General features: G+C 69.7%; 77 protein-coding genes, 16 pseudogenes and 4 CRISPR repeat arrays. Of the genes and pseudogenes, 46 read left to right on the forward strand and 47 right to left on the reverse strand.

Translation table 11 applies throughout. From position 1 onward, the window contains the following. Positions 1-75: 75 nt before the first annotated feature. Positions 76-336 (reverse strand): annotated as a pseudogene (locus ACZ6BB_RS37795) (hypothetical protein); the annotation flags it as partial. On the opposite strand from ACZ6BB_RS37795, the gene ACZ6BB_RS37800 reads away from it, so the two are divergent. Continuing rightward, positions 268-441, forward strand: coding sequence for a hypothetical protein (locus ACZ6BB_RS37800; RefSeq protein ID WP_471619645.1), 174 nt, complete (start codon positions 268-270; stop codon positions 439-441). The pseudogene ACZ6BB_RS37795 and the gene ACZ6BB_RS37800 overlap by 69 nt on opposite strands. Before the next feature lie 40 nt (positions 442-481). On the opposite strand, the gene ACZ6BB_RS37805 is transcribed toward ACZ6BB_RS37800, so the two are convergent. Beyond that, positions 482-1,264 carry a hypothetical protein gene (locus tag ACZ6BB_RS37805; protein WP_471619646.1) on the reverse strand — a complete coding sequence of 261 codons (783 nt, stop codon included), beginning with the start codon at positions 1,262-1,264 and terminating at the stop codon, positions 482-484. Positions 1,265-1,325: 61 nt separating this feature from the next. Further along, entirely contained in the window at positions 1,326-1,817 is a 492-nt protein-coding gene (locus ACZ6BB_RS37810) for a hypothetical protein (RefSeq protein ID WP_471619647.1), read from the reverse strand. A gap of 163 nt (positions 1,818-1,980) precedes the next feature. On the opposite strand from ACZ6BB_RS37810, the gene ACZ6BB_RS37815 reads away from it, so the two are divergent. After that, positions 1,981-2,142, forward strand: coding sequence for a hypothetical protein (locus tag ACZ6BB_RS37815; protein WP_169808276.1), 162 nt, complete (start codon positions 1,981-1,983; stop codon positions 2,140-2,142). Here the strand turns inward: ACZ6BB_RS37815 and ACZ6BB_RS37820 are convergent, their stop codons facing one another. From ACZ6BB_RS37820 to ACZ6BB_RS37875, 12 genes are all read right to left on the reverse strand, one after another. Then, entirely contained in the window at positions 2,143-2,331 is a 189-nt protein-coding gene (locus tag ACZ6BB_RS37820) for a hypothetical protein (protein ID WP_471619648.1), read from the reverse strand. 85 nt (positions 2,332-2,416) lie between these two features. Then, positions 2,417-4,555, reverse strand: a complete 2,139-nt coding sequence (locus tag ACZ6BB_RS37825; RefSeq protein ID WP_471619649.1) for a chromosome segregation protein ParM — start codon at positions 4,553-4,555, stop codon at positions 2,417-2,419. A gap of 84 nt (positions 4,556-4,639) precedes the next feature. Next, complete coding sequence (locus ACZ6BB_RS37830) at positions 4,640-5,056, reverse strand: conjugal transfer protein TraB (protein ID WP_319656812.1); 417 nt, start codon at positions 5,054-5,056, stop codon at positions 4,640-4,642. A 21-nt stretch (positions 5,057-5,077) separates the two neighbouring features. After that, complete coding sequence (locus ACZ6BB_RS37835) at positions 5,078-7,288, reverse strand: ATP/GTP-binding protein (protein ID WP_471619650.1); 2,211 nt, start codon at positions 7,286-7,288, stop codon at positions 5,078-5,080. A gap of 129 nt (positions 7,289-7,417) precedes the next feature. Beyond that, positions 7,418-7,726, reverse strand: coding sequence for a hypothetical protein (locus ACZ6BB_RS37840; protein ID WP_471619651.1), 309 nt, complete (start codon positions 7,724-7,726; stop codon positions 7,418-7,420). Beyond that, the gene (locus ACZ6BB_RS37845; protein WP_471619716.1) at positions 7,723-8,199 is read right to left on the reverse strand and encodes a hypothetical protein; all 477 of its coding nucleotides are present in this window, start codon (positions 8,197-8,199) and stop codon (positions 7,723-7,725) included. Before ACZ6BB_RS37845 ends, ACZ6BB_RS37840 begins: the two co-directional genes overlap by 4 nt. 257 nt (positions 8,200-8,456) lie before the next feature. Further along, positions 8,457-10,625, reverse strand: coding sequence for a DUF2637 domain-containing protein (locus ACZ6BB_RS37850; protein WP_471619652.1), 2,169 nt, complete (start codon positions 10,623-10,625; stop codon positions 8,457-8,459). Positions 10,626-10,769: 144 nt separating this feature from the next. After that, positions 10,770-11,144, reverse strand: a complete 375-nt coding sequence (locus ACZ6BB_RS37855; RefSeq protein ID WP_471619653.1) for a hypothetical protein — start codon at positions 11,142-11,144, stop codon at positions 10,770-10,772. Between the two features lie 103 nt (positions 11,145-11,247). Further along, positions 11,248-11,439, reverse strand: coding sequence for a DUF5999 family protein (locus ACZ6BB_RS37860; protein ID WP_471619717.1), 192 nt, complete (start codon positions 11,437-11,439; stop codon positions 11,248-11,250). A gap of 209 nt (positions 11,440-11,648) precedes the next feature. Further along, positions 11,649-11,963, reverse strand: a complete 315-nt coding sequence (locus tag ACZ6BB_RS37865) for a WhiB family transcriptional regulator (RefSeq protein WP_471619718.1) — start codon at positions 11,961-11,963, stop codon at positions 11,649-11,651. An 89-nt stretch (positions 11,964-12,052) separates the two neighbouring features. After that, positions 12,053-12,544, reverse strand: a complete 492-nt coding sequence (locus ACZ6BB_RS37870; protein ID WP_471619654.1) for an ATP-binding protein — start codon at positions 12,542-12,544, stop codon at positions 12,053-12,055. Between the two features lie 206 nt (positions 12,545-12,750). Beyond that, positions 12,751-13,596: a hypothetical protein gene (locus ACZ6BB_RS37875; RefSeq protein WP_471619655.1), complete on the reverse strand. Its 846-nt coding sequence runs from the start codon at positions 13,594-13,596 to the stop codon at positions 12,751-12,753. A 416-nt stretch (positions 13,597-14,012) separates the two neighbouring features. Between ACZ6BB_RS37875 and ACZ6BB_RS37880 the strand changes: the two genes are divergently transcribed. From ACZ6BB_RS37880 to ACZ6BB_RS37890, 3 genes are all read left to right on the forward strand, one after another. After that, positions 14,013-14,765, forward strand: coding sequence for a GntR family transcriptional regulator (locus ACZ6BB_RS37880; protein ID WP_471619656.1), 753 nt, complete (start codon positions 14,013-14,015; stop codon positions 14,763-14,765). A gap of 208 nt (positions 14,766-14,973) precedes the next feature. Then, entirely contained in the window at positions 14,974-15,987 is a 1,014-nt protein-coding gene (locus ACZ6BB_RS37885; RefSeq protein WP_471619657.1) for an AAA family ATPase, read from the forward strand. Further along, positions 15,984-16,553 carry a phosphotransferase-like protein gene (locus ACZ6BB_RS37890; protein ID WP_471619658.1) on the forward strand — a complete coding sequence of 190 codons (570 nt, stop codon included), beginning with the start codon at positions 15,984-15,986 and terminating at the stop codon, positions 16,551-16,553. Before ACZ6BB_RS37885 ends, ACZ6BB_RS37890 begins: the two co-directional genes overlap by 4 nt. A 7-nt stretch (positions 16,554-16,560) precedes the next feature. On the opposite strand, the gene ACZ6BB_RS37895 is transcribed toward ACZ6BB_RS37890, so the two are convergent. Both ACZ6BB_RS37895 and ACZ6BB_RS37900 read right to left on the reverse strand, forming a co-directional pair. Continuing rightward, on the reverse strand, positions 16,561-17,397 hold the full coding sequence (locus ACZ6BB_RS37895) for a DUF1932 domain-containing protein (protein WP_471619659.1): 837 nt from the start codon (positions 17,395-17,397) through the stop codon (positions 16,561-16,563). A 4-nt stretch (positions 17,398-17,401) separates the two neighbouring features. Further along, a complete protein-coding gene (locus ACZ6BB_RS37900) occupies positions 17,402-18,061 on the reverse strand; it encodes an HAD family hydrolase (RefSeq protein ID WP_471619660.1) in 660 nt (219 codons plus the stop codon). Between the two features lie 11 nt (positions 18,062-18,072). Here ACZ6BB_RS37900 and ACZ6BB_RS37905 point away from each other — a divergent pair, with 11 nt between their 5' ends. After that, positions 18,073-18,462, forward strand: a complete 390-nt coding sequence (locus ACZ6BB_RS37905; RefSeq protein WP_471619661.1) for a helix-turn-helix domain-containing protein — start codon at positions 18,073-18,075, stop codon at positions 18,460-18,462. A gap of 903 nt (positions 18,463-19,365) precedes the next feature. Here ACZ6BB_RS37905 and ACZ6BB_RS37910 read toward each other — a convergent pair. Then, on the reverse strand, positions 19,366-19,659 hold the full coding sequence (locus ACZ6BB_RS37910; RefSeq protein ID WP_471619662.1) for a hypothetical protein: 294 nt from the start codon (positions 19,657-19,659) through the stop codon (positions 19,366-19,368). Between the two features lie 637 nt (positions 19,660-20,296). Between ACZ6BB_RS37910 and ACZ6BB_RS37915 the strand changes: the two genes are divergently transcribed. From ACZ6BB_RS37915 to ACZ6BB_RS37925, 3 genes are read left to right on the forward strand one after another with little or no spacing between them, the layout of a single operon-like run. Further along, on the forward strand, positions 20,297-21,034 hold the full coding sequence (locus tag ACZ6BB_RS37915) for a hypothetical protein (RefSeq protein WP_471619663.1): 738 nt from the start codon (positions 20,297-20,299) through the stop codon (positions 21,032-21,034). Then, positions 21,034-21,588 carry a DciA family protein gene (locus tag ACZ6BB_RS37920; RefSeq protein ID WP_471619664.1) on the forward strand — a complete coding sequence of 185 codons (555 nt, stop codon included), beginning with the start codon at positions 21,034-21,036 and terminating at the stop codon, positions 21,586-21,588. The genes ACZ6BB_RS37915 and ACZ6BB_RS37920 overlap by 1 nt, the downstream gene beginning before the upstream one ends. Positions 21,589-21,644: 56 nt before the next feature. Then, the gene (locus tag ACZ6BB_RS37925) at positions 21,645-21,857 is read left to right on the forward strand and encodes a hypothetical protein (protein WP_471619665.1); all 213 of its coding nucleotides are present in this window, start codon (positions 21,645-21,647) and stop codon (positions 21,855-21,857) included. Between the two features lie 460 nt (positions 21,858-22,317). Here ACZ6BB_RS37925 and ACZ6BB_RS37930 read toward each other — a convergent pair whose 3' ends face one another. After that, a complete protein-coding gene (locus ACZ6BB_RS37930; RefSeq protein ID WP_471619666.1) occupies positions 22,318-22,512 on the reverse strand; it encodes a hypothetical protein in 195 nt (64 codons plus the stop codon). Between the two features lie 536 nt (positions 22,513-23,048). Further along, a CRISPR array of direct repeats spans positions 23,049-23,748; the repeat unit is 29 nt; unit sequence GGGACCATCCCCGCGGGTGCGGGGAGCAC. Positions 23,749-24,748: 1,000 nt separating this feature from the next. Here ACZ6BB_RS37930 and ACZ6BB_RS37935 point away from each other — a divergent pair. The 3 genes from ACZ6BB_RS37935 to ACZ6BB_RS37945 all read left to right on the forward strand — a co-directional run bounded on the left by ACZ6BB_RS37935 (position 24,749) and on the right by ACZ6BB_RS37945 (position 30,197). Continuing rightward, entirely contained in the window at positions 24,749-28,177 is a 3,429-nt protein-coding gene (locus ACZ6BB_RS37935; protein WP_471619667.1) for an AAA domain-containing protein, read from the forward strand. After that, complete coding sequence (locus ACZ6BB_RS37940; RefSeq protein ID WP_471619668.1) at positions 28,164-29,573, forward strand: phospholipase D-like domain-containing protein; 1,410 nt, start codon at positions 28,164-28,166, stop codon at positions 29,571-29,573. The genes ACZ6BB_RS37935 and ACZ6BB_RS37940 overlap by 14 nt, the downstream gene beginning before the upstream one ends. 114 nt (positions 29,574-29,687) lie before the next feature. Then, positions 29,688-30,197 carry a hypothetical protein gene (locus tag ACZ6BB_RS37945; protein WP_471619669.1) on the forward strand — a complete coding sequence of 170 codons (510 nt, stop codon included), beginning with the start codon at positions 29,688-29,690 and terminating at the stop codon, positions 30,195-30,197. Between the two features lie 226 nt (positions 30,198-30,423). Then, positions 30,424-31,916: a CRISPR direct-repeat array (repeat unit 29 nt; unit sequence GGGACCATCCCCGCGGGTGCGGGGAGCAC). Between the two features lie 427 nt (positions 31,917-32,343). Here ACZ6BB_RS37945 and ACZ6BB_RS37950 read toward each other — a convergent pair. Next, complete coding sequence (locus tag ACZ6BB_RS37950) at positions 32,344-32,994, reverse strand: TetR/AcrR family transcriptional regulator (RefSeq protein WP_471619670.1); 651 nt, start codon at positions 32,992-32,994, stop codon at positions 32,344-32,346. A 62-nt stretch (positions 32,995-33,056) separates the two neighbouring features. On the opposite strand from ACZ6BB_RS37950, the gene ACZ6BB_RS37955 reads away from it, so the two are divergent. Continuing rightward, a complete protein-coding gene (locus tag ACZ6BB_RS37955) occupies positions 33,057-33,866 on the forward strand; it encodes a 2OG-Fe(II)-dependent halogenase WelO5 family protein (RefSeq protein ID WP_471619671.1) in 810 nt (269 codons plus the stop codon). A 23-nt stretch (positions 33,867-33,889) separates the two neighbouring features. After that, entirely contained in the window at positions 33,890-34,939 is a 1,050-nt protein-coding gene (locus tag ACZ6BB_RS37960) for a threonine/serine dehydratase (protein WP_471619672.1), read from the forward strand. Positions 34,940-35,102: 163 nt separating this feature from the next. On the opposite strand, the gene ACZ6BB_RS37965 is transcribed toward ACZ6BB_RS37960, so the two are convergent. Beyond that, positions 35,103-35,231, reverse strand: coding sequence for a hypothetical protein (locus tag ACZ6BB_RS37965; protein ID WP_471619673.1), 129 nt, complete (start codon positions 35,229-35,231; stop codon positions 35,103-35,105). Between the two features lie 136 nt (positions 35,232-35,367). Next, positions 35,368-37,042: direct repeats of the CRISPR family, unit length 29 nt; unit sequence GGGACCATCCCCGCGGGTGCGGGGAGCAC. Positions 37,043-37,280: 238 nt separating this feature from the next. Between ACZ6BB_RS37965 and cas3 the strand changes: the two genes are divergently transcribed. The 9 genes from cas3 (at position 37,281) to ACZ6BB_RS38010 (ending at position 49,666) form a co-directional block, all read left to right on the forward strand. Beyond that, entirely contained in the window at positions 37,281-40,322 is a 3,042-nt protein-coding gene (cas3, locus tag ACZ6BB_RS37970) for a CRISPR-associated helicase Cas3' (protein WP_471619674.1), read from the forward strand. A gap of 559 nt (positions 40,323-40,881) precedes the next feature. Continuing rightward, a complete protein-coding gene (gene casA / locus ACZ6BB_RS37975; protein ID WP_471619675.1) occupies positions 40,882-42,612 on the forward strand; it encodes a type I-E CRISPR-associated protein Cse1/CasA in 1,731 nt (576 codons plus the stop codon). Further along, complete coding sequence (gene casB / locus ACZ6BB_RS37980) at positions 42,609-43,313, forward strand: type I-E CRISPR-associated protein Cse2/CasB (protein WP_471619676.1); 705 nt, start codon at positions 42,609-42,611, stop codon at positions 43,311-43,313. Before casA ends, casB begins: the two co-directional genes overlap by 4 nt. Beyond that, positions 43,310-44,524, forward strand: coding sequence for a type I-E CRISPR-associated protein Cas7/Cse4/CasC (cas7e, locus tag ACZ6BB_RS37985; protein ID WP_471619677.1), 1,215 nt, complete (start codon positions 43,310-43,312; stop codon positions 44,522-44,524). The genes casB and cas7e overlap by 4 nt, the downstream gene beginning before the upstream one ends. After that, entirely contained in the window at positions 44,521-45,258 is a 738-nt protein-coding gene (gene cas5e, locus ACZ6BB_RS37990; RefSeq protein WP_471619678.1) for a type I-E CRISPR-associated protein Cas5/CasD, read from the forward strand. Before cas7e ends, cas5e begins: the two co-directional genes overlap by 4 nt. Beyond that, on the forward strand, positions 45,258-46,040 hold the full coding sequence (gene cas6e / locus ACZ6BB_RS37995) for a type I-E CRISPR-associated protein Cas6/Cse3/CasE (protein WP_471619679.1): 783 nt from the start codon (positions 45,258-45,260) through the stop codon (positions 46,038-46,040). Before cas5e ends, cas6e begins: the two co-directional genes overlap by 1 nt. Next, positions 46,037-47,008, forward strand: a complete 972-nt coding sequence (gene cas1e / locus ACZ6BB_RS38000) for a type I-E CRISPR-associated endonuclease Cas1e (protein ID WP_471619680.1) — start codon at positions 46,037-46,039, stop codon at positions 47,006-47,008. The genes cas6e and cas1e overlap by 4 nt, the downstream gene beginning before the upstream one ends. Continuing rightward, positions 47,005-47,355, forward strand: a complete 351-nt coding sequence (cas2e, locus tag ACZ6BB_RS38005; protein WP_471619681.1) for a type I-E CRISPR-associated endoribonuclease Cas2e — start codon at positions 47,005-47,007, stop codon at positions 47,353-47,355. Before cas1e ends, cas2e begins: the two co-directional genes overlap by 4 nt. 92 nt (positions 47,356-47,447) lie before the next feature. Next, positions 47,448-49,009: direct repeats of the CRISPR family, unit length 29 nt; unit sequence GTGCTCCCCGCGCCCGCGGGGATGGTCCC. Positions 49,010-49,483: 474 nt separating this feature from the next. Continuing rightward, the gene (locus tag ACZ6BB_RS38010) at positions 49,484-49,666 is read left to right on the forward strand and encodes a hypothetical protein (protein ID WP_471619682.1); all 183 of its coding nucleotides are present in this window, start codon (positions 49,484-49,486) and stop codon (positions 49,664-49,666) included. A 146-nt stretch (positions 49,667-49,812) separates the two neighbouring features. On the opposite strand, the gene ACZ6BB_RS38015 is transcribed toward ACZ6BB_RS38010, so the two are convergent. From ACZ6BB_RS38015 to ACZ6BB_RS38035, 5 genes and pseudogenes are all read right to left on the reverse strand, one after another. Further along, positions 49,813-50,031, reverse strand: coding sequence for a transposase family protein (locus tag ACZ6BB_RS38015; protein WP_471619683.1), 219 nt, complete (start codon positions 50,029-50,031; stop codon positions 49,813-49,815). A 64-nt stretch (positions 50,032-50,095) separates the two neighbouring features. Next, positions 50,096-50,419 (reverse strand): annotated as a pseudogene (locus ACZ6BB_RS38020) (transposase family protein); the annotation flags it as partial. Continuing rightward, positions 50,347-50,646, reverse strand: a pseudogene (locus ACZ6BB_RS38025) (IS6 family transposase); the annotation flags it as partial. The pseudogenes ACZ6BB_RS38020 and ACZ6BB_RS38025, both read right to left, overlap by 73 nt. Before the next feature lie 125 nt (positions 50,647-50,771). Then, positions 50,772-51,482 (reverse strand): annotated as a pseudogene (locus ACZ6BB_RS38030) (SDR family oxidoreductase). Positions 51,483-51,527: 45 nt separating this feature from the next. Then, entirely contained in the window at positions 51,528-52,343 is an 816-nt protein-coding gene (locus ACZ6BB_RS38035) for an oxidoreductase (protein WP_471619684.1), read from the reverse strand. Positions 52,344-52,448: 105 nt separating this feature from the next. On the opposite strand from ACZ6BB_RS38035, the pseudogene ACZ6BB_RS38040 reads away from it, so the two are divergent. From ACZ6BB_RS38040 to ACZ6BB_RS38050, 3 genes and pseudogenes are all read left to right on the forward strand, one after another. After that, positions 52,449-52,903, forward strand: a pseudogene (locus ACZ6BB_RS38040) (TetR/AcrR family transcriptional regulator); the annotation flags it as partial. A 66-nt stretch (positions 52,904-52,969) separates the two neighbouring features. Continuing rightward, positions 52,970-53,074 (forward strand): annotated as a pseudogene (locus tag ACZ6BB_RS38045) (IS6 family transposase); the annotation flags it as partial. Positions 53,075-53,174: 100 nt separating this feature from the next. Further along, positions 53,175-53,795 (forward strand): alpha/beta fold hydrolase, encoded by a 621-nt coding sequence (locus ACZ6BB_RS38050; RefSeq protein ID WP_471619685.1) that lies wholly within the window; start codon positions 53,175-53,177, stop codon positions 53,793-53,795. Between the two features lie 8 nt (positions 53,796-53,803). Here ACZ6BB_RS38050 and ACZ6BB_RS38055 read toward each other — a convergent pair whose 3' ends face one another. Beyond that, a complete protein-coding gene (locus ACZ6BB_RS38055) occupies positions 53,804-54,271 on the reverse strand; it encodes a winged helix-turn-helix transcriptional regulator (RefSeq protein WP_471619686.1) in 468 nt (155 codons plus the stop codon). 50 nt (positions 54,272-54,321) lie between these two features. On the opposite strand from ACZ6BB_RS38055, the gene ACZ6BB_RS38060 reads away from it, so the two are divergent. After that, positions 54,322-55,704, forward strand: coding sequence for an MFS transporter (locus tag ACZ6BB_RS38060; RefSeq protein WP_471619687.1), 1,383 nt, complete (start codon positions 54,322-54,324; stop codon positions 55,702-55,704). A gap of 7 nt (positions 55,705-55,711) precedes the next feature. On the opposite strand, the gene ACZ6BB_RS38065 is transcribed toward ACZ6BB_RS38060, so the two are convergent. Continuing rightward, a complete protein-coding gene (locus ACZ6BB_RS38065; protein WP_471619688.1) occupies positions 55,712-56,284 on the reverse strand; it encodes a TetR/AcrR family transcriptional regulator in 573 nt (190 codons plus the stop codon). Between the two features lie 128 nt (positions 56,285-56,412). Here ACZ6BB_RS38065 and ACZ6BB_RS38070 point away from each other — a divergent pair, with 128 nt between their 5' ends. Next, positions 56,413-57,726, forward strand: a complete 1,314-nt coding sequence (locus ACZ6BB_RS38070) for an NADH:flavin oxidoreductase/NADH oxidase family protein (RefSeq protein ID WP_471619689.1) — start codon at positions 56,413-56,415, stop codon at positions 57,724-57,726. A gap of 28 nt (positions 57,727-57,754) precedes the next feature. Here the strand turns inward: ACZ6BB_RS38070 and ACZ6BB_RS38075 are convergent, their stop codons facing one another. Together ACZ6BB_RS38075 and ACZ6BB_RS38080 are read right to left on the reverse strand one after the other, a co-directional pair. Next, positions 57,755-58,036: a TetR-like C-terminal domain-containing protein gene (locus ACZ6BB_RS38075; RefSeq protein WP_471619690.1), complete on the reverse strand. Its 282-nt coding sequence runs from the start codon at positions 58,034-58,036 to the stop codon at positions 57,755-57,757. Between the two features lie 109 nt (positions 58,037-58,145). Next, a pseudogene (locus ACZ6BB_RS38080) lies at positions 58,146-58,709 on the reverse strand (IS6 family transposase). 536 nt (positions 58,710-59,245) lie between these two features. Between ACZ6BB_RS38080 and ACZ6BB_RS38085 the strand changes: the two are divergent. From ACZ6BB_RS38085 to ACZ6BB_RS38100, 4 genes and pseudogenes are all read left to right on the forward strand, one after another. Further along, positions 59,246-59,398: a hypothetical protein gene (locus ACZ6BB_RS38085; RefSeq protein ID WP_471619691.1), complete on the forward strand. Its 153-nt coding sequence runs from the start codon at positions 59,246-59,248 to the stop codon at positions 59,396-59,398. A 464-nt stretch (positions 59,399-59,862) separates the two neighbouring features. Further along, on the forward strand, positions 59,863-61,287 hold the full coding sequence (locus ACZ6BB_RS38090; RefSeq protein ID WP_471619692.1) for a non-reducing end alpha-L-arabinofuranosidase family hydrolase: 1,425 nt from the start codon (positions 59,863-59,865) through the stop codon (positions 61,285-61,287). Between the two features lie 356 nt (positions 61,288-61,643). Next, positions 61,644-61,790 carry a hypothetical protein gene (locus tag ACZ6BB_RS38095; protein ID WP_471619693.1) on the forward strand — a complete coding sequence of 49 codons (147 nt, stop codon included), beginning with the start codon at positions 61,644-61,646 and terminating at the stop codon, positions 61,788-61,790. A 41-nt stretch (positions 61,791-61,831) separates the two neighbouring features. Beyond that, positions 61,832-62,015 (forward strand): annotated as a pseudogene (locus ACZ6BB_RS38100) (hypothetical protein); the annotation flags it as partial. 192 nt (positions 62,016-62,207) lie between these two features. Here ACZ6BB_RS38100 and ACZ6BB_RS38105 read toward each other — a convergent pair. From ACZ6BB_RS38105 to ACZ6BB_RS38130, 6 genes are all read right to left on the reverse strand, one after another. Beyond that, positions 62,208-63,299: a branched-chain amino acid ABC transporter permease gene (locus tag ACZ6BB_RS38105; RefSeq protein WP_471619694.1), complete on the reverse strand. Its 1,092-nt coding sequence runs from the start codon at positions 63,297-63,299 to the stop codon at positions 62,208-62,210. Between the two features lie 118 nt (positions 63,300-63,417). Next, positions 63,418-64,278 (reverse strand): branched-chain amino acid ABC transporter permease, encoded by an 861-nt coding sequence (locus ACZ6BB_RS38110; protein WP_471619695.1) that lies wholly within the window; start codon positions 64,276-64,278, stop codon positions 63,418-63,420. Further along, positions 64,275-65,168, reverse strand: coding sequence for an ABC transporter ATP-binding protein (locus ACZ6BB_RS38115; RefSeq protein WP_471619696.1), 894 nt, complete (start codon positions 65,166-65,168; stop codon positions 64,275-64,277). Before ACZ6BB_RS38115 ends, ACZ6BB_RS38110 begins: the two co-directional genes overlap by 4 nt. Further along, positions 65,165-65,938, reverse strand: a complete 774-nt coding sequence (locus ACZ6BB_RS38120; protein ID WP_471619697.1) for an ABC transporter ATP-binding protein — start codon at positions 65,936-65,938, stop codon at positions 65,165-65,167. The genes ACZ6BB_RS38115 and ACZ6BB_RS38120 overlap by 4 nt, the downstream gene beginning before the upstream one ends. After that, on the reverse strand, positions 65,935-67,164 hold the full coding sequence (locus ACZ6BB_RS38125; RefSeq protein ID WP_471619698.1) for an ABC transporter substrate-binding protein: 1,230 nt from the start codon (positions 67,162-67,164) through the stop codon (positions 65,935-65,937). The genes ACZ6BB_RS38120 and ACZ6BB_RS38125 overlap by 4 nt, the downstream gene beginning before the upstream one ends. 324 nt (positions 67,165-67,488) lie before the next feature. Continuing rightward, positions 67,489-68,121: a TetR/AcrR family transcriptional regulator gene (locus tag ACZ6BB_RS38130; RefSeq protein WP_471619699.1), complete on the reverse strand. Its 633-nt coding sequence runs from the start codon at positions 68,119-68,121 to the stop codon at positions 67,489-67,491. Positions 68,122-68,343: 222 nt separating this feature from the next. On the opposite strand from ACZ6BB_RS38130, the gene ACZ6BB_RS38135 reads away from it, so the two are divergent. From ACZ6BB_RS38135 to ACZ6BB_RS38155, 5 genes are all read left to right on the forward strand, one after another. Further along, positions 68,344-69,207: an MBL fold metallo-hydrolase gene (locus ACZ6BB_RS38135; protein WP_471619700.1), complete on the forward strand. Its 864-nt coding sequence runs from the start codon at positions 68,344-68,346 to the stop codon at positions 69,205-69,207. Positions 69,208-69,238: 31 nt separating this feature from the next. Further along, positions 69,239-69,388, forward strand: coding sequence for a hypothetical protein (locus ACZ6BB_RS38140; RefSeq protein WP_471619701.1), 150 nt, complete (start codon positions 69,239-69,241; stop codon positions 69,386-69,388). Continuing rightward, positions 69,385-70,329: a fumarylacetoacetate hydrolase family protein gene (locus ACZ6BB_RS38145; RefSeq protein ID WP_471619702.1), complete on the forward strand. Its 945-nt coding sequence runs from the start codon at positions 69,385-69,387 to the stop codon at positions 70,327-70,329. The genes ACZ6BB_RS38140 and ACZ6BB_RS38145 overlap by 4 nt, the downstream gene beginning before the upstream one ends. Positions 70,330-70,431: 102 nt before the next feature. Next, positions 70,432-71,196, forward strand: a complete 765-nt coding sequence (locus ACZ6BB_RS38150; protein ID WP_471619703.1) for a CoA transferase subunit A — start codon at positions 70,432-70,434, stop codon at positions 71,194-71,196. Beyond that, complete coding sequence (locus tag ACZ6BB_RS38155) at positions 71,196-71,882, forward strand: CoA transferase subunit B (RefSeq protein WP_471619704.1); 687 nt, start codon at positions 71,196-71,198, stop codon at positions 71,880-71,882. Before ACZ6BB_RS38150 ends, ACZ6BB_RS38155 begins: the two co-directional genes overlap by 1 nt. A 55-nt stretch (positions 71,883-71,937) precedes the next feature. On the opposite strand, the gene ACZ6BB_RS38160 is transcribed toward ACZ6BB_RS38155, so the two are convergent. Both ACZ6BB_RS38160 and ACZ6BB_RS38165 read right to left on the reverse strand, forming a co-directional pair. Further along, positions 71,938-72,657 carry an IS1634 family transposase gene (locus tag ACZ6BB_RS38160; RefSeq protein ID WP_471619705.1) on the reverse strand — a complete coding sequence of 240 codons (720 nt, stop codon included), beginning with the start codon at positions 72,655-72,657 and terminating at the stop codon, positions 71,938-71,940. 32 nt (positions 72,658-72,689) lie between these two features. Further along, positions 72,690-72,920 (reverse strand): annotated as a pseudogene (locus ACZ6BB_RS38165) (DUF4277 domain-containing protein); the annotation flags it as partial. 833 nt (positions 72,921-73,753) lie between these two features. Here ACZ6BB_RS38165 and ACZ6BB_RS38170 point away from each other — a divergent pair. The 5 genes and pseudogenes from ACZ6BB_RS38170 to ACZ6BB_RS38190 form a co-directional block, all read left to right on the forward strand. Continuing rightward, positions 73,754-74,236 (forward strand): annotated as a pseudogene (locus tag ACZ6BB_RS38170) (RICIN domain-containing protein); the annotation flags it as partial. A gap of 78 nt (positions 74,237-74,314) precedes the next feature. Next, positions 74,315-76,780 (forward strand): annotated as a pseudogene (locus ACZ6BB_RS38175) (beta-xylosidase family glycoside hydrolase); the annotation flags it as partial. Between the two features lie 707 nt (positions 76,781-77,487). After that, positions 77,488-78,315: an SDR family NAD(P)-dependent oxidoreductase gene (locus ACZ6BB_RS38180; RefSeq protein ID WP_471619706.1), complete on the forward strand. Its 828-nt coding sequence runs from the start codon at positions 77,488-77,490 to the stop codon at positions 78,313-78,315. A gap of 416 nt (positions 78,316-78,731) precedes the next feature. After that, complete coding sequence (locus ACZ6BB_RS38185; RefSeq protein ID WP_471619707.1) at positions 78,732-79,979, forward strand: MFS transporter; 1,248 nt, start codon at positions 78,732-78,734, stop codon at positions 79,977-79,979. A 553-nt stretch (positions 79,980-80,532) separates the two neighbouring features. Further along, positions 80,533-80,670 carry a hypothetical protein gene (locus ACZ6BB_RS38190; protein WP_159424298.1) on the forward strand — a complete coding sequence of 46 codons (138 nt, stop codon included), beginning with the start codon at positions 80,533-80,535 and terminating at the stop codon, positions 80,668-80,670. 363 nt (positions 80,671-81,033) lie between these two features. Here the strand turns inward: ACZ6BB_RS38190 and ACZ6BB_RS38195 are convergent. The 4 genes and pseudogenes from ACZ6BB_RS38195 to ACZ6BB_RS38210 form a co-directional block, all read right to left on the reverse strand. Continuing rightward, a pseudogene (locus tag ACZ6BB_RS38195) lies at positions 81,034-81,425 on the reverse strand (diacylglycerol kinase); the annotation flags it as partial. A 59-nt stretch (positions 81,426-81,484) separates the two neighbouring features. Further along, positions 81,485-81,874: pseudogene (locus tag ACZ6BB_RS38200) on the reverse strand (S8 family serine peptidase); the annotation flags it as partial. 202 nt (positions 81,875-82,076) lie between these two features. Further along, positions 82,077-82,367: pseudogene (locus ACZ6BB_RS38205) on the reverse strand (transposase); the annotation flags it as partial. A 29-nt stretch (positions 82,368-82,396) separates the two neighbouring features. After that, entirely contained in the window at positions 82,397-82,594 is a 198-nt protein-coding gene (locus ACZ6BB_RS38210; RefSeq protein WP_471619708.1) for an IS110 family transposase, read from the reverse strand. Between the two features lie 466 nt (positions 82,595-83,060). On the opposite strand from ACZ6BB_RS38210, the gene ACZ6BB_RS38215 reads away from it, so the two are divergent. The 3 genes and pseudogenes from ACZ6BB_RS38215 to ACZ6BB_RS38225 all read left to right on the forward strand — a co-directional run. Then, positions 83,061-84,734 carry an FAD-binding dehydrogenase gene (locus ACZ6BB_RS38215; RefSeq protein ID WP_471619709.1) on the forward strand — a complete coding sequence of 558 codons (1,674 nt, stop codon included), beginning with the start codon at positions 83,061-83,063 and terminating at the stop codon, positions 84,732-84,734. 20 nt (positions 84,735-84,754) lie between these two features. Then, positions 84,755-85,141: a GMC family oxidoreductase N-terminal domain-containing protein gene (locus tag ACZ6BB_RS38220; protein WP_471619710.1), complete on the forward strand. Its 387-nt coding sequence runs from the start codon at positions 84,755-84,757 to the stop codon at positions 85,139-85,141. A gap of 191 nt (positions 85,142-85,332) precedes the next feature. Next, positions 85,333-85,928, forward strand: a pseudogene (locus ACZ6BB_RS38225) (IS110 family transposase); the annotation flags it as partial. 453 nt (positions 85,929-86,381) lie between these two features. Here ACZ6BB_RS38225 and ACZ6BB_RS38230 read toward each other — a convergent pair. The 3 genes from ACZ6BB_RS38230 to ACZ6BB_RS38240 form a co-directional block, all read right to left on the reverse strand. Further along, complete coding sequence (locus ACZ6BB_RS38230; protein WP_471619711.1) at positions 86,382-87,116, reverse strand: TetR/AcrR family transcriptional regulator; 735 nt, start codon at positions 87,114-87,116, stop codon at positions 86,382-86,384. 25 nt (positions 87,117-87,141) lie between these two features. After that, positions 87,142-88,347, reverse strand: a complete 1,206-nt coding sequence (locus ACZ6BB_RS38235; RefSeq protein ID WP_471619712.1) for a serine hydrolase domain-containing protein — start codon at positions 88,345-88,347, stop codon at positions 87,142-87,144. 384 nt (positions 88,348-88,731) lie between these two features. Continuing rightward, complete coding sequence (locus ACZ6BB_RS38240; protein ID WP_471619713.1) at positions 88,732-89,619, reverse strand: alpha/beta fold hydrolase; 888 nt, start codon at positions 89,617-89,619, stop codon at positions 88,732-88,734. Positions 89,620-89,702: 83 nt separating this feature from the next. On the opposite strand from ACZ6BB_RS38240, the gene ACZ6BB_RS38245 reads away from it, so the two are divergent. Then, complete coding sequence (locus ACZ6BB_RS38245; RefSeq protein ID WP_471619714.1) at positions 89,703-90,311, forward strand: TetR/AcrR family transcriptional regulator; 609 nt, start codon at positions 89,703-89,705, stop codon at positions 90,309-90,311. A 475-nt stretch (positions 90,312-90,786) separates the two neighbouring features. Here the strand turns inward: ACZ6BB_RS38245 and ACZ6BB_RS38250 are convergent. Both ACZ6BB_RS38250 and ACZ6BB_RS38255 read right to left on the reverse strand, forming a co-directional pair. Next, a pseudogene (locus ACZ6BB_RS38250) lies at positions 90,787-91,096 on the reverse strand (IS6 family transposase); the annotation flags it as partial. Between the two features lie 188 nt (positions 91,097-91,284). After that, the gene (locus ACZ6BB_RS38255; RefSeq protein ID WP_471619715.1) at positions 91,285-91,572 is read right to left on the reverse strand and encodes a transposase; all 288 of its coding nucleotides are present in this window, start codon (positions 91,570-91,572) and stop codon (positions 91,285-91,287) included. Positions 91,573-91,654 lie beyond the last annotated feature (82 nt).

Consider the following 91,654-nt stretch of genomic DNA (forward strand, 5'->3'; position numbering starts at 1 on the left):
CATCCAGCGCCACCCGGAACTCATCGACGGCTGCCTCACCGAAACCGGCCTGACCCTCAACCCCGGCACCCGAAGCTAATCCGACAAGGTCAGTAGCTGCTGACGAAGTTCCTCGATTTCGGCCTTCTGGTTGGCGATGGTCTTCTTCAGCTTGGTGACGGTTTCCCGGAGTCGTTTCTCGGGTTCCGGGACCTGTTGGGTCTCTTTGCGGACACGTTCGTAGAACTCGTTCTTCAGATCGGCGTGCCGCTTGAGGAGGGCCATGCGGTGGACGTCGGCTTCCGCGGCGAGGGCGACAACGGTGAGGCTGCCGTTGGAGGCGGTGGCCTGTCCGGCGAAGTCGTCGGGCGGACAGCGCTGCGCCCCGCCGACGTCGTGCTGGTGTCGGCGGGGCGCAGCGGGTGGTGCGTGCGGCCGGGCGGCCTGTCCGGTCCTCGCTGACCCCGGGGCGGGGTGGGCGAGGGCCAGGCAGAGCGTCAGGTCAGCGCTGGAGCTGGTGGATGTTGTCGGGACCGAGGTCGTCGCCCGCCAGGGTGGGGGCGGGGATCGTGGCGTGCAGGTGGAGCGCGGGGTTGAACTGGTACTGCGGCGGGTGGTTGTGGACTATGGGCCGAAGCGTCAGCCCACGCAGGGCGAACATGCTGGCCAGCGCCCACATGAGTGCGGCAAGCCCGGTAGCGGCGGCGCGGCCCCCGGCCGGGGCGGTGGACCAGATCATCGCGAGACTGCCGATCCCGAACAGCAGCCAGGCGATGCGGGCTCCGGCGTTACCGAAGAACCCGCCGACCAGACCGAGCAGGCCGGTCAGCCGCCAGAACACGTACAGGGCGGCCGGGGAGACGGCCAGGTGCGCGGCCTGGTCGGCGAGGAAGACCCGGATGGGGTGGTCGACTGTGCCCCACAGTCCGCTGCCGTCAATGGCGCTGGTGGCCGGGACGTCGGACAGGCCCTTGAGCGTGGCGGAGGCGATGTCGCCGGCGGCGTCCAGCATCATGACGATGAGGCTGAGACCGCCGAACAGTGCGGTCGCCTTGATCCAGTTGGCCACCTCGTGTCGGCTGGCGTGCCGGGCCTGGAAGACCTCCTCCCACCGCTGGTAGAGGAAGCCGCCTTCCTCCCAGGACGCCTTCCATGCGGCGCGCAGCCCGGCGAAGCGCTTCGGGCGGGGCCAGTCCTTCGCGTCGGGCGGCGGGGGCGTCTGGTTGAGCACGTCGAGGAAGGACGGGGTCTCCTGGCCGTTGACCGGCTTGTCGTTGCTGGGCATGGCGTAGCTACTCCTTCGGCGAAGGGATCGGTGAACGGGTGGTGGGGCTGGCCGGAGCCGGTCAGCGGATCTCGTTGCGGGTGCGGGCGAAGAACGCCCCGCGCGTGGTGCTGTTGTTGTGGATCTCGGTTTGGTGGGTGACCGGACCCTCGAAGACGTTCTTGGTGACGGCCGCGCGGGCCTTGCTGATCGCGCCGCCGATGGCGGTGGCGACCATCGCGATGCCCGCGAACGGCAGGGTGACCATCAGGACGCCGTTCAACGTGACCGAGGACAGGCCCTGGAGCACAAGCCAGGCACCGCAGCCGATGCCGGTGACCCCGGCGCCCACGCCGATGGAGGCCACCGCGATCCCGGCCGCCCAGGCCGGGACGATCCGGTGGTCCTCCTGCTTCACGGGCGGGGTGATGCCGAAGGCCGGCGGCTCGGTGTCGTCGCGGAACGAGGTGGGGTGGTGGCGTACGGGCTTGCTCGCCCAGTCGTCGATCAGGCGGCAGGCTTCGGCCGCGGCCTCGGACTCGGGCATGCCGTGCTGGGTGTTCAGGGGGTCCATCGGGGTTCTCCGATCACGCGGGAAGGTGAGCGCCCTCCTGGCCGTGGTGGCCGGGGGCGCTCTTCGCCGTTGCGCAGCAGGTGAGTTGAGGCTGGCGGGTGGGTAGTCACCGCACCTGCGCCCCGGGCACCCTCGATCCAACAGGCGCGGGGAAGGGAATCTGGTGGAGTTCGTCTTCGATTGCGGATGGTGCGGGGGCGACAACTACTTCGTGGGCAAGCAGGTCGGCTTCTGGGTCGACAAGTGGGAGATCCCCTCGGAGTGGGACTGCCGCTTCTGCGAGGGCCTCAACTACACGCCCGATCCGCCGTGGACCGAGGCTTAGTCAGAGGCTTGAGAGCAGTCCGGCGAGCGAGGCGAGGCCGCTGTTGATGACGGGGGCCAGGCCGGTGGCGGCGAGGGTGAAGCCGAACAGCGTGCAGGCCAGCATGGAGCCGACGCGGACGTAGCCGCCCTTGAGCAGGACGAACACGATGATGCCCAGCAGCACTGCGGCGGAGATGGAAAGGGCCACGGCGGGTGGTCCTCCTTCGCGAGGGTCGGGTGGGGCCGGCCGCGCTCGGGCAGGCCGGCCCCGGGATGGATGGGGTGGGGAGCGGTCAGGCGTTGTTGAGGCTCTTGATGGCCTCCAGCGCCTGGCGGGGTGAGGTGACCTGCTCGGAGCGGCTGCCGGAGCCGGAGCTGCGCTTGCCGCCGCCGCCCTTGCCGCCTCCTCCGCCGCGGCGACGGCGGCCGCCCTCGTCGTCGTCCTCGTCGGGCTCGGGCCAGAACTCGCCGGGCCGCACGGGCTCGTTCCAGTCGAACCACAGGCCGCGCTTCTCCAGCTCGCTGATCTCGTGGTCGGTGAGCCGGTTGACCTCGCCGGGGAACAGCTCGGAGAGGTCGGTGTCGAAGTCCGCGTACAGCGACCGCATGAGCACGGCGCGGCCGTTGTCGAGGACGATGACCGCGACGCCGCCCGTGCTGACGCCGTTCTCCGGGTCGGCCTCGCCGCGCATGGCCCGCTCGATCGCGGAGCCTTCGCTGCGGGAGTAGCGGGCCGGGATGGTCGGCACGTCGTAGGCGTTCTCCATGGTGCCCTCCGCCGCCTTGCGGGTGGCGCCGGGCGAACCCATGTTGAAGATGACCGGCCTCGAGTTCTGGCGCAGGTTGTCCTTCATCTCGGTGGAGAACCCGTTGTGCGCGAACGGCGACTGGCCCGCAGGGTTGAAGCCGATGCCGTACTTCAGCCCGGTGACCGTGAGGTCGTCGCCGTCCGTCTGGATGAACTCGCCGAAGTCCCCGTCCTGCGCCGCGGTCATGAACTCATCCGCGTACACGTTCAGCTGCCGGTAGGGGCAGCGTGTATCGCCGGGCTTGTAGTCGTGCGGCTCGCCGTCGTGCGGCCAGGGCATCTCCGCCCTGATCTCGCACAGCGCCTTCGCCGCCCGCAGCTGCCGCGCCATCCACAGCGCGTTCGATCCCTGCCGGTCGATGTACCGGCCGAGCACGGTGGTCTTCTCGTCCTTGCGGACGGTGGACAGCCACACCACCTGCCCGTCCAGCGACTGGGCGGCCATGTTGATCGCGAAATACTGCGTCTTCCCGGAGCGGGACACGCCCAGGATGAGCCCGTGGGCTGCGGCGTTCTTGTCGTGCTGGTACACCATGCTCTTCACCGGCTGGCCGGTGATGGTGAACCCGCACACGTACATGCCCTTGGCGTCCGGGGTGAGCAGCTCGCGGGTGGCGGGGAAGATCGCGCTGAGCGGCGGGGTGTCGAACGCGCTGATCAGGAACTCAGCCCCGTCGATGAGGACGAACACGCAGGAGTCGTCCTCCGGCAAGCCCAGCGCGCGGCAGACCTTGGCAAGGTCGATGCGCGGGGTCTCGGTGGAGTCGGCCATCTTCGCCCGGTAGAAGGTCACCCCGCGCATCTCCTCGCGGGTCTTGTGGACCAGCTCGGAGCCGGGGGCGCCGCCCTTGGGACCTGCGACCCGGTCCGTCCAGCGCTCCTGCGCGGTCGGCTTGGTGCGGCGGCGGGCGTTGGCGTCGGGGGTGATACGGGCCTCCATCCAGCCGGGCCCGCCCTGGCGGCCGGGCTGGATGGCGACCTCCGCCAGGACAACGTCGCTGGAGTGCACGCCGAACGGCGCGGCGACCGCGGCCTCCGACAGGCCGGTGATCGGCCGTCCGGTCTCCGAGGCGCGCAGCAGGATCGTCATGTCGTGCCGATGACCGTCGTGCCGGGTGGCCTTGACGATGTGGGTGCGGCCGGGCATCCCGGCCTGCTCCCACAGCACCCGGGCGTCGCGGGTGAGCAGGTCGGCTCCGTCGTCCGGCTGCGCCACCGGCTCCTCGAGGACTTCGGCGGGCGCCGGCTGCGGGGCCGGGGCGGCGAGGGCGGGGCGGTGGCGGCGTCGGGTGTGGCGGGAGAACGGCATCACCAGGTAGCCGGCCGCCGCCCATCCGGCGGCGAGCAGGGCGTCCAGCCAGTACGGGCCGAAGCCGGGCGTGTGCCCGGCCGCGACGTCGACGGCGGCGGCCAGAACCAGCGGGGACCAGCGCAGAATCTTGCGTCCGGCGCCGGGCTCATCGCTCTTGGCCGCGAGGAAGATGCCGCCGATCCCGGCGGCGCCGGCCAGCTGCACGACGGAGCTGACGGGACTGTCGGGGTACATGTTCGGGGCCACGGCCAGCACGGGCGCGGCGAGGGTGTAGGCGAGGCGTTCGAGCGCGACACTGCGCGGCGTGGTCACCGGTGTCTCCTTCGGGAACGGGCACGGGCGGCCCCGCAGGTAGCGGGGCCGCCCGTGGCGGGGTGGTGGGGGAGTGGAGCGGGGTCAGCGGTTGAAGAACCCGGGCCTGGGCGTCTTCTCGCGCCGACCCGAGCGGATGTCGTCCAGCGCGCCGTACAGCTTCGAGTGGGTGCCCTTGGCCTGGTAGGTCTGGTCGGCGATCTCCTCCGCGGTGGCACCGAGGTTCTTCACCTCGACGGCGGCGCCGCCCAGGGCGACGGCCACCTCGTTGGTGACCGCCACGAACTTCGGGTCCAGGTCCGCGTTCTCGATGTCGCCGGCCACGCCCTCGGTGTGGGTGGCGTTGGCCTTCATGTCGCGCAGCAGTCCATCGAGTTCGAGGACGGCGTCGTCCATCGCCTTGCCGAGCTTGTCCAGCTTTGCCTGGACGGCCTTGTACCGGTTGTCGTCGTCGGCCACGACGGGCGCCGTGCTGCTGCGGGGCGCGAGATCGCTGCTCATCAGCGGGTTTCCTCCAAGGCTTTAGTCGTGGTGGGCGGCGGCCGACGTGTGCTTGAGGCCCGCGTCTTCCTTGGCGGCCATGTCCTGGCCGTAGATCCGGGCGACCATGACGGCGGCGAGCTTGGCGGCCTCCTTGGCGATGCCGCACTGCTCGGCACACCGCTGAGCCAGGATCTTCATGCGTCCCGCGGCATCGGCCAGGTCCGTGATCTGGTCGGTGACGCGGGTGTCGATGTTGTGGTCGTCGACCAGGTCGGCCGCCATGTCCCGCAGGGCGTCGGCGACTTTGCCGAGGGCCTCCGCGATGGCTTCGGCGCGCTCCTGGTGGGAGGCGGCCTTGATGGCGATGTTCGCCATCTCCATCAGGTACTGGTCGAACGTGATGTCCGTTCGATGCTGGACACCGAGGCCGCTCTGCCCGGACGGCCTGCTGACTTGCGAGCTGCTCACGCTGCTCCCTTCCGTGCTGGTGGGCCGGCTGGTGCCGGGCCGTTCGGTGTGCTTCTCCGGCGCGGGCGGCAGGCCTTTGGCGCCGGTGGTCACGGCCGCGGGCTTGTCGGGGACGATGTCCGCGTCGACGATGTCGTCCCCGCCCTTGTCGGCGGACTTCGGCGGGCAGGTCTCGTGCTCGGGCCACTCCACCGTCGGAGTGGGATCGTCCGCGCCGAACGGGCTGTCCGCCGACCTCTCGCGCCGCCCGGTCCGGCGACTGCCTCGAGTACGGCCAGCGCCTCGGGTGCGGCGGCGCCGCCGTCCGGCCCGGCCGGTGCCGGCGGTACGACGACGCCGAAACCGGCGGCGCTTCTTCTTCGAGCCGTCAGACGGCTCGTCACCAGCCTTGGAAGCCTTGCCCGGCTCATCGGACGCGGCACGGTCCTTTCCGGCGCTGGAGGCGCCGTCAGGGCCGTCCTTGGCGGTCTTGTCACCCTTGCCGTCGGCGGCCTTGTCCTTGTCCTCCTTGGTCAGGCTCACCTTCTCCGTGGCGGCCTTGCCGTCCTTCTCGGCCTTGGCGGCCTCCGCGTCTGCGCGGCGCTTGTCCCAGCGGCGCTGGACTTCCTCGCCGACGGCCTTGCCGAAGGTCGTGCGGCCCGGCTCGGACAGCGCTGCAGCTTCCCGCTTCGCCTTCCGTGCCGCGTCCCGCTCCTGCCGCTTCGCGCGGCGGTCCTCCCAGGCCTGCTGCCGCTGAGCGCGGGCCTGGTCCCGGTTCTTGGTCCGGTCGGCGACACCGGCGGCGTGACCGGCGGTGCGCCGCTCCTGCCGCCCGGCCTGCCGGGTGCCGGCGCGCTCCTGGCGGCCGCGGGCCCGCTCGGCACGGGCGTTGGAGGCTGGGCCGTGCTGGCCCCGGCCGCCGTCACCCTTCGAGCCGCCGCTGCCGCTCCGGTGGGAGCTGCCAGAGCCCGCCTGAGGGCCTTTCGGGCCCCCGGCGGGACCGCCGCGCCCGGAGCCGGGTGTTCGGCTGCCAGAGGAGCGGTCAGGGCCCTTCGTGCCGCCCTTGCCGCCACCGCTGCCCCCGGACGATCCAGGGCCAGAACGCCCGCCGGGGCTACTGGAGTTGGAGCCGCGCGAGGACCCGGGCCGGTTCGCTCCCGAGCCGGAGTTGCTGCGGGACGGCCCCGTGCCGCCCCCTCCGCCGCGCGAGCCGCCTCCGCCGCCGGCCTTCGAGCGGCCCTTGTCCGCCCCCAGGCCGGAGCCGGAGCCGGACGACTTCATGCGGTCGGCGTCCGCCTTTCCGCGTGCCGCCGCCTTGTCGCCCTTCGCTTTCATCATCGCGGCGTGGAGTTTTCCGTTCTGCTCCATCATCGCGACTTCCTGCGCGGTGCGGCCCTCCAGCAGCGCGGCCTTCCGCGCTATTTCAGCCTCACGGAAAGGTGCTTCACCCTCGTGAAGCGCCCGCGCCCTTTCCAGCCGGAATTCCAGCCAGTCACCGAGACGGTCAGCGAGAGAACGAGGCTGCTCGTATTCGCCTTCCTCGTATTCGCCGTCATCTTCACCGGTTTCCGGTGCCGTAATTCCTTCCGAACGCAGCGCCGTCGCCGGGTCCGGAGCGGCCGGAATCGGCGGCAATTCCATTGTCGTCTCTTCCGGGCTCTCCGGGGGAGCCTCCGGAATGTCTTCCGGCGGCGGAATGGTGTCGATGAAATCCGGGATCGGCGGCAGCTCGTACGAGGAATCACCGCTCCAGGGGCCATGGACCAGGGTTCCGCCGCCGGTCTCGTCGGACTCGTCGGACACGGTGCACCTCCCTCCAGGGGGACTTGACAGACAGTGGGGTCTCGTGTGCACGCGCGTGCACGTGCACGTGTGCACGCTTTACGCGCGCGAGGCCCCGCCGGAGCCCGGCGGGGCCTTCGTGGGTGACGGTCAGTTACGCGGGCCGTGCTGCTTCAGGACGGTGTCCGCGTACTGCATGAAGTGGTCGAACAGCCGAGGGTCGCCCGCCTGCCGCTTCTCCAGGACCAGCTTGAAGAGGCGGCAGACCAGCGTGAATCCGGTGATGACGTCGCCGCGACCGGCTTTGACTTCCTTGGCGATTTCGGACCGAGTAAGGCGGAGCCAGAATTCCATCCGGCCAATTTCCCCGCGACTCTCGATCGCCTTGCGCTCTTCTTCCTTCAGCCAGCCGTTCCGCCCTTGAATGGAGCGTTCGACGCTGGTGAGGGGGCGCGTCACGCCGACTCCCTGTTACCCATGTCGTAAATCGACGTGGGACCACCATAGCCGAGATTCTGGCTCTGTGCACCATGCTGCGGAGGATTCGGCGCGGCCTGGAGCGGCTGCGGGTTCTTCTTGCGCTGCCTTTCCAGCTCCTTTTCCTTTCGCTTTCGGGCGGTATTTGCGACCGCCTCATCGTGGGCGCGGCGCTTGTAGGCGCCCTTTTCGAGGCCCTTGGTGACGGCCTCGACGTTCTTCAGGACGTCCTTGAAGGCCTTTTCCACGGGCTGGGCGCGCAGCCAGGCGTCGTAGAACCGGTCGCCCTCGACGTGGGAGCCGCGGCAGTGGACGCGGACCTCCTCGGCGAGGGTCTCCAGGTTCTTGCCGATGTCCAGCAGGACCCGCTGAACGTCGGCCAGGTACCGGGCGGTCGCCTCCGGGTTCTGCGCCACATCGCGCAGGGGGGAGTAGTTCGGGTCGTTGCTGTTCATGCGAGAAGACCTCCAGGTCTCGGGGTTGGGGAGGGGAGAAATCCGTGGTCCCCGAGGCTGTTGCGCGGGGTGGGAGTCGTAGTCGGTACGAACCTCGCCCGCAACGCGCTCCGAGTAGGGCGCGGTGCGGGCGAGCGGCCTGCCGGCCGTGGCCGTCACCGGTCCGCGCTCGGTGGGCGAGCGCGGGCCGGTGGCGACCATGAGCGGCAGGGGTTCCGCCAAGGGGGTGAGCGCGTCGGCGCTCACCGGGCGCTCACCTACGCGCCCGGGGCGACCTCTTCGACCTGAGCGCGCAGGCGCTGCGCGGTCGGGCGGGAGACCGGAGTGTCGGACAGGCCCGCGTCGGTGAGCGCGTCGCGGATCTCGGTCCACTCGGGACGACGCCCGAGCTCGGTGTAGAGCAGACGGATCCGTGCGTGGCGGCGCTCGGTAAGCGCCTCCGTCTCGCTGCGCGTACGAGCGTTCTCCGCTCGCTGAGCGTCCGTCTCCTCTGTGGTGCGCCCACGCTCGTGAGCGCCAGGGGTGAGCGCCGGGCGCTCACGCTCGCCGCGAACCTCCCCGGCGGTGAGCGCGCTCACGTCGGGGTGAGCGTGCTCGGTTTCTTCCGCGCGCTCGGTGGTGTGAGCGTCCTCGGGGGTGAGCGTGTCGGCGAGCGTGGCGGGCACTGTGTCGAGCTTGAGCGCCATCCGCTGGTTCAACGGGGCCTTCCAGCGCCACAGCCAGCCGTACTTTTCCTTGAGCTGCGCTCGCAGGTAGGTCTGCTCCTGGAGGCGGGTGAGCGCCTCCTCGTAGGAGGTGATCTCCCACAGGATCATCCGGCGGCGCAGCCGGGCGGTGGGGATCGGGGCGAGGATCCAGCGGGAGCGGCGCACCGTCTCCATCCGCTTCTTGCCGGTGACCGCGCCGATCCGCGTGGCGTACACGTGGGAGGCGATCTCCGAGAAGACGACCCACAGCAGGGTGAGGGCGGCGTGCCCCAGACGCCCCGAGGTGCTGTCCGAGGCGTTCCAGTTGAGGTAGACGGTCACGGCCGTCAGCGCGCGGGGCACCCAGCGGATCCAGCGCAGCTCCATGCCCATGCGGATCAGGACCAGGTTGGCGCCGGTGAAGGCGGGGATGGCGACGTCGATGCCGACGGGGAGCAGCCACGGCCACTCCCAGCCCCACCCGGCGGCCTTGGTCTCCAGCGCGGTGTAGGAGGAGAGCAGACCAAGGGTGGAGACGACCGCGGCCGCCAGCACGATCCCGACGACCAGTACCAGCTCCTGGCCGGACAGCGGCGGAACGCCGCCAGCGGGACGGGCGTCGTTGCGGGCCTTGCGCCGGGCGGCGCGCGACTCGGTCCGGATCTCCCGGCGGCGGGCCCGCTGCACGGTGCGCTGCGTCGCCGCCTCCATGACCCGGTCCGCTTCGGCTCGGGCCTGAGCGGCGGCGGCCTGGTCGGCCGTGGCCTTCGCCGCTGCCTCCCGGGCCGTCTTCGCGTCCGTCTCCGCCTGTTCGCGCAGCCGGGCGACGTCCCTTTCGGCGGCGGCCCGCAGCTCCTCAGCGGTGGACCGGGCGTCGGCCAGGGCGCGGTCGGCGTCGGCACGGAGGCCGGCGGCCACCTTCTCGGCACCGGCCCGCACCTGCACGGCCTGGCCGTCAGCGCTCTCACGCATCCGGTCGGCCTCGCCCCGCGCCCGCTCCAGCACCTGTTCGGCGTCGGTGGCGGCGCGAGTGCGGGTCTCCGCCGCGGTGCGCTCCGCACCGGCCAGCAGCTCGGTACGCACGCTCTCCGCGTCGGCGAGGGTCTTCGCGGCGGCCTGCGCGGCCTCGGCCTGGACCTGCTCCGCCTGCGCGGCCGCCGTGGTGGTGACCTCCTGCGCCTGGCGGCGCGCGTCGGCGAGCAGCTGCTCGACAGCCGCCTTGGCGTCGGTGAGGACCTGGTCGGCCTCACCGGCCGCCGACGTCGTGACGGTGTCGGCCTCGCGACGCGCGTCGGCGAGCAGCTGCTCCGCCGTAGCTTCGGCGGCCGCCCGACGCTGGTCGGCGTCGGCGACCGCCGTTGCGGCGGCCTCCGTGCGGACCCTGTCGGCCTCCTTCATCGCGTCAGCGATGATCTGCGCCTGCTCAGCGTTGACCGCCTCGGTGAACGAGGCGGCCTCCGTACGGGCGCCTTCCATCAGTTCGTCGGCGAGCACCTGGCCGTCGGTGAGGATGCGGGCCGCGTCGTCGGCGGCCAGGTCCCGGAGGTCGGCGGCGCGGTCGGCGGCGTCGGCCAGGACCGGGTCGGCCTCCGGGTACACCACCGGAGCGGTGTTCTCGGGTGCGGTGGCCTGGGCGGGGATGGAGGCCGGCGGCGTCGGAGCCTTGGCGCGCCCGTTGGCGCGGGGCTTCGCGGCCGGGGCGGCCTGGCGCCTGCGGCGGGTGGCGGTCTTGGGTGCCACGGTGGTGTCCTCTCTTACGTTCCGGCGCCTCGTGCAAGAGGTCACCGCGGTCGGCATCGGGTAGGTAGGGTCGGGACCAGGCCCTCCGGGACCCCGGCAGCTCAAATGCCGGGGACTCGGAGGGCCGTCTGCGTGAGCAGGTGGTCAGCGCCGGGCAGGCAGCGTGCTGCTGTCCTGCCCGAGGTGTCGGCGCAGCCAGGCGACGGCGGCCGGGGTCATCGCCCCGGTGTCCGGCTCGCTCAGCGGCGCGGTATCGATGTCGTGCATCGCGTCCGTCGCCGGAAGCGGCCGCATGTAGTCGGGGTCGATCCCGGCGCGGGCCCGGTTGCCGCTCAGCTCCGTCAGGTCGTAGAGGACCTTGCCGGTGTCGGCGTGCTGCCAGGACCGCTCCACCCGGCCGACGAACGTGTGGCCGGGCTTGCCGAGCCAGAACCGTTCGACGTCGCGAAACAGGACCATGTCGCCCTTGGTGTAGGTGGTCGTCGGCCGGACATCCTGCGTCTGCGGCTGCTGCGCCATGTGCTCTCCTCGTATCGCGTGGTCCGGACTGCCCGGCTCCCTGTCACCGCTCGGCCCGGCCGCCAAGAGGTTCAGCGACCGGTGCGAGCGGATGGGGCAGCCGTCAGGCCGTGGCGGCGAGGGGCCGGCGCGGGGCGATGATCTGGCCGTCGGGGAGCAGCTCCCCGGTGTCCTCGAAGAGAAGGACGGCGTTGCACAACAGGCTCCAGCCCTGCTCCGGGTACGCGGCCACGACGTGCGCCGCCTCCCGGTCCGGGCTGTCGGCCGTCGGACACTTCGGGGTGTGTGTGCACAGCGACGTCGGCAACCGGGTGGAACCGGCGGCGGTCGTCGCGGTGTCGAGCTGGGTGCTGCTGCGCATGAGCTCTCCTGCGGGGATGCGGGCCCGAGACTCTCTCGGGCTGGAGGCGTGCGAAAGGCCGGCCGCCCGTAGCGTGGGCGGCCGTTCGGTGGCGGTGCTGCAGGGCGGGCAGGGAGTTGCCCACCGATCCCGTCCGGCGGGAGTCAGGCGGAGGCGGCCGCGGCGCGCTCGCGGGCGGCGCGGCGCTTGAGGGAGCGGCGCTCCTTCTCGGACAGCCCGCCCCACACGCCCGCGTCCTCGCCCCGCTCCAGCGCGCCCTGGAGGCAGCTCTCGATCAGGGGGCAGCGGCGGCAGACGGCCTTGGCCTCCTCGATCTGGAGCAGCGCCGGGCCGGTGTCGCCGATCGGGAAGAACAGCTCGGGGTCCTCTTCGACGCAGGCCGGACGGGGCCGCTCCGGTGCGTCGGTGGAGACGGGCGCGTAAGCGTGGCTACGGACGACGGCGACGGACACTCGCATCTTCATGTGGGCCTCCCAGAAGGTCCGTGTACGAGGCAGCCCCGGGGCGGTATCCCCGGGGCTGCCTCATGGGTTGGCGTCGGGCTGAACTACCTGGCGTCGATGCGGCAGCGGATCTGCTTGCCGACCGGAGAGGACACGACGTCCCAGCCGGGCGCCAGCATGTCCAGCAGGCCCAGGCCGCGCCCGGACTCCGCGGTCTCGCTGTCCATCGCCACCACGCTGCGGCGAGGCAGCAGATCGGCGGCGGGGTCGTGCACGTTCACCTGGACGCTGCGCCCGGTGACGTACACCTCTACGACCAGCGGCACGTGATCACCGCAGGCCCGCTTCGCGTTGCCGAGCAGCTCGGAGACGAGCCACTCAGCGGTGTCGGCGGTCGCCTGGCCGGCCCCGTACGCCACCGGCACCGAGGCGGTCAGACCGCGCACCGTGCTGAAGGCGACCTCGGAGGCCGTGATGTGGGCGACGAACCCGCCAGCGCGGTGCTGGACGTACAGGCCGGGGACGCAGGCCGGAAGCGCCGGCCGCTGCGAACGGCGCTGGTCGTCCATACGGGCCCGGCGCAACATGTCGTCCATGTCCGGGCTGCTGTCTGCCCGTGCACCAGGAGGCGCGGCAGATGTCATGATGGGACTCAAGGTTTTTCCTCTCACGGAGTAACCTGCTGACGGCCCTGGGGCGGAATCCCGGGGTCGTCTCCGTTTTGGCTGTTCGTACGAGCAGCCACGGCCCCGGCCGCCCCTCGTGTGGGGCGGCCGGGGCCGTGGTCGTTCGTCGTGCAGTCCTACCGGGTGAGCTGCTCTTCCTGTGTCGCCAGGAGAGTGATCGCGCTCATCAGGTCGGCGCGTTCCCAGTTGGTGAGCTGCGGGGCGTCGGCCTTGCGCGGGTTGAGCGTCCGGATCAGCGCGGCCAAGGTGTCACGGACTCGCCGGAGGTCGGCGTCGGCGACCGACTCCGAGACGTTCTGCCACTGCTGCTCGTGCAGCAGGCGCAGGCCCCACGCGCGGCGGTCGTTCCAGTCCTCGCGGTCCATCTGTGCCTTGCGGCGAGCGGGGGCGAGGCGCTTGGTGTGCGCGGCGAGCTGGGCGAGGCGGCGGCCGTCCGTGCACCGGGAGGTCAGGTCGGCGGCGCGCAGGATGTTGCCCTTGTCGTCCTTGATGGAGCAGGTGGAGCAGCCGCGGACGTGGGCTTCGTCCAACTTGCGGGCCGTCTTGTCGTCGACGGTGCCGCCGACGATCTGCATGACGGCGGGGGCCGCACCGGCCTTCGGCTTGCGGATCACGCGGGTGGAGCGTCGGCCGGCGGTCTGGGTGAGGCCCTCTTCCAGCCGCTGGAACCACTGGTCGACGGTGAGGTTGATGGTGACCAGGCGGTGGCTGCCGGGGCAGCGGATCGGGTCGTCGGTGCCGGCCTTCTCCGTGTGGTGGGGGACCAGCTTGGGCCGCGAGCTGTGCGGCGCGTTGATCGGCACCCAGGTGCGGCAGGTGGGGCAGACCAGCGTGGAGTACGCGAGGTCGACTTCATGCGGCTTGAGGCTGGAGACGACCAGCGGGGGGAGCGTGCTGATGGCGCGGGACCGGGCTCGGCGCGGACGCTTCTGAGCGGTGAGATCGCGGGTTCGCGTAGGCATGAGGGCTCCTTCTACGAAGTGGCAGGAGTGCATCGCAGGTGCTCTCTCCGCCCTCCAGGCCGCACGGCGAACCGGCGTCCTGAAGGACAGACAACGCATCAGCGCTGCGGGGTGGTACTCGCCGCAGATCATGGGCGGAGGAGTTAGAGGTGCCTCGGGCTCCGGCCACCGAGGTGGCTAGGGCTTTGGACTCCGGCCACCGAGGTGGCGATCTGCTGCGATGGTGCTCTCGCGTCCTCAGCGAGCTGAGGACTACTCCGGCCGCCCCGAGGGGCGGACAACTACTGCGGTCTTGCGGTCACGGAAAGCGCTTAGCGCCGTTCGCAGACACCACGATGAAGTCTTCTAGAAGAGATGTCAAGGTCTTCTAGAATGTGGTTGACTGGTCGACACAAGCCGAGCCGAGAGGAGCCGCCATGCCAACTCCGGCCCCGAAGCCGCCAAAGTGGCGACAGATCGCGGATGAGATCGCGAGAAAAATCGAGAACGGTGACTACGGCCCTGGCGATCGACTCCCGTCGGTCCAAGCCCTTGTCTCCGAAGGCAAGGGAGCCACAGCGACGGTCCATCGCGCCTACCAAGCCCTGGAGGCGGAAGGGCTGATTCGCACGACACAGGGCAGCGGCACCACCGTGCTGGGCCCCAGCGACATCCCGCCGTCGATCCTCACGGGCGCCGCACGTTTGGAGCGCCTTCGTCGTACCGGCAGGCCACTGGCCCCCCGGGAGACCTATGTGAACTCTCGCTCCGTCCTTCGCTCGTGCGCCGATGCCGAGGTTGCGAACCTTCTCGGGATCGACCTGTACGACGAGATTGTGCTTAGGAGCCGAACCTTCATACAGGACGGCAAAACCACGGTCTTGGCTCTGAACATGATTCACATGCGGGCCTTGGTGCCCCTGCCGGAACTGCTTGATGAGGGACCGATGCCGAAATTCCGGCACGATCTCTACACTGAGCGCACCGGCAAGACGATCACCGCAGGCCCGGAGCAGAGCACGGCACGGCTGGCCTCCAACAACGAACTTGATGAGTTCGGCATTGACATGCCGCCGGATGTGCCTGTCCCGGTTCTCGTTTTGCGGACCTTCTACTCCGACGACGAAGGCCCGCTGGAGGTTTGGGAGGACATTCTCCGACCCGGTGTGTGGCATGGAGGCCGCTCCTGACCTTCGGTAAATAGCCACTGATCTGCCCCCTCCAAAACCCTTCGCTGTGTGGGGGCCATCACACCGGCTGCAACTTTCGTGCAACATCACAAAGGCCTGTCGAAGCCCGTACGCACTTTCATTCACGGGTTTTCAACATCTGCATACACACGGGTTCTGCGGGCCGAGCCCTAGGCTCACGGCCATGTCGATCACGGAGGGTCAAAGGGTGGGGAAGCAGCGAGCGGGTTGGCGGCCGGACAAGCTGCGGGAGCAGCGGGAGGCCCACGGCCTGACCCTGGAGAAGGCCGGCGAGCGCCTTCGACAGGTTGCCGAGCAGGCCAAGCTGAAGGGCATCCCGGCCGCGAATCCTCAGACCCTGTGGCAGCACGAGCAGGGTGAGGTCTACCCGGGCCCGCACTACCGGCGCGCCTACTGCCTCCTCTACCGGGCGACGGAGCCGGACTTGGGCTTCCGCAACGCGCTGCCGGGTGAGGAAACCTCCTTCAAGCTCACGCCGATGGACGACCGCCTCAACGGCGCACACGTCCTGGCTGTTGAGCGGGCCATCCACCGCATCGGGCCTGGCAGTGACGACGCCGATCACTTCGCCCTGCAGCAGCGGATCATTGACGCGTGGAAGCGCCGGCACACCGGCGGTGACCCGAACCGCCCCGTCCTGATCCTGGTCGGGGGATACGCCGGGAGCGGCAAGACCGAGTTGGCGAGGTTCTTCGTCCAGCTCACCGGTTGGCCGCTGCTCGATAAGGACCCGCTCACCCGGCCGCTGGTGGAACGGCTCCTGGTCGCGTTGGGCGGTGACCCGAACGACCGGCACACCGAGCTCTACCGGGAGCAGGTCCGGTCGGTGGAGTACGACTGCCTGATGCAGTCGGCCATGGCCAACGTCAGGTGCGGGATCAGCACCGTGCTCTCTGCTCCGTTCATTGCGGAGTTGACCGACGCGGCCTGGATGCAGCGCCTGACTAACCGGGCCGCGTCCATGGGTGTCGACGTCTTCCCGGTGTGGGTCAGCTGCGATGAGGAGTCGATGCGGGAGTACATCACTTTCCGCTCCGCTGCCCGGGACGCGTGGAAGCTCCAGCGCTGGGACGAGTACATGGCCACGATCGACCTGGACCTGCGCCCGGCAGTCCCGCATCTGGTCGTCGACAACCGGCTGGGGACCGCAGTAAGCCTCGCGGACCAGGCCCGGCAGGCGATGGGGGCGATGTACGCATGACCGGACGTCAGGGCGTGGTCCTGTACGGACCACCAGCGTCGGGCAAGGACACCGTCACCACGGCGCTCACGGAGTTGAGTCCCCGGTATGCCCAGTTCGCTCGGCTCAAGGTCGGGACGGGTAAGTCGGTCGGCTACCGGATGGGCACAGTGGAGCAGCTGGGCGAACTGGAGGCCGCGGGCTCCGTCGTCTACGCGAACAGCCGCTACGGCAACACGTATGTCATTGACGCGCCTGGCCTGGACGCGGCGTTCGAGGCCGGGGTGCCCGTGGTGCACCTTGGACAGGTCGACGGCATCCGCGCCGTAGTCGACGGCTACCCGGCCGACTGGTCGCTGGTGCTGCTGTGGTGCCCGCGCGAGACCACTGAGCAGCGGTCAGCGGGGCGTGGCGACAGCGACACCGCGGTGCGCCTGGCGGTGTGGGACGCGACCCGCGAGGACCTGGACACGCACCCTGACCTGGCCTGGGACTTGACCGTGGACACCTCGGCGTTGGCGCCGCCGGACGCGGCGCGGCTCATCGACCAGCTGCTGGCGCAGCGGACGGGAGCGGCGACGGCATGAGCGCGGGCTACGGCTGGGCGAGGTGGTCCAAGGCGTCGGTGAGCGTGAGCTCGCTGTCCTTGGCGTCGTTCCACCGTGCCAGCGTGGACGCGGCCGCGCGAAGCATCTCCGGCGGGAGGCCGGCGGCCTCGAGGGCGTCGGCGGCTTCCTCCAGCTCCGGGCCCCAGCGCCATGCACGCGCGGCGGTCTTGGCGACGTACTCCGGTTCCGCGAGGTACGAGTCGGCGCGCCGGGAGGCGACCTCGATGAGCTCCTGGTCTACGCCGTGCTCGCGCGCCATGCCGACTGCGAGCGCCACCAGCACCCGGCTGGTCTTCTGGAACGAGGCGTACGCCAGCTTCAGCGCGGATGCCTTCCCGATCTCCGTGCCCAGCACCGCCGTTCGGACGGCGGTGCCCGCGAACAGCGTCTCGATGCTCTCGGTCGCGTCGGCCGGGCCGGACAGGTACAGGGTCGGCGTCTTGCCGCCGACCGGTGGGGAGCCGACGACACCACCGTCCACGACAGTCGCGTCGGGTTCGAGCAGTCCGGCGATCCGCTGCCCGCGCGTGGGATTGATGGCGTTCGCTTCCACGTACACCCCGGCGAAGCGGTGCGCGGCGACGTCGGAGGCCAGATCCTCAGCAGCGGCCGGTGGGCAAAGGCTGATGACGATGTCGCAGCGCTCCACCAGTTCGGCGAGCGTGGCCACGGCCGTCAGTCCGAACTGGGCGGCGCGCGCCGTGGACGCGGTGCTGCGTCCGGCTTCGCACCACAGGACTTCGGCCGCGTTGGTCGCGGCGCAGGAGGCGACGGCGGCTCCCATGCTGCCGGGGTGGAGGATGCCGACGGTCGGCTGGTCCACGGTGCTACTCCGTCTCTGCGAGCAGGATCGTGATGGCGTCGGTGACGTCGTCGACGACGTGGTGCGCGGCGGGGAGTCCGTCGGGCCAGGATCGGCCGCGCAGCCAGATGGTGCGCAGGCCGGCTTGGTGGCCGCCGCCGATGTCTCCGGCCGGGTTATCGCCGACCATCCAGCCGCCGTCCGCGAGGCTGACGCCGCACCGGGTGGCCCCGAGTTCGAAGAGGCGCCGGTCTGGCTTGCGGATCTCCAGGTCGCCCGAGGCGGCGACTCCGTCGACCAGGGAGGCGAGGCCGGTCCCGGCGAGTTTGGCGCGCTGGATGTCGCCAGCCCCGTTGGTGATGACGCCGATCGTCCATGCGGCCGCGCGCAGGCGGGCCAGGCCCTCAAGGACCTCGGGACGGCAGGTGACGGCGGCCGCCATGAGGTCGACGTACTCCTGCCACAGGTCCGCGGCCGACACCTCCAGACCGAAGGCTTCCCGCAGCCGGGCGAAGTCGCCGGCGGTCGCACGGTCGGCCAGCTCGGTGCGCAGCCACTGTTCGGCATCTGGGGAGAGCGCGCGGGAGCAACACAGTCGAGTCAACACGCCGCTGAGCGCCGACTGCCGGTCGGCGAGCGTGCCGTCCAGATCGAAAAACGCGAGGCGGGCCACGTGCACGGACACTATCGGGCATCGTGCGGCGCGCGGCTCACGGTGATGTCCGCTCCCGGACGGAGATCGCGTCGTGTATCTTTCAGGGAACCATCGATCTTGAAAGGCTCGCCGTGACCGACCCGGACCGCTTGAAGCGGGTCGACGCCCTCCTGGACGACCTCCTGCCGCCGCCAGCTGTGCGCGCGAAGTTGCGCCTCGCGGCCGGCCTCACGCAGCAGGAAGTCGCGGAGGCCGTGGGCGTGAAGCGTCTGGCCGTGGCTCGTTGGGAGCTGGGGCAGACCCACCCCCGACGTCCACACCGCGCTGTCTACATGCACCTGCTCAACCGACTTGCGGAGCGGTACCCCGAAGCCGCGAAGCCGGATGAGGGCAGGCCGACGCCGGCCTCGGAATCAAGGGGGTCGGGGTGACGTAGCCGCCACCGGCCGCGCGCGCCAGAAGAGCGGACTGACAATCCACTCGGCCTCGCGCGGCCCGTCTTGCCGACCATCGGGTCGGCCGCCCAGTCCCCGGTTGGCGCCGGTTCTGGGCTCCAGCTCATCGAGCTGGGTCTTCATCTCAGTTGCAACACCCCGCCTTGGCAGGCGGGCACCCGGTCCGCTTTGGCAAGCGGGCCACCCCTGGCTCTCCAGGAGCCCCTTTGGCAGGGGGCCTCTGTTGAGCCACCAGCGTCACCCCGGGTTCCGGCGGCTTTGGCAGGCCGTCGGGCTCGGGGCTCCGTCCGTACAGAGCGCTCGACCGTGGTCGGGTCCCTTGGCAGGGACCTGGTCGCGGTCGGGGCGATCCATATGAAGGTTGGTGTCCCCACATAGTGCACGAGATCCGTGTCCCCTGTCAGCTCGGCCATGTCCGTTTCAGCCGGATTCGAGCCCTCCGTGCTTCCCGTGTGACGGGATTCGCTGCCCCCATTTGCCCTATTCACGGTGTTAGTCACGAAGATTCTTTGGGTTGGAGTGTCACACCGACCCCGGTCCGGCACACCTATACCGAGAAGGGGACCCCTGTCCTCCTGGTGGCACCGACCGCCGCGGTGCTCCGGAGTTCCGTCCCGTGGGGCGGGACGCGATCTGAAGTTCCTGCCTGCCGGGCGGGAGGGATCGGGGGTCTCGCCAGTTTCTGGCCTCTGTCCACAGGCGGTCCGCGCAAGGCTGCCGGGATGATCGTTCGCGCCTGCCTGCTGATGCCCCCGCACAACTCTGTCGCGGCGGTGGGTCGATGAGCGCCGTGGCGGCACCGGCCGCTGCCGTGGACGCGACCGCGCCGGTTCGGCGGCAGCGGGTGCGGGTGCCGATGCGGCTGGTGTCCTCGCCGCGTTACCAGGACGTGGCGCTGTCGGTGTACGTGAAGGTGAAGGCGCTGGGGCTGCGGCCCGAGGGGTGCCAGGCGAAGTCGTCGACGATCGCCTCGTATCTGGGGCTGTCGACGGCGTCGGTGGAGCGGGGGATGACCCAGCTGCGCCGTCCGGGCCCGGACGGTGTGGTGGAGCTGTTCTCCGAGCGTCGGACGCTGCCGGGCGGCACGGGCACGTCGGCGGTGCGGACGGTGCGGGCGATGACTCGCACGGAGGCGTTCGTGTGGCTGCCGGTGGCGGCCTCGGAGGACCTCACGCCCCGGCAACTGCGCGCGTTCGCTCTGATCTCGCATGGGCAGGCGCGGGGTATCGCGCTGACGGAGGCTGAGCTGGCGGCCGGCCTGCGGCACCACTCGGGCAAGAAGGAGGGTCAGCCGCTGTCGGTGACGGCGGCGTCGGCGGTCGTGGACGAGGTGGAGGCAGCGCGCTGGGTGACGGTGCAGCGGCGTGCGGGGGCGCAGGGGCGTCACCGCTACATCGCGCACGACATCGCTCCCGAGGCCCGTCCGAGTGGTGGCTGCGCGGCGGTCGCTGAGGCTGCCGAGGCAGATGTGACCAGTGGTGCGCAGGAGTCGGCTAGTTCCCTGGTTGGTGAGGGATCGGGTTCGCCGGTTGGTGAGGGATCCCTCGCGAATGAGGAATCACCTAGGACTGACTCACCGGATGACGAGCGCGCGTTCTTCTCATCCGCCGTAGGCGAGGTACCGGTAGTTGAGGCCGCTTGGGCTGTGGAAAACTCGGCTGACGCGGCTGCGCGTACGGAAGCCAGCGGTGGTCTCGCGCTTCGCGCGGGTGGAAACAGCCAGCCCTCCCCCTCGAAGCCGGAAACCGAAAAGCGCAGCAGCAGGGGCGGGGGGTCGGCGCGGTCGTCGTACGACGGACCGCAGTTGGCCATGAGCCCGCAGATCTACGCCGTGCTGGAGCCGGTGCACCTGCTGCTGGAGCGGGTGACCAGCGACTTCGTCGTCCGGCAGATCGCCCGTGAGGTAGGCCGCCAGCTGCGCGAGGGCACGGATGCCGAGCGCCTGCACCACCGGCTGACCGCGCGGTTCGCCAAGGTGCTGCTCTCGGAGGTCCGCGACCCGGGCCGGTGGCTGCTCGGGGTGGCCCTGCCGCGCTGGGGCTGCGGCTACCAGGACTGCGAGGCCGGTGTGCTGTGGTCGACGGGCAAGGACTGCGAGGTGTGTGCCGAGATCGTCCAGGACAAGGCCGCCGCCCGGCGGCGTGCCCAGCGCATCGAGCAGGGCCTGTGCCCCGAGCATGGCACCCGTCCCGGCCCGGGCGGCCGGTGCGCCGACTGCGTGCTGGACGACGCGGCCCGCAACCCGGCTCCGGTCCCGGCGCAGCGCGCGCCGGAGGGTCCGCCGCGCGGTTCCTGCGGGGACTGTGGCGCCCGGATCGTCATCGTCGGCCGCGCCCTCGAGGACGGCCTGTGCAAGCTCTGCCGCGAGGAGGCCGCCGCGCTGGGCGCCGCCTTCGTGCCCGCACCGTCTGCTGCCCCCGCCGTACCGGCTGGGCAGAAGACCTGCTCGGGCCGGGGCGGAAACGTGCGGTGCAGGCGGAAGCCCCTGCCGTCCCGCAGCGTCTGCGGTGTCCACCGCGTCCAGGAGCTGGCCGGGGAGGTCGCGTGATGACCGAGACCCCGCAGCCCAGTGGCATCGACCTGGCCCGCGTCGCACTGCGCGCCGCCAAGGTGGCGGCGCAGAAGAACGGCGGCGGCCGTACGGTGCAGCCGAAGCCGCGTACGACCCGGGTGGTCCGGCGCCACGGGCGCGAGCCGATGGAGCTCGGTGCCGCGATCGGCGCGCTGGTGACCGAGCGGGCCTGGGAGCTCCCCGCCGCCGGCGCCACGCTGCGCCAGCGGTGGGCGGCCATCGCCCCCGAACTCGCCGGGCACGACACGGCCGTGGGGTACGACGCCGACTCCGGCCAGCTCACCGTGTGCCCGGAGTCGTCGGCCTGGGCGGCCAAGACGCGCCTGGAGCAGACCCGCATCGTCGACGCCGCCAACAAGGCAGCGGGCCGGATAGTCGTTCGCGCCTTGCGGATCTTGGCGCCCGGCTCCCGTCCCTGCGCCCGAGCCGGACGACACCGCACCGACCGGCCCGGACGCACCGACCGGCCCGGCCAAGACCAGAGAGGCCGCGTGCGACGGCTACCACCGCGCCCTCGCCGCGCACCGTGAGACCGCGCAGCCGTCCCGGCTGGATCCCGGAATCGGCGGAGCGGCAGAACCGTGCGATGCGCAAGCACAGCCGCTTAGCGTTCCCCGACCCCGAGACGGTGCCGGACGATGCGCCCACCCCGATCGAGGCAACCCGCGCGCAGCGCCGCCGCCAGGCCGCGGCGACCGAGCCCGCCGCGCTGCGCCGGGCCCGACAAGAGCGCGCCGTCCGGGCGTCCGGTACGGCGACCGCCGCCCCTGAGTCGGCTGCACTGCGGACCACAGCCTGAGCTAACTCACAGATCAGCACCCCCTGTTACTGGTGGGGGAGCAGGATTTCGGGCTGCGGCCGGGCGCCGAGAACGGGGGACCATCCCCGCGGGCGCGGGGAGCACGGCTGGTCATCGGCCTGCAGAGCGTCGTCGTAGGGACCATCCCCGCGGGTGCGGGGAGCACGGCTGGTCATCGGCCTGCAGAGCGTCGTCGTAGGGACCATCCCCGCGGGTGCGGGGAGCACGGCGAACGTGATCGGTGCGCCCTGTCGCTGGAGGGACCATCCCTGCGGGTGCGGGGGAGCAGACTCTCTCACCTGCGAGTTTGCGTCACGCAGGTGTGGTTCGCAGGCACTTTCACCGAATTAGACATATCACCCATCTCGACGGCGGCCGAACGCTATCCCTCTGACGGCTGATCACGGGGACGATCGGTGCACCTAAACTTCGTCCCTGGTCACCTGCACCACTTCTGTCTTCAGCCGCGGAAGACGTCTTCCATCTCCCATAAAGTAGAACTGATCTTGCCGACGCCTTCCCCTGTGCTCAGTACGGCATGAGTCAAAGCCAACAGGGCATAAGCCGTCGCACGTTGTCCAGGATCAGTTACCTGAGCCAGTTCCTCATCTGCCAAGTGGGCGTAATTTCGGGCCTCACTGCTGTGGTCAGCCACGAATCCTCCTCGTCGTTGCCTCGACAGTACGACCGGCCACCGACAAGCCAGCACGGCCAACACCGAGCTACCCCGCAGCCGCAGGAATGACTCGACCTCGACGCGCCGGTGCGTACAACGCAGCACCCCGGCGAGCCGCGCGTGCGGGGACGACGAGAGGGACTGTCTTCCTCTGCATCGCAGGGACCACCACACTCACCAGACGAGCACACGGCCCAGCCCAAGGATGCCGAGAGGGGGAGCATCCCCGCTCGCGCGGGGAGCACTCGGTGGGCGAGATACTCATGGGAACGTTCGAGGGACCATCCCTGCGGGCGCGGGGAGCACCAGTCCAGGGGCTCGTCGTTGAAGACGGTCCGGGGACCATCCCTGCGGTCGCGGGGAGCACACCCACCCCGTCAAGCCTCTGGACGACATGCTGGGACCATCCCGGCGCGGGGAGCACCGAACGGCCGTCGTCGTCCACCACCGGCCCGAGGGGACCATCCCCACGGCGCGGGAAGCATGTAAATCGTAAGAAGTTGGCTTCCCGTTCTGGAGCCATCCCCGCTCGTGCGGGGAGCAGCCGGACAACCCCGAGGACCGTCCCGCCGACGAGGGGCCATCCCCGCTCGTGCGGGGAGCACGGCGCACGACGCGCCGCCCGGTGGGCCTACTCGGGACCATCCCCGCGGGTGCGGGCAGCACTCGGACAGGCCGTAAGCCATACCGGCGGGGTGGGGACCATCCCCGCGGGTGCGGGGAGCACGATTGCGCAGGTGGGCGGTCTTTTCGCCTGGTGGGACCATCCCCGCGGATGCGGGGAGCACCGTCAGGCCGTGTGGTGGGTGGCGCAGGCGGTGGGACCATCCCCGCGGGTGCGGGGAGCACGAGGTCTGGCGCTTCCACGACACCCTCGGTGAGGGACCATCCCCGCGGGTGCGGGGAGCACCCGGCGGCTAAGTAGACGCGTTCTTGGGTGAGGGGACCATCCCCGCGGGTGCGGGGAGCACATCGGGCAGCTCGCCACCCCCGGCTCGGCGCCGGGACCATCCCCGCGGGTGCGGGGAGCACGTCCACTACTGGCCTCCAAGCCGGTGTTGGGCGGGACCATCCCCGCGGGTGCGGGGAGCACGACGTGGTCGTAGGCCCCGTAGTTCGCCCACAGGGACCATCCCCGCGGGTGCGGGGAGCACACGCTGGATTCGATCTCGCCCATGGCGGCCCCGGGACCATCCCCGCGGGTGCGGGGAGCACACTCGGCGACCTGCAGCTTTATGGCTGCTGGGCGTCGTTCGACGGTACTTTCACCGATTCCATCATTCCGCCTAGAGGGCTGCAAACCGTCAGGAAGCGGGTTCCAGTTTGGGGCTGACCGGACATCCCGCGTCGGCGGACCTGGCGTTGCGTGGTGCTGGGCCGGTTTGGCCGCGATCGTGTTCGATTTTCCCAAGGAGGCGTCGCTGCGGTTTATCTGACTGTATGTATCTGCCATGGCATGTGGCGGGGAGCGGCAGCTCTGAGTTGGGGGATCGGCTCACGGGTCCCGTGAGGTCTATTTGGACGGCATGACCGGGATGGTGAGGGCTGGTTGCCGTTGTGGCGGCACATGGAGGACAGCGCCGCGGTGGCGGGGCTGGGTGGGACCGGTGGCTGCCTGCGAATGTGAGGGCGCTGATTTCCGGAGTGTTGTCGGGCGGCGAGGGGCATGCAGCGGGGACATACATCCGGGTCCGGGGACCATCTCGGCGGGTGCAAGGAGCCGTCCAGATTGCGAGCGTGACCCTCGTAGCGTTAGGGACCATCCCCGCTCGCGGGGAGCAGTCCGCGATCAGCCTGATCGGGTTCGCCCTCGCGGATCAACCCTGCGGGTGCAGGGAGCACGTCAGGCAGTCGGCCGCGAGCTGGAGCGCCTGGGGGCCATCCCCGCAGGGTGGGAAGCAGCGCGGCATGCGGTCGGGGGCGGGGTCGTGCACGGAACCATCCCCGCGGGCGCGGGGAGCACAGCTTCATCCCCGCCTGCCAGCCCGCCCTACCGGGTCGAGTCCGAGGTCGAAGGAGTGATCGAGGGGCTCCCTCCACTCGCCCCTCGGTGCGCAGGCCGAGCGGCAGCGCGTGCCTGCACAAGCACCCCGAGAGGATCATTACTCGCCAAGTCCGAACTGTCCCAGGGCAAACTGCTGATTCGGGGGAAATGCGCTGGCAAGATGGCGACTTGGGTGGGCTGCGAGGCAGCCGGGGGAGCAAGGAGCAGTGTGTGGGGACGACGATCAACGGCCGGTTTCTGTTGCTCCTTCAGGAGGCCCGACCGGGAGGTTTGTCCGAGGTCCGCAAGGCTGTGGACATCAAGAGCGCCAGCGGTGACCACGTCGCTGTGAAGCTGCTTAAGCAGCGCGAGGACGACGCGATCACCCGGATCTTCCTGGAGCGGGAGACTTCGGCGCTCAAGGCTCTGAACCACCCGCACATCGTGCGAATGCTCGACTCGGGCTGGGATCACGAACTGGAGCGGTACTTCATCGCCCTGGAGTGGATCGACCGCAGCCTCAAGGACGAGATGGCAGACGGCCGCCCCCTTGACTGGCCGGCGTACTTCACGCGTATCGGCAGGCCGCTGGCTTCCGCACTCGCGTACGCCCACGAGAAGGAGATCGAGCACCGTGATCTGAAGCCGGGCAATGTCCTGCTGGCCGGTGACGGCACGGTCAAGCTCGCCGACTTTGGGATCGCCAAGATCCTTTCCAAGGCTGCGGCCGTGACCGACGAGACGGTGGCGGACTTCCGATCCGCCCTGTACGCGCCGCCCGAGCAGAGCGAGGCGATCCCGTACGTCCGTGACGTGTACGCCTACGCGGTCCTGGCCATTCAGGTTCTCTCCCGTGGCCAGGCTCGTGACTACCACGACCTGGCGACGGTCCTCGACGGTCTGGAACTGGACACCGAGATCCGCAACGTCCTCAGGGCCTGCATCGACTTCGACCCGAAGAAGCGGCCCGCCAACGCCAGCGTCCTGGAACACCGGCTCCTGGAGGCCGAGAAGGTTTGTGAGAACCGCGATGCCCGACAACGCAACGCGCTCTGGTTGAAGATGACCCGCCGTGCGGCCGAAAGTCTCAGTACCAGTCCGGCTGGGGAAGAGATCGACTGGGATGCGGCAAAGAGCGCGGTGCTGGCGGACATCTCCGGCACTGTGCACGTTGATTTCGGCTACAACGCACAGAGCGGTGAGGTCGACACGCGCACGGTGCGGGTGTTCGGCCAGAGCCTGTTCCTGCGCCTGGTCGGCGACGAGGACAACGACGACCGGTGCGCGATCGTCTCGGCGGAGGAACGGCCAGAGGAATGGATGGCCAAGCGTCGTGAATCCTCCCTCAAACTCGGACCTGTCCTGACGTGGACGTTCAACGACCCGGGCGAGGATCCCGCGTACGTCGGCCTCAACCTGCTGCTTGACAGCCTCCACGGAGAACTGGACGCGCGCGAAGCACAGGCTAAGGAGGGCAAGCGGCAGCAGCTCGGAGATCTCTTCGACGGTTGGCGCCGCGTGCTGGAAGCCCGCGAGGAGGCGGCGGCCAACGGGCGCCAGCCGATCCAGTACGAGCGGATGGAAGGCGGCGGCCGCACCCGGGTATTCCACCTGGCCGCGCCCGACACCACCGCGGAGATCGGCGAAGAGTGGTCGGTCGCCGAGTACCCCTACAGCCGACCCATCGACCGCGGCGAGATCACCAACCGCACCGATGACACGGTCGTGTTGCGGATGACGCGCCCCCAGGCCGTCCTACCCGCCCGGGGTGTGCTGCTGCCCTTCCTCGGGCCCAGCCAGAACGCGATCAACCGGCAGCGCGACGCGCTCACCGCCGTCGCCGCTGGCCAGACCGCCAACCCTGACCTGCGGCAGATCATCGAAAGCCCTAAGGCCCTTGAGGTCGGCCCGCCCGCCGAGGTCGCCACCTGGGTCCGCGCCGATCTCGACCAGAGCAAGCGAAACGTCGTCGCCCACGCCCTGGGCACCCAGGACTTGCTGCTTGTCGAGGGACCACCCGGTACCGGCAAGACCACCGTAATTGCGGAGATCGTCGAACAGACTCTCAGCCGGCAGCCCACCGCCCGCATCCTCATCGTCAGCCAGACCCACATCGCCATCGACAACGCCCTCAAGCGCCTTGAGGAAGCCGGTATCACCGAACTCGTACGCCTCGGTCGCGTCGACGATCCACGCGTGGCCGAAAGCGCCCAGCCGCTGTTGCTCGACCGGCAAGTCAAGAAGTGGACCCAGGGCGTTCGGATGCGGGCAGAACGGCATCTGGAAAAGGTGGCCGCCAAAAGCGGCCAGCAGCCCAGCCACCTCAAGGCGGCCTTGGTGCTGGAAGAACTCGCTGCCGTGGCCGCTGACCTCGCCCATGTGACGGCCCGCCTCGAAAAGCTGGCGAACCAGCCTGTGCCTGAGCGAACTACCTCCGCCAGGGAGCTGGGCGAAGAAGTCGTCACTGCCCGGGCACGTCGAGAACAGCTCCTCGACCAGCGGGCTGAGCTGTTCGCCGAAGTGCAGACCATGCTCGACGGCGAACTCACCCTGCGCGAGGACATGAGTGCCGCTGACGCCCGTGATGTCGTCGAGGTGCTCATCGGCCCCGCCGGGACTGGCCGGGAACTGATGCACCTGCTGCGTCTGCAGGGTGAGTGGCTGCAGCGCATCGGCACCGACCAGAATCTGATCGCCGGATTCCTGCGCACCCGGCGCGTCATCGGCGGGACAGCGCTCGGCTTCCTCGGCCACCCCGCAGCCCGGGATCTCGAATTCGACCTGTGCATCTTCGACGAGGCGTCCAAGGCGACCGCGACCGAGGCGTTGGTGCCGATGGCCCGGGCCAAGCGGTGGGTGCTGGTCGGTGACACCAACCAACTACCTCCCATCGACGAGGACCTGCTGCGCGACGAAAAGATCATGACCGATCACCAGCTCATCCCCGAACTGGTGAAGACCACTCTGTTCCAATACCTCGCCGACTCCACCAAAGCACCCGTCAAGCACCTGCTGCGCGAGCAGTACCGGATGACCCCGGCGATCGGCAACATGATCAGCAGCTGCTTCTACGACAACAAGCTCATCTCGCCGAACGACCACGTCCTCCCCGGCTACAGCACGGTCAACAAACCAGTCCTCTGGCTGGACACCAGCGCCCTGCCAAATCGCCGCGAGGATGAGCAGTCCGCCACCCAGACCAGCATCTCCAACCGTCTCGAGGGCCAGCTCGCGATGCGACGCCTGGAAGTCATCGACCGAGCCATCGACAAGGGGGTGATCAAGACGCCCGACGGCAAGCGCCTCGATGTCCTGCTGATCGCCCCCTATGGCCGGCAGGTCGAAGAACTGACCAAGCGTCTGGCCTCCCTGCGACTCAAGCACATCGCTCCCGAAGTGCTCTCCGTCGACGCGGTACAGGGCCGCGAATGCGATCTCGTCGTGTTCTCCGTGACCCGCAGCAACGTCAGCGGCCGCTTCGGATTCCTCGGCCAGCCCTACTGGCGTCGCATCAACGTCGCACTCTCCCGCGCCCGCTACGGCCTGATCATCGTCGGCGATGCCGGCTTCTGCCGCAGCAAGCCCGGAGCCCTGCGCACCGTCCTCGACTACATGAGCGGCCACCCGGAAGACTGCGAGATCCGCAATGCCTACCTCTAGCACCGCCTTCGGCGACGACAGCCTCCTGGCCGTCCGCTTCCACAACGCCCGTCCCGGACTCGAACTCATCCAGATCGTCGATGCCGCACTGCCCGTCGCCCGGATCACCGCCGAAGTCCTCGCCCAGGACAGCAAAGACCTCCCTCTCATGGAGGAATTCGTACTGCGGCTCGTCGAGCACAACGTGACCAGCGCGCGCGGCATCTCCGGTCTGCTCGGCCTGCCCGAAAACATGGTCGACCAGACCGTCGCCGTGCTGTTCGGCTCGGACGACCTCAAGTGGGCCCGCCCGACCGCCGCAGAAGCTGCCCGGCCCCCCGGCCTTCGGCTCACAGACAAAGGCCACCTCACCGCTCAGAAGGCCGCCGCGGTAGCGCCCGTACGGGTCAACCAGGCCCTCGTCTACGACCAGATGCTGTGGAAAGTAGCCCCCTACGACCGCCGCACCACCATCCCGCGCGGGCAGGCCGAGGAAGGCGGAGTGATCATGCTGCCCGCCGCGCGGTCCGGGCCCGTCAACGACGGTGACATCACCGCAGCCGAGATCACCGCTCTGCTCCGGGAGAACGGCAACGACAAGCGCGAAGTCCTCCAGGTGAAAGGCATCTCCCAGGCCCCGGCCCGCCGTGTCCTGCCGGTCAAACTGCTGGTGTACGCCGACGCGGAGCGCACCGACGTCGAAATCGGCGTCGTCGTCGACGGCGAAGTCAGCCAGGCCCACGAACTCGCCCTCATCGGCCACGGCGGCGCCAAGGCCCTCGGCATCACAGTCGCGCCGCCCCCCGCACGCCCCCTCCTGGACCCCGACCTTGAAAAGGCCCGCGTACCGCTGCATGAGGTCACCCAGCACCGTGCTGAGCAGGCCGCCTTCCAACTCGGCGCCCAGGCCCCCACACCCGGTCCGCCAGCAGCCCAGCAGCCACAGGCAGACGAGATCCGCGCCATCGGTGTCTTCGAGCACCCGGACGTGCTCAACGACGCCCTCACCAACGCCCGCCGCCGACTTCTAATCATCTCGCCGTGGATCAAGAAAGCGATCATCACCACCGACTTCCTGAGCAAACTCGAACGGCGCGTCAAACAGGGCGTCAAGGTGGACATCGCCTACGGCTACGAGGAGAACGACACCAAGACCGACCCGGCAGCCGTCCAGAGGCTCACCAACCTCGCCGACCGCTACAAGGACAAGTTCAGTTTCACGCGCCTCAAGAGCTCCCATGCCAAGGTCCTCGTCTACGACGATGTCTGGGTGACCACTTCCTTCAACTGGCTCTCCTTCAAAGGCGACCCCCAACGCACCTACCGAATGGAAGAGGGAAGCCTCGTCCGCAACCGCCAGCACGCGGACACCCAATACGCCCGCTACCTTGATCTGATCGCTGAACAGCGCCGATAGCTGGCACTGGGGCGAGAGCCTCGCGCAAGGGGGGATCGCGGCTCGCGGCTCGTCTGTGCGCAGCTGCCGCACGGCGGACTTCGACTTCGTAAACTGCTTGTGTAGTGGCCTGAGATGCTGGCGACGGTGATCGCCGAGCGGATCGGCTGCGACCGCGGTCTGACCGTCATCAACGACCGGGTCAGGGACCTGCGGTCGGCCTATCGGCATACGGATCCGGCCCCGCGGACGGTCTATGAGCCGGGGGAGATGTGGTTCCCGTCGGCCGACATCCCGCTCGGCTTCGGTCAGGTCGGACGGCCGCCGGTGCTTGTCATGGGCGCGGGCTACTCGCGGTGGATCACCGCCCGGATGCCGGTCGACCAGACGGCCCACGACGTGCCGGGCGTCGATGTCCTGCCACGTGACGGTCATCAGGTCGCGGTCGTCCGTCTCGACGGCGTCCGCCCGTCGCCGCCGCAGTGTCCAATTGGGGACATCAACGAGGGCCAGGCCCGGGCCGTACCTCCTCGTCGCGAGAGGCGAGAACGCGAAGTGGCAGCCCGACACCACGTGCCCGGAGGACACCCCCGTGATCCCCCAGCGTCCGCTCTCGGCCGCCGAAAAGCCCGACGCCGACGATAACGGCGTTGGGGAACAACGGAACAGTGGAACCTCTACCGGGCCGGGACCATCCCCGCGGGCGCGGGGAGCACGACCGAGTGGAGAAGATCTCCGCGCCCTCGTCGGGACCATCCCCGCGGGTGCGGGGAGCAGCACCCCGACCACGCGCGCCGCGTACGTGCGATGGGGGCCCTCCCCGCTCGCGCGGGGAGCAGTGGCTGGCCTGTCTGAGGGGCAGCGGCAGCGGGGGACCATACCCGCGAATGCGGGGAGCAGGCGGCACGTGCCATCCGGGCGAGCGTGTCCAGGGGACCATACCCGCGGGTGCGGGGAGCAGCGGCACGGCGAGCGTGGTGAGGTACAGGGCGTGGGGCCATCCCCGCGGGTGCGGGGAGCAGCGGTCCGCGAGGAAGGTCATCGTCTGCGTGTCAGGACCATCCCCGCGGGTGCGGGGAGCAGCGCCTAGGGCAGCCTGGGACAGATCCCAGCCGGGGACCATCCCCGCGGGTGCGGGGAGCAGAGAGAGTGACGCCACTAAAACACTCGAACCGAGGGACCATCCCCGCGGGTGCGGGGAGCACACCGAGGACCACGCCGCCACCCCGGGCGGCCAGGGACCATCCCCGCGGGTGCGGGGAGCACCTCGGATCTGTAGACGATTCGGCTCGACTGTGGGGACCATCCCCGCGGGTGCGGGGAGCACGCACGGTCTTGGTTGCCGCTTGTGTGGGTGGTGGGACCATCCCCGCGGGTGCGGGGAGCACAGGGTCATCCCTACCCCGAAGATCTTCCTGCAGGGACCATCCCCGCGGGTGCGGGGAGCACACGCCGTACCGCTCCTGCGTGGCGAACAGCTCGGGACCATCCCCGCGGGTGCGGGGAGCACGGTGTCACGTCGGTCGCGAAGGTGGCGGTGGCGGGACCATCCCCGCGGGTGCGGGGAGCACGGATGGGTGATCTTCTTGGTGAACGCCTTGACGGGACCATCCCCGCGGGTGCGGGGAGCACTTGTCCCAGTTTTGGCCAATATCCTGCGTGTAGGGACCATCCCCGCGGGTGCGGGGAGCACGGAGCGGGGGCACAGGCAGGTGGGGCAGGCGGGGGACCATCCCCGCGGGTGCGGGGAGCACATGGTGCCGATCTCGGGGTCACCATCGGTCGTGGGACCATCCCCGCGGGTGCGGGGAGCACATCGGGTCGGTGGGCTGCGGCGGCGGGGGCCCGGGACCATCCCCGCGGGTGCGGGGAGCACCGCTGGCAGATGTGGCGGGCGTCGCGGTAGGTGGGACCATCCCCGCGGGTGCGGGGAGCACGGCACGAACGCCGGGGAGATCGTGTCGAGGGTGGGACCATCCCCGCGGGTGCGGGGAGCACACCCCGGCCAGGGTGGTGTCCCGGGTGCGGACGGGACCATCCCCGCGGGTGCGGGGAGCACCTTTCGCGCTTCGGCGACATACTCCGCGTCCCGGGACCATCCCCGCGGGTGCGGGGAGCACCGGCACCCGCCCACGCTTGCGGTTTCATGATCGGGACCATCCCCGCGGGTGCGGGGAGCACCCCTAGCGCGATCGAATCGAAGCCTGCCGTGTGGGACCATCCCCGCGGGTGCGGGGAGCACGTCGAGTAGCAGTAGGCGCACGCGGTCATGTGGGGACCATCCCCGCGGGTGCGGGGAGCACCCGTCGCACACGACCGAAGAACGTCACGTGACGGGACCATCCCCGCGGGTGCGGGGAGCACACTCGGCGACCTGCAGTTTCACAACCGCCGGGTGTCATTCAACGGTACTTTCACCGATTCCGTCATTCCGCCCACCGAGTTGCAAACCGCAAGAAACTGGTTTCCCGTTCCGGACTGACCACACATCGTAGCGGTGACCAGCGACGCTCAAGTCGTGGTGCCTATAGGGCGCTTGCATCGGGTGGGCGGATCGTTTCACGATGCTGCGGCCACCAGGACTGCGGCCAGGGCGTCCACGACGTCGGCCGAGCAACCGCCGGATTCGACGGAGCCGCGCCCGCGCACCGGCTCACCGCGCCACAGGGACGGCAGGACGAGGCCATGCAGGGCCAGGGTTCCCGCAGGCGGGTGGTGGCGGCCTCCCTGCGAACCTGTGAATCGTCCGGAGCGGCGGGGGATACAGGCATGGTCGTTCGTTCCTTGTGAGCTAGGCACCGGGCCGGGCGGGGTCGGCGGCGGCGATGAGCTGTCGGAGCGCCCCGAAGTAGACGTCGTGGTCGACAACGGCGGACAGGGCATCGGCGAGGTTCCCGGTCAGGGCCGGGAACTGATCGGGGTCGAGTGCGGCCAGCGCCTGCCGAGTGGTTGCCTGCGCGGCTTTGGGGTCCCGGTGGTCGACGAAGGATGCGCTGCCCAGGGTGAGCAGGTACATCCGCCGGTAGGTGGTGATTGCCTTCAGGGCGGTCATGCCGGCCGCGAGGGAGTCGGCGAGCTGTGGTTCCACGAGGCGTTTGAGCAGTTGGGGGCCGAGCCAGGGGCGGCTGCCCCGTAGGACGACGAGGCCCGGGTGAGCCGTCAGCAGCCCGTAAAGGGCGGTGAACCGTGTCTCGGTGGCCGTGGCCCACGGGGTGCCGGGGGCGATCTCGGGCAGCTCGGCGGCGAGGTGGTCGGTTACCAGGTCGAGGAGTCCGGCCAGGTCCGTACAGCGCCGCTGGAGCGAGGCCACTGAGATGTCCAGTGCGGCGGCCAGGGTTCGGAAGCTCAGCTTGTCGGGGCCATCCCTGTCGACGATCAACAGGGCTTGCTCGGCGATGTGTTGGGGGGTGGCGAGGTCTAGGGAGGCGGATTGCCTAGGCATACGGGTCAGCGTACGGTACAGCGTATCGTCACGGTAGGTTCCCATCTCCTCACGGAGGCGACATGACCGGCACCACCACGGCCCTAGACCCCCTCTTCACCAACGTCACCACCGCAGCTTTCACCGACCGGCACTTAGCCACCCTGGCGGCCGGCACCCTGGCGGCGGTCCGCGTCCCCGACTTCCTCGATCCCGCCGCCTGCGCAGCCGCGATGGGCGCGGTCACCCGGCTGCCCACCACCGACTACAACCCCACGCGCGTACCGACCCCGATTCTGCGGTTCGGCCCGGCCCTGAACGACTACCGGACCCCATCCGGCGAACTGGACGCCGGACGGTACTGGTCCGACGCGGACGCCGCCCGGGCGGCCTGGCAGCGGGCCGGAATGCGCCCCGACCCCATCGCGATCTCGCTCGCCCGTCTCGGCACCGCATGGGGTGCGGCCATCGCCCCCGCCACGATCAACGGCCGCCCTGTCTTCGGCGGCACCCTGCGCGAGATCAACACCGGAGCGCTCGTCCACTACGACGACATCAACCGGGAGTTCCCGCAAGGACTGTTCGACCAGGACACCGTCTGTCAGCTCGCCTTCAACGTGTGGGTCGCCGTCCCCCAAACCGGCGGACGCACGACAGTGTGGCGCCACCGGTGGGAGCCGGCCGACGAACAGCACCGCGACGCGTACGGCTATCGACCCCAGGCCGTCGAGCACTGCCAGCACGTCAGCGTGATCCCGCGGCTCGGCGACGCCCTGCTGTTCAACCCCGCCAACTTCCACGCCGTCGAGCCAACCCCCCAGGGCGAACGGCGAATCGCGTTCGCGTTCTTCCTCGCCCTGACCACCACCGGCCAGCTCATCGCTTGGTCATAACCCACAACCCCAGGAGAAGCACCATGCGCCTCATGTACGGCGAAGTCAAAGCCGCTCGCGACCGAATCGATGGGCGCACCCGCCCGGTCACCCTCGCGCGGGTCGATCCCGGAGCGATCCGCACCGCACACCCCGACCCCCTCGACAAGGACCCCGACCAGCCCTGTCGGGTCTGGCTTGCCCTGGAGTACATGCAGCACACCGGCAGCTTCAAAGCCCGGGGGGCGCTGAATTTCCTCCAAGCCCACCAGGACGCCGGCACCCTCCCCACGGCAGGGGTGACCATCGCGTCCGGCGGCAACGCCGGCCTCGCCTGCGCGTGGGCCGCCCAGCAGCAAGGCGTAAGGGCCACGGTATTCCTGCCCCAGACCGCCCCGCCGGTGAAGGTGGCCAAGCTACGCGGCTACGGCGCTGATGTGCGCCTGGCCGGCACCGAATACGCCGAGGCACTCGCCGCCTGCCAGGAGTTCGCGTCCACTACCGGCGCACTCGCCTCGCACGCCTACGACCACCATCTGATCGCCGCCGGAGCCGGAACACTGATGGAGGAGATCCGCACCCACCTCCCCGACGTCGACACCGTCGTGGTCGCCGTCGGCGGCGGCGGACTGTTCACTGGTGTGGCCACCGCCGCGCAGTACCACGGCATCCGCACCGTCGCCGTCGAGCCAGAGAACTGCCGTGCGCTGAACGCCGCACTCGAGGCCGGCGAACCGGTCGACGTCACCGTGGACTCGATCGCCGCCGACTCGCTCGGCGCCCGCCGTACCTCGACCATGGCCCTCCACGCCGCCCAGCACGACTGCGCGCACTCCGTACTGGTGACGGACGCGGCGATCGTCAGCGCCCGCCAGGCGCTGTGGGACCACCGCCGGATCGCCGTCGAGCACGGAGCCGCCACCGCCCTGGCCGCCCTGCTCGGCCCGGACCAGCACACCGCCCACCGGGGCAAACCGACACCCCCCGAGCAGCCGAGCAGCAGCTACCGGCCCGGCAGCGGCGAAAAGGTCGTCGTCGTCCTCTGCGGAGCCAACACCGACCCGTCCGATCTCGTACAGGCCGACCCGAACTGAAGTTTCCGGGACACGGCCGTGCCCCGCCAGGCCCCCCACATGGGGAACCGGGCGGGCACCGCCGTGTCCGGGAAGCTCGTGGCCGACTGGACCGCTCGTACGGTTCGGGCATGACCCGCCCCGCCCCGCTCACCTCCAGCAGTCCGCCCAGATGATCACAGCACTACTGCACGGTCGGCTGCTGGACGAGGCCGCCGCGGAACTGCGACTCGACCTGGGCCGCCGTGTGGGCGGCGGCCCGCACGGACACCCGTCTCCTGGTCACGCTCGCGAGCGCGGGTGCGGGGAGCACTCCAGGCGCTTCTGCCGAAGGGCGGCCGGCGCCCGGCCGTGCCGGCCGGGATGACCGACGCCGTCCGCACTGCATACCTGGTCGGCCGGTCCATCGCCGCTCTGGCCCGAGTACTGCACGGACGTTGGCCCGGGGTGGGACCATCCCCGCGGGTGCGGGGAGGACCGCAGGGAGCGCGGGACCCTGAAACCCAGGTAGGGACCATCCCCGCAGGTGCGGGGAGCACTCTGCGACCCAGCCGTAGAAGCCGCTCATGACGGGACCATCCCCGCGGGTGCGGGGAGCACCCCGACCGCGCGGACTTCGCGAAGAAGTCGGCGGGACCATCCCCGCGGGTGCGGGGAGCACCAGGAGCTCCAGCATGTCGTTCGGCATGTCGGGGGACCATCCCCGCGGGTGCGGGGAGCACGCCGCCCGGGCCATCCGCGCGAGGGTGCCCAGGAGACCATCCCCGCGGGTGCGGGGAGCACCTCCGGCACGAGCGGCCCTGGTGCCGGGTCTGGGGACCATCCCCGCGGGTGCGGGGAGCACCACACCGTGCCGGACGGGTCGGTGTACTCGTGGGGACCATCCCCGCGGGTGCGGGGAGCACTCGCAGGTGACTTGCGAACTGACGGTGTACGGGGGACCATCCCCGCGGGTGCGGGGAGCACCCGGCGGTCTGGAGAACGACGCGCACGGACATGGGACCATCCCCGCGGGTGCGGGGAGCACCAGGGCCGCGAGGACCTCGCGCACGACGCGCAGGGACCATCCCCGCGGGTGCGGGGAGCACACGGTCACCCGGATCCAGCTCCGGGCACGTCCGGGACCATCCCCGCGGGTGCGGGGAGCACGCGGGCCTCGGGCAGAGCGAGGGGTTCGCGACGGGACCATCCCCGCGGGTGCGGGGAGCACTCAGGCGAGATCGAATGTCCATCTTGAGGGGAGGACCATCCCCGCGGGTGCGGGGAGCACGTATTCGGGCAGGTGGTGAGGAAGCATGCTGCGGGACCATCCCCGCGGGTGCGGGGAGCACTGATGTTCGGGGTTGGGTTCCCCCGGCGCCGGGGGACCATCCCCGCGGGTGCGGGGAGCACGTGAGCATCGCGTTGGTGGCTTCGATGAAGAAGGGACCATCCCCGCGGGTGCGGGGAGCACTTCCACCCGAAGGACGACGCGATCGTCATCGAGGGACCATCCCCGCGGGTGCGGGGAGCACCTGATCGGGCCGGTCTGCGACGCCCGCTCACTGGGACCATCCCCGCGGGTGCGGGGAGCACCACTTCGCCTCGGTGGCCCAGGCTCGGACCGTGGGACCATCCCCGCGGGTGCGGGGAGCACGTCCGGGCCGCCTGCTCGGGGATGATCCGGTGGGGACCATCCCCGCGGGTGCGGGGAGCACGAGGAACTGCCCGGCCTGATCTCCGACGGCGAGGGACCATCCCCGCGGGTGCGGGGAGCACAGGGGAAGATCGCCAGCCCTGTCCGCTACGTGGGGACCATCCCCGCGGGTGCGGGGAGCACGAGCGAGTTCATGGGCGTGGATCTCAAGGACGGGGACCATCCCCGCGGGTGCGGGGAGCACGCCCGGAAGAAGTCGGACACGGTCAGGGTGAAGGGACCATCCCCGCGGGTGCGGGGAGCACGGCGGTGACGGACTCGCCCTCGGGGATGCCGAGGGACCATCCCCGCGGGTGCGGGGAGCACGGCGCCTGGCCCCGGCGGAGCTCGCGCCGCTCGGGACCATCCCCGCGGGTGCGGGGAGCACGCCGGATCATCACCACTCGTCGTCGGGGTGCGGGGACCATCCCCGCGGGTGCGGGGAGCACACTCGGCGACCTGCGGCTTTACCGCTGCAGGATGTGGTTCGACGGTACTTTCACTGATTCCGGCATTCCGTCCAAACGATTGCAAACCGTCATGCTGTCGATCTTCTGCCGAGAGGCAATCAGACATCGTATGTCGGCAGGCCTGGCGGTACCCCCTGCTGAGCAGGTTTTGCCCGTGATCGTGTTCGGTTTCTTGAACGAGGCGTTGTGCGGGGTTGTCTGACTGTATGTATCTGGCATGGCGTGTGACGGGGAGTGTGGGTCTGGGTTGGGGGGTCGGCTTGCGGGTCCGGTGCGGTCGGTGTGGGCGAAGCATGACCGGGATGGTGGGGGTTGGCTGCCGTTGTGGCGGCACATGGAGGACAGTGCTGCGGTAGCGGGCTTGTTGTGGGACCGGTGGCTGCCCGCGAATGTACGGGCGCTGATCTCTGGGGTGTTGCCGGACGGCGAGACCGATGGGCGACGTCTGGCGGTGTGGCTGGCGGGGGTGCATGACGTCGGTAAGGCGACGCCGGCGTTCGCGTGTCAGGTGGACCAGCTCGCCGATGTCATGCGCGGCCAGTGTCTGGAGATGAGGACACGGCGGCAGTTCGGTCCTGACCGGCGGCTGGCTCCGCATGGCCTGGCCGGGCAGGTGCTGCTGGCGCAGTGGCTGGAGGAGCGGCACGGCTGGACGGGGCGGCAGTCGGGGCAGTTCGCGGTGGTCGTGGGAGGCCATCACGGTGTGCCCCCGGACCATGGGCAGCTCAAGGCTTTGGAGGACCGCCCTCATCTGTTGCGTACGCCCGGGCCGAGTCGCGGGTTGTGGCAGCGGGTGCAGGAGGAGTTGCTGAAGGCGTGTGCCGAGGAGTTCGGTGTCGCGGGCCGGCTCGACTCCTGGCGGGCGGTGAAGCTGCCGCAGCCGGTTCAGGTGCTGTTGTCGGCGTTGGTGATCGTCGCTGACTGGATCGCCAGTAACCCTGACCTGTTCCCGTATTTTCCGCAGGCGGCCGGTCATACGGGTGCCGAGCGGGTGGCAGCCGCGTGGCGTGGGCTGGACTTGCCCGAGCCGTGGCGGGCTGTGGAGCCGCCTGCGGATGTAGGGGAGTTGTTCGGTACTCGGTTCGATTTGCCGCCTGGGGCTGTGGTGCGGCCGGTGCAGGAGGCGGCGGTGCGGCTGGCGCGGGGGATGTCTGTGCCGGGGTTGCTGGTGATCGAGGCGCCGATGGGGGAGGGGAAGACGGAGGCCGCGCTGGCTGCGGCCGAGGTGCTGGCCGCCCGGTCGGGTGCGGGCGGGGTGTTTTTCGCGCTGCCGACCATGGCTACGGGCAATGCGATGTTCCCGCGGTTGCTGGACTGGCTGAAGCGGCTGCCCGCCAGGGAGGGGATGCGGCTGTCGGCTCTGCTGGCGCATTCCAAGGCGGCGCTCAACGACGAGTACGCGGATCTGATGCGCCGGAGCGCCCAGCGGATCATGGCCGTCGAGGTGGATGAGGAAGAGTGCTCTTGGCGGCCTACGGAGGACCGGCGGGCCGCGTCGGCTGAACTGGTGGCGCATGCGTGGTTGCGGGGCCGGAAGAAGGCGATGCTGTCGTCGTTCGTCGTGGGTACGGTCGATCAGCTGCTGTTCGCAGGGCTGAAGAGCCGGCATCTGGCCCTGCGGCACCTGGCGGTCGCGGGCAAGGTCGTGGTGATCGACGAGGCGCATGCCTATGACACGTACATGAGTGCCTATCTGGACCGTGTGCTGTCGTGGCTGGGGGCGTACCGGGTACCGGTGGTGGTGTTGTCGGCGACGCTGCCGGCCGGACGCAGGCGGCAGATGGCCGAAGCCTATGCGGGCACCGGGGCCGAGGCTGACGGCGAAGGGTTCGATGCGGTGGGGCGGGCTGCTGCCTACCCGCTGCTGACCGCAGTTCCGCCGGGCGGGACTCCGGTCGTGGAGTCGCCTCGGGCTGCGGCTCGCGGCGTCGAGGTGTGTCTGGAACGCCTCGACGACGACTTCGGTGTCCTCGCAGGCCGGTTGGCCGTCGAGCTGGCGGGCGGCGGGTGCGCGCTGGTGGTCCGCAACACGGTCAGCCGGGTGCTGGAAACGGCGCGGGTCTTGCGTGAACGGTTCGGCGAGGACGCCGTCACGGTGGCCCATTCCTGTTTCATCGACGTGGACCGGGCGGCCAACGATGCCGGGCTGCTGGCCCGGTTCGGGCCGCCGGGCAAGAGCGAGGGGCGCCCGCCGGGGCCTCACATCGTGGTGGCCAGTCAGGTCGCGGAGCAGTCTCTGGACGTCGACTTCGACCTGCTGGTCAGCGATCTGTGTCCGGTGGACTTGTTGCTGCAGCGCATGGGGCGCCTGCACCGGCACGCCCGGGGCGCAGGCCAGACGGAGCGGCCGGCGCGGCTGCGCGCGGCGCGGTGTCTGGTGACCGGTGTGGACTGGACGGGTCAGGTGCCGCGGCCGGCGCGGGGGTCGGTTGCCGTGTACGGGGCGCATGGTCTGCTGCGGTCGGCGGCTGTTCTGCTGGAGCATCTGGAGGGATCGGGCTGTCCGGTCCGGCTTCCGCAGGACATCAGCCCGCTGGTGCAGGCCGCGTACGGGGAAGGGCAGGTGGGCCCGGAGACCTGGGCCGCTGCGCTGGGGGAGGCCCAGGTGCAGTTCGACGAACACCGGGCCGATCAGAGCGAGCGTGCCTCAGTGTTCCGCCTCGGTGATGTCGGGCGGCCGGGAAGGCCGCTGTTCGGCTGGGTCGCTGCTGGTGTGGGGGACGCCGACGATAGCCGGGTCGGGCGGGCCCAGGTCCGGGACAGCCGGGAGGCTCTGGAGGTCGTCGTTGTGCAGCGGCGTGACGACGGGAGCCTGGTCACCCTGCCGTGGCTCGAGGCCGACCGGAAGGGCAGGCAGCGCGGAGGACTGGAGCTGCCGCAGGACCAGCCGCCTGCGCCCTTCGTCGGCCGTGTGGCGGCGAGTTGCGGACTGCGGCTGCCCCTGCAGTTCTCCTACGCCGCGACCATGGACCGGGCCATCGAGGAACTGGAGCAGCTGTACATACCGGCCTGGCAGGGCAGTCCGTGGCTCGCCGGCCAGCTGATTCTCGCTCTCGATGAGGATTGTCAGACCCAGCTGGCAGGCTTCTCACTCCGCTACAGCTCGAGCGACGGGCTTGAGGTGACGCGGGGTAGCACGGAGAAACGGCAGCGGCATGGCGCGGCCGGGCGAGGGATCCCCGCAGAGGCGGGGAGCAGTGAAGTACCAAAACCGGTACGCCCCTCAGACTGGGGCCATCCCCATGGGAATGGGGAGTAGTGATCACATCGTACGGCTCGGGTTCTCCTGCCTGGGTGCATGCGTACAGCGGTGGCGAAGATGCGGTCTCAGAGCTCTTTCGATGGCTGACGACTGCCTGTGGCCCCCTCTGCCCAGCGCACCAGCGGGTAGCCGGCTACGGCAGAGATTGCACTCGCGAGCGCTGTAGCGACACCCCATCTGGAAGCGTCGTCAGGGCCTGCCAACGGCAGCCAGCGGCCTAGCAAGAGACCTAACCAGAAGGTGCCGACCACGGCGCCGATGACGAGGATCCAGCGGATCCAATTCTTCAACTCTCTTCTCCCCTTAGACTGTTGCATCACAGATGGACGCACTCTAGAGGATCCGAGGCTCATGGAGCACCCGTTAGCACAAACCCCAGAGTCAGCCCAGGTCAGACAGCGGTTCAAAGGCCCATGCCCTAGACCGCCTGACCCTCATGAGGGACAGTCACCGGCTCATCGCCTAGCCGGTCCATCGCTTCCGGAACGGGATTGTCAGACCCGTCTGGCAGGCTTCCAACTCCGTTACAGCCCTTCAGACGGACTTGAGGTGACGCGTGCCTGACGCCAGTGGGAGCCGTACAGACGGCTTATTGTCGTTCGACCTGACACGGCGGCCGTGGATCCCGGTCCTGTACGGCGACGGCCGCACGGACGAGTTGTCCCTGACCGAGGTGTTCGCGCAGGCCGCCGGCGTGCGGCGGATCGTGGGCGATGTGCCGACCCAGGAGTTCGCCCTGCTGCGGCTGCTTCTCGCGATCGTCCACGACGCCCTGGACGGGCCGGAGGACCTCGACGGCTGGTCGCAGCTGTGGGCGGACGGCGACTGCTTCGCACCGGTCGCTGCGTACCTCGATGAGCAGCGTGGGCGGTTCGACCTTCTGCATCCGACTGCCCCGTTCTTCCAGGTGGCCGGTCTGCGGACGGCCCGCGACGAGGTGTTCTCGCTCAACCGGATCGTCGCGGACGTCCCCAACGGAGAGCCTTTCTTCACCTCCCGCATGCCGTTCGTCGAGCGGCTCGGCTTCGCGGAGGCCGCCCGCTGGGTGGTTCACGCGCACGCCTACGACACCTCGGGGATCAAGACCGGCGCCGTCGGCGACGAGCGTGCCAGGAGCGGCAAGGTGTACCCGCTCGGGGTGGGCTGGGCCGGCACGCTGGGCGGGGTCTTCGCCGAGGGGGACACGCTGCGCGAGACGCTGCTGCTCAACCTGGTTGCCGCGGACACCGCCGGGCTGCGTGTGGACGGTGAGGACCGGCCGGCCTGGCGGCGTGAGCCGTGCACGGCCGCTGCCGCGGCAGGGCGGCGCCCTTCCGGGGTGCGGGACTTGTACACGTGGCAGACGCGGCGGATGCGCCTGCACTTCGACGAGGCCGGTGTCCATGGGGTTGTCCTCGGCTACGGTGACCCGCTCACGGCGCACAATCTGCACACGCGTGAGCCGATGACCGCGTGGCGGCGCAGCAAGGCCCAGGAGAAGAAGCGCGGCGAAGCCTTGGTCTATCTGCCGCGGGAGCATGACCCGTCGCGGGCGGTGTGGCGGGGGCTGGCCTCGCTGATCGCCGAGAGGCAGGTGGCCGGTCAGGGCGGTGAGGCGGCCGCGGTGCTGCGCCCGGGGATCTTGGAGTGGGTGGCCCGGCTGGTGACGGAAGGAGAGCTGCCCCGCGGCTTCCTGATCCGTACGCGGGTGGTTGGCGCGGTCTACGGCACCCAGCAGTCTGTGATCGATGAGATCGTCGATGACCAGCTGTCCATGGCGGTGGTGCTGCTGCACCGCCAGGACCGCAGTTACGCCCTGCAGGCGATCGACGCGGTGGGGGACGCGGAGCACGCGGTCACCGCTCTGGGGGACTTGGCCACCGATCTGGCGCGGGCCGCGGGAGCGGAAACGGAGGGCGCCCGGGCCAGGGCCCGCGAGCGCGGCTTTGACGCGCTGGATGACCCGTACCGGATCTGGCTGCGCGCGCTGGCCGATGCGGCGGACCCCGACGAGCAGCGCACACTCTGGCGGCGCCAGGTCCACCGTCTCGTCGGCCGTCTCGGTGACCGGCTGCTGGACGAGGCCGCAGATGCTGCGTGGGAGGGCCGGATCGTGTCCACGGCCAAGGGCGCCGTGTGGTGCAACTCCGCGTACGTCGAGAAGTGGTTCCGCTACCGGCTGGGACAGGCACTGGGTGTCGCGGACGTCTCCGGCGCTGGGACGGACGAGAAGCAGCCGCCCGTCGCCGGCTCGGCCGGCGACGCTGAAGCCGATGCGGGCCTGTTCGCAGAAAGGGCGTACTCGTGAGCACCGCCACCTTCGTCTTGCTCCCGGAACGGATCCGGGAGATCACTGCGGAGCAGATTCGTGACCTGCAGCGGGGATATCTGGCCGACCAGCCGCGTGCGGTGGCGGCACTGGCGCGGCTGCGCCGCGGCGCCGGCAAGGAGATCCAGCAGGTCCCGGACCTGTGGGGTCTGATCGACACCGGCCCTCTGCACACCCCGGTCACGGAGGGCGGGCGGCCCCCGCGTGAGGAGGACCTGACGCGTGCCGAGGACGCCGTCCACGTGGCGGTGACCCTGTGGGCACTGCATCAGCAGTCACGTCGAACCGGCATGCACCAGCGCCACCGCACCGAGACGCCCGCCGGGCTCGGCGGCGCCGTCCGTCGTCTCATGCCGGCGGGCGACATCGACGAGACCATCCTCAAACGCCTCGTACGCGCCGGACACGCTCCCGATCTTCCCGCGCTCGCCGTGCGGCTGCGGGAGATCGTGCTGCTGCTGCGCCGCGAGGACATCGCACTCGATTACGCCCTGCTCGCCGAGCAGCTCTACCGGTGGCAGCAGCCCGGCGGCCGGGACACGGTGCGCCGGGCGTGGGCCCGGTCCTTCCAGGCCCACCGTCCGCCCCACACCTCTTCCGCCGAAGCCGGCGCCCCGGTCGCGCCGGCACCCGGCGCGACTGTTTCTTCCGCTTCCGCCACGACCAAGGACGCTTCGTGAACCGCATCTTCCTCGACGTGCACGCCCTGCAGACCGTGCCGCCCAGCAACATCAACCGGGACGACACCGGAGCCCCGAAGTCGGCCGTCTACGGCGGGGTTCCCCGGGCCCGGGTCTCCAGCCAGGCGTGGAAGCGTGTCACCCGCGAGTACTTCCGCAACGAGCAGCTCCTCGACCCGAGTGAACTGGGTGTGCGGACGAAGAAGGTCGCCGAACTCCTCGCCGCCCGCATCACGGGCCTCGATCCGTCGGTCGAGGACGCTGAGGCGCTGCGGCTGGCGGCTGAGGTGATCGAGACGGCCACCGGATCGAAGATCCAGGCGCCGGAGCGCAAGACACGCAAGGCGAAGACGGAGGCCGGGGGGCAGGAGGAGAAGGAGGCGGCGCCGGAGTCGAAGTACCTGATGTTCCTCAGCTCCCGCCAGCTCGACGGTCTCGCCGCGCTCGCCGTGGAGGGCGCCGCCGACATCACCGCCTACCTGAAGGACAAGGCCAACAAGGCGCGGGCCAAGGAGATCGCCGACACCCGCCACTCCGTGGACATCGCCCTGTTCGGGCGGATGGTCGCCGACTCCGCGGACTTCAACGTCGATGCCGCCACACAGGTGGCCCACGCGATCAGCGTGCACCGGGTGGACAACGAATCCGACTACTACACGGCCGTCGACGACGAGAACACCGACGCCGAGACCGGCGCGGGCATGATCGGAACGGTCGACTTCAACTCGGCCACCCTCTACCGCTACGCCGCCCTCAGCGTGCACCAGCTCGCCGCCAACCTCGGCGAAGGACTGCGCGAGGACGAGCCGCTCACCACTCCCGTACGGCGCGCCGTGGAGGCGTTCGTGCACGCCTTCGTCGCCTCACTGCCCAAAGGCAAGGTCAACACGTTCGGGCACCACACCCTGCCCGACGCCGTCGTCGTCAAGCTCCGCACGACCCGGCCCATCAGCTTCGTCGCCGCGTTCGAGGAACCGGTGACCGCCGAGGCGGGCGGAGGGCATCTGCGGGAGGCATCCGCCCGCCTGGCCGAGTACATCCCCGAGGTCGAACGTGCCTACGGCGACGAGCAGTCCACCGTAACCTGGATCCTGCGCGTGGGAGCCGCCACCGACAAGCTCGCCGGCCTCGGCGAGCAGACGCCCAGCCTGTCCGCGCTCGTCACCGCGGTCGGCCAGGCGGTGGCCGAGCGCATGGACAAGCCCGCATGAGCGTGCTGACCCTGCGGCTGGCAGGCCCCCTGCAAGCATGGGGGGCCTCGGCCCGGTTCGCCCGCCGCACCACCGAGTCCGCCCCGACCAAGAGCGGCGTGATCGGCATGCTCGCCGCCGCCCAGGGCCTGGACCGCGGTGACGACACGGGCCTGGCCCGCCTCGCAGCGCTCCGCTTCGCCGTCCGTATCGACCAGCCCGGCACGAGGGTGCGTGACTTCCAGACCGCCCACCACGCGGACACCGGCAAGCCGATGCCCCTGTCGGAGCGGTACTACCTCGCCGACGCCGTCTTCGTCGCCGCCGTCGAGGGCACAGACGACCTGCTCGACGAGATCGGCGCCGCCCTCAACCGCCCCGCCCATCCCCCCTACCTCGGCCGCCGCTCCTGCCCGCCGGCCCACCCCATCCGCCTCAGCCTGCACCGCGCAGCCCAGCTCACCGAGGCACTCACGGCGGAGCCCTGGCAGGCCGCCGCCTGGTACCGGCGACAGCGCCGCCGCGAGGCCACAGTGTCCCTGACCGTGCTGCGCGAGGCCCGCCCCGACGAAGCGGATGCGGACCTGCTGCGCGACCAGCCCCTCAGCTTCGCCGCCGACCACCGCCGCCACGCCCTGCGCCCCGTGGTCACCACGACCGTGCAGACACCGAACCCCAGCGCGACGACCGCCCCCGCGACCAGGGCCGTACCCGCGCACGACCCGTTCGCCGCTCTGGAGGAAGAGAGCGCCTGATGTATCTGTCCCGCTTCCGCATCAACACCGCCCGCCCCGGCGCCCGGCGCCTGCTCTCCTCCCCCCAGTCCCTGCACGCCGCCGTCATGGCGTCCTTCCCCCACCTGCTGCCCACCCAAGCCGACACGGCAGCGACCGCAGGGCCGCGGGTGCTGTGGCGCCTGGACCGCAACGCGGCCGCCGAAGTCTTCCTGTACGTGGTCAGCCCCGACCAGCCCGACATGACCCACCTCGTCGAACAGGCCGGCTGGCCCGCCGCCGCAGCAGCCGACCCGGCCAACCCCGGCTGGCAGACACGTCCCTACGCCCCGTTCCTCGACCGGCTCACCCCCGGAACCCGCTGGGCATTCCGGCTCACCGCCAACCCGGTGCACCACATCCGCCGCAAGGACGACGAACCCACCAAACGCACCGCCCACATCACCCCCGTCCACCAGATGTCCTGGCTCCTGGAACGGCAAGAACGCTGCGGCTTCCGCATCTGCGAAAAACCCGACAGCAAACGACTGCTGCCCGGCGGCACCACCCACAAGAAAGCCCCGCACCACGGCGACCGCTACGAACTCCTCGTCCGCGACCAGCGCAACCTGTCCTTCGCCAAACCCCGCAGCAGCACAGCGGGCCGACGGCCGGTCACCCTGCTCGCCGTCACCTTCGACGGCCGCCTCGAGGTCACCGACCCCGACCTCCTGCGCCGCACCCTCCTCCAGGGCCTGGGCAAGGCCAAGGCGTACGGCTGCGGGTTGCTGACCCTCGCCCCCGCAGGTGACCAAGCCAGGTGACGACCGTCGGCAAGCGCACCGCGCTCACCCCCCGGCACCTCACCCGCACCAGCGAGCGCCTGTCCTTCATCTACCTCGAACGCTGCACCGTCCACCGCGACGCCAACGCCATCACCGCCGAGGACGCGGACGGCACCACCCACATCCCGTCCGCCACCATCGGCACCCTCCTGCTCGGCCCCGGCACCCGCATCACCCACCAGGCAATGAGCGTCCTCGGCGAAACAGGGGCAGCCGTCGCCTGGGTCGGCGAACACGGCGTGCGCTACTACGCCGGCGGCCGCGCACTGACCCGCTCCTCAGCCCTCGCCGAAGCCCAGGCCCTGAAATGGGCCAACCCCCGCAGCCGCCTCGCCGTCGCACGCGCCATGTACCGGATGCGCTTCCCCGACGAGGACCCCGCCGGCCTCACCCGCCAGGGGCTCCTCGGCAGTGAAGGCCGCCGTGTCAAGGACTGCTACCGCGAACACGCCGCCCGCACCGGCATCCCCTGGAAGGGCCGGAAGTACACCCCCGGCGACTTCTCCAGCGGTGACCCCGTCAACCAGGCCGTCACCGCCGCCGCACAATGCATGTACGGCATCGCCCACGCCGTGGTCGCATCCCTCGGCTGCAGCCCCGCCCTCGGCTTCGTCCACTCAGGCCACGAACTCTCCTTCGTCCTGGACATCGCCGACCTCTACAAGACCGAGATCGGCATCCCCCTCGCCTTCGACATCGCGGCAGAGGACGAACAAGACGTCGGCCCCCGAACACGCCGCGCTCTGCGCGACCACATCAACGCAACATCCCTCCTCGACCGCTGCGTCGACGACATCAAAACCCTCCTCCTGCCCGACGCCACGGACACCACTTCCCACACCGCCGAAGAAGTGGACCGCGTCACCCTCCAAACCGACCGCGGCCACCAGGTCGCCTCAGGCCGCAACTACGCCGACCCCGGCAGCGAGGAAGCGGTGCTCTGGTGACTGTCATCGTCCTGACCAACTGCCCGCCCGGACTCCGGGGATTCCTCACCCGCTGGCTCCTGGAGATCTCGGCGGGCGTCTTCATCGGCAACCCGTCAGCCCGTATCCGCGACGCCCTCTGGGACGAAGTCCGGCAATACGCAGGACAAGGCCGCGCTCTACTCGCCCACACCACCAACAACGAACAAGGCTTCACCTTCCTCACCCACGACCACGCCTGGCATCCAGTCGACCACGAGGGCCTGACCCTCATCCGCCGCCCCAACCCGAACGCCAGGACCACCCACACCACCCCTAAACAAGGCTGGAGCAAGGCCGCCAGACGCCGCCGATTCACGAGAGAATGAAATAAGGAATGCCGGTTAAAGGGCAAAAGTCGGAATCCATGAAAGTGCTGAAAAACGTGGGCCGCCGAGCCTAAACGAGCAGGTCATGGAGTGTGCTCCCCGCGCCCGCGGGGATGGTCCCGACGCTCCGCGCCGTGCCTCGTGCATCAGCTGGTGCTCCCCGCGCCCGCGGGGATGGTCCCTCACCGTGCAGGAAGCCGTGCTCTCCTACGTGGTGCTCCCCGCGCCCGCGGGGATGGTCCCTCGATGACGATCGCGTCGTCCCGGCAGTGGAAGTGCTCCCCGCGCCCGCGGGGATGGTCCCCAGACGATCCTGCGGGGCGGGAATCAGACCCGGTGCTCCCCGCGCCCGCGGGGATGGTCCCCGGGGCGCGCGCCCGGGCCAGTTCGGCGGGGGGTGCTCCCCGCGCCCGCGGGGATGGTCCCTCGTCCTCCCCGTCGCCCAGGTTGAGCATGGCGTGCTCCCCGCGCCCGCGGGGATGGTCCCTCGGTGCGGACGTCCAGCGGTCCGGTCGTGGGGTGCTCCCCGCGCCCGCGGGGATGGTCCCCTCCTCTTGCTCCCGGACGTCACCTCCGTAAAGTGCTCCCCGCGCCCGCGGGGATGGTCCCCGGCACGTTCTCCGCGCGCATCGCCAGCAGCAGTGCTCCCCGCGCCCGCGGGGATGGTCCCTTCGCGCCCCGCTCCAGCAGCGCGTCCCAGGTGTGCTCCCCGCGCCCGCGGGGATGGTCCCCACGGTCCGTTCCCGGGGTCGTAGAACGCGAAGTGCTCCCCGCGCCCGCGGGGATGGTCCCTACGTGAAGATCATCCTGGCCAACATGAAGCAGTGCTCCCCGCGCCCGCGGGGATGGTCCCGTGATGGTGATCTGGCCGCCGGTGAAGGCGCCGTGCTCCCCGCGCCCGCGGGGATGGTCCCGCGCCAAGAGTCTTTCGGGCCCAGGGCTGGGCGTGCTCCCCGCGCCCGCGGGGATGGTCCCCACTGCGCCACGGTCTCCATCAGCGACACGGAGTGCTCCCCGCGCCCGCGGGGATGGTCCCAAGCTGCGGGCCATCGACTGATGCCGCGCCAGGTGCTCCCCGCGCCCGCGGGGATGGTCCCGCGGCGACCGGCGGCGGCTGGGCCGCGAAGTAGGGCCGCGCCGTGCTCCCCGCGCCCGCGGGGATGGTCCCGACGCGTGGACGGAGGCCCCGTAGTGGCAAAGGTGCTCCCCGCGCCCGCGGGGATGGTCCCCACACCGGCTCGCTGCGCGGAAGCTGTACGCCGTGCTCCCCGCGCCCGCGGGGATGGTCCCGGCGTCATGGACGTGCGGCCCCGGCCTGTCTTGTGCTCCCCGCGCCCGCGGGGATGGTCCCTACCTCAACCAGTTCGCGCGCGGCATCCAGGCGTGCTCCCCGCGCCCGCGGGGATGGTCCCGACGTCGACCAGGACGTGACCTGGCGCCTGTCGTGCTCCCCGCGCCCGCGGGGATGGTCCCAGGTACGTCGTCCTGGTCCTCGCCGTACCCGTGCTCCCCGCACCCGCGGGGATGAACCGGCCTACGGTCCGGGCCAGTCTGTGGCTGCGCCGTGCTTCCCGCGCCCGCGGGGATGGTCCCCCCGACCTGGACGACATCCGGCACGCCCGGATGTGCTCCCCGCGTCCGCGGGGATGGTCCCCACTCGCGGTGCCAGCGGAAGACTGTGACAAATCCGCTAACGATCACTAGGTGAATGATGTGCTGACATGCGTATCTAGTGATCGTTTCGGGATCTCTTGCTGCGGTACTGCATGGTTCTGACCTGGGTTTTCCTGGGACAGTTGAGATGAGGGCAGGCTCTGAGGTGCAGGTTTAGTGATCATTTCGGAGCGTAGCGATCGGCTCAGGATTTCCTTCTGGCTGCGTGGCCTGGGTGGGTAGGTATGTGCTGGTCAGGGTTGGTCTGGCGGATCGTGGCGGTTACGACCTCGGCTGCCGGAGCGGACCGGTGCCGGACCGAAAATCCTGCCCGCATGTCAGTGGTGATGACGGCACTTGCTTCATGACGCTTGAGCGTGACAGCGGCGTCGGTGGGCAGCAGTGCTGGCCGGCTCCGGCAGTACCAGCGCCCGCTGCCGGCTCGTGGGTGCGGACCGTGTCTGCGAGGCGTGGTGTGACTGAGGTGAATGTGCTGCTTCTGCTCGCCGTACACCAACCAGGTATCTGCCCCTTCGCTCTCGGGGAGCTGGTCCATGAGAACGTCCGCAGTCGCGAGCGTGGCACGGGGCTGCTCTCCCGTGACCCGGCCCAGCAGTACGCTCTGCCAGCGGCCGCGGGCAAGCGCGAAGCCCCGTGAGGCCGGCCGTCGCTACGGCTTCGAGATCGGCCACCCCGTGCAATGAGATCATTTCATCCTGAATTGCCTGGTCAGGGCTCATGTGTGAGTCACGGTCGGGGTGCTCGTGCTGGTGGGCGGGGTGATCATCGGGGCGAGATCGTCCGTCACGGCTCGACCTCGGTGTTCGCCAGGACGAGGAGGGCTCGCAGGAGGGTGGTCGGGTGACGGGTGTTCATGCGGACCTTGGTGAGGCAGCGCCACGATTTCAGGTTCGCGAAGCCGTGCTCGACGGCGGCGCGTTCGCGGTTGAGCAGGCGGTTCGCTTCTCTCTCTGCGTCGGTGAGCTGGTGGTTGCGGGTGGTCTTGCGGCCGGTGATGATCACCGGGTGGTCGTCGGGGGTCGTCGTCCAGGCCGACGAATCCGAGATCGGCCAGGGCTCCGAGACCGGCCTCGCGCAGGTGTCTGGTGATCTTGTTGTGGCGGGCGGTGGTGATCTCGCTGGATCGGCCCGGCTTCGCCGCCGAGATCCAGATCACGTTGCCTTGCTCGTCGGTCAGCGCGAGAAACAGCAGGCCATGGGACTTGTGTTTGCCGCTGTAGTTCTTCCGGTTGTCCTTCCCGGTGCGGCGCCGAGTGCGGATGAGGGTGCCGTCCAGCAGGACCACGGCCCCGCCGGCACGGGCGATCTTCTTCAGCGCGCGGTGGCCTTGTCCCGGCGGTTCTGCACCAGGATGTCGAGGACGTCGCCGTCCTGGTCGACGGCCCGCCACAGGTACTTCAGCTCGCCGTTGATCTTGATGAAGCCCTCGTCCAGGTGCCACTTGCCACCGGGCCGTGGCTGCCGGCGGCGCAGCGCGCTGGCGTAGATCTGCCCGAACTTGGCGCACCAGCGGCGCACCGTCTCGTAGGAGACGACGATCCCACGCTCGAGCATCAGCTCCTCGACCTCGCGGAAGCTGAGGGGGAAGCGGAAGTACAGCCACACACAGTGGGAGATGACCTCGACCGGGTACCGGTCAAGGACTGGAACGCAGACCCCAAGCCGTTCATCTGGACCAAGACCGCCGAAGAGATCCTCGATTCCCTCGCCCGCTTCTGCCGACCGATCTCTGGCGCAGGACACTAGCCGGTGGTACCGGCCAGCTGCGGGTAGACGACTGCGACGCCGCCAGCCAACTGGGCCTGCACCTGGCGGCCTGAAGTCGTCCGCGACGATCTCGTGGGCACGGGCGGCGACGCCGTCGACCGCGATCCGGGCGATGTCGGCCGGATCGGACTTGGGCTCGGTGATCCCCCGGGTCATGTCGGTGTCCATGAAGCCGACATGCAGTCCGGCCACCCGGATGCCCTGCTGGGCGAGTTCCACGCGCAAGGCGTTGGTCAGCGACCACTGCGCGGCCTTGGCGGCACTGTATGCGCCGGCCTGCGGGAAGCTGAGCCAGGACAGGACGGAGAGGACGTTCAGGATCGCGCCGCCGCCGTTGGCCGCGATCTGGGGGCGAAGCCACGGACCACCGAGAGGGTGCCGAAGTAGTGGGTGTCCATCTCCAGCCGGATGGAGTCCTCGCCGCTTGCGAGCAGGCCGGCGCCGGTGGAGACGCCGGCGTTGTTGATCAGGACGGTGACGTCGCCGGTGGCCTGGACGGCGGCGGCGACGGAGGTGGGGTCGGTGATGTCGAGCGCGATCGGCTTGGCGCCCGGCAGGTCGACCTGGTCGGGGTTGCGGGCTGCGGCGTAGACGGTGGCGCCGCGGCTGAGCAGTTCGGCGGCGAGGGCCCGCCCGAAGCCCCGATTGGCTCCGGTGACGAGGGCGGTGCTGGTGGACAGGTCCACGGAAGGCTCCTGGTGCTGGTTGTGGCGTCGATCGATGGGGGTCGGTCAGGCGGGCAGCTGGTTGAGCTTGCGGATCTGCCGGTCGAAGGCGCGGGAGGGGACGAGTCGGCGCAGGGTGCTGACGCGTCCGGCGGTCGGCCCGGCGGGGTAGCGCAGCTTCGGCTTCGGGTCGGTCGCCGCGGCGACGATCGCCTTGGCGACGGTGGCGGGATCGTCGCCGTCCTTGATCGCCGCGCCCATCATGCGCTCGAAGACCTGCCGCTGCTGCTCGTAGACCGGCAGGGGCGTGGCGGGCTTCGGGGAGTTCGCCTCGAACGCGGTCCTGGTGTAGGCGGGCTCGACGAGCAGTACGCGGACGCCGTGCTGGCGGACCTCGTGGTCCACGGACTCGGAGTAGCCCTCGACCGCGTGCTTGGACGCGGCGTAGGCGGCCATGTACGGCGCGGGGAGGAACCCGAGGACGGACGAGATGTTGATGATCCGGCCGCGGCCCTGGGCGCGCATGTGCGGCAGGACGGCCTTGGTCATGCGGATCAGTCCGAAGACGTTGATGTCGAACAGCTGCTGGTCCTGGGCGAGGGAGCGTTCCTCGCCGGCGCCGACGGAGCCGATGCCGGCGTTGTTGACCAGGACGTCGATCCTTCCGAACTTCTCGATCACGCGGTCGACCGCACCCGCGACCGAGGTGTCGCTGGCCACGTCGAGGTCGAGGAACGTCACGCCGTCGGGGCGGGCGTCCCCAAAGGCTCGGCGGCTCGTTCCGACGACGTCGAATCCCGCGTCGACGAGCGCGAGCGCGGCCGCCTTGCCGATGCCTGACGACGCTCCGGTCACGAGTGCTACCGGCCGGTTTGTGGTCATGGTGGGCCTCCCCAGTGATTAGATTATGACCGTAATGCAATTACCCTAGAACGGGAGTCAGCGGGCGTCAAGCGGCCTCTCGACCGGAGCGACGAGGGGGAGTGCGTGGCGCGCTACACGAAAGACCACAAGCGGGCGACGCGGCAGCGGATCATCGCCGCGGCCGGCCGCCGGTTCAAGAAGGACGCATCGACGGCTCCGGAGTCTCAACGCTCATGGCGGACGCGGGCCTGACCAACGGCGCCTTCTACGCCCACTTCACCTCCAAGGAGGACCTCGTCGCGAACGCCGTCGCCGACCAGCTGGGCGCGCAGAACGCGAGCCCTGAGGCGCTGGCGCCGGGCTGCGCAGGGCTCGAACAATTCGTCCGCGCGTACCTGTCCGCCGAGCACCGCGACGACCCCGAGAACGGCTGCCCGACCGCCGCCCTGCTCGATGAGATCGGACGCTGCACGGACGCGACCAAGCGGACATTCACCGACGGCCTGGGCGTCATCGACGACATCGCCGGCCGCCTGGCACCCGACAACCCGCCCTCGGCGCACGCGCAGGCGCTCAGTGGGCACTGTCACGTTGGCTGACCGGTGGGATGATCTTCTGGTTGATCAGCCTGGGAAGGGTTGTCCGTGGGGAGCGCGTCGCTGTCGTACAAGGGGCACCGGTACCCGGTCGAGGTCATCTCCCACTGTGTGTGGCTGTACTTCCGCTTCCCACTCCACTACACCGTCGTGTGTACGGATCTTCGAGGGGACGACGCCTCGGCGAAGCCGGTGCCGTCCGACGACCTCGCCAACTACAGCTTCCGCCGGATGGCGCAGGACCAGGTCGACGATGCGAGCGCTCGGGTTCGAGCGCTTCCACGTTATCGGCCACGACCGCGGCGCCCGCACCGCACACCGGATGGCGCTGGACCACGAGGAGGCGGTGCGGTCAGTGGCCGTGTTGGACATCGTGCCCACCTACGACATGCTCACCCAGGTCGATGCGGTGACCGCCCGCGCCTACTGGCACTGGTACTTCCTCCAGCAGCCCGCGCCCTTTCCCGAGCAGGTCATCGCCGCCGATGCGGACCACTTCTTCGAGGGGTGCCTGACGGGGTGGGGCGCGATGAACCTCTCGGACTTCGATCCTGAGCAACTGGCGTCGTACCGGAGCAGCTGGCGACTGGGAGAGGCGATCTACGGTGGGTGCGCGGACTATCGGGCAGCGGCCGAGGTCGACCTCCTTCTCGACGAAGCGGACCTCCATCGCACGGTGGACTGTCCGGCGCTGGTGTGCTGGGGCGAGCGTGGGATCGCCCGCCTGTTCGACATCGAGGCGCTGTGGGCGGCCCGCTTGTCGCGGATGTCCACCGCCACCCTGCCGAGCGGTCACTTCTTCGTCGACCAGTTCCCGCAGAGGACCGCCCAGATCCTCCGCGGGTTCCTTGCCTCTGTCGAGGGAACCGACTGAGCCGGATGTCATCGACGGCCACCGACCACCAGGTCTTCCTCGTCGGCGACGTGCCCGGCGGCGCACCGCACCTCGACGGCCACCGGCTCGCCGCAGCCGTGGTGGGTGAGGCGGGGGCCGCCGCCTGGGGTGTGCGCCGTGCCCCACTGGATGAGGGCCAGCACCGCGGGCAGGAGGCCGTGGCCCGCCTCGGTCAGCACGTAGGCGTGGCGCGTCCGCTGGCCGGGCTCGCGGTACGGCTCCTTGGTCAGTACGCCGACCTCGACCAGCTCCCGCAGCCGCTGGGACGCGGCGGCCTCGGTCACGCCGACGCGCTTGACGAGCGAGTCGAACCGCGAGGCGCCGTAGAAGATCTCGCGAAGGAGCAGGAGCGAGGTGCGGTTGCCGATCTGCTGCACGACCCGGTCGAGGGGGCAGTGGTCGCCCAGCGCCTCGTCGTTGCGCTGAGCGAGACCACCGGCCAGGAGGACGCTCATTCGACCAGTCTAGCTTGCCGAGTCCATAGTCAGCCACCTAGTGTCTGACTATGGACAACCAAAGCCAGCGCGTCGTGACCACGGTGCTGATCGGCGCTGCCTTCCTGGCGGGCGTCGACCTCTTCATCGTCAACGTCGCCTTCGACGAGATCGGCCGGGACTTCGCCGGGAGCGACGTCTCCGAGCTGAGCTGGATCCTCAACGCCTACGCCGTCGTCTACGCGGCGCTGCTGGTCCCGATGGGCCGGCTCGCCGACCGCTCCGGTCAGAAGCGGGCGTTCATCGCCGGCATGAGCCTGTTCGTCGCAGCCAGCCTGGCGTGCGGCTTCGCGCCGGGGATCTGGTGGCTGGTGGCCTTCCGCGCACTCCAGGCCGTCGCCGCCGCGGCGATGACGCCGGCCAGCCTCGGCCTGCTCCTGGCCGCGCTCGATCCCGAGCGGCGCGCCCCGGCTGCTCGGCTCTGGGCGATGACCGGCGCCGTGGCGGCCGCACTCGGTCCGGCGCTGGGTGGAGGGCTGGTCCAGCTGTCGTGGCAGTGGGCGTTCTGGATCAACCTCCTCCCCGGGCTGCTGCTGATCCTCGGTGCGGTCCGTTACGTCCCGGACGTGCGGCACAACCACGGCACCCCCATACCCGACCTGGTGGGAGCGCTGCTGCTCGTGCTGGCGGTGGGAGGACTGGTGCTCGGCCTGGTCCAGGGCGGTGACTGGGGCTGGGCATCGGCCCGGGTGCTCGGCGCGTTCTCGGTCAGTGTCGCGGCGACGGCCCTGTTCAGCGTGCGGACCTTCCAGCACCCGTCCCCGATCATCGCGCCCGACCTCCTCGCCGTACCGGCGTTCCGGTGGGCCAACCTCGCCACCCTCGTCTTCAACAGCGCGTTCGGGGCCGCGCTGCTCGGCGCGATCCTGTGGCTCCAGCTCGGCTGGGGGTACGGCGCGCTGCAGACCGGCCTGGCGATCGCCCTCGGGCCGCTCGCGGTGCCGATCACCACGCTGCTCGCACACCGACTCTTCCCCCGTGCTCAGCCCGGCCGGATGATCGCCCTCGGGAGCCTGCTCTTCGCGGGAGCGGCGCTGTGGCAGGCATGGGCGCTCAGCAGCACGCCGGCGTACTGGACCGGGTTTCTGCCTCCGTGGGTGCTCGGTGGCGTCGGCGTCGGTCTCGCGATGCCCAGCCTCGTCGCTGCCGCGACCGCCACCCTCCCGCCTGCCCAGGCTTCGACCGGTGGCGGTGTCGTCACCATGGCCCGTCAGGTCGGCCTGGCGCTCGGGGTGAGCATCCTGGTGACGATCGTCGACAGTGCTGAGAACGAGGCCGCCTTCACCCGGGCGTGGTACGCCGTCGCCATCGGCATGCTGCTGGCCTCGCTCGTCGCGCTCCGGCTGTCCAGGGTGGCGGCAGCGAGTGCCGAACCGGTCGCCGTCGCGGCCTGAGCGGACGTCAGCGGAGCAGGAGCTCGGCGTTCTTGATGCCCGACTCCAGGACCTCGCCCGACAGCTTAGGGTCGGACACTGCGCGCGCCAGCTGCAGCGTCCCGACCAGCATCGTGTAGAGGCCGAGGGCCTTGCTGCGGCCCGACGCGGGATCGCGAGGCACCATGCGGGCCGCCATCTCGTCGAGGATCCGCTCGACGGCCTCGGTGTAGGCGTGCTTGGTCGGACCCGCGCAGCGCACGATCTCGTCGAGAAGTGCCGCAGAGGGGCACCCGGCGGCGGGAGCATCGCGATGCTCCGGAGACAGGTACTCGCGCACGAACTCCCGCAGGCTCGCGCGGGTCTGCGGCATGGTGGCGAGTACGTCGGCCTGCCGACCCAGCTCGTAGGCGATCACGTGGGCGACGAGGTCGTCCTTGGACTCGAAGTGCGCGTAGAACGCGCCGTTGGTCAGGCCGGCATCGGCCATGAGCGTCGCGATGCCGGAGCCGTCGACCCCGTCCTGCTTGAAGCGTCGGCTGGCGGCCTCGATGATCCGTTGCCGGGTCTCATGCTTGTGCTCCTTGGAATAGCGCGCCACGAAGCTGCTCCCTGTCTGTCCCACTTGCCGGCGCTGACGATTCTAGCCTATTGTCTGCCGATCGTAATATTACGATCGGCATACAATGCCTCCCTGTTGCGAGGCGATCGACGGAAACGGATCTCGCGATGACCAACAAGACCAGTCGGCCGACACGGCCCGCCACCGCAGGCAAGACCAAGGCCGGCACGCGGACGGTGGACTCGCTCCGTGACCCGTTGATCCTTCCGAACGGCCAGGTGCTCCCCAACCGGATCATGAAGGCCGCGATGAGCGAGGCGATGGCCGACAAGCACAACGCCCCAGACCACCGGCTCGTGCAGCTCTACCGCACCTGGGCCGAGGGCGGCTACGGGCTGGTCATCACCGGCAACGTCATGGTCGACCGCCGTCAGCTGGGCGAGCCGGGCAACGTCGTCATCGAGGACGAGCGTGACCTGGAGTCGCTGACCCGCTGGGCCGCGGCGACCAGGGACGCCGGGATCCCCACGTGGGTCCAGCTCAACCACCCCGGCCGCCAGTCCAACCTGCTCGCCCTCGGTCACACTCCGGTCGCGCCGAGCCCGGTCGCGCTCAACCTCCCGGGTGCCGCCACTCCGCGGGCGCTGACCGGCGCGGAGATCGAGGAGATCATCGACCGCTTCGCCACGGCTGCGGCCGTGTGCGAGAAGGCCGGCTTTGCCGGCGTGCAGATCCACGGAGCGCACGGCTACCTCGTCTCACAGTTCCTCTCGCCGCTGACGAACCAGCGCACCGACGAGTGGGGTGGCGACGCCGAGCGCCGGATGCGGTTCGTCCTCGAGGTCGTACGCCGCGTCCGGGCCCGTGTCTCCGCCGACTTCGGGGTCGGTATCAAGCTCAACTCCGCCGACTTCCAGCGCGGTGGCTTCAGCGAGGAGGAGTCCCGCGGTGTGGTCGCCGCCCTGGCCAAGGAAGGGATCGACCTGTTCGAGGTCAGCGGAGGCAGCTACGAGTCCCTGGCGATGGGCGGCTCGGCCGCCGCATCGACCCGCGCGCGGGAGGCCTACTTCCTGGAGTACGCCGGTACGGTGCGCAACCTGGTCGGCGACATCCCGGTGGCCGTCACCGGCGGCTTCCGGTCCCGCGCCGCGATGGAGCAGGCGGTGGGCGCGGGGGAGTGCGACGTCATCGGGATCGCACGGCCGACCGCGACGACCCCTGACTCCGCGGACCTGCTCCTCACCGGCCGTGCGGACGTCGTGGTCGCCCACCAGCTGCGCTACGGGATGCGCGGCATCCTCGGCAAGATCGCCGATCTCAAGGCACTCGACGGACTGCTCGACCTGGGGTGGCACGAGGACCAGCTGCACCGCATGGGTGCCGGGCTCGCGCCCGACCCGGAGCGCGGTCGCCTCGTTTCGACGATCTCGTTCCTGCGGCGTAGCGGTCGGGTGTCCTTCCGCCCCAAGCGCGGGCATTGACGCGAAGGATGTGACCGCACCCCGCTCGTCAGGGCCCGAGGACCGCTGAGTGCGAGGCCTGGGCAAGGTCGGCGTCGTCGCCGATGCCCACGAAGGCGCTGACCATCATGGGCTGCAGGACCGGGTCGGACCGGTGGGAGAAGTGGCCGCCGAGCTCCAGGGTGACGAAGCCGTGGACGCAGCTCCACAGCTGGTCGGCGACGATCCCCGGGTTCTGATCGGGGCGCACCCGGCCGCTCTGGACCAGGCGCTCGGACGCCCGCAGGAGGTGGGCGTAGGCCGCATGGAAGGCCTCGGACGGCGTTGTCACGTTGTTGGCTGTGTGACTGCCTGGCGGCGCGTCAGGGCCAGGGTGGGCTTGGGAGCCGGGCCTGTGCTCAGGCCGTGGCGGCGAGGGCGGCGACGCCGGTGATGTGCTCTCAGATGGCGAAGCGGATGGTCATGTCGGCTCGGTAGTCGTGGGCGGGCATCAGGTGTCGGCGGGGCCGGAAGTGGGGTGAGATGCCGCTGAACGCGGACAGAAACCGCTGCGCTCCGCCCGCAGAGCGGAAGCCTTTCATCGCGCGTTCGCGTTGTCTGGTGGGCTGGTGGCTGTTTTCCGCCCGGTTGTTCAGGCTCTTGTGCGAGCGGTGCTCGACGGAGGGCATGACTTCGCGGTGGGCGGCGCCGTAGGAGCGGAGCTTGTCGGTGACGACCACCCGCGCCACCATGCGCGTCTATCTTCATCAGCCTGCGGAAGAAGCGCCTGGCCGCGGCCTTGTCCCGGCGGTTCTGCACCAGGATGTCGAGGACGTTGCCGTCTGGTCGACGGCCCGCCACAGGTACTTCAGCTCGCCGTTGATCTTGATGAAGCCCTCGTCCAGGTGCCACTTGCCACCGGGCCGTGGCTGCCGGCGGCGCAGCGCGCTGGCGTAGATCTGCCCGAACTTGGCGCACCAGCGGCGCACCGTCTCGTAGGAGACGACGATCCCACGCTCGAGCATCAGCTCCTCGACCTCGCGGAAGCTGAGTGGGAAGCGGAAGTACAGCCACACACAGTGGGAGATCACCTCGACCGGGTACCGGTGCCCCTTGTGCGACAGCGACGTGCTCCCCACGGACGACCCTTCCCAGGCTGATCAACCAGAAGATCATCCCACCGGTCAGCCAACGTGACAGTGCCCGTCCGCGCCCTCCTCGGCCCGGTCGGCCGCAAAAACGGCTGACAACTGGCCGGACACGCAGGCCACCGCACCCCCGACGGCCTGCCCGACGAGAGGACCTTCGCCACCAAACCGGAGCTGGCCAGGCCATCGCTCGCGTGGAAGTACCGCACCTGCCGGCCCTCCCTCACCAGGCCGCAGTTCACCTCGCGGCCATCCTCGTCCGGGCCTGCACGGGCTCCGGCTCCGCAGCCGAACTGATCACGGCGAGCCCCACCCGAGGCGCCCCGCCGGTGCGAAGATCAACCCATGGACGTCCTCGTGCAGTTCCTTCGGGACCGCGAACTGCGGGTGCGGACGCCGACGATCCCCCCGCCGTGCCGGTCGGTGGCGTGGTGCTGGTCGGCAAGGTAGGCAGCCACCGCCCGGTCCGGGGCGTCGCCGTCACCGCCCCGGCGCACGCCCGATCTCCGACGACGACGGTGTACGCCGCACCCGAGCAGGTGACGGCCCACAGCGAGGGCCCGTGAACGGCCCACCCGAGGCCCTCGCACCCCGTTCGGTGAGCTCTCGACGCTCCCCGCACCGCAGACGACCGCCGCAGGCACACGTCGACCGGACCGGCGTCAGTGAGTGCCACCGGCCCCGCCGCAAGCGCGGGTCGGGCACCGAGCCGAACCAGAGGCTCAGGTGAGCGACCTGGCCGGGGTCCGTAATGATCACCAAGCCCGCGCCCGCCCCGCTACCTGCCCCTCACGCCAAAGACCCGTACAGCCACGGGACTTGAAGCCGCCTGGTTTCTGCCTGCGAACGTTTCCGTCCGCGAGTTTTGCGCGAGGTATTGACGCTGATCACCGGAACCTTATTATCCAGTTTGCTCGACACTTCGACCCGTGTTCGCTATGTCGAACACTTCAGGGCCGCACCACACCGTCTCCGGACAGCCCCTGACGGGCCGAGCCGGAGTCGCTTGCTCAAGGATGACGAGGTCCTTATGCACAGACGTAGTTTCAGCCTCAGACGCCCGTCCGCGGTGCTCGCCGCCGCGGTCGCGGCCCTGGCCGCGCTGGCGGCGCTGCTCGTCGCCAGCCCGGCCCAGGCGGCCACCACCAGCGACTTGCGCAGTGTTGATTCCGGCAAGTGTCTCGACGTGTCGGGCTTCAGCCAGACCGACGGCGCGAACGTGCAGATCTGGGACTGCCACGGTGGAATCAACCAGAAGTGGACGCTGACGGACGGCGCCCAGCTGACCGTGTACGGCAACAAGTGCCTGGATGCCCGGAACGGCGGCACCACGCCCGGGACCCCGGTGCAGATCTGGACGTGCACCGGCACCGAGAACCAGCAGTGGCGGGTGAACCCCGACGGCACGGTCATCGGCGTGCGGTCCGGGCTGTGCCTGGAGGCCTCGGGCTGGGGCAAGGCCAACGGCACGGAGGTGCGGCTCTGGTCGTGCCACGGCGGCGCCAACCAGAAGTGGACCGGCCTGTCCGGAGTGACCAACGCGTGTGCTCTTCCGTCGACCTACCGCTGGACCTCGACGGGTCCGCTGGCGGAGCCGACGAACGGGCAGGTCGCGCTGAAGGACTTCGCCACCACCACGTACAACGGCAAGCACCTGGTCTACGCGACCACCTCCGACGGAACGAATTGGCACTCGACGGGGTTCAGTCCCTTCACGAACTGGTCGGACATGGGGGCGGCCACCCAGAACAAGACGAACCGGGACGCGGTGGCGCCCGAAGTGTTCTACCTCTCGACCAAGAACATCTGGGTGATGGTGTACCAGTGGCCGTCGTTCGTCTACAGCACGTCCAGCGACCCCACCAACCCCAACGGCTGGTCCGACCCGCAGCCGCTGTTCACCGGCACCCTTCCCCCGAACCCCGATCCGACAAAGCACGACGCCCCGCTCGACGCGACCATGATCGCCGACAACCAGAACATGTACCTGTTCTTCGCCGGTGACAACGGCAAGATCTACCGGGCGAGCATGCCGCTCGCGAACTTCCCCAGCAGCTTCGGCTCCTCGTACACGACGGTCATGAGCGACACCGAGGACCTCCTGTTCGAGGCGCCGGAGGTCTACAAGGTCCAGGGCCGGGACCAGTACCTCATGATCGTTGAGGCGAAGGGTACGAACCGCTACTTCCGCTCGTTCACCGCCCCCAGCCTGGACGGTCCGTGGACCGTCCAGGCCGGCAGCGAGAGCAGCCCCTTCGCGGGCCAGGCCAACAGCGGTTCCACCTGGGCCCGGGGCATCAGCCACGGTGACCTGATCCGCAACAACCCCGACCAGACCATGGCCATCGATCCCTGCAACCTGCAGTTCCTCTACCAGGGCCTCACGGACTTCCCCAAGGACACCCCCTACCCGGCCCTGCCGTACCGGCCGGGCCTGCTCACCCTGCAGCGCTGACCCGCCTGCTCCACGGTGATCGCGATGGGATGCGGTCCGCCGACGCGTGGACGAGCTGTCTACGGCGTGGGTGACTCCACCCGCTGACCGATACTCACCGCCTTGAGGAACCCCAGCCGCGCGTCGGCCGGGGTTCCTCTCGTTCGTGGACTCTCATCGTGGGTACGGACCGAAGCCCTATGACGCCACCGGGGATCCTGGGTTCCGCCTGCCGGCCGTGGTGTGCCGAGAATTCCGCAAGCTTCATCCCGGGCATCGGTCCGTGTCGCCGTCGTCCTCTGGGACCCGTCGTCTTCCTGCTGCGCCTACGAGCCCATCGCTTCGGCGCCCACGCCCTCCTCGACAGTCACCTGCCGATGCTCGACCCGGTCGACATGCCGGCCTGGGACTACCAGGCAATGGACCCGGCGGATCCACGTCACGCAGGTCTCGCGTACGCGGTCGACGTGCCGGCGCAGTCGTACGCCGAGTACCCCCGATGCCGCCAGGAGTGGCGTCCGTAGGCCACCGAGGAGACAGCCCCTAGCTAGGACGTGTCTCCTTGATGGGCTGGTCAGTCGACCGGATAGGTCGGTTGCTGATCACTGATGCGATGGGGGGCCGGATCGAGCCGATGACGCCGGCCGATCCGGTCCGCGGGCGGCGATGAGCGGATCTCTGCCGCACCCTGGAGGCCATCGCGCGCGTGGAAGTACCGCACCTGCCGGCCCTCACTCGCCAGGCCGCACTTCACCTCGCGGCCGTCCTCGTCCGGGCCTGCACGGGCCCCGGCTTCGCTGCCGAACTGATCACGGCGAGCCCGTCCGAGGCGCCCCGCCGGTGCGAGCACATGCCTGTTCCCGCGGCCATGGCTGCGGGAACAGGCACCGTATCCGGAGCCCCCGGCGAGAACCGGCGGCCGCGAACTCAGCGGCGACGTGTCACGAGGACGCTCGCCCCGCGATGCGGCGCTGCCACGCGTCGCGCAGTGCGGGGACGATGCCGCGCGGCAGGAACAGCACGACGAGGATGAGAAGGGCGGCGTACACGGCGTAGTTGAGGATGCTGGGGGCGCTGGCGGGCATGCCCGGCCTGGAGCCCAGGTCGTTGAGGAACTGCACGATCAGGGTGATCGCGGTGGCGCCCAGGAGCGCGCCCCAGATGGTGCCGAGCCCGCCGACGACGGCCATCACCAGGAACTGGATGGACAGCAGGACCGGGAAAGACCCCGGATTGATGTAGCCGATGAAGAAGGCGTAGATCCCTCCGGCGAGTCCGGCGAACGCGGCGGCCAGGGTGAACACGGCGAGTTTGTAGCGGGCCACCGGCACTCCGCTGGCGCTCGCCGCCGTCTCGCTGGTGGCCAGCGCGCGCAGTCCGCGGCCGGCCCGTGAGGTGACGACGTTACGGGCGACCAGGACGGTGGCGGCCACGGCAGCCCAGGCCAGGTAGGCGTAGTGGATGTCCTCGCCGAGTTCCGTACCTCCGGCGGAGAGTCGCGGGATGCCCTGCAGACCGACCGAACCACCGGCCCAGTCCGCCTCGCCGAGCAGGGAGATGAGGATGAGCTGCAGGGCGATGGTCGCGAAGGCCAGGTGATGCCCTCGCAGCCGCAGCAGCGGTCCGCCGATGGCGGCGGCGAACAGGGCGGCGACCAGTGGTGCCGCGGCCAGCGCCAGCAGCGGCGGCGTGCCGTGGACGCCCAGCAGGCCGGCCGCGTAGGCGCCGATGGCGTAGAACGATGCCTGGCCGATGGAGACCTGGCCCGCGTAGCCCATGAGCAGGCTCAGCCCCACGGTGACCATGGCCGACAGAGCGAGCAGGATGTACACCGAGAGCTGGCTGCCGGTCAGCATCGGAGGCAGGGCGAGGGTCACGGCAACCGCCGCGCCGGCCGCGACGAGGCCGGCCCGCCTTCCCCGGCCGGCGAAACGGGCGCCGAGTGGCCCTCGGGCGTCCGACGACTCGGTGTCCCCCGCGCCGCCGGGGGACTGGGAGGCGGCCCTTTCACGGCCGGACGTGACGGCGCTCATATCGTGCTGCCTTTCTGGTACGGCGGATACGGATCGAGCACGGAACGAGTGCGCCGTGCGTACGTACGCCCGGTGTACGCGGAGGGCAGCGGGCGTCCCACAGAGGACTGATGAGGCGTCATCCGGCCTCCGCCACGACGCTGTGGGTACGGGCCGCCTGCCCGATCATCAGCGCCAGGACCAGACCCAGTGCCACCACTGTCTGGTACGTGGCGCTTCCATAGCCCGCGACCATCGCTTCGGCCACTCCGAGGAACAGCGCACCGGCCAGGGTGCGGCCGATGTGATGCATGGACCCGACGACCGCCGCCGCGAAGCCGTTGATGATCAGCGCCACGTCGGAGTCGAAGGCCATCGAGTTCATGGGCGCCAGCAGAACGCCGGCCAGACCGCCGAGAGCGCCGCCGATGGCGAAGGCGATCAGCCCCATGCGGGTGACGGAGATCCCGACGACGCGGGCCGCGTACGGGTTGGAGGAGCACGCGGAAAGGGCCTTGCCCGCGTCGGTACGGCCGAACAGCACGGCCATCGCGGCGAAGACGGCCGCGGTGACGCCGATGATGAGCAGATAGTGGGTCTGGATACGAGCGCCGAACACGGTCACGGCACCGAAGAGCCCCTCGGCGGACCGGCCCTGGTCCCCCCAGAGCATGACCTCCACGGCGTAGGCCAGAATGCCCAGTCCCAGGGTGACCATGAGCGCGGCCTGCGGCGAGGTGCCCCGCCGGCCGATGGCGACCATGCCGAAGAGCAGTCCCACGACGGCTGCGACGGCGACCCCGAGCAGTTCGGCGAGCCCGTGCGGGAGGCCGGCGTCGAGGAGCGAGATGGCGGTCAGCGCCCCGACGACGGCGAAGGTGCCCTGGGCGAAGTTGACCACCCGCGTCACCCGGTGGATGAGCACCAGGCCGCTGCCGATCAGCGCGATGCCGCAGCCGGTTCCCAGTCCGGTGATGAGGTAGACGAGGAAGTCGTTCATTTCGCCTCCCGTGCCGCTGCCCGCGCGGACTGGACGGTGGTGTCCTGGTTGCCCCGGGCGGTCTTGGCAGTGCCGGGCGTGGGTGCGGGGTCGGCCGTGGCCCGGTCGTGCGAACCCGGGGCGTCCGGACCCGGGGCGTCCGGACCCGGGTCGTCCTGAGCGTCCGGTGGGCTCGGGAGTCCCTGGGCCTCGCCGAGGTAGGCCCGGGCGATGTCGGGGCTGGCGGCCAGGTCGGCGCTGTCGCCCTCGGCGGCGATCCGTCCCGCTTCCAGGACGTAGGCACGGCTGCACAGGTCCAGGGCGAGCCGCGCGTTCTGCTCGATGAGCACAACGGCCGTGCCCTGCTCCCGGTTGAGCTCGGTCAGGTGCTCGGCGAGGTCGGCGACGATGAGGGGCGCGAGGCCGAGGGAGAGCTCGTCGATCACGAGGACCTCCGGCCGGCTCATCAGGGCGCGTCCGACGGCGACCATCTGCTGCTGTCCTCCCGACAGCCCGCCCGCCTTCCGGTCGCGTACCCGCACGAGGTCGGGAAGGAGCTCGTACACCCATGAGGTGTCGCGCTGCTTGCGGCGGCTTCGGCCGCGGCCGGACAGCTGCCAGGCGCCCAGGCGCAGGTTGTCGTCGACGGTGAGGTCGCCGAACATCTGCCGCCCCTCGGGTACCTGGGCGATCCTGGCCCGTACCTCCACGCTGCCGGAGGCCGGTGTCAGGATCCCGGTCAGGGTGTTGACCAGGGTGGACTTACCGGCTCCGTTGGGCCCGACGAGGGCGACCATCTCACCGGGCGCGACCCGCAGCGAGACGCTGTCGAGGGCGGTCGCCGCGCCGTAGCGGACCACCAGGTCGCGCACCTCGACGACATCGCTCGGGGACGGTTGCGAGGCGCTCATGCGGCCGCCTCCGTGCCCAGATACGCGGTGACGACCCGCGGGTCGGTACGTATTTCGTCCGGTGTGCCCTCGGCGATGACCTTGCCCAGGTCCAGGACGGTGACACGGTCGGCGAGGCGGCCGACGAGGGCGACGTCGTGTTCGACGAGCATGATGGTGAGTCCGTCCGCGCGCAGTTGCTCGATGAGGTCGGCGAGCCGGTCCCGCTCCGCGGCCCGCAGGCCGGAGGCGGGTTCGTCGAGGAGCAGCAGGGTGGGTTCTCCGCACAGGGCGCGGGCGACCTGGAGCGCGCGCTGCTGCCCGAGCGGCAGCAGCTCCGCGGGGCGGTCCGCCCAGTCTTCGAGCCCGACCCGCCGTACCGCCTCGTGTGCCCGCTCGGCGATCAGGCGTTCCTCCCGGCGGTGGCGCGGCAGCCTGAGTGCGGCTGCCGCGAACCCGGCGCCGGTGGTGGCGTGGGCGCCGACCATCGCGTTCTCCAGCACGCTCATTCCGTGGAAGGTGCGGGCGCCCTGGAAGACGATGGCGATCCCGAGGCGGGCCCTGTGGTGGGGTGGCAGCCGGTCGATGCGTCGTCCGTCGAGTTGGATCTCTCCCCGCTCTGCGGGCAGTTGACCGCTGACCAGGTTGAACAGGGTCGACTTGCCTGCCCCGTTGGGGCCGATGATTCCGAGGATGCTGCCACGGTCCACCGTCAGGTCGACGCCGTCCACGGCGTACACCCCGCCGAACGACCGTGCCAGGCCGCTCACCCGGAGCAGGGGCTCGGTCACTTGGCCACCTTCTCCAACTCGCTCTTCGACCAGCCCGTCGGAACGAACGTGCCGTCGGTGACGGTGTTGACCGAGATGTAGTCGGGGGACAGGCCCGAGTGGTCCTTCTCGCTGTAGCGGTAGGTGCCGTTCGGGGTGGTGAGCGTCAGCTCCTCCATCGCCTGCCGGATCTTCTCGTGGTCGGTGCTCTTCGCCTTCTCGATGGCGGCGGCCAGCAGCTGGACACCGGTGTATCCGTCCTGCGCGAACTGCGGCGGCGGGTAGTTGTACTTCTGCGTAAACGGCTTGTTGACGGCCTCGACGGCCTTTCTCTGCGCTCCGTCCGGCAGCGTGTTGCCGACCAGGCCGATGGAACTGGCGACGATGGCGCCCTCGGCGGCCTTGCCTGCCGGGTCGAGCCACAGCTTGCTGGCCTGGGAGCCGGTGAAGGCGATCGGGATGTCCAGTCCCGAGGCGGCGTACTGCTTGGTCAGGACGACGGAGGCGGGCCCGGTCACCCACACCGTGAGCGCCTGGGCGTCGGTGCCCTTGACGTGCGTGAAGACGGCGCTGAAGTCGGAGGCGGTGCTCTGGATCTCCTCGGTGGCGACGATCTTGATGCCGTACTCCCCGGCCTTCGCCTTCATCGCCTTGTAACCGGCGGTCGGATACGCGGTCTTGGTGTCGTAGGCCACGGCCAGCTTGGTGACGCCCTCCGACTTGTAGTACTGCAACAGCCGCTCGGCGTAGTCGGAGGCCAGGGCCGGTACCACGAAGACGTAGGGGTGGACGGGCGCCACCTGCTCGTCGGCCGGAGACAGGGAGACGTACGGGATCTCCGCCCGGTCCACGGCGGGCAGCGTGGCCAGCGCCGATCCTGCGGACGGTGAGCCGAGGACCGCGGTCACGCCTTGGTCCTTGAAGCCGTTGAAGGCCAGTACGGACTGGTCGGGCAGGCTCTTGTCGTCCTTGACCGTCAGCTCCAGCTTCCTCCCGAGGACCCCGCCGTCCTTGTTGATCTGCTCGACCGCCAGTTCCGCGGCCTTGCGGCCCTCGGTACCGAGGGTCTGGAGCTGACCAGTGAGCGAGGTGATCATGCCGATCTCTATCGGGCCGTCATCAGCGGAGGAGGACCCGGAGGCACCCCCTCCGCACGCTGTGACGGTGAGCACCAGACCGGCGGCGAGAGCAGCAAGGGGGGTGCGAGGGCGCACGGGAACCTCCCGGTTACGGAGCGGGAACGGCATGAAGGAAGGAGCACACGCATCCGGAGGACGCCGGCGTGCACGAAAATGAAGCAGGAAGAGTCGTTTTGCGGGCTTTCGCGGCTTGCTACCCGATCGACGGGTTGAACATAAGCCGGGGTCACATGGTCGTCAACACTTCAAGCAAAGATTCTTGGACTCAGGTCCAAAACTACCCTCGGGTCCGCCGATCGTCGGACCGAGGTGGCGGCGCGAGGCCGTCGGCGAGCCGGGTGAGGCCACCTTCGGGGGGGGGCAGATCACACCCCTCGGTAGGGGCGGAAACCACGCCGGCTTCAGCGGCGCCGTCCCGCCTCCCCGCGCCGGTCAGGAATGCGCAAGGATGCCCAGCAGGATGATTTCGAGCGCCCCATCAAGGCGACCGGGCAGGTCGAACGGCGGCGGCTCCTCCCGGACCCAGCGCAAAACCGAGGAGAAGTAGCAGGACGCCAGCAGGGCGCCGGCCTGGTCGGGGTCGACCTGCGGCCGGATCTCTCCGCGCTGCCGCCCCTCCTCGACGATCTTCGCGAGTTCGGTTTCCAAGGAGGGGTCCTGCAGCAGGTGGCCGAAGCGTGCGGAGGCGTCCATCAGGACGGTGGTCTCCGCACGGGAGGCGACGTTGAGGTCGGCCATCTCCCTCAGGTAGCGGCGCAGCCGGTCGCCGACCGGCAGGTCCTCGGCGTGCTCCTGGCCGAGGATGGCCGCGACCCGGGCTCGGCGGCGGACGCCCCACTCCTCCAGGAAGCCGACCTTCTGTGAGAAGTGGTTGAAGACGGTGGCTCGGGCGACGTCGGCGGACTCGGCGATCTGCTCCATGGTGGTCGCCTCGTAGCCCTGGGCGACGAATAGCCCCACCGCGGCGCTGTAGAGCTGGTCGCGCACCTGCTGCCGCTTCCGCTCGCGCCGCCCGAGGGGTGGGGCGTCCTGTGCGGGTGCGCCTCCCGCCTCAGAGATCGTCATGGGCCCAGTACAGCACAGGTACACGCAGGTATTGACCCTCCCCGAGTCACCTCTTTAGATTACGCCCCACGAATGGACTCCAGTCCATCAATGGATCTCAGTCTCGACTTTTCCGCTTCGGGACGTGGAGGAGGCAGCGTGGCTTCCGTACTTTCCCCAGCCGGCCGGATCGACCTCGGCCATGGCTGTCATGCGTGGGTAGCGGGTACGGCCGGATGGGGAATGAGCAACGCCGGGCTGGTCACCGGCCAGGGCGAGTCCCTGCTCGTCGACACCCTCTACGACCTGCGCCTGACCCGGGCCCTGCTCGACGGGCTGGCGCCGGTGACCGACGCCGCGCCGATCTCGACCGTGGTCAACACCCACGGCAACGGCGACCACTGGTTCGGCAACCAGCTCGTGGCCCACGCCGAGATCATCGCGGCCCGCGGCTCGCTGACCGACATGCGGCAGGTGGGCCCGGCCGAGATGCGGGCGCTGACCAGCGCGGACACTGCCGCGGGTCGGTTCGCCCGCCGGATCTTCGGCCGCTTCGACTACTCCGGCGTCCAGCCCGTGCTTCCGCACCGGGTCTTCGACGGCGAGACGGTCCTGGACATCGGCGGGACGGAGGTCCGTCTGATCGACGTGGGCCCCGCGCACAGCGCCGGGGACACGATCGTCCATGTCCCGCGTGCGCGGACCGTCTACACCGGCGACATCGTCTTCGCCGGTTCCACACCCGTCATATGGCACGGCCCGTTCGCCAACTGGCTCGCCGCCTGCGACCTGCTCCTCAGCCTCGACGTGGACATCATCGTGCCCGGCCACGGCCCGGTCACCACGAAGGAGGCGGTCCGCACCGTCCGCGACTACCTGTCGTACGTCCACGAACAGACCACCGCCCGTTTCGGCGCGGGCATGCCCGCCGAGGCGGCCGCACGCGACATCAGCCTCGGACGCTTCGCCGACCTCGACGAGAGCGAACGCCTTGCGGTCAACGTGCACACCGTCTACCGCGAGCTCGACCCCTCACTGCCCCCGCTCGACGGCCCCCAGCTCTTCGGCCGCATGGCCGGCCTCGCCTGCCCCTGCCCCGGCCTCTGAGCCGCGTCAGCCCCCGGATCTCGGAGAAGACATGGTCACCAGCCCCGTTCACGGCGCCCCCGCCGTCCCGTCCGCCGACTCGCCCGCCCGGCGCACCGGCACCGTCATCGCCGGATGCCCGGCGCTCCGCCTCACCCGGATCGGCCTCGCCCCGACCGAGGCGGAGGGGAGCGCGGCGTGAAGTTCGCGACCTTCGTGCACGACGGGAAGTGGCAGTCGGGGATCGTCACCGACGACCAGGTCCACGCCTTCGAGTACCCCGTCGAACTGCTGGATTTGATCGTGGAGGGCGAGGAGTGTCTGCGCGAGGCAGGAGAACGCGCCCTGACCGGCTCGCTGCCGGTGCCCGTGGCCGACGTCCGGCTGCTGCCGCCGCTCCAGCCACCGACCGTCCGCGACTACATGACCTTCGAGAGCCATGTCGCGGGCGTGGCCCGGGGATACGGTGACACCGTCCCCGAGGAGTGGTACGCCGCGCCAGCGTTCTATTTCACCAACCCGTACGCGACGATCGGCGCCCACGATGACGTACCCGTGCCACCCGGTTGCCTCCGCTTCGACTTCGAACTCGAGGTGGCCGCCGTCATCGGCAAGGTCGGCCGGGACCTGACCCCCGAGCGGGCTCGCGAGCACATCATCGGCTACACGATCCTCAACGACTGGTCCGCCCGCGACCTGCAGGGCCGCGAGATGAGTGTCAAACTCGGCCCCGCCAAGGGCAAGGACACCGCCACCACGCTCGGTCCCTGGCTGGTCACCACCGACGAACTCGAACCCCACCGCGACGCGGAGGGCTTCCTCGACCTGGCCCTCACCGTCCAGGTCAACGGCGAGACGATCGGACGGGACAGGCTGGCCAACATGGCCTGGACGTTCGAGGAGATGGCGGCGTACGCCTCCCGCGGCACCTGGATCCACCCCGGCGACGTCCTCGGCTCCGGTACCTGCGGCAACGGTGGCTGCCTGGCCGAACTCTGGGGCCGCAACGGCGCCCTGGAACCCCCACCGCTCATCCCCGGCGACAACGTCACCATGACGGTCGAGGGCATCGGAACCCTCAGCAACACCGTCGTCGAGGGCGTCGCTCCGGTTCCTCTGCCCCCTGCCCGCCGCAGGCGATGACCGCCGCACGTCCGGGAAACAGGGGCGGGGTCACCAACCGGCTTGGACGAGACCCCGGTGCCGGACCGCCCGTCCGGCACCGGGAGAAAGGAACGAAACAACGTGGACAAGGTCATGGCCTCGGCCGCCGACGCGGTCGCCGACATACCGGAAGGGGCATCTCTGGCGGTGGGCGGCTTCGGGCTGTGCGGCATCCCCACCGTCCTCATCGGCGCCCTGCACACCCAGGGCACCGGCGGACTGCGCGTGGTCTCCAACAACTGCGGCGTTGACGGCCAAGGGCTCGGCGTCCTGCTGACGGCCGGCCGGATCGCCCGGGTCACCGGCTCCTACGTCGGGGAGAACAAGGAGTTCGCCCGCCAGTACCTCGCCGGTGAGCTGGAGGTGGAGCTCACCCCGCAGGGCACCCTCGCCGAACGGCTGCGCGCCGGCGGCACCGGCATCCCCGCCTTCTACACCCCGGCCGGGGTCGGCACCCAGGTCGCCGAGGGCGGACTGCCCTGGCGCTACGGCCCCGACGGCAGCGTCGCCGTGGTCTCCCCGCCCAAGGAGACGCGGGAGTTCCGCGGCCGGACGTACGTCCTGGAGGAGGCCATCACCACCGACTTCGCCCTCGTGCGGGCCGCCCGCGGCGACCGGCACGGCAACCTCGTCTTCCACCGCAGCGCCGCCAACTTCAACCCCTTGGCAGCCATGACGGGCCGTATCACGATCGCCGAGGTCGAGGAACTCGTCGACCCCGGCGCCATCGACCCCGACACCGTCCACCTGCCCGGCATCTACGTCGACCGGGTCGTGGGCCCCGTCCCCACCGACGACAAGGGCATCGAGAAGCGCACCGTCCGCACACGGAAGGAGCGGCACTGATGGCCTGGACCCGCGACGAGATGGCGGCACGCGCCGCCCGCGAACTGCCCGACGGCTCCTACGTCAACCTGGGCATCGGTCTGCCCACCCTCATCCCCGACCACCTCCCGCCCGGCGTCCACGTGGTGCTGCACTCGGAGAACGGCATCCTGGGCACCGGCCCCTACCCGTACGACGACGAGGTCGACCCCGACTTGATCAACGCCGGCAAGGAGACCGTCACCGTCCGGCCCGGCGCCTCCTTCTTCGACTCGGCGGTGTCCTTCGGGATGATCCGCGGCGGCCGCATCGATGTGGCCGTGCTGGGCGGCATGCAGGTCTCCGCAACCGGGGACCTCGCCAACTGGACCGTGCCCGGCAAGATGATCAAAGGCATGGGTGGTGCCATGGACCTGGTGCACGGCGCCGGCAGGGTCGTTGTCGTCATGGAACACACCGCCAAGGACGGCTCACCGAAAATCGTCGACGAGTGCACGCTGCCGCTGACCGGGCAGGCGTGCGTCCACCGGATCATCACCGATCTCGCCGTCCTCGACATCACCCCGGACGGCCTGTCCCTGGTCGAACTCGCCCCTGGAGTGAGCCTCGCCGAGGTCCGCGAGCGCACCGGGCCAGACGTTGCGCAGCGCCCCGGCGGCCCACCGCCACACCGCACGCGCCCGGCCACCCACAGCCGGACGGCGTAGGTGACGGTGCCGGGCAGCCACTGCCGAATACCTGCGTCCAGCCAGCGCCCCGAATTCAGCGTCCAACCGCTCGCACAGGCCACTTGCGGCGGCTTGCCTCGGTGGTGGGCCACCAGCTCTTGCGGCGCCCGGACAAGGTGTGGGTGTCCTCCAGCACGCGGTAGGACTCCCGCCGCTCGGCCGGTTTGTCCGTGTCTCTGTGCGGCGTCCAGTCCACGACGGCCGCCCGGCAGAGGTCGAGGGCGGCATAGACCTCGTCCTTGAGCTGCGCGGTCGGTGCCGGGGCGACGAACCGGACCCCGGCGGCCAGCAGAACGGTGATGTTGCAGTAGGACACCAGCTTGGAGTCGGTGACCATCAGGAAGTCGCGGCTGCCGGCCATCGTGCGCAGGTCCTTCATCGCGCCGACGACCTGGCTGACCTCGGCCGCCGGTCCGCCGAAGACACGGGCATGGAGCGGGATACCGCCGTCGGCCGTCACCGCCAGTCCGGCCTGGACCTGCTTCAGGTCCGTGCGCCGGTCCTTGGGATGCCCGTAGCCGATGACGGGGAAGTCTTCGTCCTGGCCCTGGTCCGGATAGTCCCCGTGCACGGACATGCTGGTCATGTCCCAGTGCAGCCGGGACACATCGATGCCGAACTCGGCGATCGCCCGCGCCCCGACCGTGCCCGCGATGTGCTCCAGGTGCGGGGCGATCGCATCCAGGGCCCAGGCCAGCCGGTCGTCGTTGAGCAGGCCGGCCTCGATCCCGAAGACCTCTCCACCGCCCAGCACCTGGCCCAGTCCCCGACCCGCACCAGCGGCGCGGGCGCGGTCAGCCGGTTGGCCACCAACGCCTCGATCACCTGCCCGTGCGTCACCAGCGCACTGGCACCACCCGGACACACCTCATCGACGATCCCGGCCAGATCCAGCCGACGAGTGAACTCGGAAACGACAGGCAGAGCGCCCAGACGTTTCTCCACCACGGACGTCACCGCCACTTCAAAGCGCTGACGCTCAGACCGTGGCCGCGGAGACCGGGAAGTCTTCGACACACCCCACCCAACGCCACACCCCCGGCCCAGGACACCCCCCGACCGGGCACACCATACGAATCAACTACCCGCGAAGTCCGGGTCTAGGAACGGTATTTCGGAGATCAACTCTCCGTCCGCTCACGCACCGCTCACGCAAACGGCCCCGGACGAGGAGTCCGAGGCCGAACAGAGTGCCTCCCTGGGGAGGAAACCCCGGTTCAGCGGCGTTCTGCGTTGTGCCCTCGGCGGGATCACCAAAGGATGGGACCTGGGCTGGCCAGCGGTTTTACGCCGGTCGGCTTGTGGTCGAGGCCTGTCAACGCGTTCACCCGGCTGACCGCGCCACCGCGACCGATCACCTGAACACCGGCCCACGTCCCGACGAGCAGCCGGCGGAGGACCCCCGGCCACCACGCCGGGCCATCGGTGTGCCCGCGAACTCCGGCGGACCTCCCCGAGATCGACTACCCGGATCGCGGCCTTGATCAACGGTCAGCGAAAGGCGGAGGGTCGGCTTGACGGACGCCGAGCTCGGCGAGGCCAGCGTTACATCTTGACGCGGCCGATGTTGTCGATCACAGTGCACGTGATTGTTCAGCCGCCCCGTCGGTTGGCTACTCAACACCTACACCCCTACATATTCCTGCCCGGCTCGTCCCCGGAAATGTTAACGCTAACACGTCACTTCCCGGGCGGTTGTCCGTGCGCGGGTGTCGTCGGCGTCCGCGCCGATGCGGCCCGTCTCATGTCGGCGATCCCAATGATGGAAGGAAGACGCTATGCAGGTTGGGTTTGCGCGCGCCGCGAGGTGGCGCCGTCGGTGGCGGTCGGGGGTGGTCGCCGCGGCAGTCATGGCGATTGTGGGCGGGTTGCTCGCGGTGGCCACGACGCCGGCGTCGGCCGCCACGGTGGACACCACCGCCTGGTACGTGCTGGTGAACCGCAACAGCGGCAAGGCGATGGACGTGTCCGGCGTTTCCACCGCCGATGGGGCGGCGATCCACCAGTGGACTCGTCACGACGGAGCGAACCAGCAGTGGCAGTTCGTGGACTCCGGTAATGGCTACTACCGGTTGAAGTCGAAGAACTCCGGCAAGGTCCTCGAAGTGAGCAACTGGTCGACCGCCGATGGCGCGAAGGTCCAGCAGTGGACGGACCACAACGGCACGAACCAGCAGTTCCGGCTGGCCGACTCCGACAGCGGCTACGTCAGGCTGATCAACCGCAACAGCGGCAAGGCCGTCGAAGTCCAGAACGCCTCGACCGCCGACGGCGGCAACGTCGTGCAGTACGCCGACTGGGGCGGCAGCAACCAGCAGTGGCAGCTCGTCCGCGCCGCCGAAGAATGGAATCCCGATTCGTCGTATACGACGACGGACACCGGCGAGGGCACCTACGCGGTTCCCATGCTCAATGCCGACGTGCCGGATGTCAGTGTCGAGCGCGTCCCCGCGTCGCAGAACGACGAAGGGCGCGACGTCTACTACATGGTCAGCACGACGATGCATCTCAGCCCGGGCGCACCGATCATGAAGTCGTACGACCTCGTCAACTGGGAGATCGTGAGCTACGCGTTCGATCGCCTTGACATCAGTGATGCCGCGTCCTTGCGCAACGGCAAGAACTCCTACGGGGAGGGGCAGTGGGCGTCGTCGATCCGCTTCCACGACGGCACCTTCTACGTGCTCATCAATTCGCTGAACCTCGGCGGCGCCTTCCTCTACCGCACCGACGACATCGAGAACGGAGCGTGGACGAAGACGGCGTTCGGTCGAGGCTTCCACGACCCTTCGCTCTTCTTCGACGACGCTAACGGCGGAACGCCGTACATCATCTACGGCGGCGTCAGCGCGGTTCGGCTGAACCCGACGCTGACGGCGGTCGAGCAGGAGTTCCCGGACTTCATCCGGCGCAGCGACTACGCGAGCAAGCCGTACGTCGGCAGCGATGGGATCTTCGAGGGCGCCCAGGTGTCTTTCATCGACGGGTACTACTACGTAGTGATGATCACCTGGCGCAGCGACGGTCGACAGGTCGTCATGTTCCGCTCGACCGAACTGCTCGGGCGCCTCGCGGCTACCCCGGCGCCCTACGAGTCCCGTTCAGCGCTGAACTCGAACGGATTCGCCCAGGGCGGCCTTGTGCCCATCTCGAATGACGCGGGCGACGACGACTGGTATGGCTTCTTCTTCCGCGACTCGTATCCGGTCGGTCGCATTCCGGCGCTGATCCCGGCGACCTGGAGCGACGGGTGGCCGACCTTCGGCAACAACGGCGTCGTGCCGGTCGACGGCATCTTCCAGAAGCCGATCAGGCTCACCCCTGAGCAGGAGCGCTTCGAGCGGCTCAAGAGCATCGTCGTGTCCGACGACTTCGACAACGATGCACCGCACCGTGCCTTCCAGGACGAGCAGTGGACGGTGCCGACACCACCCGACATCGACGAGACGCTGGTCGGCGTCGAACTCTTCGGCAATCCCGGCGTCGAGTCCGGAAGCACAGCGAGCTGGATCGCCAACGACGGCGCGACGCTCTCGACGACGACGGACGCACGCACGGGTTCGAAGGCCCTCGCGGTCACCGGGCGGAACGCCACGGGATCGGGGCCGGCGCAGATCGTCACCGACAAGGTGCAGCACGGCGTCACGTACGACGTCTCGGCATGGATCAAGTACGACAACCCTGCGAGCCCGGCGACCAAGCAGTTCCTCATCACTGCTCGGTACGGCGGCAACAACACGACCTTCGCCAACCTCTCGCCCGCCACGGCCGTGACCCGCGGGAGCTGGGGCAAGGTGTCGGGATCGTTCACGATTCCTGCATCCCAGGCTCTCTCCGACGTCCGCATCTTCATCGAGACCCCCTGGGTGAGCAATCCGTCGTCAGACCCCAGCACGCACCTCATGGACTACAACGTCGACGACGTTTCACTCGTCGGGCGGCCAGCCGCCGAGCCGCCGCATCCCGATGAAATCGCGCCGAACGGGTCGAATCTCGACCTGGCCTGGGAGTGGAACCACGCGCCCGACAATCGGTACTGGTCGCTCACTGACCGCAAGGGGTGGCTGCGGTTGACGGCCGGCAAGGTCGTGACCGGTGCGTACACCCACCGCAGCCCCGGTGGCGACCTCACCTGGCTCGAAGAAGCACGCAACACGCTCTCGCAGCGCTCCTTCGGACCCCGGCAGTCGGCCGAGACGAAGCTGAACATCTCGGGCATGAACAACGGCGACGTCGCCGGTCTTGCAGCGTTCGGCCACGACTTCTCGTATATCGCGGTCAAGCGCGTGAACGGGGTGAACATGGTGGGAGTCGTCCATCGCGGACGTCCCTTCACCGCATCGATCGACCAGTCGGCGATCGAGAGCTTCGTCCCGGGCACCGCTACGGCGCTCGGGGGTGCCACGGAGGTGCACCTGAAGGCAGATCTGGACTTCGCCCGGAGTCCGGGGCAGCTCTACACGACCTTCTATTACAGCTTGAACGGAATCGATTGGACCAAGCTCGGCAACGCCGTCGGGCCGCTCGAGTTCGCCGGATCGATACACTTCATGGGACACAGGTTGGGACTGTTCAACTACGCGACTCAGCAGACCGGCGGCCACGTCGACTTCGACCGCTTCCTGCTGAGCGACACGCTGACATCGCAGAACCAGCCGCTCGACGAAGGCGACCTGGATGCTGCGATCGCCTACGCCGAATCACTCGACTCGGGGGACTATCCCGTCGAAGCGTGGGCGGCGATGCGCGACGCGCTCGCCGAAGCGCGAACGGTGGCAGCAGGGGTGGTCGGCACGCAGAACCAGATCGACGCCCCTGAGCGAGCGCTCAGCTATGAGCTCGCCCGCCTCGGAACGCTGAAGGCGCCGGCGCCGTGACTCGCCGGAAAGGTGGTCGTCACGGTGCACGCGGCCAACGCGGAGGAGGTGCCTATCACGGTCGCCTTCGAGACGCCGTATGGCAGCAAGTCCTGGGCGTCGGTCGCCCCGGCGCGAACGCGGTGCACGCTTTCACGACCCGACTGGTGAGCGTGCCGGAGGGAGCGGCATCCGCTGAGCTCTCGGCGACCATCGACGGCGAATCCGTCTCGACGGAGAGTGAGGCGCCGTACCCGGCTCGCACATGCAACTGATCTGAGCGGCACGGACCCCGACGACCAGGGTCCGTGTCGCTCAGAACCCGGTCCCGAGGCCAACCTCGGGACCGGGCCTCCAACGTCCCACGGGACCTCAACCGAAGAGAAGTCGTGGAACCGCGACGGCGCAGACGCGGTCGGAGGGGGGTTGGCCTCAGCGCGGTGTGTCCGCGGTGGTGATTGTAGGTGTGCAGCCAGCCGGGGAAGGATCAACCCTGACCTGCCGATCCGCTGGTGTCAACATTGGTGCTAACTCTGCTGTCAATATCGGTGTCACCACCGTTGACACGCTTTGGGTGAGTGGCCATGATGACGACGGGGTCGCTGCCACCCTCTCCGACACGCCAGGAAGGGACAGCGCATGACAGTCATCCGAGAAGAGCTGTGCTGCAGGCCCGCCCCGGACGGACGCACGGTGAAAGCGCTCGTTGATCACAGGAACGGTGACCGATGAACGGCACTGAACTGTCCACCGCGCGCCGCCTGCTCGGGAAGCTGCCCTTCGTCGACCCGGGCCGGCCCCCGCTGCCCGCGAGAACCGCGTTCCTGACCGGTGCCAGCTCGGGCATCGGAAAGGCGCTGGCAGCCGAGCTGTGCGCCCGCGGCTACGACGTGTACCTCACCGCGCGCAGAATCGAGGTCCTGGAAGAACTGCGGGCACAGCTCACCGCCGCGTTCCCGCAGCGTTCGGTGACCGTGGCCGCCCTCGACGTGACCGAGCACGAGGCCGTGGCGCGGACGGTCGACGACGCGGCCCGGCAACTGGGCGGCCTCGGAATGGTCATCGCCAACGCGGGGGTCGACATGGGGGGCAACATCGGGGAGGGCCGCTTCGCGGCGCACCGCGCGGTGGTCGAGGTCAATCTGCTGGGTGCGATGGCGACCATCGACGCGGCCGTCGCACACTTCCGCAGCCAGGGCGGCGGGCAGGTGGTGGGCTTCTCCTCCGTCGTGGCCGGGGCGGGCCTGCCGGGCGGGGCGCCGTACTGCGCCTCCAAGGCAGGGCTCACCAGGTACCTTCAGTCGCTGCGAGGCGAGCTGTGGAACAGCGGCATCACCGTGACCACGGTCGCCCCCGGCTACATCGACACCCCGATCAACGAAGCCCTGGGCGACAAACGGCCGTTCCTCATCGACACCCGCACGGGCGCCCGCAAGATCATGGACCGCATCGAGTCCGGCGCCGTCCACGCGACAGTGCCCCGGGTGCCCTGGACCGTCGTCGAATACCTGCTGGCCCGGCTCCCGACCCGTCTGCTGCGGAAGGTCAATGCCTGACCGCCCAGGCCCGGGTACCACTGACAGTCTGGTGCCGAGCCGCCATCACCCGGTGACCGTCGGGCCGGGCCAAGCCTTCGGCGCACACCGCACACCCGGCCCTGATGCCACCCAGCACCTGCCCGCTACCGAGCCCCCCGGCTGGTTCCATCACCTGCCGCAGCGCCCGCCAGAGCGCCCCGTACGCCCTGAGCACTACGTCGACTACCTCTGGGCCGGTTGACCGCCTGCCGCTGGCCTGCGCCCCCGAACGCGTCCGGGTCGAGCCACTCTCTCTGCCCGGAGGCTCCTTTCGCCGCTCCAGTACTGGACACGGCACCCGACCGCCTACCAGTTCTGAGGTTTCTGACGATGCTCCTCTTCCCTCCCGCTCCCGCGCCCGCCTGCCAGGCGGCCCTCCGTGCAAGGGGCATTCAGTGAAAACGACCAGCGACACCGCGCTGACGTTCACCGTCGCTGCTGCCCTGATCGCCGGAATCACGCTCGGCAGCAGCGGCAGTAACGTGATGCCCGTCTTCGTGGACGACTTCGCCGACCGCTTCGACCTGTCCAGCACCAGCGCCGGACTCGTCGCCGCCAGCCAGCTGACGGCGGTCGCGATCACCACCCTCCTGCTCGCCGACCGCGCCGCCCGCCCCGGACGCGTCCGGATGGCCCGCAGCGGGCTGGCCCTGGCCACCGCGGGATTCATCGGCGCCGCCCTCGCCTTCGACATTCTGACGCTGATCGCGGCCGGCCTGGTGCTCGGCGCCGGACTCGGAGCCGTCTACGCCGCCTCCACCACCGCCCTGGCCGGCGCCGGCGGCGACGCCGACAAGACCTCCTCGATCGCCGTCACCGGCGCGCTGTTCGCGAGTGCCCTGCTGATCCTCGCCTTCCCGGCCGTCAACGAGTCCGCAGGCGGGGGAACCGGCTTCTTCCTGCTGGCCGTGTGCTGCCTGCCTGGCTGGTTCCTGGTGGGCCGCCTCCCCGACGGCCCGGGCCCGGCGGGCAGTCCTTCCGCGCCCGTCCCCAACGCGAACTGCTCCCGGTCGGCCCGTCCCTCCGCCGTGCTGCTGGCCGGTGCCGGCCTCCTGATGGCCGTCACGCAGGGAGTCTGGTCCTACGCCTCCGTCCTGGGGCGTGGCCACACCGGCATGTCCGCCTCTGCGCTCTCCGTCGTCCTGGCCATCTCCAGCGTCGTCGCACTCGCCGGAGCCGTGGCCGGACCGCTCGCCGTGAAGCGTTTCGGCCGCCTGCGCTCGATGACCGGGTTCGTCGTTGTCGAAGCGTTGAGCACGGGGCTCCTCATCGTCATCCACAGCCCCACCCTGTTCATCGCCGCCGCCGTCATCTGGCAGACGTGCTGGCTGGCCGTCCTGGTACAGATACTCGCCGCCGCCTCGGTCATCGACTCCACCGGACGGTGGGTGGCCGCCCTCAGCGGCGCCGGAGCACTCGGCGCAGGCATCGGTCCCCTGGCCGTCGGCGCGATCATGGACAACATGGGCGACGGCGTCCTGAGCATCCTCCTCACCGCCGGAACACTCATCGCCGCACTCCCTCTCCTCAAGATGACCGCATCCAGCGACGCGGCAGCAACCACCGCATCCGTCACACCCCACCCGCAGGCCATGCCCATCGCGAGGACGACCACCGAGAAACCAGCCGCACCAGCGGAATGAAACACCCGCCCCACGATGTGTCGGCGGCGGCTGAGACCACTCCGAACCGTTGCACAAGCCGGTGGCGGCGCGGCCCACGACTGTGCCTGCCTGATCCCGCCCCGGGTGGCGTCACGCCGCTGCTGACGCCACCCGAACCACTCCATGGCAACCCGATAATTCGGGCTGTCCGCGCCGCTCCGCCCCGCAGCTGGTACGGGACCCCGTTGACAATCACCGAGCTGATCCGTGCCCCGGACTCCCTGCGCACCGCAGCCAGCGCCGCCGGTCTGCCGCTGCGTCACCTTGTACGACGTCTGGGTGCGCTCCCCGCTTTTCCTGGAGTCCGCCTGCTCCCACCGCCGGTGGCCATACGTCCGCGGGGCACCGTACAACCCGCCGGACCCCGACGCGCTGCTGAACTGCTCTCGTCAATGTTCTCGGTCGGCACCTCGATTCCTGATCAGCTTCAGGGAGTTCTTCGGCAACCCTCACCTGCCAAGCCTCCCTCCTGACCGCCTCGGGATCGTTCGTCTTCGCCATCGGTGTCCAGTTGGACGCGTTCGTCGTCCGCATGACCCTCGTACCGGCCGTGATGGGATCCTGGACCGCCGTGCGTGGTGACTTCCCCGGTGCGCAGCGGGCGCTCCCCGACGGGGACATGCCGGCGAACGGCTTACGCGTCACCTGGACGCATCCGCACCGGTTCTGACGTCGGCCTCCTCCGGTCAGTCCCTGAGGCGGCGGGGCGCCCGCCTCACCAAGTGTTGGACCCGACGGTTCGGTTTCGCCCGGGCGCCCGGCTGCCTCGGCATCCTGCCAGCCTGTGAGGGCGAGTTGGTCGCTGTGGCCTTCAACCACCGTGTCGCATTCGAGGGGTTCACCCATCTCAATGGGACGCCGGCGCTCGGCGTGCGCCGCCGGGAACGGACTGTTCGATTCAGCGACGGTTGCAAGGCAGGCAGATGGGGTTTCATCTCCACGCCCAGGTGACCTCCTCGGCCGCCGTGTGCAACGTCCCGCGAGCCTGGGCCGGGCGTTGACGGGTGCAAGGGACCCGGACGCTCAAGGAGGGTCAGCGCATGCTCGAGTGACCGCGTCCGCGGCGGGGTGCTGCCGTGTGCCCGACCGTGGCCGCCAGTTTGGGCAACCGGCGCCAGTCCAGGCGCGGTTGATGCTTGGGAATACCGGGCCGCTTGCGGGGAAGGCGGACGCGCAGCGCGCCGGGGGTGATACGGCAGTGCACCAGGGTGGGCAGGACAAGGGCTTCGCCGTCGAGGCCGGCCTCGATCTCCGCGCGGTCTGCGTCGATGACGACCTCGGGGGCAGTGAGGATGGTGAGGCCGTCCGGTTCGGGGGTCCAGGAGCAGCGCGGCGGCCTCGGCCGCGCTGTCCACCCGGGCGCCGAGGACGCCGCGGGGCGCTGTCGAGGCGTTCGCGCCGGCCGAATCTGAAGGGGTCGTCCGTATGACGTCCACGCCGTCCGCGACGGCCCGGGCGAACGCGGCCACGGTGTCCACGCCCCAGCAGTTCGTGCTCCAGCAGGCCTTGTAGTACGCCAGCCGCGCGGCCGGCGCGACCCCGCTGAGCTTTCCGCTGGTGCCGGTGCCCGGGATCGACGCCTTGACGCCGTGGTTCCCGGCGGCCGTCGTACCGGTGTGTGTGCCGTGGCTGTTCCGGTCCAGTGGCGAGGCCACGTCGTCGGGGGTGGGCGCGGCCACGCCCTTGCGGAACCACTGGGCGCCGATCACCTTGTTGTTACAGGTGACGCGGTTGGCGGGGTCGGGGTCGGTGCCCTCGTCGCACGTGCCGTGCCACTTCTTGGCGATGGCCTCGGCGTCGGGGCGCGGCTCCGGAAGTGGGGCGAGCATCGGGTTCGACGGGTCGAAGCCGGTGTCCACGATGCCGATGATCATTCCCTCACCGGCGTGCTCTTCGACTTGGACGCACCCACTCTGGCTCGCCGCTCCACCGGTGTCAACAGAGGTGCCTACGCTGATGTCAGCAAAGGTGTCACCATTGTTGACACGACTTTGGGCGAGCGGTCATGATGACGGCGGGGTCGTTGGACCCCTTCTCCGGCACTCCACGAAGGACATCCCAATCGTGTTGTCGAGCCGCAGCCGTGACGGGAGGTGAAGCGTGATAGCACGATCCGTCACGGATCAGGGCCCACAGGACGTTGAGGCGTCGGCGTGCGAGAGCGAGCAGGGCCTGCTTGTGTCCCTTCCCCTCGTTCCGCTTGCGCCGGTAGTACGCCTTGGAAGCCGGGCGCGCCGGCAGACTGGCCATCGCCGAGAGGTACATGGCCCGCAGCAGGCCGCGGTGATAGCGGCGGGGTCTGCGCAAGTTGCCGCTGACGCGGCCGCAGTCACGAGGCTGCGGAGCCAGGCTGGCGAACCCGGCCATGGGCTGGCCGTGCGAGAGCAGCAGTCCGATCAGCAGGGCGGCGGCGCCGTGGTTGAGGTCGACCGCCCACAGCACGTCGGTGGATATCGCCAGGGCATCATCAGCTCCAGCAGCTCGGACTCGTCGTTCAGTACGCGGCGGGACCGCAGCCGTTCGCCGTCCCTGTTGATCACCATCGCATGGTGGTGCGTCTTGCCGATGTCCACTGCGGCCCAGATCTCAGGCACGGTCACCTCCGCCAGCTCGTCGTCACGTCAACCCAGCAGGCGACCTCGCCGACGTTGTCCTATGCAGCGATCGAGTCGCGTCTCCCAATTGGCGGTCGAGTCGTCGCGGGGTCCGGGGCGGCCATGTCCTTCAAGCCATCCAGCGGCTCACCCATGACAGCCATACCCCGGGCCCCTGGGCCTCGCCGATCTTACGAGTGAGCAGTTCAGACCCACATCAATAGATAAGACAGCCATGACAGCAATCCAAGAAGAGCTGTGCTGCAGGCCCGCCCCGGACGGCGCACCGTGAAGGCGCTCGCGGATCACAGGAACGGTGACCGATGAGCGGCACTGAACTGCCCAGGACGTCGACAGCGCCCGCGTCTGGCTCAAACAGCTGCTCAACGCGCTGCTGACCGACGGCAGCGGCACCCCGCCATGAGTTCCCCAACCAGCCCTCCCAACAAGAAAAGGATCGGTCGCCATGGATGCGGACGTCATCGTCGTCGGAGCAGGCCTCGCGGGCCTGGTCGCCGCGCACGAGCTCACCAGCCGGGGCCGCAGGGTCGCGCTCGTCGACCAGGAGAACGCAGCCAACCTCGGCGGCCAGGCCTTCTGGTCCTTCGGCGGACTCTTCCTCGTCGACTCCCCGGAGCAGCGGCGCCTGGGCATCAAGGACTCCTTCGACCTGGCCTGGAACGACTGGCAGGGCAGCGCGCAGTTCGACCGGGTCGACGACGAGGACTCCTGGGCGGTGCGCTGGGCCCGCGCGTACGTCGAGTGGGCGGCGGGGGAGAAGCGGTCCTGGCTGGACGGACACGGCATCACGTTCCTGCCCACGGTCGGCTGGGCCGAGCGCGGCGACCTCAGGGCCGACGGGCACGGCAACTCCGTGCCCCGCTTCCATGTCCCCTGGGGCACCGGCACCGGCGTCGTGGAGCCGTTCGTCGACCACGCCAAGCAGGCCGCCCGCGATGGGCTGCTCACCTTCTACCACCGCTACCAGGTCGACCAGCTGGTCATCGAGGAAGGCTCCGCGCGCGGGGTGCGCGGCACGGTCCTCGCCGAAGACCGCTCGCCCCGCGGAGTCGCCTCCAACCGCGACCGCATCGGCGACTTCGAACTCACCGCGCAGGCCGTCGTCGTCACCACCGGGGGCATCGGCGCCAACCACGACATCGTCCGTCGCTACTGGCCCGAGCGCCTCGGCACCCCGCCCACGAACATGATCACCGGCGTCCCCGCCTACGTCGACGGACGCATGCTCGACATCAGCGCCGAGGCGGGCGTACGGCTCGTCAACCGCGACCGCATGTGGCACTACACCGAGGGCCTGCAGAACTGGGACCCGATCTGGCCCGGCCACGGCATCCGCATCCTGCCCGCCCCGTCCTCCCTGTGGTTCGACGCCCTGGGCCGCCGACTTCCCGACCCGTGCCTGCCGGGCTACGACACCCTGGGCACCCTCAAGCACCTGCGCACCGACGCGGACATCGCCGGTCACGACCACTCCTGGTTCATCCTCACCCAGAAGATCATCGAGAAGGAGTTCGCACTGTCGGGCTCCGAGCAGAACCCCGACATCACCGCCAAGGACCGGGCCGGGTTCCTCAAGGAGCGGCTGCTCGGCAAGGGCGCCCCGGGGCCGGTGGACGCGTTCCTGCGCAAGGGCGCGGACTTCGTCACCGCCTCCACCGTCGAGCAACTGGTCGAGAAGATGAACCAGCTGACGGACAAGCCGCTCCTCGACGCGGCCGAGATCCGCCGCCAGATCGAGGCCCGCGACCTCCAGATCGCCCACCCCTACAGCAAGGACGCCCAGGTGCAGGGCATCCGCAACGCCCGCCGCTACATCGGCGACCGCCTCGGCCGCGTCGCCACCCCGCACCGCATCCTCGACCCGGCGGCCGGCCCCCTGATCGGCGTCAAGCTGCACATCCTGACCCGCAAGACCCTCGGCGGCATCCAGACCGACCTGGACTCCCGCGCCCTGGGCGCCGACGGCCGACCCGTCGACGGTCTGTACGCGGCGGGCGAGGTCGCCGGCTTCGGAGGCGGAGGCGTCCACGGCTACAACGCCCTGGAGGGCACCTTCCTCGGCGGCTGCCTCTTCTCCGGGCGAGCGGCGGGACGGGCGGCGGCGAAGCAGGCCGCCTGATCGACGAACGTGCGGCAGAGGTGGTCGGGGAACCTGCGACCGCCCCTGCCGCGCGCACTGGGCTACAAGGCTCCTGCCAGTGGGTGGTGGGCTGTCCCACCGGCGCCAAGCAGAGCGTGCAGTTGTCCTTCCTGCCCGACACATGCGCCGACGGAGCGCGCATCGTTACCGGCGCACGCGCCCTGCGGATCCTGCTCGACCACGACCGCCCGGGCCCGCCATGGGCGGCGGGCATCCGGGCGGACGGCAGCGAGCTGGAGATCCTCAGCCCCCCGCCGTCACGGCGCGGGCGCACTGCATACTCCGCCGCTTGCTGCGCCGATCCGGCCTGGGCGGTCATCCCCGCCTGGGCCGCAACCTCAGCTTGTCCTACCTTCCAAGCGTGGGTCAGAGGCGATCATTCGTAAGATCATCGGATCCAGGGATTCCGGGTATGGGTGTCAGCTTGTCGCCGTCCGATGGCTCAAATGACTTGGCCGCTCGGAACCCTGCTGACGGCTCGACCGCGAATGGGGATACGCGACTCGATCGCTGTGCAGGCCAACGTCGGCGAGGTCGTCTGCGGGACCGGAATGACGACGAGCTGGCGGAGGTGGCCGTGCCCGAGATCTGGGCTGGCGTGGACATCAGCAAGGAACATCACCACTGCGTAGTGATCGACGCGCAAGGCGAACACCTCCTGTCGCGGCGGGTTCTGAACGATGAATCCGTGCTGCTTTGAGCTGATCGGCGACGTACTCGCGCTGTCCGAGGACGCGTGGTGGGCAGTGGACGTCAACCACGGTGGTGCTGCCCTGCTCATCGGGCTACTGGCTGGCCACGGCCAGCCGATGGTCTACCTCACCGGCCTCGCCGTGCACCAGGCATCGGCCGCCTACCGCGGGCAGGGCAAGACGGATGCGCAGGATGCGTTCGCCATCGCCAACCAGGCCGGCATGCGCAAGGACCTCGGCGTTCTCCGGCCCGGTGACGAGACAGGCGTCGACCTCAAGATCCTGGTCCGACGCCGCACCGACCTCGTCAACGACCGCACCCGCCAGATCACACCGACTCCGGGAACAACTCCTGGAAATCTTCCCGGCGTTTGAGCGATCGCTCAGCCTGACGAGCAAGGGGACGATCCTGCTGTTGACCGGCTACCGGACGCCGGCCGCAATCCGCCGCAGCGGAGTCAAACGCATCGAGACCTGGCTGATCCGTCACCGGCCGGTACACCGCGAAGGCGCGGGGATGCAGGAGCTGGAGCGGATCATCGCTCTCCGAAGTGAACTGGACCTGATTACCCAGGAGTTGGCCAAGCAACCGCAGGAGGTCCAAGCCGAGCAGGTGGAACTGGTGATCGCCGAGCGGGTCCTGCACCGGCCGGCTGATCAGGACCAGGCCGCGGAGGAGTCGTCGCGGCCGTCGCCCCGTCGCCCGCCCGCCCGGGTGGACGGGACGGGCGGTCCTACTGATCTCGTACCGCAGCGAGACTCCCCACGAGGGCGCCCTGCCCGCTGACTACCGCAGGATCCGGGCGATCGTGCGGGACGCCGACGGCCCGGTCCAGACCGGGGCGGCGGGCGAGGAACTGGGTCTTGAGGTGACGGTGCCCGGCAAGCAACTTCACGATGCACACCGCTCATTGCCCCGTTGCCCGACGAGGCGTCAGTTCTCCGTATGTTCGCTTCCTTCTCCGCGGGCGCGCTGCGCGCGGAGCTCCACAGCGTCGAGGAACAGGCCGAGCGCGGTCTCGAACTGGTCCTCTTCGTCGATTTCCGCGAGATAGGGGGCGACCTGCGCCAGGTTCGGGTACCGCTGTGGCGAGGCCGTAAGGTACTCGCGGCGCCAGGCCAGCCGGTCGCCTTCCTGAGCGCCCTTGTCCAGCACGTTGAAGGAAGCCTCGAAGGCGCTGGCGGCGAGTGCCGTCTCGGCCAGGACCCGGTAGTACGAGGCCGCTTCGCGTCCCTGGAAGCCGGCCTCGAGCAGGGCGCCGATGACCACGTCGGCGCCCTGGAACTCCGGCTCGCGCCGCGAGGTGCGGGCCGCGACCAGGACGGCCACACCCGGGTGCCGCAGGCATGCGGCACGGATCCGTCGGGCGAGCGACGCGAGGGTCTCGCGCCAGCTTTCCGACGGTGCGAAGTCGTGCAGGGCATCGCCGACCAGCCGGGCGGCCAGGCCGAGCAGCAGGTCGTCCTTGCTGCGGAAGTGCCGCAGGACGGCTGTGTGGTCGGCGCCCAGATCAGTGCCCAGCCGACGGAAGGTGAGCGCCTCAGGACCATCTCTCTCGATCACGGCCATCGCGGTGTCCAGGATCAGATCCGGGGTGAGGAAGGATGCCGGACGCTGCTTCCGCCGCGCGGGAGTAGCTCCTGCCGGATTGGTCTTCGCGCGTGTCATGGCCGTCATCCTACCGACGGCGTTGTCAACGGTGGTCTTCGTGCAGATGGTCGGCCACCGCCCGCAGTGCCGTGACGGACTCCGCGTCACGCGAGGGGTCGTCCGCCGTCGGCCACGCGCTGGTCTTGACGATCACCACGTCGGCATCCGGGTCCACATACAGGTACTGGCCGTGGATCCCCACCGCGGTGAACGGACGTCGCTCGCCGCCGAGTGTCCACCACTTGTTGCTGTACCCGTAATGCGGGTAGCCGCTGGGTCCCAGCGCACCGACCTCCAGATGCGGCAGCCCGCGACCCCGGCTGCGCGCCACCCATTCCCCAGGCACGATGCGCTGCCCGTCCAGTTCTCCACCACGGGACATCAGCAGCCCCAGCCGGGCGATGTCGCGGGCGGTGGCATTGAGCGAGCCGCCGGCGATCGCGGTACGCGGATGCCCACGGGTGAGCCAGTAGTACGCGTCGTGCTCCGCGCCGATGCGGCTCCAGAGGCGCTCCGTGGCGTACCGCGCGAGGGACTGGCCGGTGGCGGACTCCAGCACCCATCCCAGGACCTGGGTGTCGATCGTCGAGTAGCTGAACTGCGTGCCGGCCTCGGTCGAACGCTCGGCCGAGGACACCACCTCGTGCAGTGAGCCGCCCCCTGCGGCGGCCTTGGTGAACCGGTTGATCAGACTGCCCCGAACGGTGTGGTCCTCCACCAGGTCACCCACCCCGCTGCTCATGTCGAGCAGATGCTCGATGGTCACCCCGTCGAAGGCGGAGCCCACCAGCCACTTGCAGTACGCCGTCACCGGCTCGGTCACGTCCTTGATCGCCCCCTCGTCGAGGGCGATCCCGATCAGTATCGACGTCACCGACTTGGTCATCGAGAACATCTGGAACCGTACGTCGCCGCCGGCGAAACACCCCGGATACGACTCGTGGACGATCTCGCCGCCATGCAGCACGACGAAGGAGGTGGTGTTCGTTCGAGCGTGCAGTTCGGCAAGACTCCGCTCCCGTCCCTCGAAGCCGTAGGTCACTTCCAGGGGGCGCGGTCGCCGGGGCAGGGGGAACACCTCCCCGCCGCGGCGGACGTCTTCGGTGGGCAAGAGGAGATTCATGTGTGTGAACGTCCACTCATTGACCGGGCGACGGGTCATCACCTCGTCCTGATGTCGCCACAGCCACACCGCCCCGGCGCCCGCCGCGGCGGCTCCCAGCAGCCACCCACCCACTTCAATGCGCATTACTGAGCCCCTTCATCGCCTGGACACGCCGAACTTCGGCGACCTCACTCTGGCTCGCCGCTCCACCGGTGTCAACAGCGGTGTTAACTGTGGTGTCAGCAAAAGTGTCACCACTGTTGACACGGTTTGGGTGAGTGGCCATGATGACTCTGCTGCGCAATTCGCTGCGGAGGTAAGGCCGGGTCGGCGATGATCGTTGGCGGGGTCGCCTTCCTGCGGGCGACAGCGCACCCCGCCTGGACACACAGGATGCGTCCATCTCGGTCGGCCGCTCCGGCAGGCCCGGGTCCGACCGGCGGATTCTCGCGCGGCTGATCAAGCAGGCGAAATCGGCGACGATCCGTCGGCAGGAGTGTCTTCCGCCGCACCGAAACCCTGCAGGTGTTACTCGTCGAGGAACTGAATGGCGTGCTTCAGGAACCGCTCGGGGTACTGGAACTGCGCTCCATGCCCGGCATCGGGGTAGATCAGCAGCTGAGCGTTGGGGATGTTCTGGGCGAGGTGCCAGGAGTTGATCGAGGCGATCATCACGTCGTTCTCGCCGTTGAGGACCAGCGTCGGCTGGGTGATCGCATTCAGGAACGCATAGGGATTCTCGCCCGGCAGCGGTTCCGCATAGGCCATCACCGCTTCGACCTGCGCCTGTGCGACCGCGGGCGAGGCCGGCGTGTCCTGGTCGGCCCGCTGGTGACGCCGCTCCCAGAAGGCCCGGCCCGCTTCGATCGCGGCTTCCGAGCGGCCGAAGAACAGGAAGAGGAAGTCCTCCAGCGTGTGGACCGGATTCAGCGCGTGGTCAGGCACCTTGGGGTCACTCGTCGGGTCCCCTCCTCGGAGGCCGGTGCCGAGCAGGAGGAGCTTGCGCACCAGCTGAGGGTGGCGCAGCGTGACCTCCTGTACCTGGAAACCGCCGATCGAGAAGCCGAGCAGATCGACCTGCTCCAGCCCCAGCGCCCGGATGACCGCGGCGATGTCGTCGGCCATGTCCTCGATCCGGTTACGCGGCGTGCCGGATGACGAGGCGATGCCGCGCCCGTTGAACAGGATGACCTCGCGGCCTTCGGCCAGGCCGTCGGTGAGCAGGGGGTCCCAGTGGTCCATCCCTCCGCGGAAGTGCTGGACCAGGAAGATCGGGACGCCGGAGGGCTTGCCCCAGCGTCGGTAGGCGAATCGGTCGCCGTCGACCTCGATGTACTGAGTCGGTGCAGTCAGGTGTGTGTCACTCATGGCCTGGCCCTTTCTGTGGCGGGTGAGCAATACGATGACGATCGTCATCCAAAAAGTCAAGCACTTTGATGCCGATCGACATCTATGTATGCTGGACCGTCGAGCGTCGACCGAGGAAGGGACGGCTGGACATGCGGGTCACCAAGGCACAGGCAGAGCAGAACCGTGCCCACATCGTCGCGACAGCCTCCAGGCTGTTCCGGGAGCGCGGCTACGACGGTGTCGGCGTGGCAGAACTGATGGCAGCCGCCGGGTTCACCCATGGCGGGTTCTACAAGCACTTCCGCTCCAAGGCCGACCTGATGGCCGAAGCGTCCGCGAGCGGGCTCTCGCAGGCCGTGGCACGGACAGAAGGTCTGGACCTCGCCGAGTTCGTCGAGCGCTACGTCTCCCGGGAGCATCGCGACGGGCGCAGCGACGGCTGCACCATCGCGGCCCTCGGCGGCGACGCCGCACGTCAGCCGGCGGACATCAAAACAGAGTTCGCAGCCGGGATCGAGAACCTGCTGACGGCCCTTCAGCCCCAAAGCGATACGCCGGGGGATGCGGACCAGCGCGCGGCCCGCACGATGGTGATCGACATGCTCGCCCATTCGATCGGCGCGATCGTGTTGTCGCGGGCATGCCCGGACGGTTCTCCGTTGGCGGACGAGATCCTCGATGTCTGCCGCAAGGAAATTCTCGCGTCACTGGCACACGGCAACAGCGACCAGCCGGAGGCACGGGGCCCGGGAGCCTGATCGCAGCCGACCGACGCACGCCCACGACAGGTGGCGTCGCCAGATGGCGGACCACGGCCGTGAGCTCATGGATGAGGCGCTTTCCAAGGCCCGCCGTGATGAGCGGGCATCGAGTACATCGAGAGCCTGCACGTCAACGACCGCAATGACTTCTGCGGCGAGGCACGCGCCTTCGACATGTCCCCCTCCCGATCTTCAGCGACCTGAGCGGGGTCACATTCAAACGGTGACGACGCCGCCGACTGCGTCGACACCACCGCATTAACCTGCACGGCGCTGTCACGTTGTTGGGCGTGTGAGTGTCTGACGGTACGCCAGGGTGTGGTGTACCGGGTGTCAGTCTCGACACAAGCTGCGGTGAGCTGGCCGGTGGCGCCGGTGATCTGGTCCCAGATGGCGAAGCGGTTGATCATCTCGGTGCGGTGTTCGGTGGCGGTCATCAGGTGCCGTCGGGGTCGGAAGTGGGGTGAGATGCCGCTGAACGCGGACAGGGACCGCTGGGCTGCGCCGGTGCCGCGGAAGCCTTTCATCGCCCGTTCGCGCTGCCTGGTTGGCTGGTGGCTGTTCTCCGCCCGGTTGTTCAGCCCCTTGTGGGAGCGGTGCTCGACGGAGGGCATGACCTCGCGGTGGGCCGCGCCGTAGGAGCGGAGCTTGTCGGTGACGATCACCCGCGGCACCATGCGGGTCTTCTTCATCAGGCGGCGCAAGAAACGCCTGGCCGCGGCCTTGTCCCGGCGGCTCTGTACCAGGATGTCCAGGACGTTGCCGTCCTGGTCGACCGCCCGCCTGGTTTCGTAAGCGAGAGCGGACAACGTTTGTCGACGGTTTCGGACAGCACTTTGGCGATCAACGCCGCAGAAATGTTGACGAGAACCGACAACGCTTTGGCCGCCTGCTAGGACGTCCTTAGGGCTGTCCCGTAAATCACTTTGAGTCGCCTCGGGCGGGGTCGGCCGCTGTGAGGTCGTCTCGCCTATCCGGCGAGGGCAAGGTTGTAGAGACGGGCGATGCCGAGCATGGCGTGGTGGACTCCGTCGCCTTTGAGGCGACAGTCGCGAAGGATCTTCCAGGTCTTCATGCGGGCGAAGGTGTGCTCGATGCGGGCGCGGACCTGCTTGTGGGACTTGTTGTGCGCCTGCTTCCACTCCGGCAGTTCTTCGCCTTTGCGTCGGCGGTGCGGCATGACGAGTCCGGTGCCGGGGTAGCCGCCGTCGGCGATGGTGAGTGTCTTGCCGACGGCGGCTTTGGGAGCAATAGTCAAGACTTGTGGATCGGCAGTCTCAGCTTCGAGTTCGAGTTGATCGGAGCCTGGTGAGTCCTTCGACCGCCGAGAGCTCGTCGCT

Source organism: Streptomyces sp. NPDC041108 (assembly GCF_055592645.1).

Excerpts from the sequence above, each read along its gene's own strand:
- ACZ6BB_RS37805 (WP_471619646.1), bottom strand. The coding sequence starts at position 1,264 with ATGCCCAGCAACGACAAGCCGGTCAACGGCCAGGAGACCCCGTCCTTC.
- ACZ6BB_RS37810 (WP_471619647.1), bottom strand. The coding sequence starts at position 1,817 with ATGGACCCCCTGAACACCCAGCACGGCATGCCCGAGTCCGAGGCCGCG.
- ACZ6BB_RS37830 (WP_319656812.1), bottom strand. The coding sequence starts at position 5,056 with ATGAGCAGCGATCTCGCGCCCCGCAGCAGCACGGCGCCCGTCGTGGCC.
- ACZ6BB_RS37845 (WP_471619716.1), bottom strand. The coding sequence starts at position 8,199 with ATGAACAGCAACGACCCGAACTACTCCCCCCTGCGCGATGTGGCGCAG.
- ACZ6BB_RS37855 (WP_471619653.1), bottom strand. The coding sequence starts at position 11,144 with ATGGCGCAGCAGCCGCAGACGCAGGATGTCCGGCCGACGACCACCTAC.
- ACZ6BB_RS37865 (WP_471619718.1), bottom strand. The coding sequence starts at position 11,963 with ATGCGAGTGTCCGTCGCCGTCGTCCGTAGCCACGCTTACGCGCCCGTC.
- ACZ6BB_RS37870 (WP_471619654.1), bottom strand. The coding sequence starts at position 12,544 with ATGGACGACATGTTGCGCCGGGCCCGTATGGACGACCAGCGCCGTTCG.
- ACZ6BB_RS37875 (WP_471619655.1), bottom strand. The coding sequence starts at position 13,596 with ATGCCTACGCGAACCCGCGATCTCACCGCTCAGAAGCGTCCGCGCCGA.
- ACZ6BB_RS37880 (WP_471619656.1), top strand. The coding sequence starts at position 14,013 with ATGCCAACTCCGGCCCCGAAGCCGCCAAAGTGGCGACAGATCGCGGAT.
- ACZ6BB_RS37890 (WP_471619658.1), top strand. The coding sequence starts at position 15,984 with ATGACCGGACGTCAGGGCGTGGTCCTGTACGGACCACCAGCGTCGGGC.
- ACZ6BB_RS37915 (WP_471619663.1), top strand. The coding sequence starts at position 20,297 with ATGAGCCCGCAGATCTACGCCGTGCTGGAGCCGGTGCACCTGCTGCTG.
- ACZ6BB_RS37920 (WP_471619664.1), top strand. The coding sequence starts at position 21,034 with ATGACCGAGACCCCGCAGCCCAGTGGCATCGACCTGGCCCGCGTCGCA.
- ACZ6BB_RS37925 (WP_471619665.1), top strand. The coding sequence starts at position 21,645 with ATGCGCAAGCACAGCCGCTTAGCGTTCCCCGACCCCGAGACGGTGCCG.
- ACZ6BB_RS37940 (WP_471619668.1), top strand. The coding sequence starts at position 28,164 with ATGCCTACCTCTAGCACCGCCTTCGGCGACGACAGCCTCCTGGCCGTC.
- ACZ6BB_RS37945 (WP_471619669.1), top strand. The coding sequence starts at position 29,688 with ATGCTGGCGACGGTGATCGCCGAGCGGATCGGCTGCGACCGCGGTCTG.
- ACZ6BB_RS37950 (WP_471619670.1), bottom strand. The coding sequence starts at position 32,994 with ATGCCTAGGCAATCCGCCTCCCTAGACCTCGCCACCCCCCAACACATC.
- ACZ6BB_RS37955 (WP_471619671.1), top strand. The coding sequence starts at position 33,057 with ATGACCGGCACCACCACGGCCCTAGACCCCCTCTTCACCAACGTCACC.
- ACZ6BB_RS37960 (WP_471619672.1), top strand. The coding sequence starts at position 33,890 with ATGCGCCTCATGTACGGCGAAGTCAAAGCCGCTCGCGACCGAATCGAT.
- cas3 (WP_471619674.1), top strand. The coding sequence starts at position 37,281 with ATGGCGTGTGACGGGGAGTGTGGGTCTGGGTTGGGGGGTCGGCTTGCG.
- cas5e (WP_471619678.1), top strand. The coding sequence starts at position 44,521 with ATGAGCGTGCTGACCCTGCGGCTGGCAGGCCCCCTGCAAGCATGGGGG.
- cas6e (WP_471619679.1), top strand. The coding sequence starts at position 45,258 with ATGTATCTGTCCCGCTTCCGCATCAACACCGCCCGCCCCGGCGCCCGG.
- ACZ6BB_RS38035 (WP_471619684.1), bottom strand. The coding sequence starts at position 52,343 with ATGACCACAAACCGGCCGGTAGCACTCGTGACCGGAGCGTCGTCAGGC.
- ACZ6BB_RS38050 (WP_471619685.1), top strand. The coding sequence starts at position 53,175 with ATGCGAGCGCTCGGGTTCGAGCGCTTCCACGTTATCGGCCACGACCGC.
- ACZ6BB_RS38055 (WP_471619686.1), bottom strand. The coding sequence starts at position 54,271 with ATGAGCGTCCTCCTGGCCGGTGGTCTCGCTCAGCGCAACGACGAGGCG.
- ACZ6BB_RS38060 (WP_471619687.1), top strand. The coding sequence starts at position 54,322 with ATGGACAACCAAAGCCAGCGCGTCGTGACCACGGTGCTGATCGGCGCT.
- ACZ6BB_RS38070 (WP_471619689.1), top strand. The coding sequence starts at position 56,413 with ATGACCAACAAGACCAGTCGGCCGACACGGCCCGCCACCGCAGGCAAG.
- ACZ6BB_RS38090 (WP_471619692.1), top strand. The coding sequence starts at position 59,863 with ATGCACAGACGTAGTTTCAGCCTCAGACGCCCGTCCGCGGTGCTCGCC.
- ACZ6BB_RS38095 (WP_471619693.1), top strand. The coding sequence starts at position 61,644 with ATGCTCGACCCGGTCGACATGCCGGCCTGGGACTACCAGGCAATGGAC.
- ACZ6BB_RS38105 (WP_471619694.1), bottom strand. The coding sequence starts at position 63,299 with ATGAGCGCCGTCACGTCCGGCCGTGAAAGGGCCGCCTCCCAGTCCCCC.
- ACZ6BB_RS38110 (WP_471619695.1), bottom strand. The coding sequence starts at position 64,278 with ATGAACGACTTCCTCGTCTACCTCATCACCGGACTGGGAACCGGCTGC.
- ACZ6BB_RS38115 (WP_471619696.1), bottom strand. The coding sequence starts at position 65,168 with ATGAGCGCCTCGCAACCGTCCCCGAGCGATGTCGTCGAGGTGCGCGAC.
- ACZ6BB_RS38125 (WP_471619698.1), bottom strand. The coding sequence starts at position 67,164 with ATGCCGTTCCCGCTCCGTAACCGGGAGGTTCCCGTGCGCCCTCGCACC.
- ACZ6BB_RS38130 (WP_471619699.1), bottom strand. The coding sequence starts at position 68,121 with ATGACGATCTCTGAGGCGGGAGGCGCACCCGCACAGGACGCCCCACCC.
- ACZ6BB_RS38135 (WP_471619700.1), top strand. The coding sequence starts at position 68,344 with ATGAGCAACGCCGGGCTGGTCACCGGCCAGGGCGAGTCCCTGCTCGTC.
- ACZ6BB_RS38140 (WP_471619701.1), top strand. The coding sequence starts at position 69,239 with ATGGTCACCAGCCCCGTTCACGGCGCCCCCGCCGTCCCGTCCGCCGAC.
- ACZ6BB_RS38155 (WP_471619704.1), top strand. The coding sequence starts at position 71,196 with ATGGCCTGGACCCGCGACGAGATGGCGGCACGCGCCGCCCGCGAACTG.
- ACZ6BB_RS38180 (WP_471619706.1), top strand. The coding sequence starts at position 77,488 with ATGAACGGCACTGAACTGTCCACCGCGCGCCGCCTGCTCGGGAAGCTG.
- ACZ6BB_RS38190 (WP_159424298.1), top strand. The coding sequence starts at position 80,533 with ATGACCCTCGTACCGGCCGTGATGGGATCCTGGACCGCCGTGCGTGGT.
- ACZ6BB_RS38215 (WP_471619709.1), top strand. The coding sequence starts at position 83,061 with ATGGATGCGGACGTCATCGTCGTCGGAGCAGGCCTCGCGGGCCTGGTC.
- ACZ6BB_RS38230 (WP_471619711.1), bottom strand. The coding sequence starts at position 87,116 with ATGACACGCGCGAAGACCAATCCGGCAGGAGCTACTCCCGCGCGGCGG.
- ACZ6BB_RS38235 (WP_471619712.1), bottom strand. The coding sequence starts at position 88,347 with ATGCGCATTGAAGTGGGTGGGTGGCTGCTGGGAGCCGCCGCGGCGGGC.
- ACZ6BB_RS38240 (WP_471619713.1), bottom strand. The coding sequence starts at position 89,619 with ATGACGATCGTCATCGTATTGCTCACCCGCCACAGAAAGGGCCAGGCC.
- ACZ6BB_RS38245 (WP_471619714.1), top strand. The coding sequence starts at position 89,703 with ATGCGGGTCACCAAGGCACAGGCAGAGCAGAACCGTGCCCACATCGTC.